Origin of the sequence: Promicromonospora sp. NFX87, from assembly GCF_048564965.1 — a bacterium.
In the GTDB taxonomy this organism is placed as follows: domain Bacteria; phylum Actinomycetota; class Actinomycetes; order Actinomycetales; family Cellulomonadaceae; genus Promicromonospora.
This window is the reverse complement of record NZ_CP183413.1, coordinates 5625923-5741265: the sequence shown is the minus strand read 5'-3', so window position 1 is coordinate 5741265 and position 115343 is coordinate 5625923. Positions and strand designations below refer to the sequence as shown.

Genomic DNA, 115343 nt, shown 5'->3' with positions numbered 1-115343 from the left:
TCGACGCGGAACCAGCTGCGCAAGTTCGAGGGTTTCGTGGTGAGCGGGCCGGAGTACCTGACCGTCTTCGACGGCCGCAGCGGCAAGCCCCTGGAGACCGTCGACTACGAGCCGGGGCGCACCGACGACGGGCTGCGCTGGGGTGACTACGCGATGGCCCGCATCGAGCCCGGGAACCGGGTCGACCGGTTCCTGTCGGGTGTGGCCTACCTGTCCGAGGGCCGGCCCAGCGCGATCTTCGCGCGCGGCTACTACACGCGCTCCACGATCGCCGCGTACGACTGGAACGGCAGGCACCTGACCAAGCGCTGGCTCGCTGACTCGGGATGGACGCCGATGAGCAACCCGTTCAACGACAGCCCGCACGGGGTGCCGGGCAGCTCGCCGGAGTGGGGCAGCATCACGACGCAGGGCTTCCACTCCCTGTCCGCGGCCGACGTCGACGCCGACGGCAGGCAGGAGATCGTCTACGGTTCGGCGACGCTCGACGACGACGGGTCGCTGCTCTACTCGTCGTTCGACACACTGCCCGAGGGTTCCGCGAACCCCGGGGCGCGCGCCGGGCTGGGCCACGGTGACGCCATGCACGTGACCGACATCGACCCGGCACGGCCCGGGCTCGAGATCTGGACCGCGCACGAGGGCGGTACGTGGGCGCCGTACGGCTCCGCGATGCGCGACGCCGCGACCGGCGAGGTCCTGTTCGGGCAGTACTCCGGCCGGGACACGGGCCGGGCGATGATCGGCGACGTGCGCTCGGACGTGCCGGGCGTCGAGGTCTGGGCGTCCATGCCGGACGGCACCCTCGGGTCGGGCACGCTGAGCGCCACGGGCGCGCAGCTCTCGACGACGACCATGGGCACCAACCAGTCGGTGCGCTGGGCCGGGGACGGGACCACGCAGATCATCGGGGGCGCGGAGGCGCAGACGCCGACGATCACCGACTGGTCGCGCGGTGTCGTGAAGAGCCTGGACGGGACGCTGACGAACAACGGCACCAAGGGCACGCCGTCCCTCGTGGCCGACATGCTCGGCGACTGGCGTGAAGAGGTGCTGGTGCGGACCACCGACTCCAGCGCACTGCGGCTGTTCACGACCACCGAGCCGACGGACATCGCCATGTACACGCTCATGCAGGACCGGCAGTACCGCGCCGAGGTGGCGCGGCAGCAGACGACGTACAACCAGCCGTCGTACCCGGGCTTCTACCTGGCCTCGGACACCGACTGGTCCACCGTCCCGATCCCGGGCCGCGGCTGACCTCTCGACAGGCTCGACCACACCCGCTGGTCGAGCCTGTCGAGACCCGGCCACCTCGTTGGTCGAGCTTGTCGAGACCTGGTGACCATCCGGGGTGCCCCGCCCGATTCGAGTGACAGGCCGAGAAGCCGTGGAGTAGCGTCGGTCGCTACGACGTGCCCCGACCCGATTGGACGACCATGTTCCTGGGACCGATGTACGACCTGATCTGGTCAGCATGCGCGCTGGTGGCCGTCGGGCTGACCCTCGCGGCGCTCGTCGTCTGGTTCAGGACAGGCTGGGAGCAGGCCTGGGAGGCCGTCCTGACGCTGCTCGTCATCATCCTCGTGCCGGTCCTCGGACCCGCGGCGTTCCTGGCGTCCCGGGGCAGGCGCCCGGTCCCGGTCAAGGTCCGCTCGTCGGACCGGCGGAACTGACGCCGGGGACTACCTCGCCGACGCGGAGCTGGAGCCCCGCACCACCAGCGTGGGCTGGAACATCACGTGCTCTGCCTCCGCGTCGGGGCCGCTGAGCAGGAGGTCCGCGGCGCGGGCTCCGAGCTCGTGCGTCGGCTGGCGGATCGAGGTGAGCGGTGTGGACAGCTCGGCGGCGAACGCGACGTCGTCGTACCCCACCACCGCCATGTCGGCGGGGACCGCGATGTTCTCCGTGCGAAGCGTGCGCAGAACGCCCAGCGCGACCAGGTCGTTCACGCAGAAGACGGCGGTGGGCCGCTCGCCCGACTCCAGGAGCCCGCGGATCGCGGCCTCGCCACCCTCGGCGTTGAGGCTGGACACGGTGATCTCCTGGAGCGCGGACGCCGGGTCGAGCCCCGCGGCGGCGAGCTCCTTGACCACGCCTTCGTGCCGGTCGGCGCACTGCCGGATCGTGTGCGGCCCGTTGAGGAAGACGATCCGGGTGTGGCCCTCGTCCAGGAGGTGGCGCGCCGCGAGCTCGCCCCCGCGGACGTCGTCGACGGCCACGGACGAGATGCTCGGGTCCGATGACGGACGGTCCAGCAGCACGACGCCGGTGCCACGGCGGCGGATCGCGAGCAGGTGCTCGATGTCGTCGGTCGCGGGTACGACCATGACGCCCTGCACGCCGTGCTCCTCGAACAGGCGGAGGTAGCGCTGCTCGCGTTCGGGGTCGTCGTCGGACGACGCCACCATGAGCGTGAAGTCGTCGCGGTCCAGGCGCTCCTCGATGCCTCGCGCGACGTCGGTGAAGAACGGGTTGGCGATGTCCAGGACGATCGCGCCGATGGTCGTGATGGTTCCGGCCCGGAGCTGCCGGGCGGACCCGTTGCGGACGAAGCTCAGCTCCTCGATCGCGGCCTCGACCCGTTCGCGGGTGCCGGGCAGCACGCGTTCGGGCCGGTTGAGGACGTTCGAGACCGTGCCGACGGAGACCCCGGCGGCACGGGCGACGTCGGCGATGGATGCTCGGCGGTGAGCGGCCTGCTGGGTCATGGAGAGCCTCCTTGCTTCGGGCTACATTATGAACCGTTTCACGAGGAACCGGAGGACCGGACATGTCGAGCAACACCGCTGGTGCACGCGTCTGTTTCACGTCCCGCGTGCGAGCAGACCGTATCCCGGAGTACCGGGCGGCACACGCCGCCGTCTGGCCCGAGATGCTGGAGGCGCTCCGGGACACGGGCTGGCGCGACTACCACCTGTTCCTGCGGGACGACGGTCTGCTCGTCGGGTTCCTGGAGACCGACGACTACGAGGCCGCGCAGCGCGGCATGGCCGCGACCGAGGTCAACGCGCGCTGGCAGGCGGCGATGACTGAGTTCTTCGTCTCCGACGGCAACCCCGACGACGGTTTCGTGCTGCTGGACGAGGTCTTCTACCTGGAGGGCCAGCTGGCGGCGCTCGATTCGGCGAAGTAGAGCGTATGTCCGGACAGGCGCTCTACTTCGCGGACGGGTGGTCGGCGAAGTAGAGCGCCTGTCCGCCCGGTGCCGGGTATCCCGCGTCGGGCGGACAGGCGCTCTACTTCGGCAACACAGTCGGCCTAGTTGGTGCCGCCCTCGCGCTCGCTGAGCGCGTCGGGGTCGGTGATCCGCGTGGACTCAGGACGGTTGAACGCCCAGGTGACGAACCACAGGACGACGCCGATCAGCAGCAGCCAGCCCGCGATCTGGTACTGGAGCGGATCGCGTCCCGTCCAGGGCCCGACGAAGAACGCGCAGAGCAGCGCCCCGAGGATCGGCAGGATGGTCGGGGCCACGAAGTGCTTCCGGTCCACGATGTTGCTCCGCAGCTTGAGCACCGCGACGTTGACGATGGTGAACACCGCGAGCAGCAGGAGCGACGTCGTGCCGCCGAGCGCTGCGATGACGCCGTTCTCCTCCTGCAGCGTCACGAGCACGATGAGCCCGAGTGCGATGACGGTGGTGAACACGATCGCCGCGGTGGGCGTCTGCCGCCGCGGGGAGACCCGCCCGAGGAACGGCGGTAGCACCCTCTGCTTGGCCATGCCGTACAGGAGGCGCGACGCCATCAGCATGTTGATCAGCGCCGAGTTCGCCACGGCGAAGATCGTGATGAACGGGAAGATGGAACCGATGGGGAAGCCGGGCAGGGCCCGCTCGACGACCAGCGTGAGCGGTGTGTCGCTCGCACCGAGCTCGCCCACGGGAACGATCGCCACGGTGAAGATCGCGACCAGCACGTAGATGACGCCGGTGATGCCGATGCCGGCGATCATCATCCGCGGGAAGTTCTTCACCGGGTCGTGCGTCTCCTCGGCCATGTTGACCGCGTCCTCGAACCCGACCATGGCGAAGAACGCGAGTGCCGTCGCGGCGGTCACGGCCAGGAAGGCGCTCTTGTCGCCGGGGCTCTCGAACACCATGACCCGGCTGAAGTCGGCCTTCCCGCCGAACGCCGCGAAGACCCCGACGAGGATGATGAACAGCAGGCCGGAGAGCTCGACGAGCGTGAGCACGATGTTGGCCTTCACGGACTCGCCGACACCGCGCAGGTTCACTGCGGCGACCAGCGCCATGAAGACGAGGGCGACGGCGACCACGGTCCACGTGCTGGATGCCTCGATGCCGAAGCCAGCGAGCAGGTTGGAGCCCACGGCCCGGGCGGCGGTGGACGCCGAGGTGATGCCCGAGCACATCACCGTGAAGCACACGATGAACGTGAGGAAGTGGACCCCGAACGCCTTGTGCGTGTAGAGGGCCGCACCGGCCGCCTGCGGGTACTTGGTCACCAGCTCCAGGTACGAGAACGCGGTGATGAGGGCGATGAGGAACGCGACGATGAACGGCGCCCATGCCGCGCCGCCGACCTCCGCCGCGACCTGTCCGGTGAGGGCGTAGACACCGGTGCCGAGGATGTCGCCGACGATGAAGAGCAGGAGGAGCTTCGGCCCCATGACGCGCTTGAGCTCTGTGGGCTCCTCGCCGGGGGGCGCGTGCTCCTCGGCAGTTGGCTGGGTCATTCCGGTCACCTCCGTCTGAGGCGGTGCAACCTCGGGCCGCCTCCAAGTGCTGTGGGCAGCGATCGCCCCTGGTCGGTCAAGAGTTCCGTAAGTGAAAGCGCACGGCAACGGACGCGCCGGAACTTCTTGACGCTCTGACCTCGCGGGTCTATCTTCCGAGTACCTGTTTGAACGATTCAACGGTTCGGCAGGAAACCTGCGGTCATCGTCGACCGCCCGCACACCTCGACGGAGAGATATGCCGAACGCCGCACCGACGCTGCGCCTCGAGGGGGTCGCCAAGTCCTTCGGGCCGGTGGCAGCGCTCCGCTCCGGGACCCTGGTGGTCCAGCCGGGCAGCATCCACGCCCTCGTCGGAGAGAACGGCGCGGGCAAGTCCACGCTGGTCAAGATCGTGGGCGGGGTGCACCGCCGGGACTCGGGCACCGTCGAGCTCGACGGCGAGCCCGTCGACTTCGCCGGTCCCGCCGAGGCCAAGGCCGCCGGCGTCGCCGTCATCCATCAGGAGCCCGCGAGCTTTCCCGACCTGACCGTCACGGAGAACATCTTCCTGGGCCGCGAGCCGCTCGGCCGGTTCCGCCGGATCGACCGGCGCGCGATGCGCGAGGGCGCCCGGGACCTGTTCCGGGACCTCGGCGTCGACCTGGACCCCGACCGTCCCGCCGAGGGGCTCTCCATCGCGGACCAGCAGATCGTCGAGATCGCCAAGGCGATCTCCCTGGACGCCCGCCTCCTCGTCATGGACGAGCCGACGGCGGCGCTGAGCGCGGTCGAGGTGCGCCGGCTGTTCGCGGTCGCCCGCGGGCTGCGTGACGCCGGCCGCGCCGTCGTCTTCATCTCGCACCGCCTCGACGAGGTGGCCGACCTCTGCGACACCGTGACCGTCATGCGCGACGGCGAGCACGTCTCCACGGACGCCGTCGCCGACGTCACGCCCGACGAGCTCGTGCGCCGCATGGTGGGCCGCGACGTGGCCGAGCTCTACCCGAAGGTGCCGAGCACGGCCGGCGAGGTGGTGCTGCGGGTCGAGGGCCTGGAGTCGACGGGCACCTTCCACGACGTGTCCTTCGAGGTGCGGGCGGGCGAGATCGTCGGCCTGGCGGGCCTCGTCGGGGCCGGGCGCAGCGAGATCGCCCGCGCGGTGTTCGGCGTCGACCGGTACGACGCCGGCCGGGTCACCGTGGGCGGACGGCCCCTGCGGCCGGGCGACCCGGCGGCGGCCATCGCCGCGGGCCTCGCCCTGGTCCCCGAGGACCGGCGCCTGCAGGGCCTGGTCACCGAGTCGTCGGTCGGGCGCAACGTGTCCTCCGTCATGCGACGGCGCCTGGCCCGCCTCGGCATCCTGCTGCCCGACGCCGAGGCGCGGCTCGCGCGCGACTGGTCCGGCCGGCTCGAGGTGAAGGCCGGGGCGCTGGACGCGCTCGCCACCACGATGAGCGGCGGTAACCAGCAGAAGGTGGTCCTGGCGAAGTGGCTGGCCACCGGGCCCAAGGTGCTCATCGTCGACGAGCCCACCCGCGGGATCGACGTCGGTACCAAGGCCGAGGTCCACCGGCTGCTGTCCACCCTGGCCGCCGAGGGGCTGGCCGTCCTGATGATCTCGTCCGAGCTGCCGGAGGTACTGGGTATGGCCGACCGTGTGCTCGTGGTGCGCGAGGGACGCATCGCCGCCGAGCTCGGCCGAGCGGAGGCCACGCCCGAGGCGGTGATGCGCGCGGCGACGCCGGGCGCCTCCCAGAGCGGCTCTGAGACCAGCGGCTTCGAGACCAGTGGCTCCGAGACCGAGGGGGCGGCATGAGGAACGTCCTGCGCCGACGCGAGGCGGGCATCGCCCTCGCCCTCCTGGTGGTGATCGGCGTGACCACCGCGATCCAGCCCGGGTTCCTGCTCAGCGCGGGCGGCTGGCGGGACCTGCTGCTCACGCCCGCGATCCTCATGGTGCTCGCGGTGGGCCAGGCGGTCGTCGTCATCACGCGGAACGTGGACCTCTCCGTCGGGTCGGTGCTGGGCCTCACGGCGTACCTGACCGGCCGGATGTTCATGGAGGCACCGGACCTGCCCGTCGTCGTGGTCACGCTCGTCGCGATCGCGGTCGGGGCGCTGCTCGGCCTGGTCAACGGCTCGATCGTCGCGTTCGCCCGCGTGCCCGCCCTCGTCATCACGCTCGGCACGCTGTACGTCTACCGCGGCGTGACCCTGACCTGGGCAGGCAGCGACCGGATCGACGCCGGCGACATGCCGCGCGCCTTCCTCGGCCTCGGCACGCGGCAGGTGCTGGGCGTGCCGGTGCTCACGATCGTCGCCGCGCTCGTGCTGGTCGCCGTGGGCTACTACCTGTACACGTCGCGCGGCGGGCGGCAGCTGTACGCCATCGGCTCCGACCCCGACGCAGCGGCCCTCCAGGGCCTGCCCGTCCGACGCCGGCTGCTGTGGGCGTTCGCGCTGAACGGGGCGCTCGCCGGGCTGGCCGGCGTGATGTTCGCCGCCCGCTACGGGACCGTGTCTTCCGGTGCCGGGACCGGTATGGAGCTGCAGGTGGTCGGCGCCGTCGTCGTGGGCGGCGTGGCGATCTTCGGCGGCAGCGGCACCGTCGCGGGCGCCGCCCTCGGCGCGATGCTGCTGCTCACCATCAACCGGGCCCTGCCCGTCGTGGGCATCCCCGACTTCTGGCAGCGCGCGGTGGTGGGCGCGCTCATCATCGGCGCGATCGCCCTGGACCGGGTGCTCGCCGGCCGCCGCTCGCGCCGCCTGGCCGCCGAGCGAGATACCGGCCCGAACGGCCGTACGGACGGTCGCCAGGGCGAGCGTATGGACGGTCGCCAGGGCGGCCGTACGGACGGTCGCCCTGGCGACAGCGAGGAGGCGACCGCATGAGAACCCACGCCCGCCCGTGGCTGCAGCGTGCGCTGCTCACCCGCGAGATGCTCACCATCGCGATCCTGGTGGTGGCCTGGATCGTCGCGTCCGCGGTGGTGCAGGGCTTCGACGGCCCGCTCACCATCACCTACCTGGTGCTCGACCTGGTCCCCGTGCTGCTCATCGCCCTTCCGATGACGCTCATCATCGCCACGGGGGAGATCGACCTGTCGGTCGCCTCGGTGGTCGGCCTGTCCAGCGTGACGTTCGGGCTGCTCTACCAGGCAGGGCTCGGCCTCTGGGCCGCGCTGCTGATCTCGGTGCTGCTCGGCGCGGTGTGCGGTGCGATCAACGGCGCACTGGTCGCGTACGCGGGCCTGCCGTCGCTGGCCGTCACCATCGGCTCGCTCGCCCTCTACCGCGGCCTGGCCGTCGGCCTGCTCGGCACGACGGCGGTCACCGGCTTCCCCGACTCCTGGACCGACGGCGCCACGGCGAAGCTGGGGGAGTCGCCCTACCCGGTCATCACCCTCGGGCTGCTCCTCGTCATCGCGATCTTCGCGGTGCTGCTGCACGCGACACCGTTCGGGCGGAACGTGCTGGACATCGGCCGCAGCAGCGAGGCCGCCCGGTTCTCCGGCGTCGACGTCAAGCGGACCCTGCTGATCCTGTTCGTGCTGTCCGGGGCGGTGTCGGCGCTCGCGGGCGTCTACTACACGCTGCGCTACGGCAGCGCGCGCGGCGACAACGCGACGGGTATGGAGCTGCAGGTGGTCGCCGCCGTGCTGCTCGGCGGGGTGTCGATCTTCGGCGGGCGCGGCGCGATCCACGGGGTGGTGGCGGGCGTCCTGCTCATCGGGGTGCTCGGCAGCGCGCTGCGGCTGGAGGGCGTGACGGTCAACGTCATCAACATAGTGATCGGCACGGCGCTGGTTGTTTCCGTGGTCGCCCCGCGCATCGCGGGCGGCCTGAGAGTCCGGCGGCGGAGCGCCGCCACACCCCATGAGCCTCCTCGCTTCGCTGCGGGGGCTCACGGGGACCCCGATGGCGGCTCCGCCGTCGGGCAACGAACGTAGGGAGACGGACGATGAAGTTCACATCTGTGCTCGCGGCCGGTACGGCCGCCGTGCTGGCGCTGGCCCTGACGGCGTGCGGTTCGGGCGAGGAGGGCGGAGGCGGCGGTGGTGACGGCGACGTGAGCATCACGATGCTGCCCAAGAACCTGGGCAACCCGTACTTCGAGGCGTCGACGGCGGGCGCGCAGGAGGCGGCGGAGGAGGTCGGCGCCACGGTCGAGGAGGTCGGGCCGGACGCCGCCTCGCCCGACGCCCAGGTGCCGTTCATCAACACCGCGGCCCAGCAGGGGGTCAGCGCCCTGGTGGTGTCGGCCAACGACCCGACGGCGATCGGCGACGCGCTGGAGGAGGCGCGCTCGGCGGGCACCAAGGTGGTCACCTTCGACTCGGACACCGAGCCGCAGTTCCGGGACCTGTTCATCAACCAGGCATCGCCCGAGGGCATCGCCGACAAGCAGCTCGAGCTGATCGCGGACCAGATCGGCGGCGAGGGCGAGATCGCGATCCTGTCGGCGTCGGCCAACGCGACCAACCAGAACGCCTGGATCGCGCTCATGGAGGAGAAGCTGGCCTCCGACTACCCGGACATCGAGCTGGTCGAGACCGTCTACGGCGACGACGACGACCAGACGTCGTTCGACAAGACCGCCGCGCTGCTGCAGTCGCACCCGGACCTCAAGGGCATCGTCTCGCCCACGACCGTCGGCATCGCCGCGGCCGCCCGCTACGTGTCGACGTCGGAGTACAAGGGCAAGGTGGCCGTCACCGGCCTCGGCACGCCGAGCGGGATGCGCGAGTACGTCGAGGACGGCACCGTCGAGGCGTTCGCGCTGTGGAACCCGAACGACCTGGGCTACCTGGCGACGCAGGCCGCCGCCGCCCTCGTGGCGGGGGACATCACGGGCGAGGAGGGCGAGACCTTCACCGCGGGGCGCCTGGGCGAGTTCACCGTCGGGGCGGACGGCGAGGTGCTGCTCGGCGAGCCGTACGTGTTCGACGAGAGCAACATCGCGGACTTCGAGTTCTGAGTGGTCTACCCAGTGATTCGGCCCAGACCGCCTGCCGGTTCTGGGCCGGATCACTGGGCTGGGCGACGCCGCCGTCGTCCGCTCGGCACGACGGGGTTGACCGGGGCAGCACGCGCCGCATAGGCTCCAGTGAATCGTTTCAAGACGATCGTTCAAGATGGTGCACGAGGAAGTGCGCGGAGAGGAAGGACGCCATGGCGGCATCCACACGAACCGAGGCGGCCAGGTCCGCGCTCCGGCAGCAGACGATCGAGCTGCCGTCGTGGGCGTTCGGCAACTCGGGGACGAGGTTCAAGGTCTTCGGCCAGGCGGGTGTGCCGCGCGACCCGTTCGAGAAGCTGGCCGACGCCGCACAGGTGCACCGGTACACCGGCGTCGCCCCGCGGGTCAGCCTGCACATCCCCTGGGACCTCGTCGACGACTTCGGGGCGCTCGCCCGGCACGCCGAGGACCTGGGCGTGCGGATCGGCATGATCAACTCGAACGTCTTCCAGGACGACGACTTCATGCTGGGCTCGCTCGCCCACCCCGACCCCCGGGTGCGGGCCAAGGCGGTGGACCACCACAAGCAGTGCATCGACGTCATGCGGGCGACGGGCTCCAAGGACCTCAAGGTCTGGCTCTCCGACGGCCTCAACTACCCGGGCCAGGACTCGATCCGGGCCCGGCAGGACCGCATCGCCGAGTCGCTGGCCGAGATCTACGGTGCGCTCGACGAGGACCAGCACATGGTGCTCGAGTACAAGTTCTTCGAGCCCGCCTTCTACATCACGGACGTCCCGGACTGGGGCACGTCCCTGCTGCACGTCATGGCCCTGGGCGACCGGGCGAAGGTGGTGCTCGACACCGGCCACCACGCGCCGGGCACCAACATCGAGTTCATCGTGGCGCAGCTCCTGCGTCAGGGACGCCTCGGCGCCTTCGACTTCAACAGCCGCTTCTACGCCGACGACGACCTCATGGTCGGCGCCGCCGACCCGTTCCAGCTGTTCCGGATCATGCACGAGATCGTCTCTGCCGGCGCCCACGCGCCGGACAGCGGCGTCAACTTCATGCTCGACCAGTGCCACAACATCGAGCCGAAGATCCCGGCCCAGATCCGCTCGGTCATGAACGTCCAGGAGGCGACGGCGAAGGCGCTGCTGGTCGACGTCGAGGCGCTCACCGCCGCCCAGCTCTCGGGTGACGTGCTCGGCGCGCACGCCGTCCTCATGGACGCGTACGACACCGACGTCCGCCCGCTCGTCGCCGAGGTGCGCGAGGAGATGGGCCTCGACCCGAACCCGACCGCCGCCTTCAAGGCGTCCGGGTACGCCGAGAAGATCGCCGCCGAGCGGGTCGGGGGCGCCCAGGCCGGATGGGGCGCGTGAGCGGCACGGTCGGGGACCGCCTGCTCGATGGTCCCCACGGCGACCTGCGGGTGCGGGTCTACGAGCCGGCGGCGGGCGCCGACCGGGTGGCCGGCCTGGTGTGGGCTCACGGTGGCGCGTTCATGTACGGCGACCTCGACATGCCCGAGGCGGACTGGGTGGCGCGGCGGCTCGCCGACGTCGGCGTGGTGGTCGTGAGCGTCGACTACCAGCTCGCGCCGGATCTCGACTACCGGGACCCGGCCGGTTCCGCGGCACCTGAAGGGGTGCGGTTCCCCGTCGCGTCCGAGGAGGTCACGTTCGCCTACGGCTGGGCGCGGGACGCCGGTCTCGGCGTCGGGTCAGAACAGTGGTCGCTGGGCGGGGCGAGCGCCGGCGGCAACCTGGCGGCCGGTGCGTCGTTGCGCCTGCGCGACGCGGGCGGTCCGCAGCCGCGGTCGATCGTGCTGGCCTACCCCGTGGCCCACTACGAGCTCCCCGCGCCGAGCCCCGAGCTGGCCGAGAAGATCGCCGCGCTCCCGCCCGACCGGGACTTCCCGCCCGAGGCCATGCGGGCGATGGGCGCCAACTACCTGGGCGGCAGCGACGTCCCCATCTCCCCGTACGCCCACCCTGGAGGGCAGGACCTGCGCGGGCTGCCGCCCACGTTCGTCGTCACGTCCGACCACGACGCGCTGCGGTCCTCGGGCGAGGCGTACTGCGCGGAGCTCGCCGCGGCCGGCGTCGACGTGCTGCTCGTCCGTGAGGACAGCACCTATCACGGCCACCTCAACGAGCCCGACACCGCCGGTGCGGCGCGCAGCCTCGCGCGCATCGCGACCTGGCTCACCGCGGACGGCCTCGTCGGCACGCCGCACGAGGCACCACACCACCACGACGTGACGCCCCCGCCGGCCGAGCTTGCCGGGACCTCGGTCTCGCGAGGCTCCGCCGACGAGGCAGAACCCACCGAGACGGAAGCAGCAGCCCGATGACGAACAAGACTGCCGACGTGACAGGCAACCCGACGGTCACCTCGCTCGTCGCCCGCTCGAACCGGCTGGGCGCCGACCCCCGCAACACCAACTACGCGGGCGGCAACACGTCCGCGAAGGGGACCGCGACCGACCCCGTGACGGGCGAGCCCGTCGAGCTGCTGTGGGTCAAGGGCTCCGGCGGCGACCTCGGCACGCTCCAGCCCCACGGCCTGGCCGTGCTGCGGCTCGACCGGATGCGCGCCCTCGTCGACGTGTACCCGGGCCTGGACCGCGAGGACGAGATGGTCGCCGCGTTCGACTACTGCCTGCATGGCAAGGGTGGCGCGGCGCCGTCGATCGACACCGCCATGCACGGCCTGGTCGACGCCGCCCACGTGGACCACCTCCATCCCGACTCGGGGATCGCCGTCGCCGCGGCGGCCGACGGCGAGGCGCTCACTCGCGAGATCTTCGGCTCCGATGTGGTGTGGGTGCCGTGGCGCCGCCCCGGCTTCCAGCTCGGCCTCGACATCGCGGCGATCAAGGCCGCGAACCCGCAGGCCATCGGCTGCATCCTGGGCGGACATGGCATCACCGCCTGGGGCGACACCTCGGACGAGGCGGAGGAGCGGTCGCTCGGGATCATCCGGCGGACCGAGGCGTTCATCGAGGCGCGGACGGCGGCCCTCGCGGCCGACGGTACGCACGCGTTCGGCGCCGTCCGCCCCGGCTACGAGCCCCTGCCCGACGCCGAGCGGCGCGCCCGGGCGGCTGCGCTCGCCCCGGTGATCCGCGGCATCGCGTCAGCGGACGCGCCGCAGGTCGGCCACTTCACCGACTCCGACGTCGTGCTGGACTTCCTCGCGCGGGAGCGGCTGCTGCCGCTCGCGGAACTCGGCACGTCGTGCCCCGACCACTTCCTCCGCACCAAGGTGAAGCCGCTGGTGGTGGACGTCCCGACGTCGGCCACCGTGGAGGAGACGGTGACCGCGCTCCGGGCCGCGCACGAGGCGTACCGCGCGGACTACGCGGCGTACTACGAGCGGGGTGCCGCCGCGGCCCGGACCCGCGGTGAGGAGCCGCCCGCGATGCGCGGCGCCGACCCGGCGATCGTGCTGGTGCCGGGCGTCGGCATGTTCTCGTACGGGCGCAACAAGCAGACGGCGCGGGTCGCTGGAGAGTTCTACGTCAACGCGATCAACGTGATGCGCGGCGCGGAGACCATCTCCACGTACGCGCCCATCGCCGAGGACGAGAAGTTCCGCATCGAGTACTGGGCGCTCGAGGAGGCGAAGCTGCAGCGCATGCCCGCGCCGAAGCCGCTGGCGACCCGGGTCGCGCTGGTGACCGGGGCGGCGTCGGGCATCGGCAAGGCGATCGCGCAACGGCTCGCCGCCGAGGGTGCGTGCGTGGTCGTCGCGGACCTGGACCTCGCCAAGGCGACCGACGCCGCGGCCGAGCTGGGCTCGGCGGACGTCGCGATCGGTGTCGCCATGGACGTGTCGTCCGAGGCCGCCGTGCAGGCCGGGATCCGGGAGGCGGTGCTGGCGTTCGGCGGTGTCGACCTCGTGGTCAACAACGCGGGCCTGTCCCTGTCGCGATCGCTGTTCGACACCACCGAGGCCGACTGGGACCTCCAGCACAACGTCATGGCCAAGGGCTCGTTCCTGGTTTCACGTGAAGCGGCGCGGGTGCTGGTGGACCAGGGGCTGGGCGGCGACATCGTCTACATCTCCTCGAAGAACTCCGTGTTCGCCGGACCGAACAACATCGCCTACTCCGCGACCAAGGCCGACCAGGCGCACCAGGTGCGGCTGCTCGCCGCCGAGCTGGGGGAGCACGGCATCCGTGTGAACGGCGTGAACCCGGACGGCGTGGTGCGTGGGTCGGGCATCTTCGCGTCCGGCTGGGGGGCCAACCGGGCGGCGGTCTACGGGGTGCCGGAGGAGAAGCTCGGCGAGTTCTACGCGCAGCGCACCCTGCTCAAGCGCGAGGTGCTGCCGGAGAACGTGGCGTCCGCCGTTTTCGCGCTGTGCACCTCGGACTTCTCGCACACGACAGGCCTGCACGTACCCGTCGACGCGGGCGTGTCAGCGGCGTTCCTGCGGTGAGCGAGTCGATCGGTGGCCCTGCGGGGTCTCGACAGGCTCGACCAACGGTGGTCGAGCCTGTCGAGGCCGGCCGGCCCCGTTGGTCGAGCCTGTCGAGACCCCGCAACCACCGGCCGCGGAGCCCTCCGGCTTCGTCGCGATCGACCTCGGCGCGACCAGCGGCCGGGTGATGCTCGGCGTGGTGGACGGCCGGCGGGTCGAGCTCGTCGAGTGCGGGCGGTTCGCCAACGGACCCGTCTCCGACGAGCGCGACGCGCTCCGCTGGGACGTGCGGGCGTTATGGCGCGGGATCCTCGACGGCCTGCGGTCCGCGGGCGACGTCGCACGCGAACGGGGCGTCGAGATCCGTGGGATCGGCGTCGACTCGTGGGCCGTCGACTACGGGCTGCTCGACGGCGCCGGCGAGCTGGTGGCGGACCCGCACTGCTACCGGGACGCACGCACCGACGGGGTCGCCGACGAGGTCTACCGGCAGATCTCGTTCGCGGACCACTACGCGGTCAACGGGTTGCAGCATCTGCCGTTCACCACGGAGTTCCAGCTGGTCGCGGGGGTCTCGACAAGCTCGACCAGCGGTGGGCCGGGTGACTGGGCGCGGGCCGAGCAGCTTCTGCTGATTCCCGATCTGATCGCCTACTGGCTCACCGGGCGCCGGGTCGCGGAGGTGACCAACGTGTCGACCACCGGCCTGCTCGACGCCCGCTCGCGCGACTGGTCGGCCGAGCTCCTGGACCGGCTCGCCGCGGCGCGCCCCGGCCTCGCCGGACTCCGCGACCGGCTGCCGGAGCTCGTCGAGCCCGGCACCGCCGTCGGGCACCTGCTGCCCGAGGTGCGGGAGGCGACGGGGCTGAGCGAGGTGCCCGTGCTCGCGGTCGCCTCGCACGACACGGCCTCCGCCGTCGCGGCGGCTCCGCTCGGGGCCTCGGCGGCGTACATCTCGTCGGGGACGTGGTCGCTCGTCGGGCTGGAGCTGCCGGCTCCCGTGCTCACCGAGGCGAGCCGCGCCGCGAACTTCACCAACGAGCTCGGGCTCGACGGCACGGTCCGCTACCTGCGCAACGTCATGGGGCTGTGGGTGCTCGACGAGTGCGTCCGGGACTGGTCGGCAGCGGACGGCGCGCCCGTCGACCTGGCGGGCCTGCTCGCCGCGGCCGGGGCCGAGCCCGGAGGGCGCTGCCTCGTCGACGTCGACGGTGACGAGTTCCTCGCGCCGGGCGACATGCCCCGCCGGGTGTCGGACGCGGTCGCCCGCCTGGGCGTCGAGCTGCCTGAAACGCGGCCCGCCCTCGTCCGCGTGATCCTCGACAGCCTCGCCGCCGCGTCCGCGCGGGCGATCTCCGAGGCATCTGCCCTGGCAGGCGTGGTCGTGGACGCGGTGCACGTGGTCGGCGGCGGGTCGCAGAACGAGCTGCTGTGCCGGCTCACGGCCGAGGCGGCGGGGCTGCCCGTGATCGCGGGACCGGTCGAGGCGACGGCGCTCGGCAACGTGCTCGTGCAGGCACGCGCGGCCGGCGTCGTCTCCGGCGATCTGACGGCCCTCCGCGACGTGGTACGCGCCAGCAGCCCCCTACGACGCTACGACCCGACGCCGGAAACCGAGCCGGCGAAGTAGAACGACAGCGAAGTAGAACGACAGCGAAGTAGAACGACAGTGCAGCCCTCGACCGTCCGGCGCGAGCGGGGCCTGTCCCGGCCTGTTGAGTGCTGGGTATTTGTGCGCCGCGACGCTCCTACGGCGCAGATACCCAGCACTCAACGGCCTACTCGCGGGGTGCGCTCGAGGCCCGCACGATCAGGCGCGGGCTCAGCTCGATCCGGTGCACCGGCCGGTCCGCCCCGGTCACCGCGTCGCCGCCGTCGCTGCCCGGCGACGCCGCGGCATCCGCCCGGGCCGCGAGGCGCCGCAGCAGGAGCTCCAGCGCGCCGGCGCCGATCGCCGCCTTGGGCGGCCGCACCGCGGTGAGCGGCGGATCGGCCAGGCCGGCGACCTCGTCGTCGTACGCGATCACCGCGAGGTCCGCGGGCACCCGCACGCCGCGCTCCTGTGCCTGCTCGACCAGCGAGATCGCCTCCCGGTCGGAGTGCACGATGAGCGCCGTCGCCCCGGTCTCCGCGCACCTGTCCAGCACGGAGGCGGCCTCGTCGGCCCAGTCGGCGTCGAACATCGGCACGGTCTCCAGGTCGAGCACCACGTCGAGGCCTAGTTCCTCCGCCACCGCGAGAAAACCGCGCCGGACGGCGGCCGAGGTCGGGCTGGTCCGCGACGTCACCAGTCCCACCCGTCGGTGCCCGCTCTCCGCGATGTGCCGCGTCGCCACGCCGGAGCCGAGCGCGTGGTCGGTGGCCACCGACTCCAGCGGCTCGCGGTACGGGCCGGTCGCCAGCCGCCGTTCCATGAGCACCACCGGGACGTTCAGGCCGGCCAGCCACTCGCCGAGCTCGGCCGCCTCGGGACCGTCGACGGGCGGCGCCACGAGGAGGCCGTCCACGCCCGGTCCGCCGTCCTCCCCGACGAGCGCGGCCACCTGGCGCCGCACCTGGTCGACCTCGTAGGACGCGCCACGCAGGATCAGCCGCACCTCTCCGCGTGCGGCGTCCCGCGCGCCGCGGATCACCTCGGGCCAGTAGTACTCGATGGAGGGCACGACCATGCCGATGGTCAGCTGGTCGGCACGACCGCCGGATGCCGGATCGGGCTGGGGGATGCCCGTGCTGGCCCCCGTGCGAGCACCGAGGCCCGCGCTGCGGGCCGGGATCCGGGCGCCGCCGTGCACCTTCTCCAGCGTGCCGTCCGCGACGAGCAGGGCGAGGTCGCGTCGCACGGTCACGGGTGTCACGCCGAGCACGCGCGACAGGTCGCTCACGCGCGCCGAACCGGTCTCCCGCACTCGCGCGATGAGGCGCGCCCGACGCTCGCTGGGGAGCGGCGCTTCCTCAGTCATGCAACCTCCTGCGGTACGGACCCGGTGGGTCTCATGGTTACCTGGAACGTGCCGGACGGCGCCTCGGCACGCGCGGTCAGCCGCAACCGGGTCAGACGTTCGCCCCAGACGGCCGACAGCTCGACGTCATCCAGCTCGCGCACGTCCAGCTCGGCGTCGACGGCATCAGGATCCCAGGTCAGGGAGAGTACGCGTGCCGTCGACGGGCCGCCGTCCGGGGTGAACCGGACCTGTGCCCGGCCGGGCGTGAGCGTGACGTCCCCGGCCAGGAGCCAGTGCCAGGCCGTCGAGCCGGCGGCGGACGCCACGGGCACTTCATCCGAGAACGTCCAGGAGTCCTCGACGGTCACCGTCTCGGCGTCCGGGTCCAGGCTGACCGCACGCCACCAGTGCTCGAGCCCGTCCACCGGATAGGCCCCACCAAGATCCAGCCGGGCCTCCCAGACGCGGGACCCAACCGTTGGTCGAGCTTGTCGAGACCCCGCAAGCGACTCATCAGGTCTCGACAGGCTCGACCAACGGTGGCTCGGCGCCCCGCCGTCCGACACCTCGAAGCCGCGCGCGGCGAACTGCTTGCCCGGTGCCTGCTCCACCCCACGGATCCGGGGGACGTTGTGCCAGTCGCCCCGGACCGTCCACAGGTCGTACCGGTCTGGTCCGAAGGTGCCAGCGCGGTACGTGGGCTTGCCGGCGTCGATCACGACGGGTACGCCGTCGAGCGCCACGATGACCGAGCCCACGTCCACGTGGTTGTGGTTCTCGTCGTTGTGCCCGCCCTTGACCGAGACCGCGAGGCCCCGCGCGGACCCGGGCGCCGAGCGGGCAACGGCGATCCCCGTGGAGGGGAAGTGCGCCCGTCCGACCAGCGGCGGAGCGGCCGTCGGCGCCTCGGCCCACGCGGCGTCGGAGAGCATGCGGACCGCCCGGGGGAGGGAGGCGCGCTCGTCGAACAGGCCACCCGGCAGCCCGCGACGGGCGGCGGCGTGCCGGGCGGCGTCGTCGTCGCCCACGCGCAGCGCCCAGGCGTGCACGACGTTCCACGGCCAGGTCGCGAGCGGGCGCGCGACGCTGTCCGCCACGTTGACGTACCAGTCGCCGCCGAGATGCATGGAGTGCGGGAAGGCGAGGGTCGCGTGGATGCGGTCCAGCGCCGCCGGCTCCGGCTCGATCCCGGCGAACCGGAGCAGGTCCTGCGCCTCCAGCGCGCGGGCGGCGCCCTGCCACCAGTAGCTGTAGCCCTCGTCCACCCCGCCGTCGGCGGGTAGCGACGCCCAGTAGGCGGCGATCCCCTCCGCGACGAGCGCGGTGACGGCCCGGCGCCGGTCCGGGTCCTCCTCCAGCGCGAGGTTGGCGGCCAGCACGTTCCCCTGGATCCACGGGCTCCAGTTCATGATCGGGTGGTCGACGCCGAGCCACCACCAGTCGCGGCGCTCGGTGAAGGGCCGCAGCACCCGGGTCTGGGTCTCCTGCCGGATCCGCCACCGCACGCCGGGGGCACGCTCGTCGAGCACCGGGCCGAGCAGGTGGTCGATCCACGCGAGCTGTGCGGCGACCTCGCCCGCCCCGAGGTCGAGGTGCGGCTCAGTGACGGTCGGTGTGACCCGGCCGAACCGGGTGTTCGTGTCGTCGTGGGCGGCCCAGCACCAAGCCGACTGCTCGCACAGCAGCAGGACTCCGTCGACGACCTCGTCGACCCGGTCCGTGCGCGGGTCGAGCAGTGCCGCCAGCGTGGCGCGCGTGAGCCGGGCGTGCCGGGCGGCGACGTTCGCCTCGTAGACCGTGCGGTCGCCGTCGCGGAAGAACCGGGCGTACTGCGAGGCGAGGGTCTGCGGCCAGGGGGTGCCGCGCTCGGCGTCCGCCGTCGCCTCCGTGGGCGCGAGGGCCTCGACGACGCGGTCGGACGCCCAGAAGCTCCGGTCGGCGACGTCGGGAGCAGGCAGCGGCGCTGCTGTCATGTGCTGTCCTCCAGTGATCGAAAATGATCGTAGAGGATTTCTCTACGGAGGGCCAGGGGCTTGCCAAGGCGGCGTGGCGTGGGCTTCAATGGGCCACGTTCGATCGTAGTTGATCGGAACTGTTCGGCTGGATGATCAGGCGAACGCGAACTCGATGGGGAGGAGAGCGGTGGTGCGGCGACCTGAGGTCCTGCTCGTCATGGACGACCGAGCGCGGAAGATGCAGTTCGGTCCTGAGGAGGAAACCCGGCTGCGCGAGCTCGCGCGGCTCGGCGAGCCCGTACGCGTCACCGCCTACGACACGCCCGAGGCCAAGGAACGGCTGGCGGACGTCGAGGTGCTCCTCACCTCGTGGGGTGCTCCCCGGATCACCGCGGAGGTCCTCGACCTCGCGCCGAACCTGCGCGCGGTGCTGCACTGCGCCGGCACGGTCCGGCCGCTCGTGTCCGACGCCGTGTGGGAGCGCGGGCTCCTCGTCACCAACGCCGTCGCGGAGAACGCGCTGCCGGTCGCGGAGTTCACCGTGGCCGCGATCTTCATGGCGGGCAAGAAGGCGCCGTTCCTCGCGAACATCGCCCGCACCCGCCGCGACGACTGGTCCTACCTGGGCGAGCACGACGTCCTGTCCAACCGGGACCGCGTGGTCGGGATCGTCGGCTTCTCCCGGACCGGGCGCCAGGTGGTGGCGCGGCTGACCGTGCAGGGCTCCGGCCCCGAGACGCGCGAGATCCTCGTCGCGGACCCGTTCGCGGACGCCGCCGCCGTGGCCGAGGCAGGTGCGCGGCTGGTGCCGCTCGACGAGCTGCTGGCCGCGTCCGACATCGTCTCCCTGCACGTCCCCGAGCTGCCCTCGACACGCAAGCTGATCGGCGCGCGCGAGCTGGCGCTCATGCCGGATGGCGCCACCCTGATCAACACCGCGCGCGGCGCCGTCGTGGACACCGCCGCGCTGGAGGGCGAGTGCGCGACGGGGCGCATCTACGCGATGCTCGACGTCACGGAGCCGGAGCCGCTGCCCGCATCGTCGGTGCTGTACGACCTGCCCAACGTCATGATCACGCCGCACGTCGCCGGGTCGCTCGGGACGGAGACACGGCGGATGACCGCCGCCGCGCTCGACGAGCTCGAGCGGTATGCGCGGGGTGACTCCCCGCGGAGCGCCGTGACCCGCGCCGACATGGAGTTCGTCGCATGAGCCGCCACGTCCCCGTCCTGCAGACCGGACCTGAGGCCCGCGCGTGGCTCGCGGCCTACGCCGACCGGCTCCTGGCCGGGGTGCGCCCGTACGCCTCGCCGAGCGGGTCGCTCATCACGCTGCCCGGCAGGCCCGGCGGGTACGGCACCGCCGTCGACGGCCTCGAGGGCTTCGCGCGCACGTTCCTGCTGGCCGGCTTCCGGCTCGCGGGCGAGAACGGGGCTGACCCGACGGGCCTCGCCGAGCGGTACGCGGCAGGGCTGGCAGCGGGTACCGACCCCGCGCATCCCGAGCGCTGGACCCGGCCCGAGGAACACGGCCAGGCCAAGGTCGAGGCAGCCTCGCTCGCCCTGATCCTCGACCTGACGCGGCCCTGGATCTGGGACCGCCTGTCGCCCGACGTGCAGGAACGGACCGTCGAGTACCTCGCGTCCGTCGTCGGCGACCCCGACTACCCGGACAACAACTGGGTCTGGTTCCGGATCGTCGTCGAGACGTTCCTGCGGTCGGTCGGTGGCCCGTTCTCCGCCGCCGACATGGTGCACGACCTCGCGGCGCACGACCGGTTCCGCCGTCCCGGCGGCTGGTTCGCCGACGGCCCCGAGCGGAGCTACGACCACTACGCGGGCTGGGCCCTGCACCTGTATCCGGCCCTGTGGGAGCGGATGACGGGCGCCGCCGAGGTCGCGGCGGCCGCGGGCGACGACCTGACGACCCGGTCGGCAGCCGACCGCGAGCACCTGGCCCGCTACCTCGACGACGCGCTGGCCCTCGTCGGGTCGGACGGCGGACCGCTCATCCAGGGCCGCAGCCTCACCTACCGCTTCGCGGCCGCCGCGCCGTTCTGGGCCGGTGCCTTCGCCGGGGTCGGCCGCCCCGGGCAGATCAGGGAGGCGGCGACGCGGATCGTGCGGCACTTCGCCGAGCACGACGTGCCGGGACCGGACGGTCTGCTCACCCTCGGCTGGCACGGCCCCTGGCGCCCCATCGCGCAGCGGTACAGCGGCCCCGGGTCGCCCTACTGGGCGAGCAAGGGCCTGCTCGGCCTGGCGCTACCGGCGACCCACGAGGTGTGGACCGCCGCCCCCGAACCGCTCCCCGTGGATGCCGGCGACGTGCTCGCGATCGCCGCCGCGCCCGGCTGGGCGATCAGCGCCACGCGCGACGACGGCATCGTCCGCGTGATCAACCACGGCACCGACCACGCGGAACCGGGGGCCGACGTCGGCGACTCGCCCCTCTACGCGCGGCTCGGCTACTCGACGGCGACCTCGCCGCTGCTGGACGCCGAGGCGTGGGACTCGCCCCTGGACCAGTCGGTGGTGCTGCTCGACGCCGAAGGCCTGGCGACGCACCGCACGGGGTTCGAGGCCGGACCGGTGGCCGAGATCCGCGAAGTAGAGCGCCTGTCCGACCGGACCGACGAACCCCCGCATGGGGCGGACACGCGCTCTACTTCGCGGACCCCGAGCGCAGCCGTGCTGTCCTCGACGGCCGAGGCCCACTGGGTAGTGGCCGACCCGACCGTCCCCGACCACGGCTCCGGCCGGCCGGGCACCTCGACCCGTGCGGGCCGGATCACCACGGTGTCCCTCGTCCGCGGCGCCTGGGAGGTACGTCTGGTGCGCGTCTCGGCGCTCGCCCAGTCCGAGACGGCCGAGACCACCAAGGCCACCGCGCTGCGGATCGGCGGCTGGGCCGCCGGCCCGGGACTCGTCTCCACGGTGGTCCCCCTGCTGGGCGACGTCGCACCGGTGTGCGGCGAGACGACCTCCGACGACGCCACCCCGCTGGCCGGCCCGACGGTGACCCGCTGGTCGCGGTACGCGCCGGTCCCGGACGGGTGGGTAGCCGTCGGCATCTACCTGGCGCGCACGCCCGCCACCCCACCCCAGGACGTCCCTGCTTCGCTGCGGGACGTCCCGGGGACCCCGGGGATCGGGCAGCCGCGCCTCGAGCTCACCGCCGGACAGGCCGCCGTGACCTGGCCGGACGGGGAACAGACCACGGCAACCCTGCCCTGAACACACACGCCGCTCCCGACAACCGCCAGCAAGGCGTCGTGGGAGCGGGATTACTCGAAGGAGAGTAGGAATGAACCGCAAGCTCATGAGCGCGGTCGGCGTTGCAGCCGTCGCGTCGCTGGCCCTCACCGGGTGCGGCGCCGAGTCCGAGCCCGAGGCCCCCGAAGGCCCTGTCACCATCACCCTGGCCGGCTGGGACTTCGCGTCCACGCCGGAGTTCCAGACGCTCGCGGACGCCTATCACGAGGCGAACCCGGACGTCACCGTGGAGCTCAAGGAGTACCCCGCGGGCGACGACTACGACACGGCGCTCACCGCCGACCTGTCGGCCGGTGCCGCACCGGACGTCTTCATCGTGAAGAACTTGAAGAACTACGTGACGTTTCAGGAGGGTGGCACGCTCCTCGACATCTCGGACGTGGCCGCAGAGCTCGACCCGGCAACGGGTGGCCTCGAGCCGATGGCCGTCGACGGCGCCACCTACGCGGTGCCCTACCGCCAGGACACGTGGCTGCTCTACTACAACAAGGCCATGTTCGAGCAGGCCGGCGTCGACCTGCCCGACGGCTCGTGGACCTGGGACGACTACGCCGACGCCGCGGAGAAGCTGACCAAGGGCATCGACGAGAAGTCGGTCACGGGCACCTACCTGCACAGCTGGCAGTCCACCGTGCAGGGCTTCGCGCTCGCGCAGACCGAGGGCGCCTCCATCGACGGCGGCGACTTCTCGTACCTCGCGCCGTACTACGAGCGTGAGCTCGCCATGCAGGACGCCGGTTCGCAGCCGTCCTACGCCACGGTCACCACGAACGAGCTGACCTACCAGGCGCAGTTCGGCACCCAGAAGGCAGCGATGATGCCGATGGGCTCGTGGTACATCGGCACGCTCGTGGCCGAGCAGGCCTCGGGTGCGGCCGACACGTTCGAGTGGGGCATCGCGCCCATCCCGCAGCTCGACGAGTCGACGACCGGCACGGAGAACACGCCGGTCAGCTTCGGTGACCCGACGACGATGGGCATCAACGCCGGGATCGACGAGTCGAAGATCGCCACCGCGAAGGACTTCCTGAAGTTCGCCGCGGGCCCCGAGGGCGCCGCCGCGCTCGCCGAGATCGGCATCACGCCGGCTCTGATCGACGACACGGTCGCGGACGCGATCTTCTCGCTGGAGGGCGTGCCCCAGGACGAGCTGTCCCGCTTCTCCTACACCACGCACGAGACCCTGCCGGAGAACCCGGTGGGTCAGAACACGGCAGCCATCCAGACGATCCTGGGCGAGATGCACTCGGCGGTCATGTCCGAGTCCACACCCGTGGACGAGGCGATCACGGAAGCCGAGGAGCGCGTGGCCAACGAGGTCGGCTGACCCCTGCTCGGTCGTGGGCGCGATCGTCGTGCCTCGGACGCACGGTCGCGACGGTCGCGCCCACGACCAGAAGCCGGCCCTCGCGCGGGCCCCCGGAACATCAGTACATCAGAGGAGATATTCCCCATGACGACACCGGTCGTCGGCAACCAGCGGACCCTCGGGTTCTCGCAGCCGGAGCCTCCGCGGCAGCTCAGAGCGCCGCGTACGTCGCTGAAGGTGCGCAACGCGCTGATCGGCTGGACGTTCATCCTGCCGAACTTCCTCGGCTTCGCGGTGCTCACCCTGACGCCGGTGTTCACGCTGTTCTACATGTCCCTGACGGACTGGAACATCTTCGGGACCGCCGAGTGGGTCGGACTCGACAACTTCACGCGGCTCGTAGGGGACAAGAGCTTCCACACCGCGCTCGGCAACACGCTCTACTACGCGGCGCTGCACATCCCGATCACCATCGTCGTGTCGCTCGCCCTCGCGCTGCTGCTCAACCAGAAGCTGCGCGGCGCCGCGTTCTTCCGCACGGTGGCCTTCTTCCCCTACATCACCTCGATCGTCGCGGTCGCCGTGGTGTGGAACATGCTGTTCAGCCCGGAGTTCGGCCCGATCAACCAGTTCCTCGGCCTGTTCGTCGGCGGCGACCTCCCCGGCTGGACGGTCTCCAAGGACTGGGCGATGCCCGCCGTCATCATCGTGGGCACCTGGAAGGACATGGGCTACTACATGCTCCTGTTCCTGGCCGGCCTGCAGACCGTGCCGACCGAGCTGCACGAGGCCGCCCGGATCGACGGCGCCGGCGCCTGGCAGCGGTTCTGGAACGTGACGCTGCCCTGCCTGCGGCCCACGATGTTCTTCGTGACCGTCATGGTCACCATCCAGAGCCTGAAGGTGTTCGACCTGATCCTCGTCATGACCGATGGCGGTCCGGGGCAGGCGACCCTCGTGCTCAGCCAGTACATCTACCAAAAGGGCTTCGAGCAGTTCCAGTTCGGGTACGCCTCGGCCATCGCCGTCGTCCTGTTCCTCATCTGCATCCTCGTGACCGTGGTGCAGTTCCTCTACAACAAGCGGAGGGATGCCTGATGGCCGCCCGTACGTCCCCGTCCCGGCGGGTCGGCCGCGTCCTGCTCTACGTCGTGATGATCGTCGCCGCTGCGGGGATCATGCTGCCGTTCGCCTGGATGGTCATCTCGTCGCTGAAGCTGAACAACCAGGTGTTCACGGCACCGGTGCAGTGGATCCCCGACCCGGTCCAGTGGAGCAACTACGTCGACATCTGGGTCAAGGCCGACATGGTCACGTGGGTACGCAACACCCTCGTCGTGTCCGTCGCCGTGACGTTCCTGCAGGTGCTGACCGGAAGCTTCGCCGCCTACGGCTTCGCCAAGATGCGCTTCCCCGGCCGGGACGTGCTGTTCCTGCTGTACATCGGGACGATCGCGGTGCCGTGGCAGTCCTACATGATCCCGCAGTTCCAGATGCTCTCGGGCTGGGGGCTCAACAACACCCTGTGGGCGATCATGCTGCTGCAGGCGTTCGGCGCCTTCGGCGTGTTCCTCATGAAGCAGTACTACGAGTCCATCCCCGACTCCCTGTCGGAAGCCGCCCGGATCGACGGCCTCTCCGAGTACGGGATCTGGTGGCGCATCATCATCCCGCTCTCCGTGCCGGCGCTGGCGTCGCTGACGATCATCACCTTCGTCCAGACCTGGAACGACTACCTCGGTCCGCTCATCTACCTGCGCGAGCGCCCCCTGTGGACCATCCAGCTCGGCCTGCAGTCGTTCATCGGGGAGTACAACGCCGAGCACGCGCTGATCATGACGGGCTCCGTGCTGTCGGTGCTGCCGATCGCGCTGATCTTCCTCCTCGGCCAGCGCTACTTCATCCAGGGCATCGCGACGACGGGCGTGAAGGGGTGACCACGATGGACGCCGGGGTAGGTACCGCCGCAGCGCCGCGGCGCCGGCCGCTGATCGGGCCCGAGACGTACGAGATGGTGTTCGGCACCGTCTACACGGGGCTGATGACGAACCTGCTCCTGGCAGTCGCGTGCCTGCCCCTCGTGGTGCTGGTCGCGGCGACCGACCCCGCCGCGACCTGGCCGTACGTCGCCCTGGCGGCGCCGCTGCTCGGCCCGGCGCTCGCCGCGGCCTTCGCGGTGTTCGGCGCCTTCAGCTCCGACGGTTCGACGGCGGTGGTGCGCACGTTCGCGCGCGCCTGGCGCCGGCACCTGCGCCGTGCCCTCGCGATCGGGGCGCTCGCCACGGGCGCCGTCGTCGTGGCCGCCGTCGACGTGGCCTTCTTCTGGGGCCGCACCCTTGGAGCACTGGTGATCCCGGTGCTGGTGACTCTCGCTGTCGGGGCGGTGCTGACCGCCGTTCTCGCCCTGGCCGCCGTGCCCGACCTGCCCGGCGCGCGCCTGCGCGACGTGCTCCTCGCGGCCCTCGTGCTCGGCAGCCGGCGCTGGTACCTCTCGGCGGTCGTCCTGCTCGTGCTGGGACTGCTGGTGTCCGTCCTGGCGGTGCGCCCGGTCGTGGGCCTGGGCTTCGCCGCGGCCCCTCTCCTGTACGCGGCATGGGGCATCTGCCGCTTCACCCTCCGCGCCGCGTCGCCGAAGTAGAGCGCCTGTCCGGACACGCGCTCTACTTCGGTGCTCCTGAGAGGCCGAGATAGAGCGTGCGTCCGGACAGGCGCTCTACTTCGGCGACCGTCGGTCAGAGGTGCGGGGCCACGTGCTTCTCGTAGCGGGTCAGCACCGTCGCCGCCGTCTGCCAGCTCGGGCGGGACCAGATCTCCTCGTTGAAGATCTCGGTCTCGATGTCGCCGACGTAGCCGGCGTCGCGCACCCAGCCCGTGATCGTCGCGAAGTCGATGTACCCGTCGCCGACGTGCCCGCGCGAGTTCAGCGGCTCCGCCGCGAACGGCAGCACCCAGTCGCACACCTGGTACGACGCGATGCGGTCCTCCCGCCCCGCCCGGGCGATCGACTTCCGCAGCGAGGGGTCCCACCACACGTGGTAGGTGTCGACCACCACGCCGACCTCGGACGCCGCGAACGGCGCCGCCAGGTCCAGCGCCTGCGCGAGCGTGGAGATCACCGCCCGGTCGGCCGCGAAGATCGGGTGCAGCGGCTCGAGCACGATCCGCACGCCGTGCTCGGCCGCGAACGGCACCAGGTCGGCGATCCGGTCGGCGACACGGCCGCGCGTGGCGACCAGGTCGCGATCCACGCCGGACGTCGGGGCACCTCCCGGCGTCGACCCGACGAGCCCGCCGACGACGAACACCAGCTCCGAGGTGCCGATCGTCGCGGCCTCCTCGATCGCCAGCTTGTTGTCGTCGAGCGCGGCGCGGATCCCGGCGTCGTCGGCGGCGGTGAGGAACCCGCCGCGGCACAGGGACGACGCACGCAGCCCGGCGTCGGCGATGATGCGGGCCGCCTGCGGCGCCCCGACGTCCTGCACCAGATCGCGCCACGGCCCGACCGCACCGAAGCCCGCGGTGGCCGCCGCCTCGCACGCCTCGGCGAGCGAGGCATGCTTGACGGTCGCGGTGTTCAGCGAGGCCCGCCCCGACCTGTCAGACGTGGGTGTCACTCGGGTGACCTGGGGTTCTGACATGTTCATGCGGTTACCCCGTACGTTGTCAGGAGGGCCCGGAGACGGGTGGCGGCCAGGGGCGGGTCGAGCAGCATGCCGCAGCCGTCGGCCAGGCGGGCCAGCTCGACGAGATGGCGCAGCGACCGGCCGGAGTGCAGCCCGCCCACCAGGGAGAACCCGGGCTGGAACCCGTTGAGCCAGGACAGGAACGCGATCCCGGTCTTGTAGTAGTACGTGGGCGCGGCGAAGATGTGCCGGCCCAGCGCCTCGGTCGAGGCCAGGATCTTGTGCCCGCCCTCGGCGTCGCCGGCGTCGAACGCCTGCAGGGCTGTCGAGGCCGCGGGGTAGATCGCGGCGAAGATGCCGAGCAGCGCGTCCGAGTGGCCCTGCTCGTCGCCGGCGATGAGCTCGGGGTAGTTGAAGTCGTCACCGGTGTAGAGCCGGACGTTCGAGGCGCCCGCCGACAGCTCGGCCAGCGAACGGCGCAGCCCCACCTCGTGGGTCGCGTCGAGCAGGGACACCTTGACGCCGTCGATCCGCGGCTGGTGCGCCCGGATCAGGTCGAGGAACGTCGCGGTGGCGTCGTCCACGGAGTCCGAGCCCCAGTAGCCGGCCAGCGCCGGGTCGAACATGGTGCCCAGCCAGTGCAGGATCACCGGCTGCTCGGCGTCGGCGAGGACCGCGTCGTACACGAGGGCGTAGTCCTCGGGCCCGCGGGCGACCTTCGCCAGCGCACGCGAGGCCATGACGATGACCTGAGCTCCGGCGTCCTGCACCAGGTGGAGCTGCTCGCGGTACGCGTCGGCCACCGTGGCGAGCCCAGCTGCGCCAGGCACCAGCCCGGCGACGACGTCGGGCGTGAGCTGGTCGGTGCCCGCACCGCAGGCGACACGTGCGCCCACGGAGGCGGCCTCGGCCGCCGACCGCCGCACGAGCTCCTGCGTCGCCGCCCAGTCCAGCCCCATGCCGCGCTGCGCGGTGTCCATCGCGTCGGCGACGCCGAGACCGTGCTCCCAGATGCGGTGCCGGTAGGCGAGCGTGGAGTCCCAGTCGACGACGGCGGGCGCACCCGGGACGTTCTCCGCCCCGACCTGCGGCACCACGTGGGCCGCCGCGAAGGCGATGCGGGACTCGATGGGTCGTGACGGCTTCGTCCAGGGGCCGGGGGCGCTCAGCTCGACGGTCTCCGAGCCGGTGACCCGGCCCTCGCCGTCGAACACGGGGAGCGCGACTGCCGCCCCGCTCACAGGGTGATCTCCGGGATGTCGAGCCGGCGGCCCTCCGCGGAGGACCGCAGCCCGAGCTCGGCGAGCTGCACGCCGCGGGCCGCCGACAGCAGGTCGTAGCGGTGCGGGCGCCCGGCGACGACGTCGCGCAGGAACTCCTCCCACTGCAGCTTGAAGCCGTTGTCGAGGTCGGCGTTCGCGGGGACGTCGAGCCACTGGTCGCGGAAGGGCTCGGTGACCGGCAGGTCTGGGTTCCACACGGGCTTGGGCGTGTGCGAGCGGTGCTGGGCGCGGCACTCGCGCAGGCCGGCGACGGCGGAGCCGTGCGTGCCGTCCACCTGGAACTCGACGAGCTCGTCGCGGAACACGCGCACGGCCCAGGACGAGTTGATCTGCGCGACGACGTCGTCCCCGTCCGGGGTGGTGACGTCGAAGATGCCGTACGCGGCGTCGTCGGCGGTGGCGGCGTACTCCTTGCCGGACTCGTCCCAGCGGGTCGGGATGTGCGTGACCGTCTTGGCCGTCACCGTCTTGACCTGCCCGAGGATGCCCTCCAGCACGTAGTTCCAGTGGCAGAACATGTCGGTGGTCATGCCACCGCCGTCCTCCTTGCGGTAGTTCCAGGACGGCCGCTGGGCGGCCTGCGAGTCGCCCTCGAACACCCAGTAGCCGAACTCGCCGCGCAGCGAGAGGATGCGGCCGAAGAAGCCCTCGTCCACGAGGCGGCGCAGCTTCACGAGGCCCGGCAGGTACAGCTTGTCGTGCACGACGCCGACGGTCACGCCGGTCTCCGCCTGGAGCCGCGCGAGCTCGATCGCCTCGGCGAGGGTCTCCGCCGTCGGCTTCTCGGTGTAGACGTGCTTGCCCTGCCGCATCGCCTTCGACAGCGTCGCGGGACGCAGGTTCGTCATGGCGGCGTCGAACACGATGTCGGCGTCACCGATCGCCGTGTCCAGGTCGGTGGTCCAGTGCTCCACGTCGTGCAGCGTGGCGAGCTCCTTGAGCTTGTCCGCGTTGCGGCCCACCAGCACGGGCTCGACCTGGACCCGGGAACCGTCGGGGAGCGTGACGCCACCCTGGTCGCGGATCGGCAGTATCGAGCGCACGAGGTGCTGGCGGTAGCCCATGCGGCCGGTGACGCCGTTCATGGCGATGCGAAGTGTGGTCACGGGCGAGACTCCATCGTCGTGGCTTGGGAATGCGCTTTCCCGGAAAGCGTAGCGCACGACCCGCGGTGAGTACATGCGGGGCTGGTGGTTCAGCCGGCCGTGCCCGGCGTGGAGTCGCGGAGGACCACCTCGCCGCGCACCGGTGCGGGTGTCTCGTCCTTGCGGCCGAGCGCGAGCGCGGTCGCCGCCTCACTGATCTCGCCCAGGGGGATCCGCACGGTCGTGAGCCCGGGGGACACGTCACGCAGGGTGTGGATGTCGTCGAACCCGGCCACGGCGACGTCGTGCGGCACGCTCAGGCCCGCGTCGCGGACGGCGGCCATGGCTCCGACGGCCATGACGTCGTTGACCGCGAACACCACCTCCGGCGTGCGCTCCGCAGCCGCTGCGGCGGACGCCGTCCGCCCGAGCAGCGCCGTCATCGCCTCGTGGCCGCCGTCCCTCGTGAAGCTGCCGCGCACGACGTCGCGGTCGGGCACCGGGCAGCCCAGCTCGGCGAGCGCGCTCAGGAAACCGCTCGTCCGGTCGGCCGCGGTCCGCAGCCCGGGCGGTCCCGCCAGCACCCCGAACCGGCGGTACCCGATCCGGTGCAGCGCCCGCGCGAGGTCGCCCGCGCCCCCTGCGTTGTCGATCTCCACGACGGGCAGCCCGCCCACGGCCTGCCCGATCGTCGCCACGCCGCCCCCGGCCTGCTGGAACGTGGTCAGCGCCTGTTCGAGCGCGCCGGCCTCGCGCCGCAGCCGGTCCACGGCCTCCGCCGGGTGCGTCTCCGGCAGGGCCTCGGGCGGCACGCCGCGGCTGCCCGCGAGGATGATCGCGCGGGACCGCTGCCGCCGGGCCAGCTCGACGAAGGCGAGCTCCCGTTCGGGGCTGTGCTCCGTGGAGGAGAGCGTGACGATCAGGCCCTCGCGCTCGGCGGCGCGGGCGACGCCGGCCGCGATGGTCGAGAAGTACGGGTCGGCGATGTCGTGCACCACGAGCCCGAGCGCCGACGTCCGGCCGCGAGCCATGGCCTGCGCGCTCGGGTCCGGCGAGTAGTCGAGCCGGCGTGCCGTCTCCAGGACGCGCTCGCGCAGGTCCGCGCGGACGCTGCGGGTGGCGCTCCCGTTGATGGCGCGCGACGCCGTGGCGAGTGAGACGCCGGCCTCTCGGGCGACCTGGCTCAGGGTGACGGGGGCGTCGGACATGAGGTCATCTTGCCGTGTCCGACGCCCCCGTGATCACCGAGTCATACGCGGAGGGGCTTTAAGGCCGCTTCGCGGTGGGTGCGTTCGATGATGGTCGAGTAGCCCGCGATCATGCGGATGTGGCTGAACCGGGGGCGGACGGCGGTCCGGGCCGACTCCAGCTCCTCGCGCCGCGCGGCTGCCTCGATCCACGTCGCGGCGATCTCGGCGGGGTCGAACGACGTCACGAAACCTATGCGGTCCACTATCGACGGTGCGTCGCCCACAGGGGTCGTGACCGGCACCGCCCCGCACATCGAGCCTTCGATCAGGCACAGGGGAGCGGCCTCGCCGAACGTCGAGGTGAGCGCGACGACGTCCGCCGTCGCGTAGATCAGCTCCATGTCGTGCCGCACGCCCAGCAGGTCCACGTGGGCCAGCAGGTCGGGCCGGTCGCCGAAGATGCGGGCGAGGTCGTCCTGCAGGGCCGGGTTGGCCGACGTCATGCCGGCGCCGCACATCAGCACGTGGCCGTTGGGCTCGAGCTCGAGGAACGTGCGGGCCGACTGGAGGAAGAGCTCGGGGTTCTTCATCTCGTCGTACCGCGCGGCGTAGACGACCACCGTCGCGTCGCTCGGCACCCCCGCCGCGCCCCGCAGGGCCAGCCGGCGCGCGCCCTGGACCGGGCGGAACCGGGCGAGGTTGATGCCGTTCGGCACCACTCGCAGCAGGTCGGCGGGTACGCCGGCCTCGCGGTACGCGTCCCGCGTCGACTCCGCGCAGCAGACGACGGCGGCGAGCCGGCCGCGGTCCGCCGCGGTCAGCAGGTCGCCAAGGGCGTCGCCCTGGTGCTCGGGGTCGGACCGGTGCAGGCACGCGATCACCGGACGGTTCGGGAACGCGTCCTGGTTCACGAGCCGGAGCGGCTGCTCCTTGAGCGAGAGCACCACGTGCGAGCTCTCGGCCTGGCGCACGGCGGCAGCGAGCTCCGTCTCCGTGAAGGTACGCGGGTCGTGGCCCGCGTCGGTGCTCCGGCCCAGTGAACCGATCCGGACGCCCGCGGCGCGCAGGGCGCGGTACCGGGGGTCGTCCTCCATGCGCTGGAGGGTGGCCTCACGCCTGACCTCGTGGTGCAGGCTCAGCACGGAATGCTGCTGACGACCGCCCTGATGCAGACCGGCGACCACCGTCGAGTGCAGGACACGAGCCCCGCCACTGAAGAAGCCCTCGTACAGCGAGAGCACACGCAAGCTGTTGCGCTGGATCACAGACACCACCTCCTGCGCCCAGGGTGAGGCCTGAGCATGTGGGGTACGTGGCAATTCGGTTACGCGAGGATTACGTGTTCGAGGACTTTTGCACAAGGAGGTTGCGGATGTCTTTCTCCGCCTGGGTGGGTGAACTCTCGCGGCAGCCCAGCGCGACCCACCGCTCGATCATCGCAGGCTCCGCGCGCAGCAGCGAGGTTCCGCGGCGCAGCAGGGTGCCGATCGGCTTCCGTGCCTCGGCGACGTCCCGCAGGAACCGGAACCAGAAGGTGACCAGCCGCGGCCGGGACAGGCAGATCGCGTCCGCGAGCAGGCCCTCGGCGCGGCAGACGTCGACCAGGTGCGCCGCGAAGATGCCCTCCGCGAGGATCAGCGGCGAGTCGCCGATGTCGAGCCGCCGGATGCCCGTCCGGCGCGACGTCGGGATGTCGTAGACCGGGACGTCGGCGCGCCCCTCCGTCACCAGCTCGTGCAGCGCGGCGAGCGCACCCTTGCCGTCCCAGGTCTCGGGGCTGTCCCAGTCCACGCTGCCGTACCGCTGCGGCAGGCCCGGATGGTCGATGTCCAGGTAGAAGTCGTCGAGCTGCACCACCGGCAGCCCGAGGCGCTGCGTGAGCGACGTCTTGCCCGACCCCGACGGCCCGGTCAGCAGCACCACGCGTGCCCGGGGTCGCCGGGCACCCGGCGGGAGGTCGAAGAGGGTGGGCTCGGGCGCTGGGTCGGTCACGAGAGGCAATTCTCCCGCACGCGGCCCGCTGCGCGCGCCGTCGACCAACGGGGAGGGTGCTCAGGCCGTGCCGCGCTGGTAGCGGCCCGGCGTGGTGCGCAGGAGGCGGCGGAAGTGCCTCGTGAGGTGCGCCTGGTCGTGGAATCCGGTGGCGACGGCGACGTCGGCCGCGGGCTCCCCGGCCAGGAGCCGACGGCGGGCCAGGTCGAGCCGCCGTCCGACCAGGTACCTGTGGGGCGGGAGGCCGAGCTCACGGGTGAACGCGCGCACCAGGTGCGGCACGGTGACGCCGAGCTCGGCGGCGACCTCGGCCAGCCGGACCGGCCGCGCGGGGTCGGCGTCGAGCAGGTCGCGGGCCCGGCGCGCGGTGGTGGTGCCGACGGGTTCGCGCGGCGGCATCGGCCGGCCGGAGAGGTGCCAGGCCAGGCCCTCCGTGACCAGGGCGAGCAGGCCCTCGGCCGCCACGTCCTCGCGCACGGTGAGCGCCCGGTCCAGGCCGACGAAGCGGGCGCGGAGGGTGTCGTCGAGCACGAGCGGCGCGTCGACGGCGCGGCCGACCAGGCCGTCGTCGAGCACGGTGGGCTCCAGGTAGAGCACGCGCTTGCGGAAGCCCGCGGCGGTCACCGACCGCCCGTCGTGCACGACGCCCGGCGGCAGCACCGTCACCCCGGAGCGCTGCGCGGCGTGCTCCTGACCGTCCAGGCCGTAGCCGATCAGGCCGTGGTCGACGACCAGCACGGTCCAGGTGTCGTGGGTGTGGGCGGGGTAGGCGTGCTCGTGCCAGGCGGCGTGCAGCACCTCGGCGACGCCGGGCACCCCGGGGTGCCAGGCGCGCACGACATCCGAGTCCGCAGCGGGCGAGGCCATGTCAAGAACGTACAAGAATCCGGCCCGACGGCGGCCGCAATGTGAGCGGTATGACCTTCGAACAAGCCAAGATCGTGATCGTGCTGCGGGACAATCTGCTGGGCTGGCAGGAGAACAACGTGACCGCCTTCCTGGCCAGCGCCGTGACCGCCGCCTACCCGGAGCTCGTGGGGGAGACGTACCGCGACGCGGACGGCGGCGAGTACCTCGCGATGCTCGGCACCCCGGTCATGGTCATGGTGGCCGACGGCGGCCAGCTCGCCACGATCCGCGAGCGCGCCGCCACCCGCGGCCTGCGGATCGGCGTCTACACGGCGGACCTGTTCGCGACGGGGAACGACGTCGACAACCGGGCCGCCGTCGCGAGCGTCGCCACCGAGAAGCTCGACCTGGTCGGGGTGGCGGTGGCGGGTGAGCGCCGCGTCGTCGACAAGGTGGTCAAGGGCGCGAAGCTGCACCCCTGACCCCCTCAGGACACCAGCACCACGTGCAGCGTCCGGGGGCCGTGCACGCCCTCCACGCGTTCCAGCTCGATGTCGCTCGTCGCGCTCGGCCCGCTGATCCAGGTCAGCGGCCGGCCGGGCTCGGCGCCGAGCAGCCGCACCGCCTCGGGGACGGTCTGCACCACCTGGTCGGTCCGGACCACGCACACGTGCACGTCGGGGACCAGGGAGATCGCCCGCCGGCCCTGGTCGGGCTCGCCGTCCAGCACTATCGTGCCGGTCTCGGCGACGGCGACCCGGGCGGCGGTGATCACGGCGTCCGCGTCGTCGAGCTCGGCCGCCGACAGGGGCGCGTCCCGCGAGTCGCTGCGCACCGCGACGTCGCCCAGCGCGGAGAGCCATGTGGACTCCAGCCCGCTGGGCACCACGACGGAGCGCCGGGCAGTGTCCAGGCTGGTCGGTAGAACGTCAGGTGATCGGTAGTCCGAGCTGCCGACCTCCTGACGTTCTGCCGACCGCTCCGTGAGTAGCCGCGCGAGCAGCGACGGGAGGCCCGCCGGGCTTGCCCGGTGCACCTCGGCCTTGTAGTCCACGAGCCGGTCGACCAGCAGCTCCAGCACGACGTCGGACCCGGGGGCGTGCTCGCCCGCGGACCGGTACTCGCGGGGTGCCACCGTGGGGGCTGCTCTCGTCTCGTCCGGGCCCAGCGCCGCCCGGATGCGCGACAGGATCTCGCCCTTGGCGTCGGTCATCGCCCGTCCTCTCGTGCGGCCCACCAGTCGTGGAACGTCTGCTTCGGCGGTTCCGGGAGGTCCCGGGACCTGGTCCACAGCGAGCCGGGGAACGGAAGCCGCCGGATCACGCCGTTGCGGGAGATGGCGCGCAGCAGCCGCGGGACCCGGGCCGCCCGGCGGAACCGGGCGCCGTCCGCCATCGCGAAGGACGCCGCCTTCATCGCCGCCTTCCAGACCCGGTCGGCGGTCTCGGGTGACGCCCCCGACAGGGCCACCTCGCGGGCGCGCAGCTCCACGAGGATCGACGGGATGTCGATCTTGACGGGGCACACCTCGTAGCAGGCGCCGCACAGCGTGGACGCGTACGGCAGGTCCGACTTCTCGCCGGTGAGCTGCGGCGTGAGGATCGCGCCGATCGGGCCCGGGTAGACCGAGCCGTAGGCGTGGCCGCCCACCCGCTCGTACACGGGGCAGACGTTGAGGCACGCCGAGCAGCGGATGCAGTGCAGCGCCGCCCGCCCGGCCTCGTCGGCGAGGACCTTGGTGCGGCCGTTGTCGAGCAGCACCAGGTGGAACTCCTGGGGCCCGTCGCCCGGGGTGACGCCCGTCCACATCGACGTGTACGGGTTCATCCGCTCGCCCGTCGAGGACCGCGGCAGGAGCTGCAGGAACACCTCGAGGTCGTCGAACGTCGGGACCAGCTTCTCGATCCCCATCACGGTGATCAGGGTCTCGGGCATCGTCAGGCACATGCGGCCGTTGCCCTCGGACTCCACGACGGCGAGCGTCCCGGTGTCCGCGACGGCGAAGTTCGCACCGCTGATCGCGACCTTCGCCGACAGGAACTTGCGTCGCAGGTGCGCGCGGGCCGCCATCGCGAGCTCGCGCGGCACGTCCGTCAGGTCGGGCGGGGCGTCCGCCATCCGCTCCAGGAAGATGTCGCGGATCTCGGTGCGGTTGCGGTGGATGGCCGGCACCAGGATGTGCGACGGCATGTCGTCCGCGAGCTGCACGATCAGCTCCGCGAGGTCGGTCTCGACCGCCGCGATGCCCTCCTCGGCGAGCGCCTCGTTGAGCCCGATCTCCTGGGTGGCCATGGACTTGACCTTGACGACCTCGTCGGTCCCCTTGGCGCGCACCAGGTCGGCGACGATCCGGTTGGCCTCCGCGGCGTCCCGCGCCCAGTGCACCACCCCGCCGCGCGCGGTCACGTTGCGCTCGAGCTCCTCGAGCAGCTCCGGCAGCCGCGCCATGACGTCCGTCTTCACCGCGGACCCGGCGTCGCGCAGCGCCTCCCAGTCGGGTACCTCGCCGACCACGCGGGCCCGCTTGGTCCGGATGGTCGACGTCGCCTTGCCCAGGTTGCGCCGCAGCTGGCCGTTGTCGAGCGCCGCCTTCGCGGCGTCGGGGAACGAGGCGCCCCAGTGCAGCGGGTCCTCCGGGCGCCCGACGCCGGACAGGGTCCCCGGCGCGGCGTCCGGGCTCGGCCCGCGGCTGTCGCGCGCGGCGGGCATACCGAGGAACGTGCTCATCGGGCCGCCTCCTGCTGGGCGCGGCCGGTGCCCGCCTGCCCCGGGACCACCGGCGACTCCCGCGTGGAGGCGAGGATCTCCGCCAGGTGCATGGGCCGCACGCCCGCGCCGCCGCGCGAGAGGCCGCCGCCGATGTGCATCAGGCACGACCAGTCGCCCGCGGTGAGCACCTCGGCACCCGTGTCGACCACCGTCGCGACCTTGTCCTGGAGCATCGCGGCGGACGTGTCCGCGTTCTTCAGCGAGAACGTCCCGCCGAACCCGCAGCAGCCCTCGGCCTCCGCGAGCGGGGCCAGCTCCAGCCCCTCGACGGCCCGCAGCAGCCGCTCGGGTTTGTCGCCCACCCCGAGCATCCGCAGCGAGTGGCACGTGGGGTGGTAGGTGACCCGGTGCGGGAAGTACGCACCGACGTCGGTCACGCCGAGCACGTCGACCAGCAGCTCGGACAGCTCGTACGTGCGCTCGGCGACGGCGCTCGCGGCCCGCGCCTCCGAGCGCAGCCCGGCGCGTTCCAGGACCATCGACTGCTGGTGCCGGATCGACCCCGTGCACGAGCCGGACGGCACGACGACGGCGTCCCACTCGCCGTCGGCCACGGGGGCGAACGTGCGCACGTGATTCTGGACCACCGGGACGGCCTCGGCGAGGTATCCGGTGTTGACGTGCATCTGGCCGCAGCACGCCTGGCCCGCCGGGAACACCACCTCGTGGCCCAGCCGCTCCAGCAAGGTGACGACGGCCCTCGGGGCCTGCGGGAACATGGCGTCGGCGATGCAGGTGGAAGCCAGGGCGATGCGCATGGGCACTCTCCTTCGAGGTCTTACCTCACCATAGCCCACTGTGGACAGACCACAGAAGTACAATCGCCCGGTGAGAACCCACGAGCGCGTCCTGGCCCAGATCGAGGCAGGCCTGAGTGCGGGCAAGTGGTCCATCGGCGAGCGGCTCCCGGCGGAGCGGGCGCTCGCGGAGGAGCTGGGCGTGTCCCGCCCGTCCGTGCGCGAGGCGATCCGCATCCTCGAGGCGATGGGCATCGTGCGCACCGCCGTCGGCTCGGGCCCCAGCGCGGGGGCCACCCTGATCGACCGGCCCGCGGCCGGCCTCGGCGCGGCGGTCCGGCTGCACGTGGCGTCGGGCACGCTGCCCGTGTCCGACGTCGTCCGCACGCGCGTGCTGCTGGAGGCCGGTGCGGTGCGCGACGCCGCCGCCCGAGCGACCGACGACGCCGCGCTGGCGCGGGCGGGCGCGCACGTAGAGGCGATGGCGGACCCCGCTCTCGACGCCGCGGCCTTCCTGGAGCACGACCAGGAGTTCCACATCGAGCTGGCCCGCCTGGGCGGGAACCAGCTCGTCGAGGCCATCCTGAGCGGCATGCGGGCCGCCGTCGCCTCGTACGTGACGGCGGGCGCGGAGGCCGTCCAGGAATGGCCCCGGACGGCCGCGCGCCTCTGCGCCGAGCACCGCGCGATCCTGGACGCCGTCACGCGGCACGACGGCGACGAGGCGGAGCGCCTGATGCGCGAGCACATCGAGGGGTTCTACCGCGAGACGGGTCTGGGCGAGCGCTGACCCGCTGACCCCGGCGGGTGCGCCGGCCGCGCTGACCTGTCAGACCCCCAGTGATGTGTCAGACACTCAGGTCACGTGGATGACCTGAGCGTCTGACACGTCGCCGGGGCTCTGACAGGTCAGCGCGGCGTGGTCGCTTCGACGACCGTGCGGCATGGGTCCTTGTCCGGGCCCGTGCCGGTCGCGGCGCGTTCCAGGAGATGGCGGAGGAGCAAGCGCTGGTCCGGCTCGAGCCCGGAGAGCAGCTCCTCCTCCGCGGCGGCGACGCGGGCCTGCATCGCGGCGAGCACCTCGAGCCCCTTGTCGGTGGCGACGATGCGCCGCGCGCGCCGGTCGGCCGGGTCGAGCTGCCGCTCGACGAGCCCGCAACCCTCGAACGCGTCCAGCAGATAGGTCATCACCGTGCGGTCGATGCCCAGCGTGGCGGCGAGCGCCGCCTGGCTCGGCAGGTTGCCGTGCACCACTGCCGTGAGGAGCTGGTAGCCGCGCGTGCCCTGCGGCAGGTCGTCGGCCGCGGCGTCGACCCGGGCGCTCCAGTCGCGCAGGAGCGCGGCGAGCGACCAGCCGAACAGGGAGTGCTGGTCCGTGCGGGTCTCGGTGGGCGTGGTGCTCATGCCCCCATCCTACGGGAATGTGCGGTCTGTCAGAAGAGTTGTTGCTAATATCATCTTCTGAACAGACGATCTGCCGCGAGGTGCGGCGGACGAGGCGACACGAGGGACACCGCGCGCATGACCGACTACGGGCACGACCTGCTCTTCGGCACGTTCATCACCCCCACCAACAGCGATCCGCAGGCGCCCGTCCGGCTGGCGCAGCTCTCCGAGCGGCTGGGCCTCGACCTGGTCACCTTCCAGGACCACCCGTACCAGCCGTCGTTCCTCGACACGTGGACCCTGATGTCCTGGGTCGCCGCGCAGACCGAGCGCATCCACATCTCCGGCAACGTGCTCAACCTGGGTATGCGCCAGCCGGCCCTCGTGGCCCGCTCGGCCGCGAGCCTCGACCTGCTCAGCGGCGGCCGGTTCGACATGGGCGTCGGCGCGGGCGGCTTCTGGGACGCGATGGCGGCGATGGGCGCGACCCGTCGCACGCCCGCCGAGTCCGTGGACGCCCTCGAAGAGGGCATCGAGATCATGCGCGGCATCTGGGACGCGACCAACCGCACCCCGCTGCGCGTGCCCGGGCAGTTCCACCGGGTCGACGGCGCCAAGCGCGGCCCCGCACCCGCGCACGACATCCCGATCTGGCTCGGCGCGTACAAGAAGCGGATGCTCCGCCTCACCGGCGCGAAGGCCGACGGCTGGCTGCCCTCCCTGCCCTACTTCAAGGAGGGCGACCTCGCCCGCGGCAACGCGACCATCGACGAGGCGGCAGAGGAGGCCGGGCGCTCGCCGAGCGAGATCCGGCGTCTGCTGAACCTGGGCGGGGCCATCACGGACCGCTCGTCGGGCCGGCTGCAGGGTCCGGCCGACCAGTGGGTCGAGGAGCTCACGCTCCTGGCGCTCGAGGACGGCGTCAGCGGGTTCATCGTCATGGGCGACGACCCCGACCAGATCCGGGCGTTCGCGGAGGACGTGGCCCCGGCGGTCCGGGAGGCCGTCGCGGCGGAACGCCGGTCGGCCGGCACGGTGCCGGCGTCCGCCCGCCGTGGTGCCGTGGCGCTGACCGCGCGTCGGCAGGGCATCGACTACGACTCGCTCCCGCCGGAGCTCGCGGCGCGGGCGGTCGAGCCGGGCGACCGCGAGTACGAGGCGGTGCGGCACAACTACCTGCGCTCCGGCGCGCCGGGCCTCGTGCTGCGTCCACAGGGTGTGGACGAGGTCGCGTCGGGCCTGGCCTGGGTGCAGAAGCAGGGCGTGGAGTTCGCCGTCCGCTCGGCCGGGCACGGGATCTCCGGCCGGTCCACGAACGACGGCGGCGTGGTGCTCAGCATGCGGGGCCTGCGGTCGGTCGAGGTGGTCGACGAGGCCACGCGCCGCGTGCGGATCGGCGCGGGAGCCACCTGGGGCGAGGTGGCGGCGGCGCTCGCACCGCGGGGCTGGGCCATCACGTCGGGCGACTACGGCGGCGTGGGGGTCGGCGGCCTCGGCACCACCGGCGGCATCGGGTTCCTTGGCCGCCTGCAGGGCCTGACGATCGACCACGTGGTCGCCGCCGAGGTGGTCACGGCCGACGGCCGCGTGCTGCACGCCTCCCGTGACGAGCACCCCGACCTGTTCTGGGCGCTGCGCGGCGCCGGCGGGAACATTGGCGTGGTGACCTGGCTGGAGATCGAGGCCGGCGCCGTCGGCGACGTCGTCTTCTCGCAGATGACGCTCGACGCGACCGATACGGCGGGGCTGCTGGAGAAGTGGGGTGCCGCCGTCGAGGCGGCCCCGCGCGGGCTCACGTCGAACATCATCATCGCCCCCGGGCGTGGCGGTCAGTCGCCGATGGCCCAGCTCATGACGGTGATCGCCGCCGAGGGCGCCGATGTCGACCCCGACGAGGCCATCGCCCAGCTCGAGCTGCTGGCCGACGCCGGTCCGCTGCTCGGCCACCAGGCGCAGCTCCTGCCCTACTCGGGCGTGGTGCGCCAGGACGACGCCCACCACTCGGGCGGTGGCGACCCGTCGGCCAGGTCGGGTCTGCTCACGCACCTCGACCAGTCCACGAGCCGGGCGATCGAGCGTCTGCTGGGCTCGCGGGAGTCGTACTTCATGGCGGTCCGGGCCACGGGCGGCGCGACGAACGACGTCGCACCCGACGCCACGGCCTACGCGCACCGGCACCAGAACTTCAACCTCTCGGCGCTCGGCTCGAACCAGGACCGGCTCAACGGGGCCTGGGACGCGGAGATCGGGCCGGTCATGGACGGCTCGTACCTCTCGTTCGACACCGACAGCCGGCCCGAACGGCTGCTGGAGGCGTTCCCCGAGCCGACGTTCGCCCGGCTGCGCACGGTGAAGGCCGCGTACGACCCGACGAACGTGTTCCGGACCAACTTCCCGATCCCGCCGGCGGACTAGCCCGCCCTGGCGCGGCGGCTGTGGATAACCTCGCGTGGGTGTCAGTGGAGCCCCGTAGGTTCGACGACGTCCGGAAGGGCCGGACGCAGACACCACGATCACCGCAGGGGTACGCATGAACCTTGTCGCCGCCTCGCGCCTGGCGCGCGAGCTGATGGACCAGCACGGCCTGAAGGCCTGGACCTTCGAGTTCGACGACGCCGTCCGGCGCGCCGGGATGTGCAGCTACGGCAAGAGGCGCATCAGCCTCTCCGCGCCGCTCACCCGGATCCATGACGAGCGGGAGGTGCGGGACACGATCCTGCACGAGGTGGCGCACGCGCTCGCGGGGCCGAAGGCGAAGCACGGGCCGGTGTGGCGCGAGGTGGCGGTGCGGATCGGGTGCTCGGGCCGGCGGTGCGTCGACCCGTCCGCGCCGTCCATCGACGGGCCATGGGTCGGGGCGTGCCCGGCCGGCCACCGGACGACGCGGTTCCGCCGCCCGCCGGGCATCATGTCCTGCCGGTCGTGCCGTCCACGGTTCGACCTGGCCAACCTGGTCGCGTGGACGTACAAGGGCCGCAACGCGGCCATGGGTGAGCGGTACGACGCCCAGCTGCGCGGCGCGCTCCGCGAGGTGGGCGAGACGCTGGAGACGGGGCCGGGAGCCGAGGAGCGCGTGGTGCGGGCCGCCCGGGAGCGGGTTCCGGGTCTGGTCGTCGAGCCGTTCGACCTGAGCGGGTTACGTTGATCCCATGGCTACGTCGCCCGTAATCGCGCTCCCGTCCGGCGCTGCCGGCTCCCGCATCATCGGTCTCGGCCACCACCAGCCGCCGAGGACGCTCACCAACGATGACATCGCCGGACTGGTGGAGACCAACGACGAGTGGATCCGGTCGCGTACCGGCATCGTCACCCGCCACGTGGCGGCCGACGACGTCACCGTCGCCGACATGGCCACCGCCGCCGCCGAGCACGCGCTCGCCGACGCCGGTGTGACGGCCGCCGAGGTGGACCTGGTGATCGTCGCGACGGCGACCAACGACGACCGCTCGCCCAACACCGCCGGGCGGGTCGCGTACGCGCTGCGCACCGGAGTCCAGCCGGGGGCCTCGACGCCGGAGGGTGAGGAGGCGCCGGACCTGCGCAACGTCGTGGGCCCGGCAGCCATCGACATCAACGTGGCCTGTTCGGGGTTCGCGCACGGGATCGGCCTGGCCGACCAGGCGATCCGCGCCGGGTCGGCCCGGACGGCCCTCGTGATCGGCTCCGAGAAGCTCACTGCGTACACCGACTGGACCGACCGTTCGACGTGCATCCTCACGGCCGACGGCGCGGGGGCCGCGGTGCTGCGGGCCGCTGACGTGCCCGCCGTCGGGCCGGTGGTGTGGGGCTCGGAGCCGGAGCTCACGCCCGCGGTGCGCATCGAGGCGCCGGAGGTCAAGTTCCAGCAGGACGGCCGGGCGGTCTTCAAGTGGGCGATCACGCGCGCCGCCGACCGGGCACGGGAGGTCGTCGCCGCGGCCGGGCTGAGCCTCGACGACATCGAGGTGCTGGTCGCGCACCAGGCCAACCTGCGGATCATCGAGCCGCTGGCCAAGGCGCTCGGGCTGGAGGGCAAGGTCGTGGTCACCGACATCACGGAGTCGGGCAACACGTCGGCGGCGTCGATCCCGCTGGGCCTGTCCAAGTGGTGGCACGCGGGCAAGATCCCGGCGGGTGTGCCCGCTCTGCTGTTCGGGTTCGGCGGCGGGTTCGCGTGGGCCGGCCAGGTGGTGGTCACCCCGGAGCGCTGACCTCGGGCGGGTGGACAGGCCATGGACAGCGCTTTCCCGGCGCCGTATCGTTTCAGTCCCATCCCTCCCACCCGACGTCGACGACGACCGAAGGAGCTCTTCACCGATGCCCGAGCCGATCACCGAGCCCACCATCGAGCCGACCACGGAGCCGATCACCGGTCCGACCCAGGAGCCCGTGCCGCCGGCAGGCCCGCTGCCCGAGGGGCGCCGCCGCTACGCGGTGGTCGGAACGGGGCACCGCGCGTCCATGTACATCAACGCCCTGATCGGCACGCACGCGCCGGACGGGGAGATCGTCGCCTGGGTCGAGCCCAACCCCGTGCGTGCGGCGGTGTACGAGGCGCGCGTGGCGGCCGCGCTCGGGGGCATCCGGCCCGTCTACGCGCCGGACGACCTCGAGAAGGCGATCGCCGAGCAGTCCGTCGACCGCGTGATCGTCACCTCGATCGACCGCACGCACGGCGACCTGGTGGCGCGCGCGCTGCGGGCCGGCGCCGACGTCGTCGTGGAGAAGCCCCTCGCGGCCCACCCCGACCAGGCCCGCCAGATCGTCGACGCCGTCGCCGAGACCGGGCGCGACCTGGTCACGACGTTCAACTACCGCTACTCGCCGCGCAACAGCGCGCTGCGCCAGGTCATCGCGAGCGGCGAGATCGGTCGCGTGCTGTCGGTCCACTTCGACTGGGCCCTCGACACCGTGCACGGCGCCGACTACTTCCGGCGCTGGCACCGCGAGAAGGTCAACAACGGCGGCCTGCTGGTGCACAAGTCGAGCCACCACTTCGACCTGGTCAACTGGTGGATCGACGGCGTGCCGCAGCGCGTGTTCGCCACCGGCGGCCGGCGCTTCTACGGCGACGACGGTGCGCACGAGACCGGCTACGAGCCCACCGACGCCGAGCGCGCGCTGAACGAGCGCGGCATCGACCCGTGGCAGCTCTCGGTGGAGAAGAACGAGTGGCTGTCCGCGCTGTACGGGCCCGAGGCCCAGGCGGTGGACGGCTATGTGCGCAACCGGTCGGTGTTCGACGAGGGGATCACCACCGAGGACACGCTGGGACTCGTCGTCGAGTACGAGGGCGGCGCCCTGCTGACCTACTCCCTCACCGCGCACGCGCCCTGGGAGGGCTACCGCGTGGTGGTGAACGGCACGCGCGGCCGGGCAGAGCTCGAGGTCGTCGAGCGCGGTTCGGTGGAGTTCGGCGAGGGCGGCGCGGCGATCCTCGACCCGAGCGCGACCGAGGTGTTCGCCGGCGACGAGGTCCGGCCGATCGGCGAGCGGCTCGTGGTGCAGCGGCACTGGGAGCGGGCCGAGGAGCGGCCGATCGTGCGCGGCGGCGGCGGGCACGGCGGCGGCGACGCGCTGCTCCTGGCCAGCGTGTTCGCGCCGGCCGCGGAGCCCGACCCGCTGGGCCGGGTGGCCGGCTACGTCGACGGCGTGCGCGCGTCGTCGGTGGGCTACGCGGGCAACCGCTCACTGGAGACGGGCGACCCGGTCCGCATAACGGACCTCAACCTAGGCGCCTGACCCAACCTCCACGAAGTAGAGCACCTGTTCGGACACACGCTCTACCTCGCCGACCACCTGTCCGCGAAGTAGAGCACCTGTCCGGACGCACGCTCTACCTCGCCAACCACTCGTCCGTGAAGTAGAGCGTGTGTCCGGACACACACGCTCTACTTCGCGGAGGCGGCGGGGGTTAGCTCGGCAGGTCGGAGTTCAGGACGCCCGCGCCCGCGAACGTCGTGACCACCCACGGGACGGCCGCCGCGGGCAGGGGCCGGTACCGGTACGCGTCGGACGGCGTCCAGCGGGCCTCCTCGGCGAGCGGGGTCGCCGCCTTCGCGTTGTACGCCGCCAGGAGGTCTGCCGGCCGGCCATTCAGCAGGGTGCCCGACTCGCTCAGCCTCGTGCCGCCGTACGCACCCACGACCAGTGCGGGATCGGTCCCGCGCGCCAGTGAGACCGCGTTGTTCTCGACGACGAGGCTCGACTCCTTGCCGGCGCCCCAGTAGTACTGGAACCCGCCCGCCTCCGCCTGCCGGCGGGTCTGCCGGTAGTAGTTGTTGTAGGCGTGCACGTCACCGAACCGGACCCGCGGCGCGCGCTGCCCGATGTCCTGCCAGTAGTTGTGGTGCAGCGTCACGCGGTGCTGCCCACGGTCCTGGAGGCGTGAGTCGGAGGAGCCGATCAGCATCGTCTTGTCGTGGTTGAGGAACTCGTTGTACGACACCGTCACCAGGTCGGAGCCGTGCGTGATGTCGAGCAGGCCGTCGTGCACCTCGAACGGCCGCCCGAAGACCACGGGGAGCGACTCGGCGGGGTGCGCGCCGTCGTCGAACGTGGAGTGGTCCACCCACACGCTGGTCGACGTCCACAGCGACACGTTGTCGTAGGCCGAGTTCCAGTTGCCGGCGTCGCCGTCGCCCGGGCTCCACTGCGGGAAGCAGTCGTAGCCGTCGGAGAAGCGCATGTTCCGGAGGATGACGTTGTGCGCGTCCCGGATCCGGAGGTTCGCCCCGGAGATCCGGGCGTCGTCGCCCACGCCGACGATCGTCACGTTCGAGCCGACGTGCTGCTGCGTCTGGGCGGCCTGCACGCTCGCGGCCCTGACCCGCGCCTCCTCCAACGGGCCGGACGGGGCCGTCCAGCCCCACGGGCCGGACGGGTCGAAGTGCGCGATGTAGTCGTCCATCGAGAACGGCTCGCCGGTGTCCGCGACGGTCACCTGCGCGGCGAAGTCCTCGCAGGTCAGCCGGGCTCCGTCCGCCGCGGCGAAGGCATCCACCTCGCCCGTGACATAGATGATCCGCGGGACCTGGTTGGTGCGGGCGTCGGTCTGGCTGCCGCCCGGCCGGCCGGCGAGGGCGTCCCGCAGCTCCTGCCACGTGTCCACCTCGTAGACCTCGGCAGGCGCCGCCGCCGCGCCGCCCGTCGTCGGCGTGGCCTGCCGCTCCACGCCCTCGGGGAACGTCGGGCCGGACCAGGCGGCCCACCCGTCGTCGGCCCTGATGGTCTCGCGGCCCAGGTCGGCGTGCTGCCCGTGTCCTGGGTATCCGCCGGTGGTGCGGCCGACGGCGGCCGTCGCTGCCCCTGCGACCGGGCTCGCCTCCGCCGGCTGCCCGACGGCGACCAGCGCGCCGGCCAGGCCGACGGTGAGCGCCAGCGGCAGCACGAAGGAACGGGTGAGAGGGCTGCCGGCCGGCAGCGCGAGGGCGTTCCCCGACGTCGGGCCGACGGCGCGGCGCGGGTGCGGGGATGGTCGTGTTCGCATGTGACTCCTTCGTCCATGACACCGGCAACCCGCGATGGGAAACCGGTTTCTCACACGATGCCAGGCAGCCTGCTCCACCACAAGACCCGGGAATCAGGACGTGCGGGATTCACCCGGGAGCGTGGCTCCCGCGGCGGCCGCGGTCACGCGGTGAGCGCGCCGACGGCGACCAGGACGGGCACGCACAGCGCCGTCGTCCAGACCGTCGCGCGCGCCGCGACGCCGTCGAACACCCCGTACCGGGTGGCGTACGTCGTGACGTTCACCGCGGTGGGTAGCGCGGCCATGGTGACGACGAGGGCAAGGGCCGCCGGGTCGAGCCCTACGGCGTTGCCGACGACCCACGCCGCGAGCGGGTGCAGGACGTTGCGGACCAGGACGGCGAGGGCGACCACGGCCCGCACGAGCAACCGGTCGCGGCCCGTCCACCAGGGGGTCGACGCCGGGGTCGACGCCGGAGCCGTCGGCACCGCGTCCGGGTCTGCCGTAGGCTCGCCGTCGGAGCCGTGCTGCGATCCGCTGCCCGACCCCGGCGGCGTGAGCGCCGGCATCGGCACGGCGAGCGTCATGCCGAACGTCAGCAGGCCGAGGGGCGGGGCGGCCGCGCCGATCAGGTCGAAGGGGATCAGGGCGACCTCGGGCAGCCGTGCCCCGGTCAGCTCGCTCACCACCGCGACCAGCAGCCCGGCGAGCGTGCCGACCGTGATCGGGTTCCGGACGGCCGCGAGCAGCACGCGGACCACCGACGTCCAGCCGGACCGCGCGCTGGTCCGGCGCACGCCCGCCGATGCGCTCACAGGCCCGCCTCCAGGGGCGGCACCCGACCGGTCGAGCACCGCGAGTGTCAGCGGCGCCAGCACGAGCAGCTGGAAGAGCAGGGTGGGCACCACGGCGAGCGCGTCGTCGAACAGGTAGACCGCGAGCGGGATGCCGATGTTGCCGCCGTTGACGTAGACGGCGGCGAGCGTCGTCACGGCGGTCGGGCCTGCCGGGAGCCGCAGCACCCACCGGGCCACCGCGGCGGTGAACAGGGCGAGCGCTGCGGTGGTGGCCCAGGTGACCGCGGCCCCGCGCGAGACGACGTGCGCGAGGTCCGTTCCGGCGAGCGTGCTGAACATCAGCGCCGGCGCGCAGATCGTGAACGACAGCGTCGCCAGGATCGCGCGCGCTCCTGCGCTGTCCGCCGCCCCGTCGCCCGGAGCGTCCTGGCTGGTGCCGCGGGAGATCCGGTGGCCGGCGAGCAGGCCCCGCCGCTGGATCACCCAGCCCAGCGCGACGATGCAACCCATGGAAACGATGGCAGTCAGTACGGACAACACACGAGCACCCTCCCACGGGCGGGTGAATCAGCTCCCGACTGTCCAGGGGGCGCCGAGCTCCGTGAACGTGCGCTGCTCGCGTGCGGCCCGCTCGCACCACTCGGCGACGTCGTGCACCACCGGATGGCGGGAGTCGCCCTCCGGGTTGCCCTGCGTGCCGCTGATGCCGGAAGCCGCGGCGAGCCCGTCCGCCCAGTCCACGTACGCGTCGCCGATGGGCGCGGGGTCGGGAGCGGTCCGCACTGCCTCCAGCACCTGCATGAAGGCGCCGGTGTCCCGCACGTCGCACAGGAGCCGTTCCCCGGTGCGGGCCAGGAGGAGGTTCTCCAGCAGGTCCGTCCGGCCGTACTGCTTCTCCGCGACGACGCGTCCGGTGCGCAGCCGCACCACGTCGTGCTCGTACTCGAGCTCGATCTCGCCCTCGGTGCCCAGCACCAGGACGCGGGCCGGGGTGCGCTCCGCCGCGCAGAGCGTGAGGCCGAACCCGTACCGCGTCCCGTCCGTGCCGACGGCCCGCAGGGACGACGTGTCGTCCGCCTCGATCAGGTTGGCCCGCCAGAGGTCGGTGTTCACGTAGGCGATGTCGGTGCTGGCCCGGGCGCCGCCGACCCAGAGGGCGGTCGCGACCGCGTGCGCGAGCGGGTTGGTCACCACGCCGTCGACCACCGCGCGGTCACCCATGCGCCGCCGCCCGGCCCAGGGCGACCGAGCCCAGTACGCGGCGGTCCGGACCCACGTCCCGATCGCGCCGATCCCGGTCACCTGCCCCACCTCGCCGTGCGCGATCATGTCGACGACGGCGGGCAGCGCGTGCGACCCGAAGGTCTGGAACCCGACCTGGCAGAGCCGTCCGGTCCGCTCCGCGACGGCCACGAGCTCGGCGTGCTCGGCGAGCGAGGCGGTGGTCGGCTTCTCGAGCAGGACGTCGATGCCCGCCTCCATCGCCGCCCGCGCGAGCGGGAGGTGCGTGTGGATGGGCGTGGAGAGCACCACTATGTCGGGCAGCGCGTCGGCTCCCGCCGACAGCAGGTCACCCAGGTTCGCGAACCACGACGCCGGGGCGTCGTCGGGCTCCCGCGGGTCGACGACGGCGCTCAGCCGCGCCAGCCCCCGGTTCTCCAGGTCCGCGACCTTCCGGAGGTGCGAGCTGCCGTGGCCGTGGATGCCGACGACCGCGATCTTGGGCAGGCTCACCGTTCGCCTCCGTCGGTCAGGTGGGCCGCGAGCGCGGCGGCTGCCGAGCTCGTGAGCTCCGTGTCGAGCAGGACGGCGACCAGGTCGAGCTGCAGGGAGCCGCCCGCGGGGACGAGCAGCGGCGAGTCCCAGGCGAGCGCCGGGCAGGCGCCGGGGTACTCGGCACTGCGCAGGAACCACGGCCGGACCTGGCCCGGCTGCACCAGCAGGAGCGTCGTGGACCGGCCGCCGTGCCGCTGCACGAACGCCACCCACGGGGACGAGCTGCCGTGCGCGCGGTTCTCACCGGCGCCGCCCGCCGACATGACGGACGTGCTCTCGGCGATGGGCAGGCGCCAGAACAGGCCGCCGTAGCCCGCACCGGGCCTGCCGTTGGTGGCGGGAGAGCGGATCTCCAGGGGGCCGTGGTCGGCATGCAGCGTGGAGCGCCAGTCGAGCACCCAGCCGGGGGCGGCGGGGGACCCGGGGATCTGGGGGAGCAGGCGCGCGGTGATACGGCGCTCCTCGCGAAGCTGCGGTTCGCCGTGCTCGTCGGACCACAGCACGTCCTCGACCAGGACCTCGCCGGCCTCGGCGCCCGTACCGGGCGGGCGGGCGGTGGGCGAGGCCTCGACGCGGATGCCCGCCGAGGTCTGGCTGCCGTGGTTCTTGAGCAGCGTCGGGCCGACGTCCTCGATGAAGGTGCGGCCGCCCCAGTGGCTGGTCCCGTTCACGTCGGGCACGGCGATGCCGACGCCGTAGTGGTGCCGGTGGTCGACCGGGCTCACCTCGGTGAGCGGTATGCCCGCCAGGGTGTGCACCGGGTGCAGGTAGGGGCGCCGGGCGTGCACCTTCGGCATCCGGTCGCCCGCGTCGCGCCGGACCAGCTCCAACCCGTCACCGCAGGTGAGCGTGACCGTCTCGGCCTCAGGATCGGCGGGTACGGACCAGGTCGGGGCAGCCGTGGGTGGCACGGTGGGGATCTCCTCCCGCTGTGCGCGGGCGACGTCGTCGTCCGTGATGTGCACGCGTTCCGGGCCCTGCGGGACGGGCCCGGTACTTCCGCGCACCTCCAGGCTGGGCGTGAATCGGGCAGAGCTTGCGGGGTGGGCGTCGTCGTCGATCACGGCGTGCAGCTCCCTCCAGGCGTGTCGGCCGAGCTCGGCCTGCGGCACCGCGACCGTCGTCAGCGCGGGTGTGGCGTAGCGGGACAGTTCGATGTCGTCGAAGCCGGCCACCGAGATATCGGCTGGCACGGCCACTCCTGCCTCGTTCAGGCCCGCGAGCAGGCCGAACGCGACGAGGTCGTTGAAGGCCACCGCTGCGGTGGCTCGGGTGGCGAGGACGGCGGGAGCCGCGGCATGGCCCGCCTGGATGTCCGGTCCGGCGGGCAGGTCGAGGATCTCGAGGTCCGCGTGCTGCTTCCGCGCGCGGGCGAGGCCGGCGCGGCGCAGCTCGTCGGAGGCGCTGCGCACCGGGCCGCCGAGGTAGACGATGCGGCGGTGGCCGAGCGCCACCAGGTGCTCGACCACCTGGAGAGCGGCGTCCTCGTAGTCCACGACCAGGCTGGGCGCCGCTCCACCGGTCTCCCGGTTGACCAGGACAACCGGTTCGACGTCGGCGATCAGCGCGCTCAGCTCGGCGTCGCCGATGCGCGGCGACACGAGCACCAGGGCGTCGCAGCGCATGCGGGCCTCGAGCGCGATGGCGCCTTCCTGCTGGTCGTCCTCGACCGTGTCCGCGACGAGCACGCGGTAGCCGTCCTCGGCCGCGCCGTCCATGACCCCGCGCAGGATCTGCTGGAACACCGGGTTGCCGAGGTCGGGCACCACGAGGGCCACGGTCTGGGTGCGGCCGAGCGCAAGGCTTCGCGCTGCGTTGCTGGGCCGGTAGCTCAGCCCCGCCGCTGCCACCCGCACGCGTTCCGCGATGGTCGCGTCGACGGTGCTCCGCCCGTTCATCACGCGCGAGACGGTTGCCCGTGACACGCCGGCCGCCGTCGCGACATCCCCGATCGTGGCCGTGACACGGCGCTGACCTGTGCGCTGACCGGCGCCCCGTGCGCTGCCGCTGACCATCTGCTCTCCGTCCGTAACCTTCGTCCGACCGGTGCGCGGTGCGTCCTGAGCCTTCTTTGGCTCGGCGCCTCTGCTACCGGTTTCCCGATGTGACGGTACACCATGGGAAACCGGTTCCTCGTGTGGTACGTTCCTCCACCAGAGACCGGTTTCTCACTGTGGAGGCCGGGGATCGACGACGAGACCGGGAATCAACGATGATCCGGGAGGACAATCCGATGCACCACCCGAACCGCGAGCCCGGACCCTGGTGGTCCGAGCCCCCGTCCAGCTGCGCGGGGGTGAGCACGTGTCAGTGATCCAGGAGCTCTCGCAGAGCAAGAAGACCGTGAGCCCCCGCAGGAAGGGCGACGGCCGCTGGGCGCTGTTCTTCCTGGCGCCCTGGTTCGTGGGGCTCGCGCTCATCACGGCCGGACCCATGGGCGCGTCCCTGTACCTGTCCTTCACGGACTACGACCTGCTCTCGGCACCCGAGTGGGTGGGCTTCGAGAACTACACCCGGATGTTCGAGGACCCGCGCTTCGTCAACTCCCTCGGCGTGACGTTCACGTACGTCTTCGTCTCGGTGCCGCTGCAGCTCGCCGCGGCCCTGGGCCTGGCGCTGCTGCTCGACAAGGGCATGCGCGGCCTCGCCATCTACCGCTCCGTCTACTACCTGCCCTCCCTGCTCGGCGGCTCGGTGGCCATCGCCATCCTGTGGCGCCAGATCTTCGGCGCGGACGGCCTGGTCAACCAGGTGCTGGCGCTGTTCGGCGTGCAGGGCCAGGGCTGGGTCTCGCACCCAGACTACGCGCTCGGCACCCTCATGGCGCTCAACGTCTGGACGTTCGGCGCTCCCATGGTGATCTTCCTGGCGGGCCTGCGGCAGATCCCGCAGATGTACTACGAGGCGGCCTCGATCGACGGCGCCTCGAAGTGGAGGCAGTTCCGGTCGGTCACGCTCCCGCTGCTGACGCCGATCATCTTCTTCAACCTCGTGCTGCAGCTCATCGAGGCGTTCCAGTCCTTCACCAGGGCGTTCGTGGTGAGCGGCGGCAACGGCGGCCCGTCCGACTCGACGCTGCTCTACACGCTGTACCTCTACCTCAAGGGGTTCGGGTCGCTCGACATGGGCTACGCGTCAGCGATGGCCTGGTTCCTGCTGCTGATCATCGGCGGCATGACGGTAGTCAACTTCCTCGCCTCCAAGTACTGGGTCTTCTACGATGACTGACGCCTCGACGTCCACGACGTCCATAAAGACCGCGCCGACGGCAGCGCTGCCGCCGTCCGACAGCGACGTGCCTCCCGGTACCGAGGACCGCCGTCCGACCGTCCGCCCTCGCGGCCGCCAGGTGCGAGCCAAGGTGGGCAGCGTGCTGAAGCACGCGGGCCTGATCGCCTTCGGGTTCGTGATGCTGTACCCGCTGCTCTGGATGGTGGCCAGCTCGTTCAAGCCGAACGCGCTGATCTTCCGCGAGCCGGGGCTCATCCCCACCGACATCGACCTGTCCAACTACACGGACGGGTGGAACGCGCTGCTGCACCCGTTCAGCCACTACCTCATCAACTCGGCGATCGTCGTGCTCGGGTCGGTGCTCGGCAACCTGCTCTCCTGCTCCCTCGCGGCCTACGCGTTCGCGCGGCTCGAGTTCAAGGGCAAGCGGCTGTGGTTCGCGGTCATGCTCATGTCGATCATGCTGCCGATCCACGTGGTGATCGTGCCGCAGTACGTGCTGTTCTCCCAGCTGGAATGGATCAACACGTTCCTGCCGCTGATCGTGCCGAAGCTGCTGGCCACCGACGCGTTCTTCATCTTCCTGATGGTGCAGTTCTTCCGCGGGATCCCGCGCGAGCTGGACGAGGCGGCGACGCTCGACGGCGCCAACCACCTGCGCATCTACCTGCAGCTCATGCTGCCGCTGTCGATGCCGGCCCTCGCCACCACCGCCATCTTCACGTTCATCTGGACCTGGAACGACTTCTTCAGCCAGCTGATCTTCCTGACCCGGCCCGAGATGTACACGGTGCCGATCGCCCTGCGCACGTTCGTCGACTCCACGGGCAACAGCTCGTGGGGATCGCTCTTCGCGATGTCGATCGTGTCGCTCATCCCCGTCTTCATCGCCTTCCTTTTCGGACAGAAATACCTGGTCAAGGGCATAGCGACCACCGGCATCAAATAGCTCCGCCCGCGATCCGACAACGACGTCAACGTCACCGAAGGAGAAATTCATGAGCACCACCGGCAACGGACTACGAACGAGGCGCGGCAAGCGTCTCGCAGGCTCGGCCGCGGGTATCGCGGCCGTGGCGCTGACCCTCGCGGCGTGCGGGGGCGGCGACTCGGGCATCGGCGGGGGAGGCAACGACGACCCGCCGGCCGCCGCCGAGGAGTGCCCCTGCGAGATCCGGTTCTCGTGGTGGGGTTCCGACACCCGCCACGAGTCCACGCAGCAGATCATCGACGCCTTCGAGGCGGAGAACCCGGACATCACCGTGGTGCCGGACTTCACCGACTGGGACGGCTACTGGGACAAGCTCGCCACCTCGGTGGCCGCCGGCGACACCCCGGACGTCATCACCCAGGAGGAGCGCTACATCTCCGACTACTCGACCAAGAACGTGCTCGCCGACCTGGGCACGCTCGAGATCGACACGTCGAAGGTGGACGACGGTGTCCTGGCCGGCGGTCAGATCGAGGGCACGCAGTACGGCATCCCGACCGGCATCAACGCGTACGCGCTCGTCGCCGACCCGGAGATCTTCGCCGACGCCGGCGTGGAGCTCCCGGACGACGCCACCTGGACCTGGGAGGACTACGTCACCACGGCGAACGCGATCTCCGAGGGCGCGGGCGACGGCGTCTGGGGCACGCAGGACTACGGCTTCAACGAGGCCGGCCTCAACGTGATGGCGCGCCAGCGCGGCGAGACGCTGTTCACCCCGGACGGTGAGCTCGGCGTCTCGGAGCAGACCATCGCGGACTTCTTCCAGGTCTCGCTCGACCTGATGAAGGGTGGCGGCCAGCCCGACGCCGCCCGCACCGTCGAGTACCAGGCGGCCGGCCCCGAGGGCGGTCTGCTCGGCACCAACCAGGGCGCCATGGGTGTCTGGTGGACCAACCAGCTGGGCGCGCTGTCCGACTCGTCCGGTCACGAGCTCGAGCTGCTGCGGCTGCCGGGCGAGTCCGAGGGCGAGCGCACCGGCATGTACTACAAGCCGGCGATGTTCTACTCGATCTCCGCCGACACCGAGTACCCGGAGTCCTCGGCCAAGTTCGTCGACTTCCTCCTGAACTCCGAGGAGGCCGCGAAGATCATGCTGACCGACCGCGGTCTGCCGGCGAACACCGACGTGCGCGAGTCGATCCTCGGTGACCTGTCGCCGACCGACCAGAAGATGGCCGACTTCATGGCGGACATCGAGGACGAGATCGTCGACACCCCGCCGGTGCCGCCGCACGGTTCCGCGGACCTCGCGGACATCATGGAGCGGGTCAACACCGAGGTGCTCTTCGAGCGCATCACCCCGGAAGAGGCTGCCACGCAGTTCATCGAAGAGGTCAACGCGGCCATAGCCGACTGACCACCCCCCGTTCCGCGAAGTAGAGCGTGTGTCCCCGACACCCGCTCTACTTCGCGGATCGGTGGTCGGCGAGGTAGAGCGGGTGTCCGGACACCCGCTCTACCTCGCGGTGGCGTGGGGTGGTCCCGGTACGATGAAACGGTTCAGAGTCGAGAGGTGTCACAGGTGTCAGAGGTCGATCTGCTCGTTCTGCGCGAGGGTGACGACGTCGCCGTCGCGACGCGTGACCTGAGCCCGGGCGACCGGGTGTCCGCCCCCGGGGCGGGCACGGTCGCCGTCGGGCAGCCGGTGCCGCGGGGGCACAAGATCGCGCTGCGCAGCGTGCCCGCCGGTGGCGAGCTGCACAAGTACGGGCAGGTCATCGGGGTTGCGACCGCCGACATCGCCCCGGGCGACCACGTGCACTCGCACAACCTCGGCTTCGAGGAGGGCACGCGCGAGGCGCCGCTGGGCGGCACCCACACCGACCTCCCGGTGCCCGACGGCGCCCGTCCCACCTTCCGCGGTTTCCGGCGGGCCAACGGGCGGGTCGGCACGCGCAACTTCGTCGCGATCCTGACCAGCGTGAACTGCTCCGCCTCGACGGCGAAGATGATCGCCGACCAGTTCAGCGGCGCGGCACTCGACGAGTTCGAGAACGTCGACGGCGTCATCGCGCTCACCCATACCTCGGGCTGCGGCCTGGTGCCGGACTCCGAGGGCGGCCAGATCCTGCTGCGCACCCTGCGCGGGTACGCCGCCCACCCGAACGTCGCCGGCCTGCTGGTGCTGGGCCTGGGCTGCGAGATGGTGCCGGGCGCCGCGCTGTCGGCCAGGTCGGGGCAGGTCGCCGACCTGGGGATGCCCACCGTCGGTCCGCCCGACGACGCGAAGCGGGGGCTGCTGGCCGCCATCCCCGATGACACCGTCGTGCGTTCGCTGACCATCCAGGAGGCCGGTGGCGTGCGGGCCTCGGTCCGCGCGGGCGTCGCCGCCGTCCGCGAGATGCTGCCGCTGGTCAACGCGCGCGAGCGGGTCGAGTGCGACGTCTCCGAGCTGGTGCTCGCCCTCAACTGCGGCGGGTCCGACGGCTACTCCGGGATCACTGCCAACCCGGCGCTGGGCTGGGCCTCGGACCGGCTGGTCGCCTACGGGGCGACGTCGGTCCTCGCGGAGACCCCCGAGGTGTACGGCGCCGAGCACCTGCTGACCGCCCGGGCGGTGAAGCCCGAGGTGGCGCAGCGCCTGCTGGACCGCATCGACTGGTGGCGGGGCTACGTCGCGGCGGGCGGCGGCACGCTGGACAACAACCCGTCGCCGGGCAACAAGGCCGGCGGGCTCACGACGATCCTGGAGAAGTCGCTCGGCGCGGTCGCCAAGGGCGGCCAGGCCGACCTCGGCGCCGTCTACGAGTACGCCGAGCCCATCACGGAGCGCGGGTTCGGCTTCATGGACACCCCCGGCTACGACCCCGTGTCGGTCACGGGCCTGGTGGCGGGCGGGGCCAACGTCGTCGTCTTCACCACCGGCCGGGGTTCGGTCTTCGGGTGCCGCCCTACGCCGTCCATCAAGGTGGCGACCAACACCCCCATGTACTCCGTGATGTCCGAGGACATGGACATCAACGCGGGAGTGGTCGTGGACGGCACCGCGACCGTCGCCGAGGTGGGCCGGCAGATCTTCGACCGGATCCTGGCCGTGGCGTCGGGGGAGCAGACCGTCAGCGAGGAGCTGGAGATCGGCGCCGAGGAGTTCATCCCGTGGCACATGGGCGCCGTAACCTGAGCGGCTGACCGCGCCGACTTTGGTGGCCGGTACCCGGGGGTGCGCGGTTACCCTCCTGGTCATGGAGATATTGGTGATGTCCGTGATCGTGCTGCTGGTCCTGAACTGGATCTCGGCGAGCGGGCACCGGAGGACGCAGCAGCGCGCGCTGGACAAGCTCCAGACCAAGCTCGACCTGGTCATGGACCAGCTCGGCGTTGTCGTGCCGGAGCCCGACGGGATCGCCGACGTCGACGCGCTGATCCGCGCCGACCGCAAGATCGAGGCGGTCAAGCGCTACCGCGAGCTCACGGGCGACGACCTGCTCGAGGCCAAGACCGCGGTGGACCGCCGCGCCGAGACGCTCTCCTGACGCACCGGCGGTAAGGCCCCGCCGTTGGTCGAGCTTGTCGAGACCTGGGTCTCGACAAGCTCGACCAACGAGGGGCTAGCTCGACCAGCGATGGGCGACCAGCGAGGGTGTTACGGGTAGCTCACCACCTTGGCCGGGACCGTCTCCGTCCCCGCGGCGCGCGGGCCGACGCCGTTGATGACGTGCTCGTACGTCCCCACCCCGCCGAGCGACACGGTGAGCAGCGAGTGCATCCGCACCCCCGGCGTCCGCGGCACCTCGAAGCCGTTGTCCGAGGTGATGGAGGCGTCCGACGTGAACACGCAGTAGGAGCCCAGACCCCAGGCCTCGTGCTGCGTCACGTGGTCGGCGACCTTGTACGCCGCCCAGCCCCTGATGCCGTCGTGGTTCCAGGCCGCCTGGTTCGGCGGGTCGTACGGCAGCTCGTTCTGGTAGAAGATCGTGCGGCCGCGCTCCCCGTTCCACAGGGTGTTGTACTCCTGGAAGTGCTCGACGAAGAGGCCGTACCCGTCCACGTCGTCGCCGTTGACCACGAGCCCGTTGTCGGCCGTGTTGACGTTCCAGCCGATGCCCTCGCCGTGGTCGCCGCGCCAGGACCAGATGTGGTCGATGATCGTGTCGTCCGCGTTCACGACGATCGCCTGGTCCACCCGCCCGACGTGCGCCCCGCCGACGCGGACGAACACGTCGTGCAGCGAGATCGGGTCGTCCGCGTGGTCCGCCGTCGACCCCTCCGTGCCGACCGTGAGCATCGACGGCGACTCGGTGGCGCCGGCGTCGAAGAGGACCCCCGCGATGCGGACGCCGTCCACGTCGGCCACCCGCATCGCCGTCTGCCCGGCGGTGGGCACGATGGTCGCGTACCCCAGGCCGAGCACCACGGTGTCCGCACGGTCCACCTCGATCGTCTGGTCCAGCTCGTAGACGCCCGGCGTGAGCAAGAGGTGCAGGCCCTGGTCGAGCGCCTGGTTGATCCGCGCGGCGGAGTCGCCCGGACGGGCCACGTAGAACTCGTCGAGCGGCACCGAGGCGCCCGCCGTCGAGCCGGACCGCCAGGTCGCGCCCCGGCTCCCGGAGCGGGCCGACGGGACGAACACCTCGTAGTCCTCGCCGTCGAGGTACAGGTACGGCTTCTCGCGGATGATGCCCGTGGTGTCCAGGGTGGTCACGGCGGGTTCGGGGAACGACGTCGGTGGTGCGTTCTCCACGCCGGAGAACACCATGTTCCACAGCGTCCCCGCCCAGCCGCCCGTGAGGGTCGAGTCGCGGGTGTACCACTGCTGCTGGGTCCAGGCGCGGACCTGGCCGTCCACCACGGAGTCGGCGATGTAGCCGCCCGACGCCCACCCGTACCGGGACGAGTGCAGTATCAGGTTGCCCTTGACGTGCACACGGCGCATCGGCGCCGCCTGGGAGACCGCCCAGCGCATGTCGCCGCCGGTCGGGGTGACGGCGAGGTTCTCGACGGAACGCCAGAAGTTCTGCGTGGCGTTGCCCTCGAACCACTCGGCGTCCGCCCAGACGCCGCCCGTGATGTTCACGTCGTCCGGGCGAGCGCCCAGCCCCGCGATCGAGGTGTGGAACCCGGCGTTGACGTGCACCGGGTACGTGCCGGCCTCGAACAGGAACTGGTGCCGCCCGTCGCCGAACTGGTCGGACTCCTGCTGGTCGTACACCGCGTCCACCGCGGCCTGGACCTGGCTCGTCGGCGTGTCCGGGTCGAAGACGTGCACGTTCGGCCCGAGGTCACCGCCGCCGGGGATCGGGTCGCCGGGTGTGCTGCCGCCGTCGTCCGTGAGCACCTTGAGCTCCCACAGGGAGTAGCCGTAACCGGTGCCCCGCTCCGTGCCGGTGATCCGCACGTACCGGCCGGCCCCCGCGACGTCGAAGCCCTGCGAGCCGCCGGTCCCGTCGGTGACGGTCCGGAGGGTCCGCCACGTGGAGCCGTCGTCGGAGGCCTCGATCCGGAAGTCCCTGCCGTACGCCGTCTCCCAGGAGAGCTCGACACGGCACAGGTCCTGGACCGAGCCGAGGTCGACCCTGATCCACTGCGGGTCGGCGGCCGCGCTGCTCCACCGGGTGCCGGGGTCGCCGTCGACGGCCATGGCCGGGCCGAAGGGACCCTCGGTGGACGACGCCGTGGCCGGCCGCCCGAGCGCGGCGTTCGTGGTGCACGCCGCCGCGGCGTCGGCCCGCGCCAGGTCCGCCCGCACGGGAGCGGGAGCCGGGACCGGTGCCGACGCCGGTGCGGCGACCGCCGTCAGCGGCGTCGCGACGCAGGCCGCCGCGACCGCGACGGCGAGCCAGGCCCGCCGTCCGCGCTGCTGTGCCCGGGTCATGAGCGCACCTCCTCGCGTGCGGCGGGCTCGGGCACGAGCTGGTAGTTCTCGTCGAGCACGGTGCCGCGGTGCGGCTTGTACAGGTCGTAGCCGCGCGGGTTGCACTGGAGACCACCGTTGATGCACTGCTCCACGAGGCGGCGGAGCACCTCGGGGTCCCAGGCGTTGACGAAGTCGTAGTGCCAGGACTGGTCGGACCCGCTCACCAGCGCGACGTCGGACATGTCACCGCTGACCGGCCAGGCGATCTTGAACTCGAGCATCGGCACGGCCACGGGGTGGCTGAGCGGGCACTGGCCGGAGACCGGGTACGCCATGTGCGTGCCGTGGCCCATGTGGGCGGACTCCTCCGGGGTCAGGTGCATGCCGTCCCAGCAGCTCGGGGCCTGGTACCGGATGTTCAGCTGGGTGCCCGCGGGGCAGTTCGCCGGGATCTCCCAGCTCTTGGAGATGTCGCCGCACTCCCAGCCCTCGACGGCGCCCGGCGCGGTCCGGAACTCGTCGACCGTCGCCATCATGTCGCCCGTCACGAACTGGAGGCCCTCCGGGAACGGCACGACGTCGGTGTAGTCGTCGATACCCGACTTGTAGTAGACGGTCATGGGGATGTTCGGCTCGACCGGGACGCCGCCCTTCGTCAGGGCGGGGAACCAGTAGGCCGAGTGGTCCTGCGGCACCGTGCAGGTGCTCTCCGGCATCGCGTGCAGGCTCGTCGGCGTGGTGAAGGCGTCCGTCGACCGGTTGCCGATGAACGTGTGCAGGTGCGACCGGCCCGGCTGGTTGGGGTACACGATCGAGTCGTCCGGCCGGAAGTGCGAGAACGTGCAGTTCGCCTGGAACTCGTGGTGCGTCACCTCGTCGCCCGGGAAGGGCGGCGGGTCCTCGGGGCCGCCCGCCTCGCCGTCGCCGAACACCTGGAACTCGATCAGGGAGTAGCCGTACCCGGTGCCGCGGGCGGTACCGACGAGCTGGACGTAGCGACCCGTGGCCGCGACGGCGTACACCTCGGTGCCGCCCGTCCCGGAGGACTCGGTCACGACGGTGTTCCACGCGTTGCCGTCGGCGGAGACCTGGAGCCGGAACGCCGCGCCGTACGCGGCCTCCCACTCCAGGGCGACGTGGTCGAGGTCGTAGGACCGTCCCAGGTCGATCCGGATCCACTCGTCGTCCGTCTGGGCGCTGGCCCAGCGGGTGCCGCGGTCGCCGTCGACCGCGAACCGCGGGCCGAGGCCCCCGGACTCCGAGCTCGAGGCCGCCGTGAGCGCGCCCTGCGAGAGGAGCGTGTTCGGCTCGGCGACGGCGGTGACGGCGCCGACGGTCCCGGCCGCGCTCAGGGTCGAGGCGAGCAGTACCGTGGCGAGAGCGCCGGCCAGGACGCGAGGTCTGAGGTCGGCGGGCGTGCGGAGTGCTGTGCGCATGGTTCCTCCTTCACTGCTGGTTCTGGCTGCTGATGTCATCGCTGTGTCACCGCTGGTAGATGCCGACCTCGTACAGGGAGTAGCCCCATTCGGTGCCGCGCTCGGTGAGGTTCAGACGCACGTACCGGCCGGACCCCGAGACGTCGACGCTGTCGACGCCGCCGTTGCCGCCCGTGACCGTCCGGACGGTGTTCCAGGTGCTCCCGTCGTTCGAGGTCTGGATCTCGTAGGACTTGCCGTAGGCCGTCTCCCAGACGAGCTGCAGATGGTCGAACGACTGCACCGACCCCAGGTCCACCCGGTACCAGGCGGACGGGCCCCACTCGCTGGCCCAGCGCGTCGCCGGGTCCCCGTCGACGGCGCGGCCGGGGGTCCAGTCGCCGTTCCACGGGTCGAAGCTCGACGCCGTCGCCGTCTTGCCCCGGGCGATGTTCGTCCCGTCGACCTGCGGTGCGATGACGCGGAACGACCTGGTCTCCACTCCCACGTTGCCCTCGCCGTCCTCGGCGAAAACGTAGACCTTCCAGACGCCGAGCATCTCCGGCGCCGTGACCCGGAACGTGCCGGGTGCGGTCTGCGTGAACTGCGCCTGCGCGATGCCGCCCGCGTTGTTGATGTACTTGCTGTTCAGCATCACGTTCGACGTGATCGGGTCCCCGTCGGGGTCCGTCACGTCCACGGAGACCGTGAACTGCTCGCCGGCCTCCACCGCGGTCGAGCCGGGGACGCTCATGCCGGAGATGCGGGGCGGCGTGTTCATCGCGGACGTGTCGACACCCCAGGCCCGCGCGATCGAGTAGTAGCCGAGGCGCTTGTTGTCGCCGGGCAGGATGTTGAACCACACGCCGCCGAAGTCGCCCTCGATGCCGTAGTGGAAGAACGTCGCGCCCAGCGAGACGCCCTCGTGCTCCCGCAGGCACCGCCACGAGTCCACGTACGCCGCGCCCTTCTCGAGGTCGGTCGGCTCCTCCGGGACGCCGTTGGCGTCGTCCGGCACCTCCCACTCGCCGGCCGCACCGCCCTCGGTCAGCAGGTAGGGGCGGTCGTAGCCGCCCGTCTCCCACGCCTCGCGGATGTTGCACACGTCGCCGTAGGCGTTGATCGACAGCAGGTCGAGGTCCGGGGCGTTGCGCTCGATGTACGGCCAGGCGCCCGCCCACGCGTCGGTGTTCGTGGTCGGGTGGTTCGGGTCCGCCTGGTGCACGGCGACGCTCACCTCGTTGACGAAGGCCGCGTAGGCGTTGCGGATCTGCTCCAGCTCCGTGCCCGAGTAGCAGTTCTGCAGGCCCAGGATCGCCTCGTTGCCGATGTTCCACATGAGCACACCGGGGTGGTTCTTGTACGTCTCGACCCAGCGCAGGATGTCGGCCTTGGTCTCGGACTTGTACGCGGTGTCGCTGCGGTAGTCGATGCAGCCACCGGAGCCGGGGCCGCCACCGGGCAGCAGCCAGAACCCCATCACCACGCGCACGTCGTGCGCGGCGGCGGAGTCGAGCAGCTGGCGCGTGTCCGCCCCGGTGCCCCAGGTGCGGACCGTGTTGGCGCCCATCTCCACGAGCGGCGGCATGTAGTGGTCGGCCGCACTGAACGACGGGCCCCAGGTGAAGCCGCGCACGGTGTAGGGCCGGCCGTCGACCTGGAGGTCCCAGGCGCCGTTGCCGCCCACCACCTCGACCTTGCTCGGCCCGGAGTCGCGCACGGGCACGTTCGGATGGCCCGGGTCCACGTAGGTCGGGTCACCGGGGTCGCCCGGGTCCGTCCCGCCGCCCTCGCCGAAAACGCGCAGCTCCCACAGCGAGTTGCCGTAACCGCCCGACCGGGCCGTGGACAGCAGCCGCACGTGGCGGGCCGTCCCGTCGACGGCGAACGTGTCGGTACCGCCGTCGCCCGAGCTGGTCGAGTACACGGTGGACCACGAGCTGCCGTCCGCGGACACCTGGAACTGGTAGCTGGTCGAGTACGCCGACTCCCAGACCAGCTCCACGCGGTCGAGGTCGGCGGAACGGCCCAGGTCGACCCGGATCCACTGCGGGTCGCTGAACTCGCTCGCCCAGCGGGTGCCGAGGTCGCCGTCGACGGCGGCGCTCGCGGGCGTGTAGTCCGCGTTCTCGACGGAGGACGCGGTGGCCGGCCGGCCCTGCGACAGCAGGACCGGTGCGGCCTGGGCCGACGTCGCGGGCGCGACCAGCGCCGTCGCCGCCAGCAGGCCGGTCGCGAGGGCGGCGGCTCCGGCGCGTAGGCCGCGCCCGAGCAGGGCCGCCTGCGCGCCGGGTGATCCGGTGGTGATCATGGGTCTTCCTCTCCGTCCGCTCATCGGCCGGGTGCGGGGCCGGGGCGGGGTCGTCGTTGAGCCTGCCTTCGCGTCGCTCCGGTGCGTCGCGATCTGGGAGAGCGCTCTTACGCTGCCAATACTTGACCCGGTCTCGGCGAGACGTCAAGGGCCGGGGCGCTGTGCTTCCGGTTGTCTTTCGTGGTTCTTAATGCCCTCCGAGGTGATTTAGTTCAGTTTTACGACGGCACCGACGCGACCCGATCGATCGCCATGTCACCCGGCCAAGGTCCATGGGAGAGCGCTCTTACTCTGTTAACGTCAGCCTGTGAGCAAGGATCTGCGGCGTCCGGCGCCGACTCTGGAGGACGTGGCGAAGGTCGCCGGCGTCTCCCGCGCGACCGTGTCCCGCGTGATCAACGGCAAGCGCAAGGTCGCGCCCGCCGTGCAGGAGGTGGTCCTGGAGGCCGTCGCCGAGACCGGCTACGTGCCCAATCGCGCGGCGCGTTCCCTGGTCACGCGCCGTACGGGCACCGTCGCCGTCGTCATCTCGGGTGCCGACGCCGATCCGGACACCGAGCTGGACCTGTCGGGCGTCTTCTCCGACCCGTTCTTCGGCCGGGTGGTCGGATCTCTCGTCCGGACGCTCCGGCCGCACGACGTGCACCCCGTCCTGATGTTCGCCGACAACGACCAGACGCGCGCCCAGGTGGTCTCCTACCTGCGCTTCGGCAATGCCGACGGCGCGCTGCTGGTGTCGACGCACGCCGACGACCCGCTGCCCGAGGAACTGCTGGGAACCGGGAGCCCGATAGTGCTCTTCGCGAGGCCGGGCCACGCGATCCCGGCGAGCTACGTGGACCTGGCCAACGCGGACGGCGCCCGTCTCGCGGCGAACCACCTGCTCGACCGGGGCTGCCGCAGGCTCGGGGTGATCTCGGGGCCGGTCGACGTCCCGTCCGCCCGGGACCGGCTCGACGGTTTTCGTGACGCCGCGGCCCGGCGCGGCCACGCGTTCGTCCCGAGCGTCGAGGGATCCTTCACGTTCGAGAGCGGTGAGGTCGCGATGGCGGCGCTCCTGGCGGCTACGCCGGACCTCGACGGCGTCTTCGTCTCGAACGACCTCATGGCCCAGGGCGCCATCCACGTGCTGCAGGCCCACGGCCGGCGGGTGCCCGAGGACGTGGCGATCGTCGGGTTCGACGACAGTCCGGTGGCGGTGCAGACCCGGCCCCGGCTCACGACCGTGCGCCAGCCGGTGGAGAAGATGGCGGAGGAGATGGCGCGCATGCTGCTGGAGCAGATCGACGCCGACGAGCCGATGGTGCGCTCGGCGATCTTCGAGCCGATCCTGGTGGTCCGCGACTCGGCGTGAGGGGGCGGCCTCGGGGTGCTCCCGGTTCGCCGTCCACCACGTACGAGTCGTTCGTGTGGAAATCCCTCACTCTCCCGCGACCACGACCTTGCTAGGTTCCTGAACAAATCGGTCGTCGAAGCCCGACGACCCCGAACCGGAAGCGAGGTGGTTCCCCGTGAGATCTCGTCGCGCACCGCTGTTGATCGCTGCTCTCGTCGCTGCGCTCCTGGCGCCAGGAGCAGCAGCCGCGGCACCCGCCCCGGCAGCCCAGGCCGCTGTGGCCAGCTGCAGCGCGGCTGCCTGGAGCAGTGGCGCCGTCTACGTCGGCGGCAACCAGGTCACGCACGCCGGCGCCGCATGGCGGGCCAAGTGGTGGACGCAGGGCGAGACGCCCGGCACCACCGGTGAGTGGGGCGTGTGGGAGCGCACCGGCACCTGCGACGGCGGCGGCGAGCCGCCCGTCGACCCGCCCGGCACCGAGGACTTCCCGGTCAGCCAGGCCCAGTTCAACCAGTTCTTCCCGAACCGGAACTCGTTCTACACATACTCCGGGCTCGTCGCCGCGCTCAGCGCCTACCCGGGCTTCGCCAACAGCGGCAGCGAGACCATCCAGAAGCGTGAGGCCGCCGCGTTCCTCGCCAACGTCTCGCACGAGACCGGTGGCCTGGTGCACATCGTCGAGCAGAACACGGCGAACTACCCGCACTACTGCGACCTGTCCCAGCCCTACGGCTGCCCGGCGGGCCGTGACCAGTACTACGGCAAGGGCCCCATCCAGCTCAGCTGGAACTTCAACTACAAGGCGGCGGGCGACGCGCTCGGCATCGACCTGCTGAACAACCCGCGCCTGGTGCAGACCGACGCGGCGATCGCCTGGAAGACCGGCCTCTGGTACTGGAACACCCAGAACGGCCCGGGCACCATGACGCCGCACGCGGCGATCGTGAACAGCCGCGGCTTCGGCGAGACCATCCGCAGCATCAACGGCAGCATCGAGTGCAACGGCGGCAACCCCGCCCAGGTGCAGAGCCGCGTCGACACGTACCTGCGCTTCACGAGCGCGCTGGGCGTGGACCCGGGCGGCAACCTCTACTGCTGACCCCCAAGGCTCAACCCCACGTGTCAGACGCTCCGGTCACCCGAGTGACCTGAGCGTCTGACACGTGCGGGGGTTTCTGACAGGTGCGGGGGCTCGGAGCTCGGCGTGCCACGATGGGCGCATGCCTCTCGCACCCCGGTACCTCGCAGCAGAGGACCGTTACGACACCATGACCTACCGCCGGACCGGCCGCTCCGGCCTGGACCTGCCCGCACTGTCCCTGGGGCTCTGGCACAACTTCGGCGACACCAGCCCGTTCGACACCCAGCGGGCCATCCTGCGGCGGGCGCTCGACCTGGGCGTGACCCACTTCGACCTGGCGAACAACTACGGCCCGCCGTACGGGTCCGCCGAGGAGAACTTCGGCCGGCACTTCGCCGCCGACCTGAAGCCCTACCGCGACGAGCTGATCCTGTCGACGAAGGCCGGCTACGACATGTGGCCCGGCCCGTACGGCGACCACGGGTCGCGCAAGTACCTCCTCGCCTCCCTGGACCAGTCGCTCGCCCGGATGGGCGTCGACTACGTCGACGTCTTCTACCACCACCGGCCGGACCCCTCGACGCCCCTCGAGGAGACCATGGGCGCGCTCGCGTCGGCGGTCCAGCAGGGCAAGGCGCTCTACGTCGGCGTCTCGAACTACTCGCCGGCACGGACACGTGAGGCGGCGCAGATCCTCCGCGACCTGGGTGTCCCGCTGTTCATCCACCAGCCGTCCTACTCGATGCTGAACCGGCACATCGAGAACCCCGCCCACGAGGACGCGTACGACGGCAGGCAGAGCGAGTCGCTGCTCGACGTCGTCGGTGAGCTGGGCGTCGGGACCATCGTGTTTTCCCCGCTGCAGCAGGGCCTGCTGACCAACAAGTACCTCGCGGGTGCGGCGCCCGAGGGATCTCGTGCGGCCCGTTCGGACTCGCCGTTCCTCTCGTCCGGCGCGCTCACCGAGGACTACCTGGGCCGGGCCAAGGCGCTCAACGAGATCGCGGAGGGACGCGGCCAGACCCTCGCGCAGCTCGCGCTCGCCTGGGTCCTGCGCGACACGCGCGTCACCTCGGCGCTCATCGGCGCGTCGTCGGTGGCGCAGCTCGAGGACAACGTCGCGGCGCTCTCGGCGGGCCCCCTCACCGAGGACGAGATCGCGGCGATCGAGCCCCTGGCGCAGCCCCTCGCCTGACGCCACACCCGACACCAGGCCGGCGCCCGTCAGACACCAGGCGTGTCTGCCCGACGCCGGCCCGTGTGCAGCGAATCCACACCACACGTTTCACCGCACTTCACTGAGCTGTCGCGCCGAATCGATCCCGTGGCGCGACGATGGGAGGGTTCACCGCTCGACGGGGAGGGGTACTACGGCCCTGGAGAGAAGGAGTACGAGCGTGTCCGAGATGAAGACCGCGACAGTCGTGGGAGCCGGCATGGTCGGCCTCGCGACCGCCTGGCACCTGCAGGAACGCGGCGTGGAGGTGACGGTCCTCGACCGGCACGGCGTCGCGTCCGGTGCGTCCTGGGGCAATGCCGGCTGGCTCACCCCGGGCATGGCGATGCCCCTGGCCGACCCGTCGCTCTGGGCCTACGGACCCAAGGCGATGCTCGACCCTGGCGCGGCACTCAGCGTCCCGTTCCGGTTCGACGGCGCCCTGTGGGCGTTCCTCGCGCGCTTCATGGCGAACGCGACGCACGGCGCGTGGCAGCGCGCCATGGCGGCCCTGACCCCGATCGACCGGCTCGCGCTCGAGGCGTACGACGAGCTCGAGGCCGGTGGCGTGCACGCGACGTCGCACCCGAGCCGCTGGGTGGTCGGGTTCGAGCGGGAGCGGGAGTCGCGCCCGTTCGTGCACGAGCTGCGCGGCGTGGCCAAGGCCGGTCAGGAGGTCCGCCTCTCGAGGATGCCCGACGGCGTCCGCGTGCCGCACCTCTCCCGGGCGGTGCAGTCGACCTGGACGCTCGAGGGTCAGCGGTACATCGATCCGGGGGCCTACGTGCAGGCCCTCGCGACGTCGGTCAGCGCGCGCGGCGCGAAGGTGCTCTCGGACGCCCGGGTCGAGGGTGTCCGCGTGGTTCCGGGCGGCGTCGAGACAGCGGTCCACGGACACGACGCCGTGACGTCCGACGCCGTGGTGCTCGCCACGGGCGCGTGGCTCCCGGAGCTGGCGCAGCGGTTCGGGGTGCGGACCCGGGTGCAGGCGGGACGGGGCTACTCGTTCAGCGTGCCCGTGTCGGGCCCGCTGATCGACCACCCGGTCTACTTCCCGGCCAGGCGCGTGGCCTGCACCCCGTACCAGGGGCGGCTGCGGATCGCCGGGACCATGGAGTTCCGCGGGCCCGACGAGCCGTTCCAGCCCGCCCGCGTCGACGCGATAGTGAGTTCCGTCCGAGGCCTGTTCGAGGGTGTGGACCTGGACTCCCGCGAGGACGAGTGGGTCGGTTCCCGGCCGGTGACGCCCGACGGGCTGCCGCTCGTGGGCCGGACGGCCGCACCCGGCGTCTACGTGGCCGGCGGCCACGGCATGTGGGGCATGGTGCTCGGCCCGGCGACGGGCCGGGCGCTGGCGGCGTTGATCACCACCGGCCAGGTGCCGGAGGAGATCCGGCCGTTCGACCCCCTGCGCTGAGCTGCGCTGATCCAGGTCAGTGCCTCTCGCGCTCGGCCAGCCGGTCGAGCCCGTCGAGGATGATGTCCAGGCCGAACTCGAACTCGGTCTGGTCGTCGCACCAGCCGAGGGTGGGGTCGCCGTCGTCGTGGCTGACGGCGGCGAGCATCTCGACCATGTGCGGCACCTGCTCGGCCATCTGCATGAGCATCGCGGTGGCGGCGTCGTCGGCGCCCTCCTTGGCGCCGCCGCCGGCCGCCGAGCCCGCCGTGGCGCCGTCGGGCTCGAAGAGCTCCTGGGAGAAGCCGAGCGCACGGCTCCCCAGCGCGTGCATCGCATGGTGGACCAGGTCGTACGAGAAGCCGCCACGCCGCATCAGCCCGATCAGCGAGTCGAAGTACCGCACGACGTGCAGGCTGAAGGACTTCCTGGTCTCCAGGACGGTCGACGCCCACGGGTGGCGGAGCAGCACCGCCCGGGCCGTGAGGATCTGCCAGCGCATCGCCGGCTTCCACGACGACCGGGGCGCGTCGTCGGCCAGGGGCTCCAGCCGGCCGACGGCGTCCTGGATCTCCGCCGCGACGACGTCGACCACGCCGTCCAGCAGGTCTTCCTTGTTGGCGACGTGGTGATAGAGCGACATCGCCTCGATCCCCAGCTCGCGGGCGAGGCTGCGCATCGTGAGCGCCCCGAGGCCGTCGCGGTCGGCCAGAGCGACCGCCGACTCGAGCACCCGGGCGCGCGTGAGGGCGCTTCGTGGGGCCGTGCCCGTCGTCCTGGGTGAAGTCATGGTCTCGCGATCCTACGTCGGCAGAACCCTTGACGGGCTCGGGCGCACCGGCCTACCTTACGACGTAAGGCTTACACCGTAAGTCTCTTCGAGAAGGTGGACGTCATGTGGACCTGGATCCTCTGGGTGGTCGTGGGGCTGCTGGTGGTGGCACTCGCTGGGTTCCTGGCCCTCGTGGTGTCGATGCGCACCAAGAACCGCCGCGGGCTCAGCGCCATCCGCAGGTTCAGCAAGCGGTTCGGCCGCCCCGTCGAGCTGCGGACAGCAGGCGAGCCCGGCGCGTCCGCCGCGGTGATCCGCCACGTCGGCCGACGCTCGGGCGCGCCGTACGCGACACCGATCGGCGTGTATCCGATGGACGACGACTTCCTCGTCTACCTCCCGTACGGACCGGACGTGGACTGGCTGCGGAACATCCGTGCGGCGGGCTCCGCGGAGCTGCGGGTCGAGGGGCAGACGCACCAGGTGGCCCCGCAGGTCGTGGAACCGGCCGAGGCCCTGCCCTACCTGTCCAGGCGTGACCGGGGGGTCGCGCGCCTCTTCGGTGTCACCGACTTCCTCGCGCTCCGGCGGGTGCCTGTCACCTCGGGCGGCACCACGTGAGGGCGGTGCTCCGGGACGAGTACGGCCCTGTCGACATCCTCCGGGTGACGACCGTCGAGGACCCGGTCCCGGGCCCCGGCGAGGTGGTCGTCCGGGTCGCAGCCGCCTCCCTGAACATGGCGGACCTCGATCACCTGCTCGGCGTCCCGCGCCTCGCCCGCCTCGGCACCGGCCTCGTCCGGCCGACCAACCGCCGGGTAGGGGTCGACGTGGCGGGGACGGTCGAGGAAGTGGGGCCGGACGTGACGAGCCTCCGGCGGGGCGACCGGGTCTGGGCCGACCTGTTCGACCTCGGGCACGGCGCGCTGGCCGACCGGGTGCGCGTCCCGGCGTCGGCCCTGTCACCGCTGCCTGACGCCCTGTCGTTCGACGTCGCCGCCACCGCGCCGCACTCGGGGACGCTCGCGCTGCAGAGCCTGCGGGCCACCGAGCCGATCCGGCCGGGTGAGCGGGTGCTGGTCAACGGGGCGGGCGGCTGCGTGGGGCCGTTCGCCGTGCAGATGGCGAAGGTGCGCGGAGCCGTGGTGACCGCCGTCGATCACGGTGACAAGCTCGACTTCCTCCGGGAGCTGGGTGCGGACGAGGTGATCGACTACACCCGCGAGGACTTCGTGCGGGGTGACCGGCGGTTCGACGTCGTCCTCGACATCGCCGACACCCGGTCCCTGGTAGCGCTCCGGCGGTCGCTGGCCCCGGGCGGGCGGTACGTGCTGATCGCGCGACGGATCAGCTCGTTCGCGGAGAAGGCACTCCTGGGTCCGGTTGTCGGCAGGCTGACCGGGACCCGGATGTCCACGTTCTTCTGGCGTCCCAACCAGCGGGCTGACCTGGGCGAGCTGGCCCGGCTCCTCGTCGCCGGCGACGTGCTGCCCCGGATCGACCGGCGCTACGGGCTCGACGACGCCGTCGAGGCGTTCCGGCACCTCGAGTCGGGAGCAGCGCGAGGCAAGATCCTGGTGGTGCCGTAGGCGACGGGCGTCGTGGCAGGATCGCGTCGTGACGACGAAGCGCATCCTCATCCTGGCCGGCCGCGGACGCTACGAGGACCCCTGGCACGACCACGCCGCGACGTCGCACGTGGTCGCCGGCATCGTCGGTGACCTGGGCGGGGTCGAGGTCCGGGGGCTCTTCCGGGACGCGCTGGACGACCTGGACTCCGTGGACCTGCTGGTCGTGAACAGCGGCTCGGGCCGCCGGGACCCCGAGTTCGACGGGGCCGACGACGAATGGCTCGCCTTCCACGCCCGGCTGGCGGGCTGGGCGCGGGCCGGGGGAGCGGTGCTCGGTCTGCACCAGGCGGCGAACACGTTCTACGACGCGCCCGACTGGTCCGCGGTGCTCGGTGGCCGCTGGGTGCCGGGGGAGTCGATGCACCCGCCCATCGGCAAGGCGCGGTTCGAGCTGGCGCAGGGGCACCCGGTCACGGAGGGTCTCGACGCCGTCGAGGCCTTCGACGAGCGCTACTGCCGCCTGCAGGTGGCCCCGGCCACGCGGATCCTCGGCACCACCCCGGACGACGACGGCGCAGAGCAGCCGATCCTGTGGGTCAATGACGCGCACGGCGGACGCAGCGTGTACTCGGCCCTGGGCCACGACGCGCGCTCGTACGCCTCGGCGGGACACCAGGAGCTGCTGCGCCGCTCGGCGTCCTGGCTGCTCTCGTAGCGGGGTTGACCTCAACCAACGTTCAGGTTGTTGGCTGGCCGCATGCAGATCATGAGCGTCGACACCACCACCCGATCGACCGCGGAGACCGCCGCGTACTACGAGACGGTCCTTCGCCTACCGGTGCGGAAGGAGATCGGCGCGGTGGAGGTCACCGTCGGCCGATCGGTGATCCGGTTCCGGGAGGACGTCGACGCCGAGGGCGACCAGCACTACGCCTTCCTCATCGACGACGCGCGGTTCGACGCGGCCCGGGCCTTCCTCGCTGCAGGTCCAGGGCTGCTGGGCGACGGCGACCGCACGGAGTTCGAGGCGCAGTCGGCCTGGAACGCACGGTCGCTCTACTTCGCCGGTCCGGACAGGTCGGTCCTGGAAGTTATCGCGCGGCGTGATCTGCCCTCGAACCTGGGTGCCGGGCACGCGTCGGGGGCGAAGGCCTCAAGCCCGCACGTGCCCGGCACCCAGTCTGCCCCGTTCGGCCCCGGCGACCTGCTCTCCGTGAGCGAGGTGGGCATCGCGGTGCCCGACGTCGCAGGCACCGCCGACCGGCTCACCGACGCCGGCATCGGCCGCTACCCGGACGGCTCGGCGACGTTCAGCCCGGCCGGGCACGTCGACGGCATGCTCATCCTGGTGAGCCCGGGCCGCACGTGGTTCCCGACGTCGGACCGGCTGGTGGCCGAACCGCCGGTCACGGTGGTCGCGCAGGCGGGTGCGGCGAGCCCCGGCGTGCGGCCCGGGAGGTACGAGCTCGCGCCCGGCCGCGTGCTCGTCGTCCGGCACTAGCGCACGTCTGCGATCGCCCGCCCGTCACGCCCCCTCGGTGAAACCCAGCTGCCGCCACACCTCGTACACCGCTATCGACGCCGCGTTCGTCAGGTTGAGCGACCGGCGCCCGGGCAGCATCGGGATCCGCAGCTCGTCGGTGATCCGCGGGTGCGTGAGCGCCTCGGGCGGCAGGCCGGTGGGCTCCGGCCCGAACAGAAGGACGTCGCCGGGTCCGTACTCGACGTCGGTGAACCGTGTGGTGGCCCGGGTGGTGAACGCGAAGACGCGCGCGTCCGGCAGGGCGTCGAGCGTCGCGTCCAGCGACGGGTGCACGTCCATGACGGCGAGATCGTGGTAGTCGAGGCCCGCGCGCTTCAGCTTGGCCTCCGAGAGGTCGAAGCCGAGCGGTTCCACCAGGTGCAGCCGGGCCCCGGTGACCGCCGCGAGCCGGATCGCGGACCCGGTGTTCCCCGGGATGCGCGGTTCGAAGTACACGACGTGGGCGAGCGGGGTCTCTGGCAGCGCGGGGGCATCGGCGGAGTGCGGCACGTACCCATTCTCGCTGCCCGACGGCGGAGCGCCGTCCCGCCCGTGGGCATTGCCCAGCCCTGGACGTCCGCATAACCTGGGCGCATGACGCACGGGCTGAGCTGGTGGCGGCTGCACTCGCAGCCGTGACCTGACGCGCCCACCCGCACAGAAGTCCCGAGCTGCTCGCCGCAGCCCGGGACTTCTCTGTGCCCGACGCCGTGCGTGGGCAGCTCCTTGACCGAAGGAGACCCACATGTCCGTCACCACCACGCCCGAGGCGACCACCCCGCCGTCGGGCACACCCCGCGAACCGCGCAGCACCACCCGGTCCGCGGCGGCGGCCCGCGAACGCAGCGCTGTCCTGGAGAGCCGGATCGCTCAGAACCCGGGGGAGTACCGGGTCCTGACCGGGGACCGCCCCACGGGCGCGCTGCACCTCGGCCACCTGCTCGGCACCGTCGAGAACCGTGTGCGCCTGCAGAACCTGGGCGTCGAGGTGTTCCTGATCGTCGCCGACTACCAGGTCATCACTGACCGGGACGACGCCGGGGACCTGCCCGCGACCGTCCGCGAGGTGCTGCTCGACTACCTCGCCGCGGGAGTCGACCCGGAGCGCAGCACCGTCTTCACGCACTCGGCGGTGCCCGCGCTGAACCAGCTCCTGCTGCCGTTCCTGTCCCTGGTCACGGTCGCCGAGCTGGAGCGCAACCCCACGGTGAAGGCCGAGGCGGCAGTCGCGGCCGAGCGGGGCAGGCGAGGGTCGAGCGGCCTGCTGTTCACGTACCCGGTGCACCAGGCCGCCGACATCCTGTTCTGCCACGGCAACCTCGTGCCGGTCGGCGAGGACCAGCTACCGCACCTCGAGACCACCCGGATGGTGGCCCGCCGGTTCAACCAGCGGTACTCCGCCGCGCAGCCGTACTTCCCCGAGCCTGACGCACTCATCGCGCGGTCCCTCACGATCCTGGGCAATGACGGAGCCAAGATGTCGAAGTCGCGCGGGAACGCGCTGGAGCTGCGCGCCTCGGCGGACGAGACCGTGGCGTACTTCAAGCGGGCCAGGACCGACCCCGACCGCGTCATCACCTACGAGCCGGACCGGCGGCCCGAGATCGCGAACCTCCTCCAGATCGGCGCCCACTTCACGGGGACGGCGCCGGAGACGCTCGCCGACGAGATGGGCTCGGCCGGCGCGGGGCGGCTCAAGGACATCGTCAGCGAGGCGGTGGTCGAGGGCCTGCGCCCGCTCCGCGCCCGACGCCGGGAGCTCGCCTCAGCGGGACCGCGGTACCTCGCCGAGGTACTCGCCACGGGCAACGCCCGGGCGAACGCCATAGCGGACCGCACCCTAGACGAGGTCCGCGACCTGATGGGAATGCGGTACTGACCTGCTGAACGGGCCGCGGGCGGAAGAGATCCCCGGCCGGGATGCCTCAATAACCCGGCCGGGGAACGTGGTTCGGACGGTCGACGGCGCGACGGGGTAGCCACCCATGAGCGTCGCGCCGTCGACCGCCCGAAGTCAGCGGGCCAGACGCTCCCTGAGGGCGTCGAGCTGGGTGCGCAGCGCGGCCGGGGTGTGGTCACCGAACTGCGCGAAGAACTCCTCGGTCAGCTCGGCCTCGGCCAGCCACGGCTCCGTCGGGACGTCGAAGAGGGCTGCCAGGTCGGCGTCCGGCACGTCGATGCCGTCCAGGTTCAGCGTGCCCGGGGCGGGCAGGCTGCCCACGGGGGAGGCCACCGAGGTGTCGGGCCGCAGGCCGCGCCCCGCCTCGACCTGGCCGACGATCCACTCGATGACGCGCGAGTTCTCGCCGAAGCCGGGCCACAGGAAGCGGCCGTCGTCGCCCTTGCGGAACCAGTTGACCTGGAAGATCCGCGGGCGCTTCGACTCCTCGATGCCCGCGCCCACCTCGAGCCAGTGCGCCCAGTGGTCGGCCATGTTGTAGCCGCAGAACGGGAGCATCGCGAAGGGGTCGCGGCGCAGCTCGCCGAGCGCACCCTCGGCGGCGGCCGTGCGCTCCGACGAGATGGTGGCGCCCATGAACACGCCGTGCTCCCAGCCGAACGACTGGGCGACCAGCGGCACGTTGGTGGCGCGGCGACCGCCGAAGACGATCGCGTCGACCGGCACGCCCGCCGGGTCCTCCCAGGTGTCCGCGATGGTGGGGCACTGGGCGGCGGCCACGGTGAAGCGGGAGTTCGGGTGGGCCGCCGGCTTGTCCGAGGCGGGCGTCCAGTCGTTGCCCTGCCAGTCGATGAGGTGCTCGGGCGCCTCGGCCGTCAGGCCCTCCCACCAGACGTCGCCGTCGTCGGTCAGCGCGACGTTGGTGAAGATCGTGTCGCGGTCGAAGGTCGCGACGGCGGTCGGGTTCGTGTCGATGCCGGTGCCCGGCGCGACGCCGAAGAAGCCGGCCTCGGGGTTGATGGCGCGCAGCGTGCCGTCGGGGCCGGGGCGCATCCACACGATGTCGTCGCCGAGGGTCTCGACCTTCCAGCCCGGGATGGTGGGCTGCAGCATCGCGAGGTTCGTCTTGCCGCACGCACTCGGGAAGGCGACGGCCAGGTGGTACTGGCGCTGCTCGGGCGACGTGATGCGGATGAGCAGCATGTGCTCGGCGAGCCAGCCCTCGTCGCGCGCCATCGCCGAGGCGATCCGCAGCGCGAAGCACTTCTTGCCCAGCAGGGCGTTGCCGCCGTAGCCGGAGCCGTACGACCAGATCTCCCGGGTCTCCGGGAACTGGACTATGTACTTGGTGTCGCTGCACGGCCAGGGGACGTCGGTCTCGCCGTCGGCCAGGGGTGCGCCCACGGAGTGCACCGCGGGGACCCACTGCTGCCCGGCGTCGATGAGGTCCAGGATCTCGGCGGACACCCGAGTCATGACATGCATCGAGACGACGACGTACGGCGAGTCGGTGATCTCGATGCCCACCTGCGAGATCGGGCCGCCGACCGGACCCATGGAGAACGGCACCACGTACATCGTGCGGCCCTTCATCGAGCCCTCGAACACGCCCTTGAGCTCGGCGCGCATGGCGTCCGGGGCCACCCAGTTGTTGGTGGGACCGGCGTCCTCCTCGTCCTGCGAGCAGATGAACGTGCGGGACTCGACCCGGGCGACGTCGGCCGGGTTGGAGCGGGCGAGGTACGACCCGGGACGCTTCTCCTGGTTGAGCTCGAGGAGCGTGCCCGCCGCCAGCATCTGGTCGATGAGGCGCTGCTTCTCCGCGGCGGAGCCGTCGCACCAGATGATCTCGTCCGGCTGGGTGAGCTCGGCGACGCTCGCCACCCAGGCGCGCACATCCTGCTCTCCGACGGGCGGCACGGCGCGCAGCCGTGCCTCGGAGGACGTGCTGGAGCCCTGGCCGGTCGTCATGTCGGCGACGAGCTCGGCGACGAGCCGGGTTCGGCGGGGGTTCGCGAGGACGGACATGTGCGCTCCGATCGTCGTACGGCTGGCCACGGTGGCGGGCTTGTTTCCACTCTTGTGTGTTGATCCGCCCGAATTCCAGTCCTCGGGCTGTCAAGAATCGCCGATCTTCACGTACTGTGAAGGAGTGGGTTCCTGTTGGTCTGTCCCGGACGTCTCCGGGTGACGGCCATCACACGAATGGACGGAGGCGACGTGCCGGGCTCGAACGAGACGTCAGCGCGCGGTGAGACCGACCTGATCACCCTGGGGCGCCGCATCCGGCACCTGCGCACCGCGCACGGGCTCACCCTCGACGCACTCGGCGAGAAGGTCGGCTCGGCGCCCAGCCTGCTGTCGCTCGTGGAGAACGGGCGGCGTGAACCACGCCTCGGGCTCCTGCGGTCGATCGCGGAAGCCTTCGGCGTGCCGATGAGCGAGCTGCTCAGCGCGGAGCCGCCGTCGCGCCGCGCGGCCCTGGAGATCGCGCTCGACCGGGCCCAGCGCGGACCGCTGTTCACCACCCTCGGTGTGCCCGCCGTCAAGCCCAGCCAGAAGCTACCGATGCCCGTGCTGGAGCAGCTGGTGGGCCTGCACGAGGAGCTGGCGCGGCGCGAGCAGCTCGCCATCGCGACGCCGGAGGAGGCGCGCCGCGCCAACACCGACCTGCGTCTGGAGCGGGAGGCGCGCGACAACCACTACCCGCAGTTCGAGGCGGTCGCGGAACAGCTGGTCAAGGCCGCCGGGTACACGGGCGGCGCGCTGACGCACCGCACGGTCGCGCGGATGGCGGAGCAGATGGGCTTCACCCTGCTGCACGTGGACGACCTGCCGCGGTCCGCCCGCTCGGTGACCGACCTGCGGAACGGACGCATCTACCTGCCCCCGGCGTCGACCCCCGGAGGGCACGGGCTGCGGTCCCTCGCGCTGCAGGCGCTCGCCCACCGCGTGCTGGAGCACGACCGGCCGCGCTCCTACGGCGAGTTCCTGCGCCAGCGGGTCGAGATCACGTACTTCGCGGCCGCGTGTCTCGCGCCGCAGTTCGTGGCTGTCCCGTTCCTGGAGGCGCGCAAGCGGGACCGGGACCTGGCGGTGGAGGACTTCCGGGACGCGTTCGGCATCACGCACGAGGCCGCCGCGATGCGGCTCACCAACCTCGCGACGCACCACCTCGGCATCCCGCTGCACTTTCTGCGGGTCGGCGCCGACGGCGCGCTGTTCCGGGGCTACGCGAACGACGGCCTCCCCTTCCCGCAGGACGTCACTGGAGCCATCGAGGGGCAGCTCATCTGCCGGCGGTGGGCGGCGCGCGAGGCGTTCGAGCGGCGCGACCGGGCCACGGAGTTCTACCAGTACACCGACACACCGGCCGGCACCTTCTGGTGCTCCACCCAGACCGGCTCGATGTCGCCGTCCGGCGGGCCGGACGGCGGGTCCGGCGCCTTCTCGATCACGGTCGGCGTGCCGTACGCGCACGCCAAGTGGTTCCGCGGGCGGGCCACCCAGGTGCGGCGGGTCTCCACGTGCCCGGACCCGGCGTGCTGCCAGCGTCCGGCCCCCGAGCTCACCGAACGCTGGTCGGGCGAGGCCTGGCCGTCCGGGCGCATGCACCAGCAGATCCTCGCCGCACTGCCTCGCGGCGCGTTCCCCGGTGTGGACGACGCAGAGGTCTACGCGTTCCTGGACAAGCACGCGCCCGCGTGAACCACGCTCGCGCCGGAGCTGTCAGACGTGGCCGGACGTGTCAGACGCACACGTCACCCGAGAGACCTGTGCGTCTGACACGTACGCGTTGGTCTGACAAGTCCGGAGTTTTCGCCGCGTCGTCTGCGCGGCTCCGGGTTAGCGTAGGCAACCGTGGCATCGAACCTGGCTTGCATCGGACTGGACGTCTGGCGACGTAGCGACTTTCGCGACCTGGTGGCATCCGCTCGTGCCGAGGCGGAGACCATCGCCAAGGACGGTGAGGTCGGCGTGCACATCTGGACCGACGCGTCCGGTGCCCGCCTGATCATCACCACCGAGGGCGACCTGGTCCGGGTGGTCACGCCGACGTTCTACGCGGCGCCCGGCGCCATCATCTCCGAGCCCCAGGCCGTCGACGGCGGGCTCGTGCTCGCCGAGCTCGTGAACAGGGACGATGAGGTCATCACCGAGATCGCCTGCCAGCTCGAGGAGCTCGCCCTGCTCGGCTCGGCGTCGTCGCCGGTCGAGGGTCCCGTGTCGATCGTCGTGCTGGGCAACTCCGTCCAGGTGCTCGGCCGGGCCGACGACGGCGTGCCCGACCTGAGCTTCGAGCCGACCGGGGCGTACGCGCTGTCGACCGACGCCACCGCCCACCTGACCGGCGTCGTGCTCGCGATCGAGCAGCGCTCCGTCGGCCGCACCGGCCAGGGGTTCACCGCCGCACGGGTGCAGACGGCGGGCTTCCAGGTGACGCTCTGCGTCCCGGCGGGCAAGCCGGAGCTCGGAGCGGGCGACGTCGTCGAGGCGGACGGTTACGTGGTCGCCTCGGTGCCGGCCTTGCGCGGCTGAGTGCACCGTCGGCGGCCGGGCCGTCGTCGGCGGATCGTTGGGGGAACTACTGATGACACCGCACGTGTGCACCTGGTGTGATTCACCCGACCGATGCCCGTGCTGATCGGTCCTCGAGCCATGCAGTCCCGAGGAAGGGTCCCCGCCTGATGAGAACCTCCCGAACGCTGCTCGCCGTCGCCGCAGCACTTGCGGCCGTCGCGGCCGCCTCCGCCGGCGCGGTCCCCACGCAGGCCGCCTCGGCCGCCGCTCCGCCCGCCGGGGTCTACTACGTGCAGAGCGCCGTCACCGGGCTCAACGCCTCTGCGGCCGCGGGTGCCGTCGAGCAGCACCAGCCCAAGGGCAACGAGGACCACCAGCAGTGGACCCTCCGCGAGGCCGGATCCGCCTACGTCCTGGAGGACGTCGCTGCGGCGGGTGCCTGCCTGGGCCGGTCCGGTGGCGCGGCCCGGACCGTGGGCTGCGCAGCGTCGGACGCCGTCTGGGAGGTCGTCGGCATCGGCGGCGACCGCTACCGGCTCAAGGCACCCGGCGCCGAGAGCTACCTCACCGTCGGTGCCAGGCCGAGCGGCCAGAACTATCCGGTGCAGCTCGGGGTCGGCGGCAGCGGGACGCTCGCGGAGTGGTACCTGACCCCGGTCGGCCCGGTGACCGACCCGATGCCACCCGCCGACCAGCGCACCCTTGACGAGATGTCGTTCCTCACGGCGCACAACGCCTACGCGAACGGGGTGGATGGTGGGTTCGCGCCGCCGTTCATCAACCTCGCGCCCAACCAGAACCGCGGTATCAACCAGCAGCTCGCCGACGGCGTGCGTGGTTTCCAGCTCGACATCCACCAGACCCCCGACGGCGCGATCCTCTGCCACAACAGCTGCACCCTGGTCAGCAGGCCGGTCGCGCTGTGGGTCGACCTCCAGCGGATGGTCGACTTCCTGGCGGCCAACCCGGACCAGTTCGTCACGGTGTTCCTCGAGGACTACGTGGACCCGGGTGTGCTGCGGAGCGAGCTCCAGCGCGTCGCGGGACTGTCGGACGTGCTCTACCGCCCCGACCTCACCGGTGTCCGGGAGAACGGGTGGCCCACGATGGCCCGCCTGGTCGCGGACAACGACCGCCTGCTGATCTTCAGTGACCACAGCCGGTCCGCCGACGAGGCCGCCGGCCTCACTCGGGAGAGCTTCGGCGTGCTCTATCAGCGTGAGTGGACCGTCGAGAACTACTGGTCGATGGGTCCGGGCGTCGGTGCCTCCGACTGGTCCTGCTACAGCCGCTGGTACGACGCCGGGACCAACATCCCGCTCACGCGGACCGGGCCGACGTTCCGGCCGCTCTACGTGATGAACCACTTCCGGGACGTGCCCGTCGAAGGGACCGCTCGCACCGACAACGAACGGCTGCTCAACCGTGCCCAGCGGTTCTGCCAGCCGGCCGCCCGCAAGAAGCCGAACTTCGTGGCGGTCGACCGGTATGACGTCGGCAACCCGGGCGGGGCGGTGGGCGCCCTGAACACCTACACGTACTGATCGTTCCGGCGGCTCGTTCCGTCTCAGTCGCGGAGCGGCCCGCCCCGGGCGTCCAGGCGGTCCAGCAGCCGGGACAGGACGTCGCCCAGACGCAGGCCGTCGTGCTCGAACTCGTTGGTGACCCACGGCTCGACGTTCCCCACGTGCGCCGCCGTCTCGAGCGAGAGCGCCGAGTCCACGAACATGTCGTCGAAGTACACGGCGGCCTCCACGGGCACCTCGTTCTCGGCGAGGCGGTGCAGGTCGTACAGGTCGCGCCAGTGCTGCCGCTCGGCGAGGGCGTGCGCGGCCGCCTCGAACGGGCGCAGGGCGCTGATCTCGGCGAACATCCAGGGGTAGATCATCTCGCCGGTCAGCAGCAGCGGCCGGGCGCTCTCGGCGAAGGCCGGGTCGGCGTCGCGCACCGACTGGGCGGCCCACGCCGTCGGGCCGGTGTGGGACTGGGCGTAGACCGACTCGTGCAGCACCGCGTACAGCGGGTTGGTCGCGAACGAGGTCTCGGCCGCGACCGTCGCGAGGAACGTGTCGGTCAGGGGGCCGCCGTGCGGGGAGTCGAACGCCTCGTCGAGGATCCAGTGCACCCGCTCGAACCCGGGCTGCATGCCGAGGTCCATGCCGAGCGTCTGGAACCGGCGGGTGGTCAGGACATCGCCGCCCGGCTCCGGCACGCTGCCGGTGGAGAGCCGGTCGGCGATGCGGCCGAGGGTCTTCACCGCATGCGGGTAGCGCGCGCGGAACTGCTCGTTCTTGGCGACCACGCGTGGCTGGGTGCGTTCGTAGACCTCGCGGGCCGACGCCGTGAGGCCCGGCAGGCCACCGGTGACGAAGCACGCGTTCAGGCCCTCGGGCGCGAACGACAGGTAGGTCATGGTGATGAACCCGCCGTAGGACTGGCCCAGCGAGGTCCAGCGGCGGCCGTCGAACAGCGTCTTCCGGACGTGCTCGGCGTCGCGCACGATGTTGTCCGCGCGGAAGTGGCTGAGGTACTCCGCCTGCTCCTCGGCGGTGCCGAGGTCGCCGAGCACGGCCGCCCGGACCGCGCTGGAGCGTCCGGTACCGCGCTGGTCCAGCAGCACCACACGGAACCGCTTCAGCGCGGTGCCCACCCAGCCGTCCGGGCCGGTCGGGCGCGGGCTCTTGCCGCCGGGGCCACCCTGCAGGAACACGAGGAGGGGCAGGTCCTCGGTGCGGCGCGTGGGATCGACGAGCTCACGGGCGAACACGGAGATCGTCGGCGAGCCGTCGGGCTGGGACCAGTCGAGCGGGACGTCGACGGAGTGGTCGGTGATGTGGACGCCGGGAAGGGTGTAGCTGATGGGCACGGGGTCACGCTATCGGTGCGGGCTGATCCTTCAACAGGGAGCCTTGATCACAGGTCGATATAATCGGCCCATGAGCAACTACGGAACGGATCTGCGCACGCGGCGTCTGCGTGCCGGTCTGACCCAGCGCGAGCTGGCGGCGAGATCCGGAACATCGCAGCCGGCGATAGCCGCGATCGAGAATGGTGTCCGCAGTCCCGCGCTGGAGACCCGTGCTCGGCTCGATGCCGCTCTGCGGGTGCGGCCGTCGATCCTGCTGGAGAACGCGCTCGAGCAGGTCCGGGAGGTGCTCGGCCGGTACCAGGTCACGAACCCACGCGTCTTTGGTTCCGTGGCGCGCGGCGAGGACACCGAGGAGTCGGACGTCGACCTGCTGGTCACGACCCCGGCGGACTTCGACATCTTCGACAAGGCGATGCTCGCCGAGGCGCTGGAGGACACGCTCGGTGTGCACGTCGATGTGGTTCCGGACGACGCGCGCGGACCCGCCGTCGCCCGCGCGGTCGCAGAGGCGGTCCCGCTGTGACCGGTACCGACGCAGCGCCCGTCGGCGGCGAGGGCGCGGCCGACCGCGAGAAGGTGGCTCGGTATCTCGCAGACCTGTCCCGGTTCGGTGAGCAAGCACGTCAGCTGGTCTCCGAAGGGCGGGAGGCCTATCTTGCCCGGACGTTCGACGGCGAGCGGAGCAGGGGTTTCGGCGAGCACATAGTGCTGAACATCGCGTCGGTGGCAGAGCGGCTCCCGGAATGGTTCCGGGGGCTGCATCCCGACGTCGGTTGGCAGGCGCTCAAGGGCATGCGGAACCTGATCGCCCACGTGTACGACGGTGTGGACGACGAGCTCGTGTGGCGAGCGCTGGAGAACCGCGTGCCCCGGATGGTCGCTGAGCTGGTTGATCCCGAGCAAAACTCGTTGCATTAGTGGAGTGCGTACTCTAATAATGGGTCCATGACGACCACAGAGGTGCGCCAGCACCCCGCGCTACCCGTCCTGCTCGGCCTGGGCGTGCTCGTGATCGGCCTCGTGCTCGGCTGGTTCGCCTCCGCCCTGGCCGCCGGCCTCGCCGGCCTGATCGAGGCGACGCCGCTGCCGGTGCCCAGGCTGATCGAGCTCGTCGAGTCGATGCCGCTGGCCTGGACCCTCGGCATCCTGGGCGGGCTCGGCCTGCTCGGCGGCGCGTTCATCGCTTTCATGACAGTGGGCGAGGCGCCCTCCCTGAGCGTCGCGGACGACCACCTGGAACACCGGCAGGAGGAGCGCGAGGTGTGGATCGAGCGGTCCGACGTCGGCGCCGCGTTCCGCGACACGAGGTACCTCGTGCTCCTGCGGCCCGACGGCGGCCTCCGCGCCCGGCTCGACGCCGACACCCTGTCCTGGCCCAAGGTCCGGGCCGCCCTGGAGCAGCACCGCTGGCCGTGGCGCGACGCGGACCCGTACGAGGCAGGGTTCGAGCGCTGGCTCGACGGCCGCCCCGGGTTCACCGCCGCGGAGAGCGAGGCGCTCCGCCGTCGGCTCGAGGACCGCAAGGACTCCGCGGGCCTCCGCAAGGCGGACGACGACCTGGCCGCGCTCGGGCTCGTGGCACGTGTCCGTGACGACCGGATCCAGGTGCGCCGGGTCGCATCGGCGGACGAGGGTGCGCGTGGCACGGACCGTTGACCCGGCCCGCCACGAGGCGCGGAGGCTGGTCATCATCGACGCCGCCCTGACGGTCTTCGCCGAGCGCGGGTACGACGGCGCCACGACCGCCGAGATCTGCCGGCGGGCGGGCATCGGGTCGGGCACGTTCTTCCACTACTTCCCGACCAAGCTGGAGCTGCTGCTCGCGATCCTCACGCTCGGCACGGAGGAGGTGCGCGAGCAGGCTGAGCTCTACGCGGGCCGCACCGACCCGCTCGGGGTGCTGCTCGACATCGTCGAACGCGGCGCGGACGACGCCGCGGACCCGCGGATGCCGGGCTTCGTCCGCGCGGTGGGCGGCGTCATGCAGCAGCCGGACGTCGCCGCCAAGCTCGAGGAGGACGCCCGGACGCAACGCGACCTGCTCCTGCCCTGGGTGGTGAAGGCCCAGCAGACGGGCCAGATCCGGACCGACCTCACCCCGGCCCGCATCACCTCATGGCTCTACCTGCTCACCGACGGCTTCCTGGGCCGCATCGCCGACGAGGAGCACTTCACCGCGCAGGCGGAGAAGCCAACCCTCGTCGACACGGCCCGCCGCTTCCTGTCCCCCTGAGCCCGGCGAAGTAGAGCGGGTGTCCGGACACACGCTCTACCCCGCAACCAGATGCTCGGCGAAGTAGAGCGTGTGTCCTGGACGTACGCTCTACTTCGCCGAGTCCGTAGGTCAGTGGACGTCGGAGTCCACCCAGTCGAACGTCTTCGTCACGGCCTTCTTCCAGCTCCGGTACTGACGCTCGCGCTCTTCCTCCTCCATCGAAGGCTCCCACCGCCGGTCCTCGGCCCAGTTGGCGATCACGTCCGCCTCACCGTTCCAGAACCCGACAGCGATGCCCGCCGCGTACGCCGCGCCGAGCGCCGTCGTCTCTGCGACGACGGGCCGGATGACGGGTACCCCGAGCTGGTCCGCCTGGAACTGCATGAGCAGCTCGTTGGCGACCATGCCGCCGTCGACCTTGAGCTCGGTGAGGTCCACGCCGGAGTCGGCGTTCATGGCGTCCATCACCTCGCGGGTCTGGAACGCCGTCGCCTCCAGCGCGGCCCGCGCGATGTGGTTCCGGTTGACGTACCGGGTCAGGCCGACGAGCGCACCGCGGGCGTCGGGCCGCCAGTACGGCGCGAACAGGCCGGAGAACGCGGGCACGAAGTAGGCGCCGCCGTTGTCCTCGACCTTGCGGGCGTACCACTCGACGTCGGGGGCGTCGTGGAACAGGCCCAGGTTGTCGCGAAGCCACTGGATCAGCGATCCCGTGACGGCGATGGATCCTTCGAGGGCGTAGATCGGAGCCGCGTCGCCGATCTTGTAGCAGACGGTGGTGAGCAGGCCGTTCTCGGACGGGACCTTCTCGGTACCGGTGTTGAGCAGCATGAAGTTGCCGGTGCCGTATGTGTTCTTGGCGGTACCGACGTCGAAGCAGGCCTGCCCGAAGGTGGCCGCCTGCTGGTCGCCGAGGATGCCGGAGATCGGCACGCCGGGCACCATCCCCCGCGGGCGGCCCTTGCCGTACACCTCGGAGGAGGAGCGGATCTCGGGCAGCATCGAGAGCGGGATGCCCATGTCCGCGGCGATGTCCTCGCGCCAGGACAGCGTGTCGAGGTCCATGAGCATCGTGCGCGACGCGTTCGTGACGTCGGTGACGTGCACGCCGCCGTCTGGCCCGCCGGTCATGTTCCACAGGACCCACGCGTCGGTGTTGCCGAACAGGAGGTCACCGCGCTCGGCGGCCTCGCGCGCGCCCTCGACGTTGTCGAGGATCCACTTCACCTTGGGGCCGGAGAAGTAGGTGGCCAGCGGCAGGCCGACTATCGCCTTGTACTTGTCCCCGCCCTCGGACCCGGCCAGCTCGTCGACGATGGCCTGCGTGCGCGTGTCCTGCCACACGATGGCGTTGTAGACCGGCTTGCCGGTCGTCTTGTCCCAGACCACAGTGGTCTCGCGCTGGTTCGTGATGCCCACGGCGGCGAGGTCGGTGTGGTTGAGGTTCGCCTTGGTGAGCGCGAGCGCGACGACCTGGCGGGTGTTGTCCCAGATCTGGTCGGGCTTGTGCTCCACCCAGCCGGCCTTGGGGAAGATCTGGTCGTGCTCGAGCTGGCCGGTGGACACGATGGTCCCGGCGTGGTTGAACACGATCGCCCTGGTGCTCGTGGTGCCCTGGTCGATCGCGAGTACGTAGTCAGCCATCGGTGTTGACTCCCTTGTCTGTTTCAGTCTGCTTGTGTGCCGCGTCGTATCAGGCGACGGCGGCCGCGACCAGGCCGCCGAGCGCACCGCCTACCAGCGGCCCGACCACCGGCACCCACGAGTAGGCCCAGTCGCTGGAGCCCTTGCCCGGGATGGGCAGGACGAAGTGTGCGATGCGCGGGCCGAAGTCACGCGCCGGGTTGATGGCGTACCCGGTGGGGCCACCGAGGCTTGCGCCGATACCGACGACGAGGAGGGCGGCCGCGAGCGGACCCAGGTCGACGGGCGAGTTGCCGAACGACAGGATCACGAAGACCAGCATGAACGTGGCGATGACCTCGGTGACGAAGTTCCACGCGTACGAGCGGATCTCCGGGCCCGTGGAGAAGACGCCGAGCTTGACGGCCGGATCGGCGTCCAGGTCGAAGTGCTGCTTGTGCGCCAGGTACGCCAGGACGGCGCCGACGAAGGCGCCGACGAGCTGGGCGACCCAGTAGAAGATCATGTTGACGAAGTTGGCGGGGACACCCTCGGCGAACTCCTCGGCGCCGCTCGACAGGATGCCGAGCGTCACCGCGGGGTTGATGTGCGCCCCGGACTTCATCGAGACGAACACGCCGGCGAAGACCGCGAGGCCCCAGCCGAAGTTGATCATCAGCCAGCCGCCGTTGAACCCCTTGGTCTTGGGCAGGATCGCGTTGGCGACGACACCGGCACCGGCCAGGATCAGGATCATCGTGCCGAGGAACTCCGGCACCATGATGTCCGTGAATGCGTTCATCACTGACTCGCTTTCTGCCGACAGCTCTGTCGGCGTACGGGGGTGAACCCGGCGGTGCCTCTGCGGTAGCCCGTCGGCAATCTGGTAGTGGTGTTCGGGGATCCTTAGTTTCGGAGTGGCTGCATGGCAGCCACGTCTGGGGTAGCGAGGCGTGCCTGTTCGGCAGCCTCGTCGTCGGGTGCTTCCTCGGCATGGCGCTCGGCCTCGATCCGCGCCTGCCACGCGCGGACCTCACGCTCCTCGTCGGAGGCGTCCCAGCCGAGCAGTGGCGCGACGACGGACGCGACCTCCGCGGCCGCCTCCGTGCCTCGGTCCACGATCTCGTAGACGAGTCGTGTGCGGTGCGCCAGCACGTCCTCCAGGTGGAGGGCGCCCTCGTGGCTGACGGCGTAGTGGGCCTCGGCGCGGAGATAGGCCGGGGCGTGCTCGAGCGGCGCGGCGAGCGTGGGGTCGGCGTCGCACAGCTCGACGATCTCGGCGAGGTTCGCGCCGTACCGGTGCAGCAGGTGGTCGAGCAGCGGGGGAGCCCAGCCGAACCGCTTGCCCCACGTGCGCGCCTGGCGCTGCACGGCCCGCAGCCCGACGGCTCCCGTGAGCGGGATCTGGTGGGTGATCGAGGGGAGCGCGGCGGAGCGCTGCCCGATCGCGAAGTCGACGGCGTCCTTGGCCATGATCCGGTACGTCGTCAGCTTGCCGCCGGCGATCACGGTGAGACCCGGAGTCGGCGAGGCGACCGTGTGCTCGCGGCTGACCTTCGCGCTGCTCGTGCCGGCCTTGGTGCCCGGCTGGAGCAGCGGGCGCAGGCCCGCATAGGTGCCGATGATGTCTTCCCTGGTCAAGGGGTGGGCCAGCACGGCGTTGGCGTGGTCGAGCACGTAGTCGATGTCGGCGCTCGTCGCGACCGGGTGGGTCGGGTCGAGGCTCCACGGGGTGTCGGTGGTCCCGATGATCCAGTACCGGCTCCACGGGATGACGAACAGCACGGACTTCTCCGTCTGCAGGATCAGCCCGGCGTTGCCACGGATGCGCTCCCGCGGGACGACGAGGTGCACGCCCTTGCTGGCGAGCACCCGGAGCCCGCCCTCGGAACCCGCGAGGGCCTCGGTCTCCTCTGTCCACACGCCTGTCGCGTTGATGACCGACCGGGCCCGGACGGTGATCTCCTTGCCCGTCTCCAGGTCCACGACCACCGCGCCGTTCACCGCGCCGGTCGCGCCCTGCGTCAGGCTCACCACCTGGGTGCGGCTCGCGGCGTGCGCGCCGTAGCTCGCCGCGGTGCGGATCAGGGTCGCGACGAGGCGGGCGTCGTCGACCGAGGCGTCCCAGTACTGGACGGCGCCCACCGCGGCGTCGTGCGCCAGGTCCGGGAACTTGGCCTCCATCTGGTTCTTGCTCAGGTGCCGGTGGAACGGCATCGGGCGGCGGCCCGGCGTGAGCGTCGCGAGCACGTCGTACATCAGGATGCCGGCGCCCACGTAGGCGCGCTCCCAGACGCGGTGCTCCAGCGGATACAGGAACGGGACCGGTCGCACCAGGTGCGGTGCGAGGTCCCGGAGCAGGAGGTCTCGTTCGGTGAGGGCCTCGTGGACGAGCTCGAAGTCGAGCATCTGCAGGTAGCGCAGCCCGCCGTGGACCAGCTTGCTGCTGCGGCTGGAGGTGCCCTGCGCCCAGTCCTGAGCCTCGACGACGGCGGTGGACAAGCCGCGCGTGACGGCGTCCAGCGCGATTCCGGCGCCGGTGACGCCGCCCCCGATCACCAGTACGTCGAGCTCGGCCGAGGGACTCACGCTGGCTTCCAGTGCGGCCAGCGCCTGTGTTCTCGCGTCTGCGGTCAGCCGTGTGGATGCCATGCGCCAAACTCACCACGCATTCCGTCACTTGGCAACACCTTTGCCCTGTGAGGTGGGGTGTGTTGGGAGGTTCTCTTGCTCACATTCCGATTCGCCCTTCGATTCGTCTGGTCTGCCCGCCTAGGTCGTGGGCTGGTATGCCCGCCTGGTGAGGGCTCCGGGCACGGCCCGCGGCTCCCGCCGTAGTGTGTCGGCGTGACGACATCCGAGTCGCTGACCGCGCCCGTGATCCGACCCGCCCTTCCCGCCGACGTGCGCACCATCCGCGATCTCGTCGAGCCGCTCAGCCAGGAGCGCATCCTCCGGCCGTACGAGATGGTGGGGTACTACGAGGCGGTCCAGGAGTTCCTGGTGGCGACCGACCCGGCCGCCGGCGCCGCGGGCGGGGCCGCCGTCGGCTGCGGGGCGCTCCACGTGATGTGGGACGACCTCGCCGAGGTGCGCACGCTGGCCGTGCACCGCGACTGGCGGGGCCGCCGGGTGGGGCACGCGCTGCTGGAGGGGCTCATCGACCGGGCCCGCGCGCTGGGCCTCCGCCGCGTGTTCTGCCTGACGTTCGAGGTCGACTTCTTCGCCGCGCACGGGTTCCGGGAGATCGACGGCACGCCCGTCACGCCGGAGGTGTACGCCGAGCTGCTGCGCTCGTACGACGAGGGCGTGGCCGAGTTCCTCGACCTGGCCCGCGTGAAGCCCAACACCCTGGGCAACTCCCGCATGCTCCTAGAACTCTGACCCGCACCACACCCATACTGACCCGTCCCCGTTGCCGAAGTAGAGCGTGCGTCCGGACACCCGCTCTACTTCGGCAGACACGTGGTTGTGATGTAGAGCGGGTGTTCGGACATGCGCTCTACTTCGGCAGGTGGAGGCGGTTCGCCTCGTCCTGTTCCGCGAGGCCGTCCTCGATCAGGCCGGAGATCGCACGGTCGAGCTGCAGCGGGTCGTGCCACAGGCTCGCGAGAAGGGCCCGGTCCACGGGCTCGGCCGCCTGCCGGAGCTCGGCCATGACCCGGCCGCGCGCCTGCCGGTCGGTACCCGCCCAGGCCTGGGTGCGACGCCGGTCGGCGTGCGCGTCCGGGGGTGAGCCCGCGCGTCGCCACGCGCACAGCCCCGCGACCGGGCAGGCGCCGCACTTCGGCGCCTTCGCGGTGCAGACCAGCGCGCCCAGCTCCATCGACGCGGCGGCCCAGCGGGCGGCCTCCGTGTCGCCGGACGGCGCGAGCGCGGTCGCCAGGGCACGTTCGGCCGCCGTGTACGACGGCGCGGGCAGGGCGGTCCCGCCGACCGCCCGCGCGAGCACCCGGCGCACGTTCGTGTCCACCACCACCGACCGCTTCCCGTAGGCGAACGCCAGGACGGCGGCCGCCGTGTACTCGCCGACGCCGGGCAGCGCGCGCAGCTCCTCCTCGGTCCGCGGTACGACGCCGTCGTGCCGCTCGACTATCGCCTTGGCGCACTCCTGCAGCCGCAGCGCGCGGCGAGGGTAGCCGAGCCGGCCCCAGGCGCGCAGCACGTCGGCGGTCGGCGCCTCCGCCAGGTCCGCGGGCGTGGGCCACTGCTCCAGCCACGCGTGCCAGGCGGGTTCCACGCGCACGACCGGGGTCTGCTGGAGCATCACCTCGCTGACGAGCACACCCCACGGCGTCCGGTCGGGTGCGCGCCAGGGCAGCTCGCGCGCGGCGCCGTCGAACCATTGCACGACGCCGGAGCGCACCTCGGTACGCCGTGTCGCTTCCCGTGCTGTCACGGTGTCTCATCCTGCCGCACCGGTGCGCCCTGCCGAAGCCGGGAGCTGCCGGCGCGGTGCTCGCACCGGACCACACAAAGCCCGTGAACCAGGACACATGACCGACTCGACGGCGCGGCTGCCACGGAGGTGGTGCACGACGCCGTACTTTGTGGCTGCGGGGTGTCACCGCACGTCAGACCGTTCTACATGACTCAGCGAGAGGTTCAGCAGGTGGTCAGTGCGCCGGAGCGAGCCGAGCGGACCCAGGGGCATGGCGGGGAGCAGGCGCCCGTCGCCAGACGCCCGCGCCGGTTCGGGCGCGTGATCGCGGTACTGGCCGTCCTGGTGGTCGGGGGTGTCGGGGCGGCTGTCACGTGGCCCCGGTCCGAGGCGCCGATCGTCTCGGCCAAGGAGAACCCGCCGGTCCCCGTGGACCCGAACGCCGCGGCGTCACCGTGCGCACCCGAGGATCTCGACATGGGCCTCGCCGCGGACCGCGCCACCGTCACACCCGGCGTGCGAGTCGGGTTCACGGTCTCGCTGCGGAACGAGGGAGAGGTGCAGTGCCTGGTCGACGCCTCCCGGCACAACCTCGCCGTCACCGTCTACGAGGGTGAGGTGGGCGAGCCGACGGCGGAGCGCGCCTGGTCGTCGGCCGACTGCGCCAGCGAGGAGGAGCGGCTGCTCCTCCTCGGACCCGGCGACGTCGACGTCACCGACGTGAGCTGGTCGGACTCCCGGTCGGTGCCCGGCTGCGAGCCGGGCCAGCCCAAGCCGTCCGCCGGTCAGTACACGGCGCAGGTCACGCTCGCGGGTGCCGAGGGCGCGTCCAGCGACGTCGTCCAGCTGACGTACACGGTGCCGGAGCCGAGCAGGTCGCCCTCGCCGTCGGCCAGCCCGTCCGCCAGCTCCTCCGGGAAGGCCTCGGCCGACCCGAGTGCGTCACCCGATCCGAGTGCGTCGCCCGACCCGAGCGGTGACGCCGACAAGAAGCCCTGACGCCGCCACCGTCGGTCGAGCTTGTTGAGACCGGTCTCGACAAGCTCGACCGACGGGAGCGGTCAGACGTACCGCTCGAGGATGCTGGACTCAGCGAGCCGGGACAGGCCCTCGCGGATGGTCCGGGCGCGCTGCTCGCCGACACCGTCGACCGACATGAGGTCGTCCACGCTCGCGGCGAGGAGCTTCTGCAGGCTGCTGAAGTGGCCGACCAGCAGCTCGATGGTGGTGTTCGGCAGGCGCGGCACCTTGGACAGGAGCCGGTAGCCGTGCGGCGCGACCGCCGCGTCGAGCGCGTCCCCGCCGCCGGGCAGGTCCAGGATCCGGCCGATCTGACCCATGTCGAGCAGCTGCTGCGACGTGAGCGCGGAGAGCTCGGCCTGCACGTCGGCGAGCGTGCGGTCCTTGCGGCCCAGCACGTAGTCGCGGATCACGAACTCGCGGTCCGAGCCGACGTCGCCGATCAGCTCGTCGAGCTGTAGCGCCAGGAGGCGGCCGTCCACCCCGAGCTCGATGACGTAGCCCGCGATCTCGTCGGAGATCCGGCCGACCATCTCGAGGCGCTGCACCACCGAGCAGACGTCGCGCACGGTGACCAGGTCCTCGATCTCCAGCGCGGACAGCGTGCCCGACACCTCGTCGAGGCGGGCGCGGTACCGCTCGAGCGTCGCGAGGGCCTGGTTGGCGCGGCCGAGGATCGTGTCCGAGTCCTCCAGCACGTGCCGCTGCCCGCCGACGTAGAGCGCGACGATCCGCATGGACTGGCTCACGGAGATGATGGGGAAGCCGGTCTGCTTGGCGACCCGTTCGGCGGTGCGGTGCCGCGTGCCGGACTCCGTGGTCTCGATGGTCGGGTCGGGCAGCAGCTGCACCGCGGCCTTCCGGATGCGGGTGGCAGCCCGGTCGAGCACCACCGCGCCGTCCATCTTGGACAGCTCGCGCAGGCGCGTGGCGGAGAAGTCGACGTCGAGCGCGAAGCCGCCCGAGCAGATCTGTTCGACCGTCGGATCGAGGCCCAGAACGATGAGCGCGCCGGTCCGGCCGCGCAGGATGCGCTCGAGCCCGTCGCGGAGTTCGGTCCCGGGCGCGACAGCGGCCAAGGTCTCCCGGAGCAGCTCGTCAGGGTGCGAGGAGGTCATGGCCACGAAGAAATCCTACGCTGTGCGCTGGGTCACAAGCAGTTCGTTTCACGAAGCGGTCAATCATCGTCCACGGCACGGAGTGATCTGCCGCCCGCCGGCTTGCCCCCCGATCCGCCCGCCGGCTTGCCCCCCGATCCGCCCGCCGGCTTGCCCGCCGACCGGGCCCACTCCACGACATCGCGGATGTGCGAGGCCTCGACCAGCTGGAGTCCTTCGGGCGCCTTGACCCCGGTCCCGTGCGGCACGACGGCGTGCGCGAAGCCCAGGCGCGCGGCCTCGCCCAGCCGGCGGTCCAGGCCGGTGACCGGGCGCAGGTCGCCCGCCAGACCGACCTCGCCGATGGCCACCGTGGCACCCGGCAGCGGCTGGCCGTCGCGTGCGGACACGAGCGCCAGCGCGGCCGCGAGGTCCGAGGCGGGCTCGGTGATCCGGGCACCGCCCACCGTGGAGGCGTAGACGTCCTGGTCGGCCAGGCGGAGGCCGCCGTGACGCTGGAGCACGGCGAGGATCATGGCGAGCCTGCTGGAGTCGACGCCGCTCGTCGCGCGGCGCGGGTTGCTCAGCGGGCTGGGCGCCACGAGCCCCTGTACCTCGACGGCGAGCGGGCGGCGCCCCTCCAGCGTGACCGTGATGCACGACCCGGCGACCCCTGATCCCGCATGCGACAGGAAGAGGCCGGACGGGTCGGGCAGGCCGACGATCCCGTTCTCCGAGAGGTCGAAGCAGCCGACCTCGTCGGTCGGGCCGTACCGGTTCTTCACCGCGCGGATCATGCGCAGGCGCGAGTGCCGGTCGCCCTCGAACTGGCACACCACGTCGACCAGGTGCTCGAGCGTGCGCGGGCCGGCGACGGAGCCGTCCTTGGTCACGTGGCCGACGAGGATCGTGGGCATCTGCCGTTCCTTTGCCACGGCGATGAGCGCGGCGGCGACCTCCCGCACCTGCGACACGCCGCCCGGTGCGCCGTCCACCTGCCCGGACGCGATGGTCTGCACCGAGTCGACGATGAGCATGTCCGGCTGGTTCACCTCGAGATGGCCGAGCACGGTCCCGAGGTCGGTCTCCGCGGCGAGCAGCAGCGTGGGCGACAGCGCGCCGATGCGCTCGGCCCGCAGCCGGACCTGGCCGGCGGACTCCTCACCCGTCACGTACAGCACGGTGCGGGGCGACTCGAACCCGTTGGGTCCGAGCGCGCCGTCGGCCACGTTGCTCGCTACGTCGAGCAGCAGGGTCGACTTGCCCACACCCGGTTCACCCGCGAGCAGGATCACCGCACCCGGGACCAGCCCGCCGCCGAGCACCCGGTCGAACTCCCCGATGCCGGTCGGGTTGGCGCGTGCCGACTCCACGTCGATCTCCGCGATGGGCCGGGCGGGCTCGCGGGCGGGCGACACGGCGGCCGTGCGCGGCCCGGACGACGTCGGCCCGTCCTCGCTCACGGTGCCCCATGCCTGGCACTCCCCGCAGCGGCCGACCCACTTGACGGTGGTCCAGCCGCACTCGGCACAGCGGTACGCGGGCCGCGCCCGCTTGGAGGTCGATGAGGTCACGTGCGCCACCGTACGTGCCGCCACTGACAGTCGTGCCGGGAGGGACACCGAGGGCGATTCCGCGGAGCCACCGACGGCGGCGATACTGACGGTGATGACGTCCGGCTTCAGGTATTTTTCGACCATGCCGACCTCCGAAGGGCGCTTGGCGCGCCACGACGGATCGCGCACCGGCCCCCACGACTCCGCGCCCCGGCCCGGCCCGGGCCGTCCGACGGCCCGACCGACGGCCCGACCGGCCGGCCTGACGGTGACCCTCGCGGCCGCGCTGGGCATCTGGCTCGTCTGGTGGGCGATGGTCACCACGTGGCCCGGACAGCGTGTCGAGGACCGCGTCTTCGTCACGGCCGACCGGTTCCAGGACGTCGTCAACCACCTGGTGGAGCCGGTGCTCCTCCTCGGCTCGCCGCCCTGGCTCGTGACCGGGTTCCTGGTGGCGTGCGGGATCGGCCTGCTGCGCCGGAGGCTGGCGGCCGCGAGCCTGGCCGCCGTCGTGATCCTCGGGTCGAACCTGATCACGCAGGTGATCAAGGACGGGGTGTTCTACCGCACTGGCCTCGTCGGCGAGTGGAACCGGGACATCAACACCCTGCCGAGCGGCCACGTCACGGTGGTGGCAGCGGCCTGGGCGGCGCTCCTGCTGGTCGTCCCGCGCGGCTGGCGGCCGGCGACCGCGCTCGCCGGCGCCGCCGTGACCTGCGCCATGAGCCTGGCGACGATCGCCGACCGCTGGCACCGCCCGTCCGACGTCGTCGCGGCGGTGCTCGTGGTGGTGGCCTGGACCTCGCTGGTGCATGCCCTCGCACCGGCCGGGTGGGCGGGCCCGGACGACCTCGGCCCGGCCGGGGGCGGCGACGGCGCGGCGCTGCTGGTGATCACGCTCCTCGGGACCGTCGCCGTGCCGACCGCGGTGCTCTCCGTCCTGGCGGCCGCGGCGGCCGAGGGCCACGTCCGGGGGACAGCTCTGTGGGACGACGGCCTGACCGCCTACCTCGGGGGACTCCTTGCGGGGTGCGCGATCTCCGCGTTCGGGTTCGCCGTGCTGCTCTGGGTCTGCCGGACGGCGGCAGGGAGCCGTCGGGCCTGACCGGACGGTCGTCCAACAACCGGGCGTGCCTCCGCCCGAATGTCAGTGCCCCGACATAAGGTTTCGGCTGAGCCACCGTGACGCACCCGGTGGACAGAGCACGGGGGAGCAAGGACATGACCGACCAGCGCGTGAACTCACCGCGCACCGGCGCGACCGCGTCGGTGGCCGCGAGGAAGGCGTCGCCCGCCGTGTACCGCAGGCGTCGGCTCGTGGTGATCGTGGGGCTGCTCGTCATCGTGCTCTTCCTGGTGCTCGTGGCCGGTTTCGTGTGGCCGGGACTCTGGCGCGGCACGGCGACGCCGCAGCCGGTTCCCACGGTGACGGTCACCGCCGCCGTACCGACGCCCACGGTCAAGGCGATGGAGCGCAGCGGTGAGGAGACCGCCTTCCAGAAGGCGCTCCCGTCCGCGGTGCTCCAGTTCGCGCTCGGCGCGCTCACCGAGGCGAAGGAGCCCAAGGGTGAGGGTGCGCTCGAGGCCTGGAACGCCGAGTACGCCGACGGCGACACGGGCGAGGTGGCACTGCTGGCGGGCCAGTGGGCGACGGACGACGAGGCGGCCACCGCAGCCGCTGCCTGGACCAGGTCGGCCGGCGAGGCCGAGAGCGAGGGCGACGTGAAGGTCGGCAAGAAGGTCGTCGGGCAGTACGCGATAGTGCCGGCCAAGGGTGGGAAGGCCGTCGTCGTCTGGCAGAACGGGACCGCCGTCATGCGGGCTTCCGGTCCGGCCGACGTGATGGAGGACTTCTACGCGGCGTTCCCCCTGTGAGCGCGCAGGGGAGAATGGCCTCGTGAACCAGCGACTTGCAGTGCTCGGTGCGGGCAACATGGGTGAGGCGGTGCTCGCGGGTGCACTGTCGGCGGGCTGGGCGTCGGCCCACGTCGTGGCCACCGTGCGTACCGAGGCCAAGGCCCAGCACCTGCGCGAGACCTACCAGGTAGCCACGACCAGCGACAACGTGGCGGCGGTCCGGGGTGCGGGTCTCGTGCTCGTGGGTGTGAAGCCGAAGGACGTCGGCGCCCTGCTCGACGAGATAGCGCACGGGATCGAGCCCGGCGCCGTGGTGGTCACGGTCGCGGCCGGCCATCCGGCGGCGTTCTACGAGCAGCGGCTGCCCGCAGGTACCGCGGTCGTGCGAACGGTGCCCAACACGCCTGCGGCGATCGGCGCGGGCATCACGGCGATCGCGCCCGGCGCCGCCGCGACCGAGGCCGATCTGCAGGCGGTCGAGCACCTGTTCGCCGGCACGGGTGCAGTGGTGCGCGCGGCGGAGAAGGACCTCGACGCTGTCTCGGCCATCTCGGGATCCGGCCCCGCGTACGTCTTCTACGTCGCCGACGCCCTCGCCGAGGCGGGTGTCCTGCTGGGCCTGACACGTGACGTCGCCCGTCGCCTCGCGGTCCAGACCCTGCTCGGCGCGTCCCGCCTGATGGACGAGTCGGGTGAACATCCGGTGCTCCTGCGGGAGAAGGTCACCTCGCCGGGTGGCACCACGGCGGCGGCCCTGCGCGCCCTGGACGACGGCGGTGTGCGCGCCTCGTTCCTGACCGCGGCGACCGCCGCGCGTGACCGCGCCCGCGAGCTGGGTGGATGATCCTCCCGTGACCATCTCTCGACCCGCCATGACGCGGCCGCCTGCCATGGCCGACGTCGCAGCCCTGGCCGGCGTGTCCCACCAGACCGTTTCCCGTGTGCTCAACGGGCACCGGAGCGTGCGCCCGGCGACGCGGGAGAAGGTGCTCGCGGCGATCGCCGAGCTCGGATACCGCCGCAACAGCGCGGCGCGGGCCCTGGTCACCGCGCGCTCGGACACCGTAGGTGTGGTGACCACCGGGTCCCCGCTGTTCGGTCCGTCGAGCACGCTGATCGCGGTCGAGGAGGCCGCGCGTGAGCAGGGCTGGTACGTCAGCGTCGCGACGCTGCGCCGGTACGACGCCGCAACCATGCACAACGCCATGGAGCACTTCATGGACCAGGCGGTCGAGGGCATCGTCGTCATCGCGCCGCACACCGACGTGGCCGACGCGGTGGAGTCGTTCCGCGCGCCGGTGCCGGTGGTCCTCATCGCCGCCCGGGAGCTGGACCCGGACGTGCCGACGATCCCGCTGGCGGTGGACCAGCGGGCCGGGGCCAGGCTCGCTGTCGAGCACCTGATCGAGCTGGGGCACAAGCGCATCCTGCACGTCGCGGGTCCGCCGGACTGGCTGGACGCCGTCGAGCGCGAGGAGGCCTGGCGGGCGGTCCTGACCGAGCACGGCCTGCCGGTGCCCGAGCCCGTGATCGCGGGCTGGAGCGCGGACCGCGGTTACATGGTGGGCCTGGACCTCGCGCAGCGGGTCAAGGCAGGGACCGGCCCGACGGCGGTCTTCGCCGCCAACGATCAGCTCGCCCTCGGCCTGCTGCGGGCGTTCTGGGAGTGCGGCGTCTCCGTGCCCGACGACGTCTCGGTGGTGGGCTTCGACGACGTCGACGGCTCCGGCCACTTCATCCCGCCGCTGACCACCGTGCGCCAGCCGTTCGTCGACCTGGGCCGGCGGAGCGTCGCACTGCTCCTCGCGGCGATGGACGGCGCCAAGCCCGCTGCGGAGCTGATCGCGCCCGAGCTCGTCGTGCGCAGGAGCGCGGCGGCTCCGCGCGCGTAACGGCCGAAAACGTTTGGGTCGGGTCCCAAAGTTGCGGTTGCGCAACGTCGTCGTCCGACCGTTGAGCGAGGCGTTGACACGTTCGCAGCGCAGTGGCAGAGTCACCGCGCACGAGGATGTTTACGTTCACATTCCGTCGTGGAGCAACGCTGTTGCCCGACGCGTGCCAAGGACATTGACGTCCAGGTGAGTCCGGACGCTGCTGTCCGGGGAAAGGGGTGCCGCCCGTGCCAGGCAGTCGCCCATTGGTGCCAGACCGTCGCCAACCTCTGCTAGGCCGCCGTCGTTCCCCGAGTCTCCGCGTGTCCGCGGCAGGCTGGAGCTTCGTCGCGCCGTTCCTTGTCGTGTTCGCCCTGATGATCGTGACGCCGCTGGTCTACTCGATGTACCTGAGCCTGTTTCGCAACCAGCTCATGGGCGGTACGACCTTCGCGGGGCTCGACAACTACGTGACCGCGTTCTCCGACCCCAAGCTCTGGGACGGCGCCGGCCGTGTCGGGCTTTTCCTCCTGGTCCAGGTCCCGATCATGCTGGCGCTCTCGCTGATCGCCGCGCTCGCGATCGACAGCGGCCGACTGCACGGCAAGGAGATCTTCCGGGTCGCGCTGTTCCTGCCGTACGCGGTGCCCGGCGTCGTCGCGGTGCTGATGTGGGGCTTCATGTACGACGACCGCCTCGGCCTCACCGGGAGCGTCAACGACCTGGTGGGCTTCGCTCTCATCGACCCGTACACGAAGCAGTGGATCCTCACCGCGATCGGCAACATCGTGACGTGGGAGTTCGTGGGCTACAACATGCTGATCCTCTACGCGGCGCTCAAGACGGTGCCCACCGAGGTCTACGAGGCCGCTGCCATCGACGGCGCGGGCCAGTTCCGCATAGTGCAGGCGATCAAGCTGCCCGCGGTGCGGGGGGCGCTCGTCATCGCGACGATCTTCTCGATCCTCGGCAGCTTCCAGCTCTTCAACGAGCCGACCATCCTCAAGGAGATCCAGCCGGCCCTGATCTCGTCGTACTACACGCCCAACATCTACGCGTACAACCTGAGCTTCGAGGGCAACCAGGTGAGCTACGCGGCAACCGTCGCGATCGTGATGGGCGTCGTGACGGCGATCATCGCGTACGTCGTGCAGCTTCGTGGGACGCGGAGGGACGCGTGATGGCCGGCTACTCCTACCTTCGGCCGCGCAGGTCGGTCACGCTGACGGTCCTGCTGGGGGTGCTGCTCGTCTACTCGGTGCTGCCGCTGGCCTGGATGCTCTTCAGCATCACCAAGACGCAGCCCGAGCTGCTCAGCTCGTTCGGCCTCTGGTTCTCCGGTCCGTTCGCGCTGTTCGACAACCTGCAGCAGGTCGTCACCCACGACGACGGTGTGTTCCTCAAGTGGTTCGGCAACACGCTGGTCTACGTGGTCGTCGGCGCCGGTGGTGCCACGATCCTGGCCACCGCTGCCGGGTACGGGCTGGCCAAGTACCGGTTCCGCGGCCGCAACGCGGTGTTCGCGACGATCCTCGGGTCGATAGCGGTGCCCGGCACCGCTCTCGCCGTGCCCACGTTCCTGCTGTTCAGCCAGTGGGGTCTCACCAACACCATGTGGGCGATCATCCTGCCCTCGCTGGTCTCGCCGTTCGGCCTCTACCTCATGTGGGTGTTCGCCGCGGAGGCGGTGCCCACGGAGATCCTGGAGGCGGCGCGGGTCGACGGCGCTGGCGAGTGGCGCACCTTCTTCACGATCTCGCTCCGCCTGCTGGCGCCGGGCATCGTGACGGTGGCGCTGTTCGCGATCGTCGCCACCTGGAACAACTACTTCCTGCCCCTGATCATGCTCAACGACCCGGATCTGTACCCCCTGACCCTCGGCCTGTACCAGTGGCTGGCGGACGCGTCGGGCATCGGGGCCCAGCCGGTGTTCAACCTGGTCATCACCGGTTCGTTCCTGACGATCGTGCCGATCGTCATCGTGTTCCTGGTGCTCCAGCGGTACTGGCAGTCGGGCCTGAGCGCGGGCGGCGTGAAGGCATGACCGATGTGCCGGAAACATCGAAAGACCTGAACTACGACGACGTGGAAGAAGGAAGACCATGACCATCACCCGCAACCGACGTGTCGCGCTCGGCGCCCTGGCCACCCTGCTGGCCGCTTCTCTCACCGCCTGCTCGGGCGGGGAGGAAGGCGGCGGTGGTGGTGGCGGGGCCGAGGGCGCCAGCGCCGAGGAGATCGAGGCCGCGCTCCAGGAGGGCGGCAGCGTCACCTACTGGACGTGGACCCCGCAGGCCGAGAAGCAGATCGAGGAGTTCGAGAAGGCGTACCCCGAGGTCGACGTGAAGCTCGTCGACACGGTCGGGGCCGGCGAGGCCAACACCAAGCTGCAGAACGCCATCGCCGCAGGCAAGGGCGTGCCCGACGTCGTGCAGATCGAGTACCAGTCCGTCCCGCAGTTCCAGCTCCCGGGCCAGCTGACCGACCTCAGCGCGTACGGGTTCGGCGAGCTGGAGAGCCTCTACACGGCCTCCACCTGGGGTTCGGTGTCGCAGAACGGCGGGATCTGGGGCCTGCCACAGGACTCCGGGCCCATGGCGTTCTTCTACAACCAGGAGGTGTTCGACGAAGCCGGTGTCGAGGTCCCCACCACCTGGGACGAGTACATCGAGGTCGCGCGCGCCATCAAGGAGCACGACCCGGACAAGTGCCTCGCGAACGACTCCGGTGACCCGGGCTTCACGACCAGCATGATCTGGCAGGCCGGCGGCACCCCGTTCCAGAACGACGGCGAGAACGTCACCATCGACCTGGCCGACGAGGGCACCACCCGGTTCGCCGAGATGTACCAGCCGCTCATCGACGACGAGCTGATCTGCCAGCTGCCCGGCTGGAGCGACGAGTGGTACCAGGCGCTGGGCGACGGCACCATCGCGTCGGTCGCGCTCGGCGCGTGGATGCCCGGCATCCTCGAGGACGGCGTGCCCGACGGCAAGGGCAAGTGGCGCGTGGCGCCGATGCCGACGTACGACGGGACCCCGACCAACGCCGAGAACGGCGGCAGCACGGAGTCCGTCCCGGAGGCGTCGGAGAACAAGCTGCTCGCGGCAGGGTTCCTGAAGTGGCTCAACTCGAGCGACGAGTCGATCCAGGCCTTCATGGAGACCGGCGGCTTCCCGGCGACCGTCGAGCACCTCGAGTCCGAGGAGTTCCTGGGCTACGAGTCCGAGTACTTCGGCGGCCAGAAGATCAACGAGGTGCTCGGCGCCGGCGCGGCCGACGTCAACGAGGGCTGGCAGTACCTGCCGTGGCAGTCGTACGCCAACAGCATCTTCGCGGACACGGTGGGCCAGTCCTGGCTCGACAAGTCGTCGCTCCTGGACGGCCTGGCCGCCTGGCAGGAGGAGAACGTCTCCTACGGCACCGGGCAGGGATTCACGGTCAACGGCTGACGCCACCGGCGTCGGACACACCGAAGTTCTGAGCGAGCGGGGATCCCGAGCAACGGGATCCCCGCTCTGCGAGACCGCACCACCGCACGGCCCTGCACCATCCGGAACCCTGCCCCAACCCTGCACTGCGATGAAGGAGTGTGGTACCCGTGAGGCGTCTTTATGCTGCCCTCGCTGCCCTGGCCTGCGTACTGGCGACCGCTGTCGGCGCGGTCTCCGCCCAGGCCCAGCCCGAGACGGTCGTCAACGCGACCCAGTTCACCGACACGGCGGGCAACCCGCTGCACGCCCACGGCGGCGGTGTGGTCAAGGTCGGTCAGTACTACTACTGGTTCGGCGAGAACCGGAACACCGACAACACGTTCCGGTACGTCTCCGCCTACCGGTCGACGGACCTCGTCCACTGGGAGTTCCGGAACCACGTGCTCACCGAGGCGAGCCACCCGGAGCTCGGCATGGCCAACATCGAGCGGCCCAAGGTGATGTACAACCAGGCCACGGGCAAGTTCGTGATGTGGATGCACAAGGAGAACGGCACCGACTACTCGGAGGCCCGGGCGGCGGTCGCCGTGAGCGACACCGTGGACGGCAACTACACCTACCAGCGCAGCTTCCGGCCGCTGGGGCACATGTCGAGGGACATCGGCGTCTTCGTCGACACGAACGGCGACGGCTACATATACTCGGCCGCCAACGAGAACTACGACCTGCACATCTACCGCCTCACCAGCGACTACACCGACGTGGCCAGCCTGGTCGCCAACCCGTGGCCGGGCGGTCACCGCGAGGCGCCCGCGCTGTTCAAGCGCGGCAGCACCTACTTCATGCTGACCTCCGGCGCCACGGGCTGGAACCCGAACCAGCAGAAGTACGCGACGACGAGCAACCTGGCCTCCGGCTGGTCGGCGATGCAGAACGCCGGTGACGCCACCGCGTACGGCTCGCAGACCACGTTCGTCCTGCCGGTGCAGGGCACGTCCGGCACGTCGTACCTGTACATGGGCGACCGCTGGGGCAACTCGATAGGTACCAACGTCAACGGCTCCCGGTACGTGTGGGCGCCGATCACCTTCCCGACGTCTACCTCCATGTCGTTCAGCTATTTCCCGGAGCTCTCGATCGACGCGGCGGCGGGGACGATCACCGGGCAGGGCGGGCCGTTCGAGACGCTCACGGCGCGGCACTCCGGCAAGTGCGCCGACGTGACGAGCCAGTCGTACGCCGCGGGTGCCGAGATCAAGCAGTACGACTGCAACAGCGGCGGCAACCAGCGCTTCTGGTTCCGGAGTGCGGGCAGCGGCTACTACAACCTCGTGGCCCGGCACAGCGCGCTGTGCGTGCAGGAGAACGCCACGACGGTGACCCAGCAGGGCTGCGGCACGGGGACGAACCAGCAGTGGTCGGTGGTCGCGGCGTCGGGCAGCTATGTGACGATCCGGTCCCGCGCGACCGGCGAGTGCCTGGACGTCAACGGCGGTTCGACCGCGAACGGTGCGGCGCTGATCACGTACACCTGCAACGGTGCGAACAACCAGCAGTGGACCCGCGGCTGACGGCACCCCGGCCGTGAAGCCCACTCCGAGATGACCTCGGGCGCCGAACCGGGCACGGTTCGGCGCCCGCGGTCGTTCTCAAGACGGACCTGTCCTTACCCGGTTGTCGTAACGTATCGTGTGAGCGCTAACATCGCCGTAGGCGGTCAGGCCACGGATTGCCGTGACGGTCGACCGACGGCTACACGAACGACGCCACGCGACGATGCGGGCAGGACGGAGCGGCCCACGATGGTGGAGCGGCAGGACGAAGGGGTGGAACGGCTCGCCGGCCTCCGGGAGGCGATCGAGCAGGGGCGGACCGCTCTCGGCATCGAGCTCGGCTCCACCAGGATCAAGGCGTGCCTCGTCGGCCCGTCGGGCGCACCGCTCGCGAGCGGCAGCCACGACTGGGAGAACCAGCTCGTCGACGGCGTGTGGACCTACTCGCTGGACGCCGTCTGGTCGGGTCTCCAGGAGTCGGTGACAGCGCTGTTGTCGGACGTCGAGCGGCAGTACGGCGTGCGGCTCACCACCGTCGGCGCGCTGGGCGTCTCGGCGATGATGCACGGCTATCTCGCGTTCGACGAGACCGACGAGCTGCTCGTGCCGTTCCGGACCTGGCGCAACACCAGCACCGAACGTGCCGCTACCGAGCTGACCGGCCTGTTCGGCTACAACATCCCGCAGCGCTGGTCGATCGCCCACCTGTACCAGGCGATCCTCGATGATGAGCCGCACGTGGAGCGGGTGCGGCACTTCACCACGCTGGCCGGCTACGTGCACTGGCGCCTGACCGGGCAGCAGGTGCTCGGCGTCGGCGACGCCTCCGGCATGTTCCCGATCGACCCGGCGACGAAGGGCTACGACCAGCGGATGCTGGCCCAGCTCGACGAGCTGGTGGGCGACCGCGGCCCGGGCCCGGGCATCACCGACCTGCTGCCGCGCGTCCTTCCCGCCGGAGCCGACGCCGGCGCGCTGACCGCCGAGGGCGCCGCGCTGCTGGACCCCACAGGGACGCTGCGGCCCGGCATCCCGCTGTGCCCGCCCGAGGGCGACGCCGGGACCGGCATGGTCGCCACCAACTCGGTGGCGCCCCGCACCGGCAACGTCAGCGCCGGGACCAGCATCTTCGCGATGGTCGTCCTGGAGAAGCCGCTGGACAGCGTGCACGAGGAGCTGGACCTGGTCACCACGCCGGCCGGCGACCTCGTCGCTATGGTGCACTGCAACAACGGGGCCAGCGAGCTCGGCGCGTGGGCCGAGGTGTTCGGCCAGTTCGCCACGGCGCTCGGGCAGCCCGCCGCTCCCGACGCCGTGTTTGGGGTGCTGCTGCGGTCCGCCCTGGACGGCGACGCCGACGGCGGCGGCCTGCTCGCCTACAACTACCTGTCCGGCGAGCCGATCACCGGCCTCGAGGCCGGCCGGCCGCTGTTCACGCGCACGCCCGACAGTCGGCTCACCCTCGGCAACTTCGCGCGCACGCAGGTCTACAGCGTGTTCGGCACGCTGAGCCTCGGCATGCGGGTACTCGCCGGGGAGCAGGTGGGGCTGGACTCCATGTTCGCCCACGGCGGCCTGTTCCGGACCGAGGGTGTGGCCCAGCGTCTGCTGGCCGCCGCGCTGGACGCGCCGGTGGCCGTCGGCCGTACGGCGGGCGAGGGCGGTGCGTGGGGCATCGCGGTGCTCGCCGCGTACCGGGCGTCCGCGCACGGTGCGGCCGCCCCCGAGCAGAGCCTGGGCGCCTACCTCGACGCCGAGGTCTTCGCGGACGCCGCGCTCGACGTCGTCGAGCCGGACGCCGGTGACGTGGCGGGCTTCTCCGCCTACCTGGAGCGGTACAGCGCGGGCCTCGCGATCGAGCGCGCCGCCGTCGAGACGCTCCGGACCCGAGACACGACGCAGGAGAGCGACCGATGAGCAAGGCACTGACCGACTACTCGCAGGCGGTCCAGGAGGAGGTGGCGCGCGTCCGCGTGGTCGTCTCCGACCTGCACGCCGAGCTGCCGCGCTGGGACCTCGTGGTCTGGACCGCGGGCAACGTGTCCCAGCGCGTGCCGAACCCCGACGTGCCGGACGGCAGCGGCGACCTGTTCGTCATCAAGCCCTCTGGCGTCTCCTACGACGACCTCACCCCCGCCGGCATGGTCGTGTGCGACCTCGACGGCAACCTCGTGGACGGCACGCGGTCGCCGTCGTCGGACACCGCGGCGCACGCCTACGTGTACCAGCACATGGCCGAGGTGGGCGGTGTGGTGCACACGCACTCCACGTACGCGACGGCGTGGGCCGCGCGCGGCGAGGAGGTGCCGTGCGTGCTCACGATGATGGCCGACGAGTTCGGCGGCCCCGTGCCCATCGGCCCGTTCGCGATCATCGGCGACGACTCGATCGGCCGGGGCATCGTCGAGACGCTCAGCGGCCACCGCAGCCCCGCCGTCCTGATGCGCAACCACGGGCCGTTCACGATCGGCAAGGACGCCCGCGCCGCCGTGAAGGCGGCCGTGATGGTCGAGGAGGTCGCCCGTACGGTGCACATCTCCCGCCAGCTCGGCGAGCCCGTCCCGATGGAGCAGCAGCACATCGACTCTCTCTACGACCGTTACCAGAACGTCTACGGCCAGCCCGCGACGACGCCGTCGGGCAGCACTGCGGCCGACACCAAGAACATGGAAGGACAGGCATGAGCACCAAGCCCTACGCGGACCGTGAGGTCTGGTTCCTCACCGGGAGCCAGGACCTCTACGGCGAGGAGACCCTCGCCCAGGTCGCCGAGCAGTCGCAGGAGGTGGCCCGGGCGCTGGACGCGTCGTCGGACGTGCCGGTCAAGGTGGTGTGGAAGCCGGTCCTCAAGGACTCGGTGGCGATCCGCCGCGCCATGCTGGACGCGAACGGCGACGACAACGTTATCGGTGTCGTCACCTGGATGCACACGTTCAGCCCCGCGAAGATGTGGATCGCGGGCCTGGACGCGCTGCGCAAGCCGTTGCTGCACCTGCACACGCAGGCCAATGTCGAGCTCCCCTGGGACGACATCGACATGGACTTCATGAACCTCAACCAGGCAGCGCACGGCGACCGCGAGTACGCGTACATCGCCACGCGGCTCGGCGTCGCGCGCACCACGGTCGTGGGGCACGTCTCCAACCCGGCCGTCACGCGCCGGGTGGGCACCTGGGTGCGCGGCGCGGCCGGCTGGGCGGCGACGCACGAGCTCAAGCTGGTGCGCTTCGGCGACAACATGCGCAACGTCGCCGTCACCGAGGGTGACAAGACCGAGGCCGAGCTGCGGTTCGGCGTCTCGGTGAACACGCACGGCGTGAACGAGCTGGTCGCGGGGGTGGAGGCTGTCGAGGAGGCCGCCATCGACAAGGTGGTGGCCGAGTACGAGGAGAAGTACGACGTCGCCCCCGAGCTGCGGGCCGGCGCCGAGCGGCACGACTCGCTGCGCTACGCCGCACGCCAGGAGATCGCGCTGGAGGGCTTCCTGGAGGCGGCCGGCGCCAAGGCGTTCACCACCAACTTCGAGGACCTGGGCGCGCTGCGCCAGCTCCCCGGGCTCGCGGTGCAGCGGCTCATGGAGAAGGGCTACGGCTTCGGCGCCGAGGGCGACTGGAAGACGGCGGTGCTCGTCCGGGCCGCCAAGGTGATGGGGCTGGGCCTCCCCGGGGGCGCGAGCCTCATGGAGGACTACACCTACGACCTCACCCCCGGCTCCGAGCTGATCCTCGGCGCGCACATGCTGGAGGTCTGCCCGTCGCTGACCACCGCGACGCCGCGCATCGAGGTCCACCCGCTCGGCATCGGTGGCAAGGAGGACCCGGTCCGGATGGTCTTCTCGGCCGACGCCGTGGAGGGCGCCGTCGTCGTCTCGCTCGCGGACATGCGGGACCGGTTCCGCCTGACGGCGAACGTGGTCGACGTCGTCACCCCGCCGCGCGACCTGCCGAAGCTGCCGGTCGCCCGCGCGATGTGGAAGCCGCGGCCGTCGTTCGAGGTCTCGGCCGAGTCGTGGCTGACGGCGGGCGGCGCGCACCACACCGTCATGTCGACCGCCGCGGGCATCGAGGCGTTCGAGGTCTTCGCGAACATCGCGCGCACCGAGCTGCTCGTCATCGACGAGGACACGACGCGTCGCGGCTTCGCCGACCAGGTCCGCCACAACCAGGCTTACTACCGCCTGGCCCAGGGCCTCTGACCCACTCTGCCGAGATAGAACTGTGGCGAGATAGAACCAGGGCGAGATAGAACTGCAGCGAAGTAGAACTGGAGCGCACCCCTCAGGTGCGCTCCAGTTCTACTTCGCTGCAGTTCTATCTCGCCCTGGTTCTATCTCGGCACGGGGTCGCGACGATCGCGCCCATGACCAGGAGGGGTCAGCGGGGGGAGGTGACCACCGGCCAGCCGGCCTTCCAGCCCAGCCGGTGCAGGCCGAGCGTCGGGAAGTACGGGATCTCCTCGTTGGCGCCGTCGTAGTAGTGGTAGGCGAGGACGCCGTCGTGCACCGACTGGCCGCCCGGACCGACCCTCGGGCCGCTCGACTCCAGGAGCACCGTGCCCCCGCCGCCGACCATGTCCCGGCCCTCCTTGTCGAGGTACGGGCCGGTCACGTCGCGGGAGCGCCCGACGACCACCTTGTAGGTGCTGTCCGCCCCGGCGCAGCAGGCGTCGAACGAGACGTACAGGTAGTACCAGCCGCCCCGCTCCTGGATGTACGGGGCCTCCACGCGGTTGCCCGGCGCGAACCGGTCGACCAGGTGGACGGCGTTCTCCAGGGCCCCGGCCACGGGCTTGCCGCTGGGCCAGGAGATCTCCACCAGGAAGATGCCGTACCAGTGCGAGCCGATCGCCATGTACGGCGTGCCGTCCTTGCCGGTGACGATGCCGGCGTCTATCGCGTTGAACTCCTTGCCGTCCTCGATCGGGGCCGGGGAGGTGATGACGGGCCCCTGGTCCACCCACTCGTAGTCGGGGTCGTCCGGGTCGAGGGTGGTGTTCGTGGCGAGCGCCGTGACCGAGTTGTTGGTGCCGAAGCGGGACGCCGAGTAGTACAGGTAGTACGTGCCGTCGTGCTCGTAGACCTCGGGGGCCCAGAGGTTGTCCGGCAGGGCGCCGTCCGAGAAGTGCTCGTCGATCCAGGCCGGGATCTCGTCCCAGACGGTGCCCTCGTAGGCCCAGGTGGTGCCGCGGTCGTGCGACGACCACATCTGCACGGTGCCGCCGTTCTCCCGGTTCAGCAGGCCGGTCGAGTAGACCCACCAGGTGCCGTCGTCGTCGACGGTGAGAGCAGGGTCGTGGATCGGTGCGGTGTCGCCGACGACGGCGATCTCGCCGGGCTTGCCCCCGGACGTACCGCCCGGCGCCCCGGCGACCGCGCCGGACGCAGGAGCGCCCATCGCGATGGCCGCCGTGAACGCGAGCGCGCCGAGCGCCGCGAGTGGTCTGCGTAGTGACATCTTTGTCCTCCGGGTGGGTCGGGTCCGCTGCTTCAAATTCCACTTCTACAACGATGTAGAGTGTAGAGGAACACTCGCTCCGAGCACCATCGTCGAAAGGCCGCGCACCGATGCCGGTGAGGATGCAGGACGTCGCGCTGCGTGCCGGCGTCTCCGTCAAGACAGTCTCGAACGTGGTCAACGGATACCCGTACATCCGCGACTCGACCCGACGGCGCGTCGAGGAGGCGATCGACCAGCTCGGCTACCGGATGAACACCTCGGCCCGCGACCTGCGCACCCGGCGTACCGGCATGATCACGCTCAACGTGCCGGAGCTGTCGCTGCCGTACTTCGCCGAGCTCGCCGACTCGGTGATCCGCGCTGCCGACGAGCGCGGCTGGTCCGTGCTCATCGAGCAGACCGGCGCCGAGCGCGAGCGGGAGCTCGAGGTGCTCACGGGGAACCGCCGCCACCGGGGCGACGGCGTGCTCTTCTCGCCCCTCGCGCTCGGCCCCGACGACCTCGACCACTTCGACGTCGACTTCCCGCTCGTCGTGCTCGGCGAACGGGTCTTCGGGGCGCGGGCCGACCACGTGACCATGAACAACGTGGAGGGCGCCCGGGCCGCCACCGCGCACCTCATCGCATCGGGACGACGGCGCATCGCCGTCGTCGGCGCGCACGCGGGCGAGGTCATCGGCTCGGCCGCGCTGCGGCTGGCCGGCTACGAGCGGGCGCTCGCCGATGCCGGGATCCCGTTCGACCCGGCGCTCGTGGGCGAGGCGGGCCTCTGGCACCGCTCGACCGGCGCCGAGACGATGGCCCGGCTGCTCGACTCCGGCACCCCGATCGATGCCGTGTTCGCCCTGAACGACGCGATGGCGCTCGGCGCCCTGCACGCGCTGCACGAGCGGCGGATCGACATCCCCGGCGACATCGCGCTCATCGGGTTCGACGACGTCGACGACGTGCGCTACTCCGTACCCACCATCTCGTCGGTGGACCCGGGGCGCGACGAGATCGCGCGCACCGCCGTCGGCCTGCTGGTCGAGCGGATCACCGGCACCACGGAGCCGTTCCGGCGGGTCGTGCCCCCGATGCGGATCGTGGGGAGGGAGTCGACCGGCGATACGCAGGGGGACGGCGAGACTGTGGCGGCGGCCCTGCCGGGCTGGCGGGAGGACATTCCCTGACGTGCAGGGGTCGCCGGCTAGTCCTGCTCGTCGATGCGGTCCAGCCGCTCGTCGACCATCCGGCCGGTGAGCCACAGCGGCACCGCGACCCCGGCGAGCAGCCCGAGCAGGGGGATCACGTACGCGACGAGCCCGCACACGCCGAGCACCACCACCGCACCTGCTGCCGTGCCCGGACCGAGCGCCGGGCTCAGCAGCAGGAAGCGCCACGTGTCGAGAGCGGACCGGTCGTAGCGCAGCACCACCCGCGGCCAGTAGGCCAGCACCACCGCACCCCAGGCAGCCACCAGGACGAGCCCCAGCTGCAGCGCGGCCCGTCCGGGGCCGTCCAGCTGCCCGAGCACGGCGAGGTCGAGCAGCAGAGCCGCGATCCCGACCGTCAGCGGAGCGCCGAGCACGTTGGCGCGCCGCCAGCCCGCGAGCCACTCCCGCCAGAAGGGCCGCCAGGGGGACTCGGCGGGATCGCCGTCGAGAAGCACAGCGCTCGCCGCCCGGACGGCGGGCCACAGCCCCAGCACGACGCCGCCCGCGAGTGCCCCCAGGAGCACCAGCACGTTGACCTCGACCAGGCGCGTGACCCGCCGGAGCACCCGCATGACGCCGGCGGTCCAGCCGACCTCGTCCACGGCGGACGTGTCGCGCGCCGGCTTGTCCGGCCTGAGCTCGCTCACCTGTCGTCCACCCTCGTGCCGGTCACTACCCGACCGGCGTCGTCCGTCGCTGTCAGGCACAGGGTGGCACGGTCGCGGACGGCGTCCCAGGCGGGGAAGACGACGGCCGTCCACCGGCGCGTGGGAGCCGCCGAACCAGCGGCTCCGGCGAAGGTGAACCGGCCCGCGCCGAGCGGGCGCGCCCGGCCCACGCCGGTGAGCGCGCCGTCCAGCACCTCCTCCAGCGCGCCGGTCCGGCCGTCCACCACCTTGGCGGTCGCGGCGCCGACGTCGAGCACCTCCCAGGTGCCGCCGAGCACCGCGGGGGAGCTGGGCCAGGTGGCGGTGTCGTCGTTCTCCCGGTCCGGCCCCGCCCAGGGCTGCGGGGAGACCAGCGGCCAGCCGTCGTGGGTCCACACCAGCCGGCGTACCTGGACACGGTGCTCGGTCGGGGCGTCGGCGTCGCGGACGTGGTGGACCAGGAGCTGCCGCCCGGGCTCGGTGAGGACCGACGCGTGCCCCGGCGCGAGGAGCCCCGGACCGCCGGCCAGCCGGTGGCTCGCGAGGACCGGCATGCCGACCTGCCACGGGTCGACGCCGGACGCCGCGCCCTCGCCCGCAGCCTCGGCCGCCTGCTCGGTGGCGCCCGCGCCCTCGGTACCGGCGGCTCCGTCGGTCATCGCCCGCCCGCCCCGGTCGCGGAACGGCCCGGTGACCTCGTCGCCGACCGCGGCCCGCAGGTGGTACGTCCCGGCCAGCGAGTCGTACGAGACCAGGAGCGCCCAGCCGCCGTCCGGCCGAGGGAGGACGAACGCGCCCTCGACGGCGCCGTCGGCGAGCCGGGGGCGGCGGGCCAGCAGCGTTCCCGGCGCACTGCGCAGCGCGCCCGGCTCCGGCGCGTCGACGACGAAGCCGGTGGCCGGGTCGACGGGCAGCGCGTAGATGCCCCCGAAGAACGAGCCGTAGACCAGCCACTGGCGGCCGCCCGGTCGCTCGCTGACGAGGTTCGCGTCGATCGCGTTGGGGTGCCTGAACCCGGCCCGGGCCGCCGCGTGGTCGCTCGCGACGACCACCCCGCGGTCGGTCCACGGACCCGACGGGTGCGGCGCGGTCGCGAGCCCGATCGCCGACCGGCGTGACCCGAACGTCGACGCCGAGTAGTACATGCGCCACTCGGCAGGCCCGGGCTCGCCCGCGCGGACGACCTCGGGCGCCCACAGGCCCTCTGCTCCGGACCAGTCGGCGGCCGGGCCGGGGACGCCGTCGAGCGCCCAGCCGTGCAGCTCCCAGCGCACCAGGTCGCGCGAGGTGCGGACCTGGACGCCGGCCCGGACGGGACCGTCCGACCGGGCGTCCGTGGAGAACATCCAGTACGTGCCGTCGTCGTCGCGGACGACCGTGGGGTCGTGGACGTGCCGGCCGCCCCAGGTGGAGGTGGTCACGTCAGCCCTTGGTGCCGGTGAGGGCGACCGACTCGATGATCTGCCGCTGGAAGATCAGGAAGATCGCCAGGATCGGCAGCAGCGCCACGAACGAGGCGGCCATGATCAGCGGGTAGTCCCGCTGGGTCGCGTACTGCACGTTCATGTTGGCGATGACCACCTGGAGCGTCTGCCGCTCCGGCGTGTTCAGGTACAGGATCGGCGCCAGGTAGTCGTTCCAGACCATCATGAACCAGAGGATGAACTGGGCGGCCACCGCCGGCCGGATGATCGGGAAGATCAGCCGCCAGAAGATCTGCCAGAAGTTCGCGCCGTCGATCTTCGCCGCCTCGATGATCGAGTTCGGCACGTTCTCCAGGTATTGCCGCAGGAAGAAGATCACGAGGATGTTCCCGAAGATCGCCGGGACGATCAGCGGCAGGAGCGTGTCGACCCAGCCGATCCGCGAGAACATCACGAACTGCGGGATCATCAGGGTCGGGTACGGGATCATGATCCCGGTCAGCATGCCGATGAAGATGAGGTTGCGGAACGGCAGGCGCATCTTCGCGATGGCGAACGCCGCCATCGAGCAGGTGATCATGCCCAGCACCGTGACGGACGCCGCCACGACGAAGCTGTTCTGGAACCCGGTCAGGATGCTGGAGTCCTGCCACATCCGCACGTAGGTCTCCCACTGGGGCACCTCGGGGATCCACACGGGCGGCAGGGCGAAGACCTCGTTCTTGGTCTTCAGGGACGTCGAGACCATCCAGACCAGCGGGGCGATCATCACCACCGCTCCGACCGAGAGCAGGACGAAGACGAGCCAGTCGCCGATCCGGGTGCTCGTGGTCCGGCTCATCGGGTTGCGGCCGGTGGCCTTCCGTGCGGGAGGTTCGAAGCCGAGGCTGTTGCGGCTCGGGGCCGTCGTAGTACTCATGGTTCCTCCGGCTCAGTCGATGTCGAAGCTGTTGCGCCGGTTCAGGCGGAACTGGATCAGGGTGACGACGAGGATGAGCAGGCCCAGCACGATCGCCATGGCCGTCGCGTAGCCCATCTGCTGGTACTTGAACGCCTGCCGCCAGATGTGCCAGACGGCGGACGCGGTGCTGTACTCCGGCCCGCCCGTCGGCGTCATGATGTTGACCTCGGTGAAGAGCTGCGCGCCGCCGATCACGTTGGTCACGACGAGGAAGAACGTCACCGGCCGGACCATGGGCAGCGTGATGCTGCGGAACCGCTGCCAGCCGTTGGCGCCGTCGAGCTGCGCGGCCTCGTAGAGCGAGCGCGGCACCGACTGGATGGCTGCCAGGTAGAGGATCATCGAGAACCCCAGGCCCTTCCAGATCGCCATCAGGATGATCGCTGGCTTGGCCCAGAACGTGCTCGCCAGCCAGTTGGGGCCGTCGATGCCGACGAGGGCCAGGGCCTGGTTGACCAGGCCGAAGTCACCGTTGTACGCCCACTGCCAGAGGATGGCGATCGCCGCGAGCGACGAGATGACCGGCACGTAGTAGATCGTGCGGAACGCCGTCAGACCCACGATCTTGCGGTTCATCGCGACGGCCAGAGCCAGCGACACGGCAAGGCCGATCGGGATGCCGATCATGTAGAAGAACGTGTTGTAGATCGACTCGAGGAAGTTCGCGTCGCTGAAGAGCCGGACGTAGTTGTCGAGCCCGACGAACCGCATGACCCCGAGGCCGTTCCAGTTCGTCAGCGACGCGTACACCGCGAAGCACACGGGGTACAGCGTGAACAGCAGGTAGCCGATCACCGGGGCCGCGACGAAGGCGAGCGCCCAGCGGTTCTCGGACCGGTGCAGGCGTGAGGCCGAGCCAGCCATGAGGTTCCTCTCTGCAGGTGGCCGCGGGGTCGTGACCCGGTGGTCGAGCCTGTCGAGACCTGCGGGGGTCTCGACAGGCTCGACCAACGCGTCACAACCCTCGGTGAGGGCTAGTTGCCGGCGCTCGCGGCCGCGGCCTGCTCGGCCTGGTCGTTGGCCTCGTCGAGCAGGGTCTGCATGCGCGGCTCCACCTCGGCGAGGTACTCGTCGGCGGTCTGCTGACCGTCCAGGACCGGCTGGATGTTGGTCCACATCTCGTCGTACCAGGCGGCGCCGTACGTCATCGCGGCGGGCATCGGGCGGCCGTAGTCCTCGACGATGTCCAGGAACTCCTGGCGGTTGGCCGGGCTGGTGTCCTCCTCGGCGGCCCACTCGGCCGCCATGTCCTTGAGGTTCGGCACCTGGATGCCGGCGTCGACGAGGGTCTGCTGCGCGGTCTCGTCGGCGGACAGGTAGGTCACCAGCTCGACGGCCTCCTCCGGCATGGCGGTCGTGGCCGAGACGCCGATGCCGAGCGAGCCGATCCACGTGGCGGGCTCGCCCGTCGACCCGGCGGGGAAGGGGATCAGGTCGTAGTCGAAGTCGAGCTCGTTGTACGTGCTCACGTCCCACGGGCCCACGGGGAAGAAGGCGATCTGGCCCTCCATCCAGCGCTGGTAGGTGTCCAGCGTGGCCGCCTGCTCGGCGTTCGGGGTCACCTCGTCCACCGTGGTCAGGTCGGCGATGTACTGCAGCGCCTCGGCCATCTCGGGGGTGTCCACGGTGACCTCGGTGCGGTCCTCGTTGGTCCAGTCGGCGCCGTTGCTCCAGGCGAAGCCCTGCATGTTCCACTGGACGTTGAGGCCGGTGCCCCACTGGTCGACCTTCTTGTCACCGTCGGTGTCCTTGGTGACCTTCTTCAGCACGTCGAGCCACTCGTCCCAGGTGTAGGGCTCGTCGGCGCTCGGCAGCTCGATGCCCTCGGCCTCGAGCATCGTCTTGTTGTAGCCCATGGCGAACGGGCCGACGTCCTTCGGCAGACCGTAGAGCGCGCCGTCGGGCGTGCCCTGGAGCTTGCCGTCGTAGCGGTAGGAGTCGACGCCGTAGTCCCACAGGTTGTCCAGGTCGACGCCGGACGCCTCGACGTGGTCGGTGATGTCGAGCAGCACCCCCGAGGTGACGTAGGACTGCAGGTTCGCCTGCTCGATGTAGAACACGTCGGGCACGTTGTTGCCCGAGATCGCCGCCTGGAGCTTGGTGGCGTACTGGTCGGCGTCGGTGACGATGACCTCCACCTCGACGCCGGTCTCCTCGGAGAACCTGTCGATGGCCTCCTGGTAGGCGGCCTTCTCGTCCTCGCCGCCGCGGAACATGAAGGTGAGCTTGCCGTCGTCGTCAGTTCCCGAACCACCGCCGCAGGCGGCGGTGGAGGCCAGCACCAGTCCGGCGACGATGCCGGTGGTCAGGCGTGACTTCTTCATCACGGTTCCTCTCGTGAGCCGGGCCGCTGGGTGCGGGCGGTGCCGCCGGAAGTGGCGGGCACAACGTGTCGCGGAGCGTGCCGGTTGTCTCTTCGACCTTGAAGTTACATCGATGGAGAATCGATGCGGCACACGCTAGCATCCCTTCTACAACGATGTATACCCGCGGCATCGCTGCCGTCACGAGAGGACCCCCATGCACTCCGCCACCGTCTCGCTCGACCCCGCCTTCGTGGTCGGGCCCGTGCGCCGCCGCACCTTCGGCTCGTTCGTCGAACACCTCGGGCGCTGCGTGTACACGGGCATCCACGACCCCGGCCACCCCACCGCCGACGCCGACGGCTTCCGCGGCGACGTCGTGGAGCTCACGCGGGAGCTCGGGGTCTCGACGGTCCGTTACCCGGGCGGGAACTTCGTCTCCGGCTACCGGTGGGAGGACGCCGTGGGGCCGGTCGAGCAGCGCCCCCGCCGGCTGGACCTGGCCTGGCACTCGACCGAGCCGAACCTCGTCGGCGTGGACGAGTTCATGCGGTGGGCGGCCAAGGCGGGCGTCGAGCCCATGATGGCCGTCAACCTGGGCACTCGCGGGGTGCAGGAGGCGCTCGACCTGCTGGAGTACTGCAACGTGCCCGGCGGCTCCTTCTGGGCGGACCAGCGCCGGGCGAACGGTGCCGAGGACCCGTACCGGATCAAGATGTGGTGCCTGGGCAACGAGATGGACGGCCCGTGGCAGATCGGCAGCAAGACGCCGCAGGAGTACGGCCGCCTGGCCGCCGAGACCGCCCGCGCCATGCGGATGATCGACCCGGGCCTCGAGCTCGTGGTCTGCGGGTCGTCGGGGTCGCAGATGCCCACGTTCGGCGAGTGGGAGCGCGTGGTCCTCACCGAGGCGTACGAGCACGTCGACTACGTCTCGGCGCACGCCTACTACTGGGAGGAGGACGGCGACCTGGCGTCGTTCCTGGCCTCCGTGGTGGACATGGACCACTTCGTGGAGTCCGTGGCGGCCACCGCCGACGCCGTCCGCGCCGCCCGCAAGCAGACCAAGCGGGTGCACATCTCGTTCGACGAGTGGAACGTCTGGTACCAGAAGCGCGCCGAGTCGCGGCCGCCGTCGGGCGACGACTGGCCGGTGGCGCCCGTGCTGCTGGAGGACCGCTACAACGTGGCCGACGCCGTGGTGGTGGGCAACATGCTCATCTCCCTGCTGCGGAACACCGACCGCGTGCACTCGGCGTCCATGGCCCAGCTCGTCAACGTGATCGCACCGATCATGACCGAGCCCGGCGGGCGCACCTGGAAGCAGACGATCTTCCACCCCTTCGCCCTCACCGCCCGGCACGCCGCCGGCGAGGTGCTGCGCCCCGCGATCGACTCGCCGGTGCATGAGACGGCCAGGTTCGGCGAGGTGGCGGTGCTCGACGCCGTCGCGACGCACGACGCCGAGTCCGGCGACGTGGTGGTGTTCGCCGTGAACAGGTCGCTGACCGGTCCCGTGGTGCTCGACGTCGACCTGCGCGGCTTCCCGGGCATGCGCGTCGCGGAGGCCGTCACGCTGTCGAACCCCGACCACACCTGGTCCGCCACGGCCGACGACGACACCAGTGTGCTACCGCGGCCCAACACCTCGGCGAAGGTCGCGGACGACAGGGTGCGCGCGGAGCTGCCGCCGGTCTCCTGGTCGATGCTGCGCCTGGTCCGGGACTGACCTGGGCGCCGGGTTCCGGCTGTTCCGCCACTGGGCGAAACACTGCAGACTCGTTACTGGAACGTGACGTCACGCACTATGAATCCGGCCCATGTGAGCGCTAACATTCGAGGCGGGCAAATAGCCGCAAGTCCTCGCACGAAGCCGTGCAGGATCTCAAGGAGGAGACATGGCACGCACGATCCTGACCCGCACCGTTCTGGCCGCGGTGTCCGTAGCCTCGCTGTTCGCGCTGAGCGCCTGCGCATCTGACGCCGGTGGCGAGCCCGCAGGCGGAGGCGAGCCCGCAGGTGGGGGCGCCGACGACGGCGTCATCACCCTCGGCTTCTCGCAGGTGGGCGCCGAGTCCGGGTGGCGGGCCGCGAACACCAAGTCCATCCAGGACACGCTCACCGAGGAGAACGGCTTCGAGCTGAAGTTCTCCGACGCGCAGCAGAAGCAGGAGAACCAGATCCAGGCGATCCGCTCCTACATCACCCAGGGCGTGGACGTCATCGCGTTCTCCCCGGTGGTCGAGACGGGCTGGGACCCGGTGCTCCAGGAGGCCAAGGCCGCCGGGATCCCCGTGATCCTGACGGACCGCGCCGTCGAC

98 protein-coding genes (2 of these 98 running past the window's edge) are annotated in these 115343 nt (G+C 71.5%); 60 read left to right on the top strand and 38 right to left on the bottom strand.

The annotated features are described in order from the left end of the window. A protein-coding gene (locus ACNYC2_RS25725; RefSeq protein ID WP_419704472.1) for a rhamnogalacturonan lyase crosses the window boundary here: on the top strand, positions 1-1260 show its 3' portion. 1059 nt of this gene lie to the left of the window's left edge; the window shows 1260 of its 2319 coding nt (coding positions 1060-2319); the start codon falls outside the window, past its left edge; the stop codon is at positions 1258-1260. 155 nt (positions 1261-1415) lie between these two features. Continuing rightward, positions 1416-1676, top strand: coding sequence for a hypothetical protein (locus ACNYC2_RS25720; RefSeq protein WP_419704471.1), 261 nt, complete (start codon positions 1416-1418; stop codon positions 1674-1676). Positions 1677-1685: 9 nt separating this feature from the next. Here ACNYC2_RS25720 and ACNYC2_RS25715 read toward each other — a convergent pair whose 3' ends face one another. After that, positions 1686-2711, bottom strand: coding sequence for a LacI family DNA-binding transcriptional regulator (locus tag ACNYC2_RS25715; RefSeq protein WP_419704470.1), 1026 nt, complete (start codon positions 2709-2711; stop codon positions 1686-1688). Between the two features lie 62 nt (positions 2712-2773). On the opposite strand from ACNYC2_RS25715, the gene ACNYC2_RS25710 reads away from it, so the two are divergent. After that, on the top strand, positions 2774-3136 hold the full coding sequence (locus ACNYC2_RS25710; RefSeq protein ID WP_419704469.1) for an L-rhamnose mutarotase: 363 nt from the start codon (positions 2774-2776) through the stop codon (positions 3134-3136). Between the two features lie 125 nt (positions 3137-3261). On the opposite strand, the gene ACNYC2_RS25705 is transcribed toward ACNYC2_RS25710, so the two are convergent. After that, a complete protein-coding gene (locus tag ACNYC2_RS25705; RefSeq protein WP_419704468.1) occupies positions 3262-4701 on the bottom strand; it encodes an APC family permease in 1440 nt (479 codons plus the stop codon). Between the two features lie 238 nt (positions 4702-4939). Here ACNYC2_RS25705 and ACNYC2_RS25700 point away from each other — a divergent pair, with 238 nt between their 5' ends. The 8 genes from ACNYC2_RS25700 to ACNYC2_RS25665 all read left to right on the top strand — a co-directional run bounded on the left by ACNYC2_RS25700 (position 4940) and on the right by ACNYC2_RS25665 (position 15710). Further along, positions 4940-6499 (top strand): sugar ABC transporter ATP-binding protein, encoded by a 1560-nt coding sequence (locus ACNYC2_RS25700; RefSeq protein WP_419704467.1) that lies wholly within the window; start codon positions 4940-4942, stop codon positions 6497-6499. Then, positions 6496-7575, top strand: a complete 1080-nt coding sequence (locus tag ACNYC2_RS25695) for an ABC transporter permease (RefSeq protein ID WP_419704466.1) — start codon at positions 6496-6498, stop codon at positions 7573-7575. Before ACNYC2_RS25700 ends, ACNYC2_RS25695 begins: the two co-directional genes overlap by 4 nt. Further along, entirely contained in the window at positions 7572-8633 is a 1062-nt protein-coding gene (locus ACNYC2_RS25690; protein WP_419704465.1) for an ABC transporter permease, read from the top strand. Before ACNYC2_RS25695 ends, ACNYC2_RS25690 begins: the two co-directional genes overlap by 4 nt. Before the next feature lie 11 nt (positions 8634-8644). Further along, entirely contained in the window at positions 8645-9661 is a 1017-nt protein-coding gene (gene rhaS / locus ACNYC2_RS25685; RefSeq protein WP_419704464.1) for a rhamnose ABC transporter substrate-binding protein, read from the top strand. 194 nt (positions 9662-9855) lie between these two features. Continuing rightward, entirely contained in the window at positions 9856-11031 is a 1176-nt protein-coding gene (gene rhaI / locus ACNYC2_RS25680; protein ID WP_419704463.1) for an L-rhamnose isomerase, read from the top strand. Continuing rightward, positions 11028-12005, top strand: a complete 978-nt coding sequence (locus ACNYC2_RS25675; RefSeq protein WP_419704462.1) for an alpha/beta hydrolase fold domain-containing protein — start codon at positions 11028-11030, stop codon at positions 12003-12005. The genes rhaI and ACNYC2_RS25675 overlap by 4 nt, the downstream gene beginning before the upstream one ends. Then, on the top strand, positions 12002-14098 hold the full coding sequence (locus tag ACNYC2_RS25670) for a bifunctional aldolase/short-chain dehydrogenase (protein ID WP_419704461.1): 2097 nt from the start codon (positions 12002-12004) through the stop codon (positions 14096-14098). Before ACNYC2_RS25675 ends, ACNYC2_RS25670 begins: the two co-directional genes overlap by 4 nt. A gap of 79 nt (positions 14099-14177) precedes the next feature. After that, entirely contained in the window at positions 14178-15710 is a 1533-nt protein-coding gene (locus ACNYC2_RS25665) for a rhamnulokinase (protein WP_419704460.1), read from the top strand. A gap of 148 nt (positions 15711-15858) precedes the next feature. Here the strand turns inward: ACNYC2_RS25665 and ACNYC2_RS25660 are convergent, their stop codons facing one another. Beyond that, complete coding sequence (locus ACNYC2_RS25660; RefSeq protein WP_419704459.1) at positions 15859-17040, bottom strand: substrate-binding domain-containing protein; 1182 nt, start codon at positions 17038-17040, stop codon at positions 15859-15861. Further along, positions 17037-18995: a heparinase II/III domain-containing protein gene (locus tag ACNYC2_RS25655; RefSeq protein ID WP_419704458.1), complete on the bottom strand. Its 1959-nt coding sequence runs from the start codon at positions 18993-18995 to the stop codon at positions 17037-17039. Before ACNYC2_RS25655 ends, ACNYC2_RS25660 begins: the two co-directional genes overlap by 4 nt. Positions 18996-19167: 172 nt before the next feature. On the opposite strand from ACNYC2_RS25655, the gene ACNYC2_RS25650 reads away from it, so the two are divergent. The 6 genes from ACNYC2_RS25650 (at position 19168) to ACNYC2_RS25625 (ending at position 26200) form a co-directional block, all read left to right on the top strand. Beyond that, on the top strand, positions 19168-20190 hold the full coding sequence (locus ACNYC2_RS25650; RefSeq protein ID WP_419704457.1) for a hydroxyacid dehydrogenase: 1023 nt from the start codon (positions 19168-19170) through the stop codon (positions 20188-20190). After that, a complete protein-coding gene (locus ACNYC2_RS25645) occupies positions 20187-22214 on the top strand; it encodes a DUF2264 domain-containing protein (RefSeq protein WP_419704456.1) in 2028 nt (675 codons plus the stop codon). Before ACNYC2_RS25650 ends, ACNYC2_RS25645 begins: the two co-directional genes overlap by 4 nt. A gap of 70 nt (positions 22215-22284) precedes the next feature. Beyond that, positions 22285-23580, top strand: a complete 1296-nt coding sequence (locus ACNYC2_RS25640; RefSeq protein ID WP_419704455.1) for an ABC transporter substrate-binding protein — start codon at positions 22285-22287, stop codon at positions 23578-23580. 126 nt (positions 23581-23706) lie between these two features. Continuing rightward, positions 23707-24660, top strand: coding sequence for a carbohydrate ABC transporter permease (locus ACNYC2_RS25635; protein ID WP_419704454.1), 954 nt, complete (start codon positions 23707-23709; stop codon positions 24658-24660). Next, on the top strand, positions 24660-25499 hold the full coding sequence (locus ACNYC2_RS25630) for a carbohydrate ABC transporter permease (RefSeq protein ID WP_419704453.1): 840 nt from the start codon (positions 24660-24662) through the stop codon (positions 25497-25499). Before ACNYC2_RS25635 ends, ACNYC2_RS25630 begins: the two co-directional genes overlap by 1 nt. A 5-nt stretch (positions 25500-25504) precedes the next feature. Further along, positions 25505-26200 carry a DUF624 domain-containing protein gene (locus ACNYC2_RS25625; protein WP_419704452.1) on the top strand — a complete coding sequence of 232 codons (696 nt, stop codon included), beginning with the start codon at positions 25505-25507 and terminating at the stop codon, positions 26198-26200. Positions 26201-26294: 94 nt separating this feature from the next. Here the strand turns inward: ACNYC2_RS25625 and ACNYC2_RS25620 are convergent, their stop codons facing one another. From ACNYC2_RS25620 to ACNYC2_RS25590, 7 genes are all read right to left on the bottom strand, one after another. After that, the gene (locus ACNYC2_RS25620; protein WP_419707906.1) at positions 26295-27200 is read right to left on the bottom strand and encodes a sugar phosphate isomerase/epimerase family protein; all 906 of its coding nucleotides are present in this window, start codon (positions 27198-27200) and stop codon (positions 26295-26297) included. A 2-nt stretch (positions 27201-27202) separates the two neighbouring features. Then, on the bottom strand, positions 27203-28426 hold the full coding sequence (locus ACNYC2_RS25615) for a dihydrodipicolinate synthase family protein (protein WP_419704451.1): 1224 nt from the start codon (positions 28424-28426) through the stop codon (positions 27203-27205). Next, a complete protein-coding gene (locus tag ACNYC2_RS25610) occupies positions 28423-29553 on the bottom strand; it encodes a Gfo/Idh/MocA family protein (protein WP_419707905.1) in 1131 nt (376 codons plus the stop codon). The genes ACNYC2_RS25615 and ACNYC2_RS25610 overlap by 4 nt, the downstream gene beginning before the upstream one ends. 110 nt (positions 29554-29663) lie before the next feature. After that, positions 29664-30761 (bottom strand): LacI family DNA-binding transcriptional regulator, encoded by a 1098-nt coding sequence (locus tag ACNYC2_RS25605; protein ID WP_419704450.1) that lies wholly within the window; start codon positions 30759-30761, stop codon positions 29664-29666. A gap of 41 nt (positions 30762-30802) precedes the next feature. Continuing rightward, on the bottom strand, positions 30803-32008 hold the full coding sequence (locus tag ACNYC2_RS25600; protein WP_419704449.1) for a glycosyltransferase: 1206 nt from the start codon (positions 32006-32008) through the stop codon (positions 30803-30805). 70 nt (positions 32009-32078) lie between these two features. Then, the gene (locus ACNYC2_RS25595; protein ID WP_419704448.1) at positions 32079-32735 is read right to left on the bottom strand and encodes a uridine kinase family protein; all 657 of its coding nucleotides are present in this window, start codon (positions 32733-32735) and stop codon (positions 32079-32081) included. Between the two features lie 60 nt (positions 32736-32795). Next, positions 32796-33602, bottom strand: coding sequence for a helix-turn-helix domain-containing protein (locus tag ACNYC2_RS25590; RefSeq protein ID WP_419704447.1), 807 nt, complete (start codon positions 33600-33602; stop codon positions 32796-32798). A gap of 50 nt (positions 33603-33652) precedes the next feature. Here ACNYC2_RS25590 and ACNYC2_RS25585 point away from each other — a divergent pair, with 50 nt between their 5' ends. Beyond that, positions 33653-34066 carry a DUF2000 family protein gene (locus ACNYC2_RS25585; protein ID WP_419704446.1) on the top strand — a complete coding sequence of 138 codons (414 nt, stop codon included), beginning with the start codon at positions 33653-33655 and terminating at the stop codon, positions 34064-34066. 5 nt (positions 34067-34071) lie between these two features. Here ACNYC2_RS25585 and ACNYC2_RS25580 read toward each other — a convergent pair whose 3' ends face one another. The 3 genes from ACNYC2_RS25580 to ACNYC2_RS25570 are packed head-to-tail and all read right to left on the bottom strand — an operon-like array spanning position 34072 to position 37111. After that, positions 34072-34797 (bottom strand): LutC/YkgG family protein, encoded by a 726-nt coding sequence (locus tag ACNYC2_RS25580; protein WP_419704445.1) that lies wholly within the window; start codon positions 34795-34797, stop codon positions 34072-34074. Next, positions 34794-36311, bottom strand: coding sequence for a LutB/LldF family L-lactate oxidation iron-sulfur protein (locus ACNYC2_RS25575; protein ID WP_419704444.1), 1518 nt, complete (start codon positions 36309-36311; stop codon positions 34794-34796). The genes ACNYC2_RS25580 and ACNYC2_RS25575 overlap by 4 nt, the downstream gene beginning before the upstream one ends. Further along, positions 36308-37111 (bottom strand): (Fe-S)-binding protein, encoded by an 804-nt coding sequence (locus ACNYC2_RS25570; protein WP_419704443.1) that lies wholly within the window; start codon positions 37109-37111, stop codon positions 36308-36310. The genes ACNYC2_RS25575 and ACNYC2_RS25570 overlap by 4 nt, the downstream gene beginning before the upstream one ends. 70 nt (positions 37112-37181) lie before the next feature. Here ACNYC2_RS25570 and ACNYC2_RS25565 point away from each other — a divergent pair, with 70 nt between their 5' ends. After that, complete coding sequence (locus ACNYC2_RS25565; RefSeq protein ID WP_419704442.1) at positions 37182-37880, top strand: FadR/GntR family transcriptional regulator; 699 nt, start codon at positions 37182-37184, stop codon at positions 37878-37880. 119 nt (positions 37881-37999) lie between these two features. On the opposite strand, the gene ACNYC2_RS25560 is transcribed toward ACNYC2_RS25565, so the two are convergent. Then, the gene (locus ACNYC2_RS25560) at positions 38000-38494 is read right to left on the bottom strand and encodes a MarR family winged helix-turn-helix transcriptional regulator (RefSeq protein WP_419704441.1); all 495 of its coding nucleotides are present in this window, start codon (positions 38492-38494) and stop codon (positions 38000-38002) included. Between the two features lie 117 nt (positions 38495-38611). Between ACNYC2_RS25560 and ACNYC2_RS25555 the strand changes: the two genes are divergently transcribed. From ACNYC2_RS25555 to ACNYC2_RS25540, 4 genes are all read left to right on the top strand, one after another. Then, positions 38612-40891 (top strand): LLM class flavin-dependent oxidoreductase, encoded by a 2280-nt coding sequence (locus tag ACNYC2_RS25555; protein ID WP_419704440.1) that lies wholly within the window; start codon positions 38612-38614, stop codon positions 40889-40891. A 115-nt stretch (positions 40892-41006) separates the two neighbouring features. Then, positions 41007-41621: a SprT-like domain-containing protein gene (locus ACNYC2_RS25550; protein ID WP_419704439.1), complete on the top strand. Its 615-nt coding sequence runs from the start codon at positions 41007-41009 to the stop codon at positions 41619-41621. Positions 41622-41625: 4 nt separating this feature from the next. Then, complete coding sequence (locus tag ACNYC2_RS25545) at positions 41626-42666, top strand: 3-oxoacyl-[acyl-carrier-protein] synthase III C-terminal domain-containing protein (protein ID WP_419704438.1); 1041 nt, start codon at positions 41626-41628, stop codon at positions 42664-42666. Between the two features lie 106 nt (positions 42667-42772). Continuing rightward, on the top strand, positions 42773-44197 hold the full coding sequence (locus tag ACNYC2_RS25540; protein ID WP_419704437.1) for a Gfo/Idh/MocA family oxidoreductase: 1425 nt from the start codon (positions 42773-42775) through the stop codon (positions 44195-44197). Positions 44198-44369: 172 nt separating this feature from the next. Here ACNYC2_RS25540 and ACNYC2_RS25535 read toward each other — a convergent pair whose 3' ends face one another. The 4 genes from ACNYC2_RS25535 to ACNYC2_RS25520 all read right to left on the bottom strand — a co-directional run bounded on the left by ACNYC2_RS25535 (position 44370) and on the right by ACNYC2_RS25520 (position 50514). Continuing rightward, the gene (locus ACNYC2_RS25535) at positions 44370-45944 is read right to left on the bottom strand and encodes a pectate lyase family protein (protein WP_419704436.1); all 1575 of its coding nucleotides are present in this window, start codon (positions 45942-45944) and stop codon (positions 44370-44372) included. Positions 45945-46087: 143 nt separating this feature from the next. Continuing rightward, positions 46088-47233, bottom strand: a complete 1146-nt coding sequence (locus ACNYC2_RS25530) for an AEC family transporter (protein ID WP_419704435.1) — start codon at positions 47231-47233, stop codon at positions 46088-46090. A 57-nt stretch (positions 47234-47290) separates the two neighbouring features. Beyond that, a complete protein-coding gene (locus ACNYC2_RS25525; RefSeq protein WP_419704434.1) occupies positions 47291-48457 on the bottom strand; it encodes a Gfo/Idh/MocA family protein in 1167 nt (388 codons plus the stop codon). Continuing rightward, entirely contained in the window at positions 48454-50514 is a 2061-nt protein-coding gene (locus tag ACNYC2_RS25520) for a DUF6807 family protein (protein WP_419704433.1), read from the bottom strand. The genes ACNYC2_RS25525 and ACNYC2_RS25520 overlap by 4 nt, the downstream gene beginning before the upstream one ends. Before the next feature lie 328 nt (positions 50515-50842). Between ACNYC2_RS25520 and ACNYC2_RS25515 the strand changes: the two genes are divergently transcribed. From ACNYC2_RS25515 to ACNYC2_RS25495, 5 genes are all read left to right on the top strand, one after another. Further along, entirely contained in the window at positions 50843-51727 is an 885-nt protein-coding gene (locus ACNYC2_RS25515) for a carbohydrate ABC transporter permease (RefSeq protein WP_419707904.1), read from the top strand. Continuing rightward, positions 51720-52679: a carbohydrate ABC transporter permease gene (locus tag ACNYC2_RS25510; RefSeq protein ID WP_419704432.1), complete on the top strand. Its 960-nt coding sequence runs from the start codon at positions 51720-51722 to the stop codon at positions 52677-52679. The genes ACNYC2_RS25515 and ACNYC2_RS25510 overlap by 8 nt, the downstream gene beginning before the upstream one ends. A gap of 49 nt (positions 52680-52728) precedes the next feature. After that, on the top strand, positions 52729-54081 hold the full coding sequence (locus ACNYC2_RS25505; RefSeq protein WP_419704431.1) for an ABC transporter substrate-binding protein: 1353 nt from the start codon (positions 52729-52731) through the stop codon (positions 54079-54081). Between the two features lie 165 nt (positions 54082-54246). Further along, entirely contained in the window at positions 54247-55845 is a 1599-nt protein-coding gene (locus tag ACNYC2_RS25500) for a UxaA family hydrolase (protein ID WP_419704430.1), read from the top strand. Positions 55846-55906: 61 nt separating this feature from the next. After that, positions 55907-56197 carry a hypothetical protein gene (locus ACNYC2_RS25495; RefSeq protein WP_419704429.1) on the top strand — a complete coding sequence of 97 codons (291 nt, stop codon included), beginning with the start codon at positions 55907-55909 and terminating at the stop codon, positions 56195-56197. 110 nt (positions 56198-56307) lie between these two features. Here ACNYC2_RS25495 and ACNYC2_RS25490 read toward each other — a convergent pair whose 3' ends face one another. From ACNYC2_RS25490 to ACNYC2_RS25480, 3 genes are read right to left on the bottom strand one after another with little or no spacing between them, the layout of a single operon-like run. Next, positions 56308-58536, bottom strand: a complete 2229-nt coding sequence (locus ACNYC2_RS25490) for a discoidin domain-containing protein (RefSeq protein WP_419704428.1) — start codon at positions 58534-58536, stop codon at positions 56308-56310. Then, positions 58533-59954, bottom strand: a complete 1422-nt coding sequence (locus ACNYC2_RS25485) for a DUF1996 domain-containing protein (RefSeq protein ID WP_419704427.1) — start codon at positions 59952-59954, stop codon at positions 58533-58535. The genes ACNYC2_RS25490 and ACNYC2_RS25485 overlap by 4 nt, the downstream gene beginning before the upstream one ends. 46 nt (positions 59955-60000) lie before the next feature. Beyond that, a complete protein-coding gene (locus tag ACNYC2_RS25480) occupies positions 60001-62244 on the bottom strand; it encodes a discoidin domain-containing protein (protein WP_419704426.1) in 2244 nt (747 codons plus the stop codon). Between the two features lie 307 nt (positions 62245-62551). On the opposite strand from ACNYC2_RS25480, the gene ACNYC2_RS25475 reads away from it, so the two are divergent. From ACNYC2_RS25475 to ACNYC2_RS25460, 4 genes are all read left to right on the top strand, one after another. Beyond that, on the top strand, positions 62552-63598 hold the full coding sequence (locus ACNYC2_RS25475) for a LacI family DNA-binding transcriptional regulator (protein ID WP_419704425.1): 1047 nt from the start codon (positions 62552-62554) through the stop codon (positions 63596-63598). Between the two features lie 157 nt (positions 63599-63755). Further along, positions 63756-64679 (top strand): glycoside hydrolase family 19 protein, encoded by a 924-nt coding sequence (locus ACNYC2_RS25470; RefSeq protein WP_419704424.1) that lies wholly within the window; start codon positions 63756-63758, stop codon positions 64677-64679. Positions 64680-64800: 121 nt separating this feature from the next. Continuing rightward, a complete protein-coding gene (locus tag ACNYC2_RS25465; protein ID WP_419704423.1) occupies positions 64801-65856 on the top strand; it encodes an aldo/keto reductase in 1056 nt (351 codons plus the stop codon). 211 nt (positions 65857-66067) lie between these two features. After that, on the top strand, positions 66068-67294 hold the full coding sequence (locus tag ACNYC2_RS25460; protein WP_419707903.1) for an NAD(P)/FAD-dependent oxidoreductase: 1227 nt from the start codon (positions 66068-66070) through the stop codon (positions 67292-67294). Positions 67295-67310: 16 nt separating this feature from the next. Here the strand turns inward: ACNYC2_RS25460 and ACNYC2_RS25455 are convergent, their stop codons facing one another. Beyond that, on the bottom strand, positions 67311-68063 hold the full coding sequence (locus ACNYC2_RS25455; protein WP_419704422.1) for a TetR/AcrR family transcriptional regulator: 753 nt from the start codon (positions 68061-68063) through the stop codon (positions 67311-67313). Between the two features lie 105 nt (positions 68064-68168). Between ACNYC2_RS25455 and ACNYC2_RS25450 the strand changes: the two genes are divergently transcribed. The 4 genes from ACNYC2_RS25450 to ACNYC2_RS25435 are packed head-to-tail and all read left to right on the top strand — an operon-like array spanning position 68169 to position 71117. Continuing rightward, positions 68169-68666, top strand: coding sequence for a nitroreductase family deazaflavin-dependent oxidoreductase (locus ACNYC2_RS25450; RefSeq protein WP_419704421.1), 498 nt, complete (start codon positions 68169-68171; stop codon positions 68664-68666). Then, complete coding sequence (locus ACNYC2_RS25445; RefSeq protein WP_419704420.1) at positions 68663-69634, top strand: NAD(P)-dependent alcohol dehydrogenase; 972 nt, start codon at positions 68663-68665, stop codon at positions 69632-69634. The genes ACNYC2_RS25450 and ACNYC2_RS25445 overlap by 4 nt, the downstream gene beginning before the upstream one ends. 28 nt (positions 69635-69662) lie before the next feature. Beyond that, on the top strand, positions 69663-70331 hold the full coding sequence (locus ACNYC2_RS25440) for a ThuA domain-containing protein (RefSeq protein ID WP_419704419.1): 669 nt from the start codon (positions 69663-69665) through the stop codon (positions 70329-70331). A gap of 42 nt (positions 70332-70373) precedes the next feature. After that, on the top strand, positions 70374-71117 hold the full coding sequence (locus ACNYC2_RS25435; RefSeq protein WP_419704418.1) for a hypothetical protein: 744 nt from the start codon (positions 70374-70376) through the stop codon (positions 71115-71117). Between the two features lie 24 nt (positions 71118-71141). Here the strand turns inward: ACNYC2_RS25435 and ACNYC2_RS25430 are convergent, their stop codons facing one another. Continuing rightward, positions 71142-71648 (bottom strand): tRNA (cytidine(34)-2'-O)-methyltransferase, encoded by a 507-nt coding sequence (locus ACNYC2_RS25430; protein WP_419704417.1) that lies wholly within the window; start codon positions 71646-71648, stop codon positions 71142-71144. 235 nt (positions 71649-71883) lie between these two features. Here ACNYC2_RS25430 and trpS point away from each other — a divergent pair, with 235 nt between their 5' ends. After that, positions 71884-73017 carry a tryptophan--tRNA ligase gene (trpS, locus tag ACNYC2_RS25425; RefSeq protein ID WP_419704416.1) on the top strand — a complete coding sequence of 378 codons (1134 nt, stop codon included), beginning with the start codon at positions 71884-71886 and terminating at the stop codon, positions 73015-73017. A gap of 135 nt (positions 73018-73152) precedes the next feature. On the opposite strand, the gene ACNYC2_RS25420 is transcribed toward trpS, so the two are convergent. Next, positions 73153-75066: a phosphoenolpyruvate carboxykinase (GTP) gene (locus tag ACNYC2_RS25420; RefSeq protein WP_419704415.1), complete on the bottom strand. Its 1914-nt coding sequence runs from the start codon at positions 75064-75066 to the stop codon at positions 73153-73155. 177 nt (positions 75067-75243) lie between these two features. On the opposite strand from ACNYC2_RS25420, the gene ACNYC2_RS25415 reads away from it, so the two are divergent. The 3 genes from ACNYC2_RS25415 to ACNYC2_RS25405 all read left to right on the top strand — a co-directional run bounded on the left by ACNYC2_RS25415 (position 75244) and on the right by ACNYC2_RS25405 (position 79103). After that, a complete protein-coding gene (locus tag ACNYC2_RS25415; protein ID WP_419704414.1) occupies positions 75244-76746 on the top strand; it encodes a helix-turn-helix domain-containing protein in 1503 nt (500 codons plus the stop codon). 216 nt (positions 76747-76962) lie between these two features. Then, positions 76963-77577, top strand: a complete 615-nt coding sequence (locus ACNYC2_RS25410; protein WP_419704413.1) for a hypothetical protein — start codon at positions 76963-76965, stop codon at positions 77575-77577. Positions 77578-77726: 149 nt separating this feature from the next. After that, on the top strand, positions 77727-79103 hold the full coding sequence (locus ACNYC2_RS25405; protein WP_419704412.1) for a hypothetical protein: 1377 nt from the start codon (positions 77727-77729) through the stop codon (positions 79101-79103). A gap of 23 nt (positions 79104-79126) precedes the next feature. Here the strand turns inward: ACNYC2_RS25405 and ACNYC2_RS25400 are convergent, their stop codons facing one another. Next, the gene (locus tag ACNYC2_RS25400) at positions 79127-80425 is read right to left on the bottom strand and encodes an alpha/beta fold hydrolase (RefSeq protein WP_419704411.1); all 1299 of its coding nucleotides are present in this window, start codon (positions 80423-80425) and stop codon (positions 79127-79129) included. A 70-nt stretch (positions 80426-80495) separates the two neighbouring features. Here ACNYC2_RS25400 and ACNYC2_RS25395 point away from each other — a divergent pair, with 70 nt between their 5' ends. Genes ACNYC2_RS25395 through ACNYC2_RS25380 form a run of 4 tightly spaced genes read left to right on the top strand, consistent with a single transcriptional unit; the run spans position 80496 to position 82661 of the window. Beyond that, on the top strand, positions 80496-80951 hold the full coding sequence (locus ACNYC2_RS25395; RefSeq protein ID WP_419704410.1) for a helix-turn-helix domain-containing protein: 456 nt from the start codon (positions 80496-80498) through the stop codon (positions 80949-80951). Continuing rightward, positions 80948-81346: a DUF86 domain-containing protein gene (locus ACNYC2_RS25390; RefSeq protein WP_419704409.1), complete on the top strand. Its 399-nt coding sequence runs from the start codon at positions 80948-80950 to the stop codon at positions 81344-81346. The genes ACNYC2_RS25395 and ACNYC2_RS25390 overlap by 4 nt, the downstream gene beginning before the upstream one ends. A gap of 27 nt (positions 81347-81373) precedes the next feature. Continuing rightward, positions 81374-82084, top strand: a complete 711-nt coding sequence (locus ACNYC2_RS25385) for a YqeB family protein (protein ID WP_419704408.1) — start codon at positions 81374-81376, stop codon at positions 82082-82084. Continuing rightward, the gene (locus tag ACNYC2_RS25380) at positions 82068-82661 is read left to right on the top strand and encodes a TetR/AcrR family transcriptional regulator (protein WP_419704407.1); all 594 of its coding nucleotides are present in this window, start codon (positions 82068-82070) and stop codon (positions 82659-82661) included. The genes ACNYC2_RS25385 and ACNYC2_RS25380 overlap by 17 nt, the downstream gene beginning before the upstream one ends. A 111-nt stretch (positions 82662-82772) precedes the next feature. Here ACNYC2_RS25380 and glpK read toward each other — a convergent pair whose 3' ends face one another. From glpK to ACNYC2_RS25365, 3 genes are all read right to left on the bottom strand, one after another. Beyond that, positions 82773-84287 (bottom strand): glycerol kinase GlpK, encoded by a 1515-nt coding sequence (gene glpK, locus ACNYC2_RS25375; RefSeq protein ID WP_419704406.1) that lies wholly within the window; start codon positions 84285-84287, stop codon positions 82773-82775. Between the two features lie 49 nt (positions 84288-84336). Beyond that, positions 84337-85068, bottom strand: coding sequence for an MIP/aquaporin family protein (locus ACNYC2_RS25370; RefSeq protein ID WP_419704405.1), 732 nt, complete (start codon positions 85066-85068; stop codon positions 84337-84339). A 104-nt stretch (positions 85069-85172) separates the two neighbouring features. Further along, positions 85173-86918 (bottom strand): FAD-dependent oxidoreductase, encoded by a 1746-nt coding sequence (locus tag ACNYC2_RS25365; protein WP_419704404.1) that lies wholly within the window; start codon positions 86916-86918, stop codon positions 85173-85175. A 195-nt stretch (positions 86919-87113) separates the two neighbouring features. Here ACNYC2_RS25365 and ACNYC2_RS25360 point away from each other — a divergent pair, with 195 nt between their 5' ends. Beyond that, positions 87114-87650, top strand: a complete 537-nt coding sequence (locus ACNYC2_RS25360; protein WP_419704403.1) for an amino-acid N-acetyltransferase — start codon at positions 87114-87116, stop codon at positions 87648-87650. Positions 87651-87768: 118 nt separating this feature from the next. On the opposite strand, the gene ACNYC2_RS25355 is transcribed toward ACNYC2_RS25360, so the two are convergent. Next, complete coding sequence (locus ACNYC2_RS25355) at positions 87769-88665, bottom strand: A/G-specific adenine glycosylase (RefSeq protein ID WP_419704402.1); 897 nt, start codon at positions 88663-88665, stop codon at positions 87769-87771. A gap of 189 nt (positions 88666-88854) precedes the next feature. Between ACNYC2_RS25355 and ACNYC2_RS25350 the strand changes: the two genes are divergently transcribed. Continuing rightward, complete coding sequence (locus ACNYC2_RS25350; RefSeq protein WP_419704401.1) at positions 88855-89646, top strand: hypothetical protein; 792 nt, start codon at positions 88855-88857, stop codon at positions 89644-89646. A 62-nt stretch (positions 89647-89708) separates the two neighbouring features. Here the strand turns inward: ACNYC2_RS25350 and disA are convergent, their stop codons facing one another. Then, positions 89709-90785, bottom strand: a complete 1077-nt coding sequence (gene disA, locus ACNYC2_RS25345) for a DNA integrity scanning diadenylate cyclase DisA (RefSeq protein ID WP_357452367.1) — start codon at positions 90783-90785, stop codon at positions 89709-89711. Between the two features lie 59 nt (positions 90786-90844). Further along, complete coding sequence (gene radA / locus ACNYC2_RS25340) at positions 90845-92338, bottom strand: DNA repair protein RadA (protein ID WP_419704400.1); 1494 nt, start codon at positions 92336-92338, stop codon at positions 90845-90847. A gap of 124 nt (positions 92339-92462) precedes the next feature. Here radA and ACNYC2_RS25335 point away from each other — a divergent pair, with 124 nt between their 5' ends. The 11 genes from ACNYC2_RS25335 to araA all read left to right on the top strand — a co-directional run bounded on the left by ACNYC2_RS25335 (position 92463) and on the right by araA (position 105230). Further along, entirely contained in the window at positions 92463-93425 is a 963-nt protein-coding gene (locus ACNYC2_RS25335; protein WP_419704399.1) for a phosphatase PAP2 family protein, read from the top strand. Positions 93426-93541: 116 nt separating this feature from the next. Then, positions 93542-94195 (top strand): hypothetical protein, encoded by a 654-nt coding sequence (locus ACNYC2_RS25330; protein ID WP_419704398.1) that lies wholly within the window; start codon positions 93542-93544, stop codon positions 94193-94195. 22 nt (positions 94196-94217) lie between these two features. Continuing rightward, positions 94218-95021 carry a pyrroline-5-carboxylate reductase gene (proC, locus tag ACNYC2_RS25325; protein ID WP_419704397.1) on the top strand — a complete coding sequence of 268 codons (804 nt, stop codon included), beginning with the start codon at positions 94218-94220 and terminating at the stop codon, positions 95019-95021. Positions 95022-95067: 46 nt separating this feature from the next. After that, positions 95068-96069, top strand: a complete 1002-nt coding sequence (locus ACNYC2_RS25320; protein WP_419707902.1) for a LacI family DNA-binding transcriptional regulator — start codon at positions 95068-95070, stop codon at positions 96067-96069. Positions 96070-96371: 302 nt separating this feature from the next. Continuing rightward, complete coding sequence (locus ACNYC2_RS25315) at positions 96372-97229, top strand: carbohydrate ABC transporter permease (protein WP_419704396.1); 858 nt, start codon at positions 96372-96374, stop codon at positions 97227-97229. Next, a complete protein-coding gene (locus tag ACNYC2_RS25310) occupies positions 97229-98092 on the top strand; it encodes a carbohydrate ABC transporter permease (protein ID WP_357503477.1) in 864 nt (287 codons plus the stop codon). Before ACNYC2_RS25315 ends, ACNYC2_RS25310 begins: the two co-directional genes overlap by 1 nt. Before the next feature lie 58 nt (positions 98093-98150). After that, positions 98151-99500: an ABC transporter substrate-binding protein gene (locus tag ACNYC2_RS25305; protein ID WP_419704395.1), complete on the top strand. Its 1350-nt coding sequence runs from the start codon at positions 98151-98153 to the stop codon at positions 99498-99500. A 149-nt stretch (positions 99501-99649) separates the two neighbouring features. Beyond that, positions 99650-101053 carry an RICIN domain-containing protein gene (locus ACNYC2_RS25300; RefSeq protein ID WP_419704394.1) on the top strand — a complete coding sequence of 468 codons (1404 nt, stop codon included), beginning with the start codon at positions 99650-99652 and terminating at the stop codon, positions 101051-101053. A gap of 231 nt (positions 101054-101284) precedes the next feature. Then, positions 101285-102952 carry a xylulokinase gene (locus tag ACNYC2_RS25295; protein ID WP_419704393.1) on the top strand — a complete coding sequence of 556 codons (1668 nt, stop codon included), beginning with the start codon at positions 101285-101287 and terminating at the stop codon, positions 102950-102952. Beyond that, a complete protein-coding gene (locus ACNYC2_RS25290; protein ID WP_419704392.1) occupies positions 102949-103719 on the top strand; it encodes an L-ribulose-5-phosphate 4-epimerase in 771 nt (256 codons plus the stop codon). The genes ACNYC2_RS25295 and ACNYC2_RS25290 overlap by 4 nt, the downstream gene beginning before the upstream one ends. Further along, complete coding sequence (gene araA / locus ACNYC2_RS25285; RefSeq protein WP_419704391.1) at positions 103716-105230, top strand: L-arabinose isomerase; 1515 nt, start codon at positions 103716-103718, stop codon at positions 105228-105230. Before ACNYC2_RS25290 ends, araA begins: the two co-directional genes overlap by 4 nt. A gap of 178 nt (positions 105231-105408) precedes the next feature. On the opposite strand, the gene ACNYC2_RS25280 is transcribed toward araA, so the two are convergent. After that, complete coding sequence (locus ACNYC2_RS25280; protein WP_419704390.1) at positions 105409-106488, bottom strand: arabinan endo-1,5-alpha-L-arabinosidase; 1080 nt, start codon at positions 106486-106488, stop codon at positions 105409-105411. Between the two features lie 110 nt (positions 106489-106598). Here ACNYC2_RS25280 and ACNYC2_RS25275 point away from each other — a divergent pair, with 110 nt between their 5' ends. Then, positions 106599-107663 (top strand): LacI family DNA-binding transcriptional regulator, encoded by a 1065-nt coding sequence (locus ACNYC2_RS25275; protein ID WP_419704389.1) that lies wholly within the window; start codon positions 106599-106601, stop codon positions 107661-107663. 17 nt (positions 107664-107680) lie between these two features. On the opposite strand, the gene ACNYC2_RS25270 is transcribed toward ACNYC2_RS25275, so the two are convergent. From ACNYC2_RS25270 to ACNYC2_RS25250, 5 genes are all read right to left on the bottom strand, one after another. Beyond that, complete coding sequence (locus ACNYC2_RS25270; RefSeq protein WP_419704388.1) at positions 107681-108334, bottom strand: YesL family protein; 654 nt, start codon at positions 108332-108334, stop codon at positions 107681-107683. Next, positions 108331-109755, bottom strand: a complete 1425-nt coding sequence (locus ACNYC2_RS25265; protein WP_419704387.1) for an arabinan endo-1,5-alpha-L-arabinosidase — start codon at positions 109753-109755, stop codon at positions 108331-108333. Before ACNYC2_RS25265 ends, ACNYC2_RS25270 begins: the two co-directional genes overlap by 4 nt. 1 nt (position 109756) lies before the next feature. Then, the gene (locus ACNYC2_RS25260) at positions 109757-110677 is read right to left on the bottom strand and encodes a carbohydrate ABC transporter permease (RefSeq protein WP_419704386.1); all 921 of its coding nucleotides are present in this window, start codon (positions 110675-110677) and stop codon (positions 109757-109759) included. A gap of 12 nt (positions 110678-110689) precedes the next feature. Beyond that, entirely contained in the window at positions 110690-111583 is an 894-nt protein-coding gene (locus tag ACNYC2_RS25255) for a carbohydrate ABC transporter permease (protein WP_377135805.1), read from the bottom strand. Between the two features lie 110 nt (positions 111584-111693). Further along, the gene (locus tag ACNYC2_RS25250) at positions 111694-113043 is read right to left on the bottom strand and encodes an ABC transporter substrate-binding protein (protein WP_419704385.1); all 1350 of its coding nucleotides are present in this window, start codon (positions 113041-113043) and stop codon (positions 111694-111696) included. 196 nt (positions 113044-113239) lie between these two features. Here ACNYC2_RS25250 and ACNYC2_RS25245 point away from each other — a divergent pair, with 196 nt between their 5' ends. Both ACNYC2_RS25245 and ACNYC2_RS25240 read left to right on the top strand, forming a co-directional pair. Next, a complete protein-coding gene (locus ACNYC2_RS25245; protein ID WP_419704384.1) occupies positions 113240-114751 on the top strand; it encodes an alpha-N-arabinofuranosidase in 1512 nt (503 codons plus the stop codon). 169 nt (positions 114752-114920) lie between these two features. Then, positions 114921-115343: the 5' portion of an ABC transporter substrate-binding protein gene (locus ACNYC2_RS25240; RefSeq protein WP_419704383.1), read on the top strand. 588 nt of this gene lie beyond the right edge of the window; the window shows 423 of its 1011 coding nt (coding positions 1-423); its start codon is at positions 114921-114923; its stop codon lies beyond the right edge, outside the window.

Bases quoted from the DNA above. Each gene is read 5' to 3' on its own strand.
- ACNYC2_RS25655 (WP_419704458.1), bottom strand. From the start codon at position 18,995: ATGACAGCAGCGCCGCTGCCTGCTCCCGACGTCGCCGACCGGAGCTTC.
- ACNYC2_RS25290 (WP_419704392.1), top strand. From the start codon at position 102,949: ATGAGCAAGGCACTGACCGACTACTCGCAGGCGGTCCAGGAGGAGGTG.
- ACNYC2_RS25700 (WP_419704467.1), top strand. From the start codon at position 4,940: ATGCCGAACGCCGCACCGACGCTGCGCCTCGAGGGGGTCGCCAAGTCC.
- ACNYC2_RS25245 (WP_419704384.1), top strand. From the start codon at position 113,240: ATGCACTCCGCCACCGTCTCGCTCGACCCCGCCTTCGTGGTCGGGCCC.
- ACNYC2_RS25690 (WP_419704465.1), top strand. From the start codon at position 7,572: ATGAGAACCCACGCCCGCCCGTGGCTGCAGCGTGCGCTGCTCACCCGC.
- ACNYC2_RS25605 (WP_419704450.1), bottom strand. From the start codon at position 30,761: ATGTCCGACGCCCCCGTCACCCTGAGCCAGGTCGCCCGAGAGGCCGGC.
- ACNYC2_RS25465 (WP_419704423.1), top strand. From the start codon at position 64,801: ATGCCTCTCGCACCCCGGTACCTCGCAGCAGAGGACCGTTACGACACC.
- rhaS (WP_419704464.1), top strand. From the start codon at position 8,645: ATGAAGTTCACATCTGTGCTCGCGGCCGGTACGGCCGCCGTGCTGGCG.
- ACNYC2_RS25435 (WP_419704418.1), top strand. From the start codon at position 70,374: ATGCAGATCATGAGCGTCGACACCACCACCCGATCGACCGCGGAGACC.
- ACNYC2_RS25640 (WP_419704455.1), top strand. From the start codon at position 22,285: ATGAACCGCAAGCTCATGAGCGCGGTCGGCGTTGCAGCCGTCGCGTCG.
- ACNYC2_RS25455 (WP_419704422.1), bottom strand. From the start codon at position 68,063: ATGACTTCACCCAGGACGACGGGCACGGCCCCACGAAGCGCCCTCACG.
- ACNYC2_RS25330 (WP_419704398.1), top strand. From the start codon at position 93,542: ATGACCGACCAGCGCGTGAACTCACCGCGCACCGGCGCGACCGCGTCG.
- ACNYC2_RS25335 (WP_419704399.1), top strand. From the start codon at position 92,463: ATGCCGACCTCCGAAGGGCGCTTGGCGCGCCACGACGGATCGCGCACC.
- ACNYC2_RS25320 (WP_419707902.1), top strand. From the start codon at position 95,068: ATGGCCGACGTCGCAGCCCTGGCCGGCGTGTCCCACCAGACCGTTTCC.
- ACNYC2_RS25535 (WP_419704436.1), bottom strand. From the start codon at position 45,944: ATGCGAACACGACCATCCCCGCACCCGCGCCGCGCCGTCGGCCCGACG.
- araA (WP_419704391.1), top strand. From the start codon at position 103,716: ATGAGCACCAAGCCCTACGCGGACCGTGAGGTCTGGTTCCTCACCGGG.
- ACNYC2_RS25405 (WP_419704412.1), top strand. From the start codon at position 77,727: ATGAGAACCTCCCGAACGCTGCTCGCCGTCGCCGCAGCACTTGCGGCC.
- ACNYC2_RS25530 (WP_419704435.1), bottom strand. From the start codon at position 47,233: ATGGGTTGCATCGTCGCGCTGGGCTGGGTGATCCAGCGGCGGGGCCTG.
- glpK (WP_419704406.1), bottom strand. From the start codon at position 84,287: ATGGCTGACTACGTACTCGCGATCGACCAGGGCACCACGAGCACCAGG.
- ACNYC2_RS25635 (WP_419704454.1), top strand. From the start codon at position 23,707: ATGACGACACCGGTCGTCGGCAACCAGCGGACCCTCGGGTTCTCGCAG.
- ACNYC2_RS25490 (WP_419704428.1), bottom strand. From the start codon at position 58,536: ATGACCCGGGCACAGCAGCGCGGACGGCGGGCCTGGCTCGCCGTCGCG.
- ACNYC2_RS25540 (WP_419704437.1), top strand. From the start codon at position 42,773: ATGCCCGAGCCGATCACCGAGCCCACCATCGAGCCGACCACGGAGCCG.
- ACNYC2_RS25630 (WP_419704453.1), top strand. From the start codon at position 24,660: ATGGCCGCCCGTACGTCCCCGTCCCGGCGGGTCGGCCGCGTCCTGCTC.
- ACNYC2_RS25480 (WP_419704426.1), bottom strand. From the start codon at position 62,244: ATGATCACCACCGGATCACCCGGCGCGCAGGCGGCCCTGCTCGGGCGC.
- ACNYC2_RS25305 (WP_419704395.1), top strand. From the start codon at position 98,151: ATGACCATCACCCGCAACCGACGTGTCGCGCTCGGCGCCCTGGCCACC.
- ACNYC2_RS25550 (WP_419704439.1), top strand. From the start codon at position 41,007: ATGAACCTTGTCGCCGCCTCGCGCCTGGCGCGCGAGCTGATGGACCAG.
- ACNYC2_RS25280 (WP_419704390.1), bottom strand. From the start codon at position 106,488: ATGTCACTACGCAGACCACTCGCGGCGCTCGGCGCGCTCGCGTTCACG.
- ACNYC2_RS25365 (WP_419704404.1), bottom strand. From the start codon at position 86,918: ATGGCATCCACACGGCTGACCGCAGACGCGAGAACACAGGCGCTGGCC.
- ACNYC2_RS25715 (WP_419704470.1), bottom strand. From the start codon at position 2,711: ATGACCCAGCAGGCCGCTCACCGCCGAGCATCCATCGCCGACGTCGCC.
- ACNYC2_RS25645 (WP_419704456.1), top strand. From the start codon at position 20,187: ATGAGCCGCCACGTCCCCGTCCTGCAGACCGGACCTGAGGCCCGCGCG.
- ACNYC2_RS25660 (WP_419704459.1), bottom strand. From the start codon at position 17,040: ATGACTGAGGAAGCGCCGCTCCCCAGCGAGCGTCGGGCGCGCCTCATC.
- ACNYC2_RS25570 (WP_419704443.1), bottom strand. From the start codon at position 37,111: ATGCGCATCGCCCTGGCTTCCACCTGCATCGCCGACGCCATGTTCCCG.
- ACNYC2_RS25555 (WP_419704440.1), top strand. From the start codon at position 38,612: ATGACCGACTACGGGCACGACCTGCTCTTCGGCACGTTCATCACCCCC.
- ACNYC2_RS25695 (WP_419704466.1), top strand. From the start codon at position 6,496: ATGAGGAACGTCCTGCGCCGACGCGAGGCGGGCATCGCCCTCGCCCTC.
- ACNYC2_RS25420 (WP_419704415.1), bottom strand. From the start codon at position 75,066: ATGTCCGTCCTCGCGAACCCCCGCCGAACCCGGCTCGTCGCCGAGCTC.
- ACNYC2_RS25705 (WP_419704468.1), bottom strand. From the start codon at position 4,701: ATGACCCAGCCAACTGCCGAGGAGCACGCGCCCCCCGGCGAGGAGCCC.
- ACNYC2_RS25255 (WP_377135805.1), bottom strand. From the start codon at position 111,583: ATGGCTGGCTCGGCCTCACGCCTGCACCGGTCCGAGAACCGCTGGGCG.
- ACNYC2_RS25275 (WP_419704389.1), top strand. From the start codon at position 106,599: ATGCCGGTGAGGATGCAGGACGTCGCGCTGCGTGCCGGCGTCTCCGTC.
- ACNYC2_RS25415 (WP_419704414.1), top strand. From the start codon at position 75,244: ATGGACGGAGGCGACGTGCCGGGCTCGAACGAGACGTCAGCGCGCGGT.
- ACNYC2_RS25575 (WP_419704444.1), bottom strand. From the start codon at position 36,311: ATGAGCACGTTCCTCGGTATGCCCGCCGCGCGCGACAGCCGCGGGCCG.
- trpS (WP_419704416.1), top strand. From the start codon at position 71,884: ATGTCCGTCACCACCACGCCCGAGGCGACCACCCCGCCGTCGGGCACA.
- ACNYC2_RS25560 (WP_419704441.1), bottom strand. From the start codon at position 38,494: ATGAGCACCACGCCCACCGAGACCCGCACGGACCAGCACTCCCTGTTC.
- ACNYC2_RS25520 (WP_419704433.1), bottom strand. From the start codon at position 50,514: ATGGTCAGCGGCAGCGCACGGGGCGCCGGTCAGCGCACAGGTCAGCGC.
- ACNYC2_RS25620 (WP_419707906.1), bottom strand. From the start codon at position 27,200: ATGTCAGAACCCCAGGTCACCCGAGTGACACCCACGTCTGACAGGTCG.
- ACNYC2_RS25485 (WP_419704427.1), bottom strand. From the start codon at position 59,954: ATGCGCACAGCACTCCGCACGCCCGCCGACCTCAGACCTCGCGTCCTG.
- ACNYC2_RS25250 (WP_419704385.1), bottom strand. From the start codon at position 113,043: ATGAAGAAGTCACGCCTGACCACCGGCATCGTCGCCGGACTGGTGCTG.
- ACNYC2_RS25610 (WP_419707905.1), bottom strand. From the start codon at position 29,553: ATGAACGGCGTCACCGGCCGCATGGGCTACCGCCAGCACCTCGTGCGC.
- ACNYC2_RS25395 (WP_419704410.1), top strand. From the start codon at position 80,496: ATGAGCAACTACGGAACGGATCTGCGCACGCGGCGTCTGCGTGCCGGT.
- ACNYC2_RS25350 (WP_419704401.1), top strand. From the start codon at position 88,855: ATGACTCAGCGAGAGGTTCAGCAGGTGGTCAGTGCGCCGGAGCGAGCC.
- ACNYC2_RS25590 (WP_419704447.1), bottom strand. From the start codon at position 33,602: ATGGCCTCGCCCGCTGCGGACTCGGATGTCGTGCGCGCCTGGCACCCC.
- ACNYC2_RS25585 (WP_419704446.1), top strand. From the start codon at position 33,653: ATGACCTTCGAACAAGCCAAGATCGTGATCGTGCTGCGGGACAATCTG.
- ACNYC2_RS25505 (WP_419704431.1), top strand. From the start codon at position 52,729: ATGAGCACCACCGGCAACGGACTACGAACGAGGCGCGGCAAGCGTCTC.
- ACNYC2_RS25295 (WP_419704393.1), top strand. From the start codon at position 101,285: ATGGTGGAGCGGCAGGACGAAGGGGTGGAACGGCTCGCCGGCCTCCGG.
- ACNYC2_RS25670 (WP_419704461.1), top strand. From the start codon at position 12,002: ATGACGAACAAGACTGCCGACGTGACAGGCAACCCGACGGTCACCTCG.
- ACNYC2_RS25495 (WP_419704429.1), top strand. From the start codon at position 55,907: ATGGAGATATTGGTGATGTCCGTGATCGTGCTGCTGGTCCTGAACTGG.
- rhaI (WP_419704463.1), top strand. From the start codon at position 9,856: ATGGCGGCATCCACACGAACCGAGGCGGCCAGGTCCGCGCTCCGGCAG.
- ACNYC2_RS25370 (WP_419704405.1), bottom strand. From the start codon at position 85,068: ATGAACGCATTCACGGACATCATGGTGCCGGAGTTCCTCGGCACGATG.
- ACNYC2_RS25580 (WP_419704445.1), bottom strand. From the start codon at position 34,797: ATGACCGACGCCAAGGGCGAGATCCTGTCGCGCATCCGGGCGGCGCTG.
- ACNYC2_RS25385 (WP_419704408.1), top strand. From the start codon at position 81,374: ATGACGACCACAGAGGTGCGCCAGCACCCCGCGCTACCCGTCCTGCTC.
- ACNYC2_RS25310 (WP_357503477.1), top strand. From the start codon at position 97,229: ATGGCCGGCTACTCCTACCTTCGGCCGCGCAGGTCGGTCACGCTGACG.
- ACNYC2_RS25510 (WP_419704432.1), top strand. From the start codon at position 51,720: ATGACTGACGCCTCGACGTCCACGACGTCCATAAAGACCGCGCCGACG.
- ACNYC2_RS25545 (WP_419704438.1), top strand. From the start codon at position 41,626: ATGGCTACGTCGCCCGTAATCGCGCTCCCGTCCGGCGCTGCCGGCTCC.
- ACNYC2_RS25460 (WP_419707903.1), top strand. From the start codon at position 66,068: ATGAAGACCGCGACAGTCGTGGGAGCCGGCATGGTCGGCCTCGCGACC.
- ACNYC2_RS25260 (WP_419704386.1), bottom strand. From the start codon at position 110,677: ATGAGTACTACGACGGCCCCGAGCCGCAACAGCCTCGGCTTCGAACCT.
- ACNYC2_RS25450 (WP_419704421.1), top strand. From the start codon at position 68,169: ATGTGGACCTGGATCCTCTGGGTGGTCGTGGGGCTGCTGGTGGTGGCA.
- ACNYC2_RS25710 (WP_419704469.1), top strand. From the start codon at position 2,774: ATGTCGAGCAACACCGCTGGTGCACGCGTCTGTTTCACGTCCCGCGTG.
- disA (WP_357452367.1), bottom strand. From the start codon at position 90,785: ATGACCTCCTCGCACCCTGACGAGCTGCTCCGGGAGACCTTGGCCGCT.
- ACNYC2_RS25625 (WP_419704452.1), top strand. From the start codon at position 25,505: ATGGACGCCGGGGTAGGTACCGCCGCAGCGCCGCGGCGCCGGCCGCTG.